This is a genomic window from Novosphingobium aeonii (genome assembly GCF_052279045.1).
Classification (GTDB): domain Bacteria; phylum Pseudomonadota; class Alphaproteobacteria; order Sphingomonadales; family Sphingomonadaceae; genus Novosphingobium.
The window spans coordinates 2,444,730-2,558,920 of record NZ_CP176832.1; the positions used below are offsets into that span (position 1 = coordinate 2,444,730).

A 114,191-nucleotide genomic window follows, 5' to 3' on the forward strand; every position below is an offset into this window, starting at 1 on the left:
TTCAAGCGTGAAAGGCATAATAATGGCCCAAATCTCGGCTTCAGACCCGATTGTCATTCTTTCCTATGCTCGTACTCCGATGGGCGGCCTCCAGGGCGCTTTCGCCGAAGTTTCGGCGACCGACCTCGGCGCAACGGCGGTGAAGGCCGCGGTCGAACGCGCCGGCGTGGCCGGTGAGGATATCGAACGCATCTATATGGGCTGCGTGCTGCCGGCCGGTCTTGGCCAGGCCCCTGCCCGTCAGGCCGCTCTCAAGGCCGGCCTGCCGAAGTCGGTCCAGGCCACCACGGTAAACAAGGTCTGCGGCTCGGGCATGCAGACTGTCATCATGGGCGCGGAAGCGCTCGCGTCCGGTTCGCTCGACGTGGTGATCGCCGGCGGCATGGAATCGATGACCAATGCGCCGTACCTGTCGAAGAAGCACCGCTCGGGCGCGCGCGCCGGGCACGACACGCTTTACGATCACATGTTCCTCGACGGCCTGGAAGACGCTTACGAAGGCGGCTCGATGGGCTCCTTCGCGCAAGTGACCGCCGACGAGTACCAGCTCACCCGCGAAAACCAGGACGATTACTCGATCGAATCCCTGCGCCGCGCCCAGGAAGCGATCACCAGCGGCGCGTTCCGGAACGAAGTCGTCCCCGTCACCGTCAAGACCCGCAAGGGTGAAGTCGTGATCGACAGCGACGAACAGCCGCCCAAGGGCAATCCCGACAAGATCCGCACCCTGCGCGCCGCCTTCGCCAAGGACGGCACGATCACCGCCGCCAGCTCCAGCTCGATTTCCGACGGCGCCGCCGCGGTCGTCATGACCCGCGCCAGCTTCGCCGCCGACAAGGGCCTCTCGCCCGTCGCTACGGTGGTGGGCGTGTCGGCCCATGCGCAGGAGCCCGCCAAGTTCACCACCGCCCCCGTCGGCGCGATCACCAAGCTGATGGACAAGGTGGGCTGGCAACTCTCGGACGTCGACCTGTTCGAAGTGAACGAGGCGTTCGCCTGCGTCGCCATGTTCGCCATGCACGACCTCGGCATCCCGCACGACAAGGTCAACGTTCACGGCGGCGCGACGGCGCTCGGCCATCCGATCGGCGCTTCCGGCACGCGCATCATCGTCACCCTCATCAATGCCCTGAAGGAAAAGGGCCTGAAGAAGGGCGTCGCCTCGCTCTGCATCGGCGGCGGCGAAGCGACTGCGGTGGCGATCGAACTGGCCTGATCCGGCCGGACCGCCACTCGGCCGAAAAAGAAAAACCCCGCCGTAATCCGGCGGGGTTTTTCTTTGTGTTCAGGTTATTGCGGGAGATACTTCAGGGCGCGCCTGCACCCCACAGCGTTTCCTGATCGACGAAGCCCTTGTGCCCTTCCACGTCGAACGGGCACCATCCCTGCTTGCAGTCGCCCAGCAGGCCGATCACCCCCGGTTGCACCCGCCATAGCATCGGCGACGACGAATTGGGCTCGGCATGCATTTCCACAAGCCCCTTCGCCTTGACCAGCGCCGCGCGTTGGCGGGAAAGCAACAGGTCACGCATCCAGCCCTTGTCGCCGTCCGGGTCCTCGATCAGGCGCCATGGGCCTTCGCGGCGGATCACTTTCACCGGCAGGTGTGGACGGCGATAGACCCAGTCGATCCTGTACGATTCGCCCGGCCCCACCCGCAGGTTGGCCAGGTCCGTATCGATGGATGCCCAGTAGGGAACCTTGTCGTCATCGGCGGCATGGGCAGGCGCAACCGCCCCGCAGAGGGCAGCGGTGCACGCAATTGCGGCTCCCGTGACGATACGGCCCCTGATGACGGACCTGGCCGCAACGATCGACTGTCGGATATTCCAGCGAAACATCGCCATTTCATACGCTGCCGAATGCCTCTTCTTCAAGGTTTCTTGACCGGCCGCCTGTGGAAGGCCTAGCCCATTTCCGAAATGACGCTGGTTACCGAAACACCCCTCGCCCATTCGCAGTTCGAGCGCCCCCGCGTGATCGTCACCCGGCGCCTCCTGCCTGCTGTCGAAGCACGCATGGCCGAACTCTTCGATGTCGTTCTCAATGAGGACGATAAGCCCATGGACAGGGCCGCCCTCGCACAGGCGATGAGCGAATGCGAAGTGCTGGTCCCAACCGTGACCGACCGGATCGATGCCGAACTGATCGCACAGGCCGGTCCGCGACTCGGGCTGATAGCCAGCTTCGGCGCGGGCACCGAACATATCGACGTCGCCGCCGCGCGGGCACGCGATATCGTGGTCACCAATACGCCCGGCGTCTTCACCGACGATACCGCCGATCTGACGCTTGCCCTCATCCTGTTCACGGCACGCCGCTTTGGCGAAAGTGCCAGAGTGCTCTACCGGGGAGAATGGACCGGTTGGGGCCCCTCCGCCATGCTGGGGCAAAGCCTTGCCGGCAAGACACTCGGCATCGTCGGCATGGGCCGCATCGGAAAGGCGGTCGCCCACCGTGCCAGAGCTTTCGGCATGGAGATCGTCTATCACAACCGGCACCGCCTGCCCGCCGCGATCGAGAGCGGGTTCGCGGCACGCTACGAAGGCGATCTCGATCGGCTTTTCGCCGAATCCGACGTCGTGACCCTGCACTGCCCTGCCGTTCCCGGCACCGATCACCTGATCAACGCCCGCACGCTCGGCCTGATGAAACCCAATGCCTGCCTCATCAACACCGGACGCGGCAAGCTGGTGGATGAAGACGCCCTGATCGCCGCCCTGTCCTCAGGCCGCATCGCCGGGGCCGGGCTCGACGTATTTGCACAGGAACCGGCAGTGGACCCCAGGCTGCTCGCCCTGCCCAACGTTGTCGCCCTGCCTCATCTCGGCAGCGCCACGCACGAAGGACGCGGCGCGGCGGGAGAGCGGATCATCGCCAATATCCGCTTCTGGGTAGACGGCCACCGTCCGCCCGATCAGGTACTTCCCGAGCTTACCTAAGCGCAATTCCCTAATCCCATTCTTGTCTCCGGCCGATTTACTGCGTTAAGTCCCGCCCTGACGACGGCGGCCCGGTGCGCGGTCCCGGCCTCATGGGGAAAATCGATGACCAGACGGGGCCTGCTGCCCATTCTCGCCGCGCTCACGGCGCTGCCCGGCCCGGCCATGGCGCAGGCTGGACGGATCGACGTGGCCGATAGCGGCGACACCGCATGGATGCTGGCCGCAAGCGCACTGGTCCTGCTCATGGCGATCCCCGGCCTCGCGCTGCTTCATTCCGGCTCGGTCCGCGCCCGCAATGCCCTTTCGGTCCTGATCCAGTCCGGCGCCATCGTTGCGGTCGTTACCCTGCTCTGGGCTGTCGTGGGCTATACGCTGGCTTTCGGCGACCTTTCGGGTGGCTGGATCGGCGGCGGAAACGCCTGGATGCTGATCGACCTCGGGAATGTGCGTAGCGGCACCCAACTGCCGGAAAGCGTGTTCGTGCTGTTCCAGATCGCCGTCGCCGCGCTGCCCCCGGTACTCATGGCCGGAGCCTGGGCCGAACGCGCGCGTTTCGGTTGGGTCGTGGCGTTCTGCGCGCTTTGGACGCTGGTCGTTCAGGCACCGATCGCCCATTGGATCTGGGGCGGCGGCTGGCTCTCGCGCACGGTGGGCACGCTCGATTGGGCAGGCGGCCTCGCCATGTTCACCAGCGCCGGGGTTTCTGCACTGGTCGTCGCCGTCATGATGGGCCGGCGCATCGGCTTTCCCCGCGAAACCGGGCGAGCCCACAATCCCGTAATGGCTCTGGCCGGAACCGCGTTCCTGTGGGCCGGTGCATTCGGCCTGTGCGGCGGCTGGGCGCTTTCCGCGAATGACGATGCGGCAGCCGCCGTCATCGCCGCTCACCTCGCGATAGCGGCCGCCGTGCTGACGTGGCTGGGGATCGAACGCCTTGCCACCGGCCGGGTAAGCGCTGCGGCGAGCGGTAAAGGCGTGCTCGCCGGGATCGCCGTGATCGCACCTGCCGCAGGCTATGTCTCGCCGGGAGCGGCGATCCTGTTCGGTATCGTCGGCGCCGCGGTCGGCTATCAGGCCCGGCGCTTCGTTCGCCGCGCGCTGCAGATCGACGACGCGATGGACGTGTTCGCCGTGGCGGGGCTCAGCGGCATGGCCGGCGCGCTCCTGCTTGCGCCGTTCCTCTCGGTAGACCTCGGAGGCGTGGGATATTATCCCGGCAACACCATGATTTCACAGCTTATTGCCCAGGTGTCCGGACTTGGTGTGGTGGTTGCCTGGTCCGTTGCAGCAACCGCCATCGTCGCGCTCATGGCTTCGCTGGCCTTCCCGATGCGGGTATCGGAAGATGCCGAACGCGCCGGTCTCGATCGTTCGAACCACGGTCATGGCGAGGACGTATCATGATGGCGAGCTATCTGCGCGGCATCGGCGCGACCTTGCGAGCGAGCTTCGATTTCACCGGCAAGGCATCACGCGGCGAACTCTGGGCCTACCTGCTCGCCGCCAGCATGATCGCTGCGCTGCTTTCGACAGTCATCTCATGGTTCGTCGATGACCGGAGCGCTGGCGTGGCAGCGCTGGCCATCGGTCTGGTTTGCGCAGTTCCCGCGCCAGCCCTCGCCATCCGACGCTTGCACGATTTCGGTCGCAGCGGCTGGTGGAGCGCGGCGCTCGTCATCGGCGGATTGCGGGCACTCCTGCTCGAAGGTCTCCAGATCGCCTTCGGATGGAACGTGCGCAGCGCGGTGGAGAACATCGTCAGCTGGGTGGACTGGGCGATCTTCCCGGCTTTCGGGCTCGTATACCTGGCGTTGCTGGCCTGGCCGGGCAAGCGCGCCGGGCCCGCGCGGCCGGTTGGCGGGGCAGCCTGAGCCGCCCCGCCTTTTCCCGGGTCAGTCCGGCTTCTTGGGCAGCGCGATTTCCGCGATGCCTGCGCACATCAGAGTGCCCTTCTGGTTCATCATCTTGTGCTTCACCTGCACGAGGTGGCGGCCTTCCTCGTCCACCATCTTGTCGACGACTTCGGCCGTCTGGATCGTGACGTCGCCCGAGAGGGCCGGGCCGCGATAATTGGCGGTGGAGTGGACGACCATGCCCCATTCACCGGCCCAACCGCCGAGATAGTCGGTCACCCAGGCGCCCATCGACGCACCATAGCCATAAGCGCGCGGCATACCGATCCTGCGGGCATACTTGGGGAACAGGTGCCCGCGCGATGGGCCGAAGTAGGCACCATCGGTCAGTTCCGGGTTGATCCGCTCCATGTGAGGATCATTCTCGTGCCCGGCCATTTCGGCCGTGAAGCCGAGCGCGGCCAGATCCAGTTCGCGGCGGTCGAGCGTGCCCCAGGTGGTGAACAGGAACGAGCGCCATTCGGTGGTGAAGCTGGCTACGGTATGAGGGCCAAAGACACGCTCGGGCAGGTTGTCACCCACCTGAACGTCATCCCACCAGCGCTCGCCATGCCCGAGATCGTGAAGCATCTGGATCCACGCGAACTTGCGTTCTTCCAGCTTTTCCAGTTCCTCGTCAGTCCATTCCGGCTCTTCGAACTCGGCAGTGTTGACGGTATCGCCGCCGGCATGGGCGAGATAGCGGATCGCGGTCGAGCGCTGCTTCGAGATCAGCTCGCCGTGCTGGTTGCGGTAGAAATTGTCGCCGCGCTGGAAGCAGGTCGGCCCGAAGCCGGTGTTCTTCACTACATAGTCGAACGGAATGCGTTCATTGGTGATGGTATCGCCGCCGAAGACGCGCGGACCATAGTGCCAGAACTCATCGCCGCCGAAGAGCAGGTGCGAATTGGGAATGCAGCCCACGCAGGAAGGCGAGGTGCCGTGACCATCGTCCATGACGATCGGGAAGCTCTGCGGCGCGACAAGGCGCCCATAGCGGCTTGCCGCGGCGTAGGCCGGATCGAAATGGATCAGGTTGGGGTAGTGCATGCCCTGGACCCAGCGCCGGATATCGTTGTTGCCCAGCGGCTCCCGGATCGGCGACGAATCGATGACCTTGCCGAGATATTGATCGATATCGGAGCAATCAAACTCCACAGCGGCCTGATCGGACATGGCAGACTTCCTCTCGTACGGGCCGCCGGGCGGCCTTATTATGATCGACAGTGCTGTCTATTACATGCGCCGCTTTTGGAGGTCACGCGCTATCCGCAGGCCTGCGCGCTGCAACGCCATGGCGGTATGGCGCCCCTCTCGACAGGCGCGCCGCGCCTCTCTATGTCCGTTTAATCGACCACTTAAACGGACCGCACATGACCCTGCCTGCGCCTTTCGCGAACTTGCGCCTTCCCGTGATCGCGGCCCCGATGTTCATCGTATCGAACCCCGAACTGGTCGTCGCGCAGGTCCGCTCGGGGATCGTCGGCAGCTTTCCCGCGCTCAATGCCCGTCCGGCCAGTCAGCTTGACGAATGGCTTCATGAGATTTCAGAAAAAACAGCAGGTTGCGAGGCGCCTTTCGCAGTCAACCTGATCGTCCACAAAAGCAATAACCGGCTTGAGGAGGACCTCAAGGTGCTGGAAAAGCATAAAGTTCCGCTCGTCATCACTTCGCTTGGCGCAATTTCCGAAGTGAACGCCGCGGTCCATTCATGGGGCGGAATGGTGCTTCACGACGTCATCAGCGATCGCTTCGCCCGCAAGGCGGTGGAGAAAGGCGCCGACGGGCTGATCGCGGTCGCGGCGGGCGCCGGTGGCCATGCCGGGCCGCAATCGCCTTTCGCACTGATGCAGGAAATCCGCGCATGGTTCGATGGACCGCTGGCCCTGTCCGGCGCAATCGCCTGCGGACGTTCGATCCTGGCGGCGCAGGCCATGGGCGCTGACTTCGCCTATATCGGCACGCCCTTCATCGCCACCACCGAAGCCAACGCCATCGAAGGCTACAAGCAGGCCATCGTCGAGGGCAGCGCGGCGGACATCGTCTATTCCAGCCTGTTCACCGGCGTTCACGGCAATTACCTGCGCCCCTCGATCATCGCGGCCGGGCTCGACCCGGACAACCTTGCCGAGGGCGACAAGAACCAGATGGATTTCGGCTCGGGCGGCAATACCGCGGCCAAGGCCTGGAAGGACATCTGGGGATCGGGACAGGGCATCGGCGCGATTTCGGCGGTTGAACCGGTCTCTTCGCGGGTCGAGGAACTACTCGCGCAGTACCGTGCGGCGAAGGAAGAACTGCGCGGCCGGGCGGGCATCGGCTGAACGTCATCGTTTGTGAGCGGGGCAAGCACGCTGCCGGTCCCGCTCCACAGGCGCTCCGCCATCGCGTCCAGTTCGGAGAAGTCCACCCCCTGCCCCAGCGGATCGTGCCGGTTCAGCAGCGGCTTGCGCCTGCCGTCCTCCAGCAGAAGGCGCCGCAAGGCCCGCCGCAACAACCCGAGCCTCATCGTTGCACGCACTGCAGCGCCGCGCGGATCGCGCAGGCGCTGCACCGTCCAGTCCGCCTCGATCAGCCCTACCCGCTCTATCACCAGTTCGGTGTAGCGCCGGTGCGGCCCCCGATGGAGCGGAAGGCCCATGCGCAGTGCGGCCCGCTCATCACAGGGCAGCAGCAACCCGTTCTCCCGAAAGTCCGCGAAGCGCCTGCGTTCGCCCAGCGCCCCGAACATCGGCGAAAAAACCCCGCGAACAAGGACCTGTCTCGGCAGCAGGTGGTGGCGTTGCAGCCCCGCGTCATAGTCAGGCAGCCCCTTGCGGTTGACCGCACGGAAAGGAATGAACTGTCCCAGAAGCGCGCGCCGTCAGCCGCCGCGCCAGACCCAGATCTGCCGCCCCACTTGCGAAGGTTCGGCCAACAGGTTCCCGCCCGGCGCTTCGATCTCGCGCGGTTCGGTCAGGCGGCCATTGCGGACCAGATAATCAACCACCCGGATCGCCAGCTTGATGGCATCAGCCGGCGGCTCCCCGTCCCGCGCCTCTAGTTGCATCTCCTGCCCGATGAACCGGGAGAGCCCTTTCGTTGCGATGCTTCCGTCACTGCCAGCAGCCAGCGCCGTCAGCCCCAGCGCAGGGAAGGCCCCGCCGGCCAGCCAGTTCATCACGACGCGCGCAAAATAGCGCGGCTCCATCAGCGTGCCGGCAGACTGCCAGGCGACCGCAGCCACCGGCAGTTCAAGCGCCAAAGCCGCCGCGATACCCACCTGCGTCCGCACGACCGGAAGCAATCCGGCGCCGCCAGCGATATGGCCGCCGGGCACGAGGTCCACGGCTTCGAGCGCGCAGGGCGCCTGAATGTCATCGAAACCATAGCTGTGCGGCGCCTCGACCGCAGCAGCCGCGCCTGCGGGAGACAGGCCCAGAAGATCGAACGTCAACCCGCTGGAAAGCAGTTCCAGCCAGCCTTCGTCCGGGGGTGGGCGAAAGCTGACGCGGGCGGCTACCCCGCCGGACTCCGCCGTTTCGAGCAAATCCGCTATTCTATCGGCGGAAGGCCGCAACCCTGCGGGAAACAGCAATGACACGCCGTTGCGCGGCGCATTTTCACGCAGCAAGTTGCCGGGCAGAGCCAGATTCTCCGAGACGTGCGTTCTCACCCGTCCACTAGGCACGAATTCGTCCGGCACGTCGAGCCCCGTTTGTCCTTTGTGCAACCAGTTCGGTTCAATCTTCAGAAAATGCCGAGTTGCAGGCCTTCGGCAAAGGCCGCTCCGAGATCGCGGCAGGCCTGTAGGCGCGCTTCCGGCACGGTCTTCTCCGCGCGGATACGTTCGGGTGTCTGCGCCTCGAGGTTCACGATCAGCGGCTCGGCCACGCGCTTCAGCCGCCATCCGGTGACGATTCGGTCGATCTGGGTCTGCGCGCCAACCCCGTCCGATCCGGCGGAAATCGCGGTTGCATAGGGCCGCCCCTCGACCCGGCCCAATATCGGGTAGTAGCAGCGGTCGAACATTTCCTTCATCTGCCCGGACATGCTGCCGAGGTTTTCCGGGCAAACGAAGACATAGCCCTTGGCCCCCAGCAGGATCGCAGGCATCGCCTCGGCCGCCGTGATCAGCACGGCTCCATCGCCTCCACCCTGCGCGATCGCCGCAGCCATCGCCCGCGAAGCGCCCGTGCGGCTGTGCCAGATTATCGCCAGCATGCACCTTCTCCTGTCCCGATCGACTTACTATCGAACCGCCGGCCTTCCCGCGCCCCTGCTGTTAGTCTAACCGGGTCCGCATGGCTTCGCGACCCGTTCCTTCCGTACTCGGCATAGATCGTTCCCTCACCGGCAAATCCTGGCGCTGGCGAGGTGGCAACATGGACATTTCGGATTCCTCCTCCGGCTTCCCGGGCGGGCTGGAGGACGACATCGTCACCCAGATCCTGCTTTCGCGTGGTGTCCCGCGTGAGGATCTGGAGCGCCACCGCACCCCTTCGCTGCGCGCCTTCCTGCCCGACCCATCCGAATTCCGCGACATGGATGCCGCCGCCGAGCGCGTGGCGCAGGCGGTGATGAGCAACGAGACGGTGACCGTCTACGGCGATTACGACGTCGACGGCGCCACCAGCGCAGCACTGCTGATCCTGCTCCTGCGCCAGCTCGGCCACGAAGCGAAATATTACATCCCCGACCGGCTGCTCGAAGGCTATGGCCCCAGCGGAGAGGCACTCGTGCGGATCGCGGCGGAAGGCTCCAGCCTGATCGTGACCGTGGACTGCGGCGCCATGGCTTACGAGGCGCTGGAAATGGCGCACGGTGCGGGCGTCGACGTGATCGTGGTGGACCACCACAAGTGTGCGCCCGTGCTTCCCCGCGCCGCCGCACTGGTCAATCCCAACCGGCTCGACGAGAGCGAACTGGCGGCAGGCCACGGTCATCTCGCCGCCGTGGGCGTAGCCTTCCTCCTCGCCGTCGCCATCGTGCGCACCCTGCGGCAGCGCGGCTTCTTCGAAGGGCGCCGCGAGCCCGACCTCTTCGCCCTGCTCGACCTCGTGGCCCTGGGCACCGTGGCCGACGTCGCCGCGCTCCACGGCCTCAACCGCGCGCTGGTGGCGCAGGGACTCAAGATCATGGCCAAGCGCGAGAATATCGGGATGTCGGCCCTGATCGACGCGAGCCGCCTCAGCCGGGCACCGACATGCTCCGACCTCGGCTTCGCGCTCGGCCCCCGGATCAATGCGGGCGGCCGGGTGGGAGAATCGACCCTCGGCGTGCGCCTGCTGACCACCACCAATCCCGACGAGGCGCGCGAGATCGCGGCCCAGCTTTCCCGCCTGAACGACGAGCGGCGCGGGATCGAGCAAGTCGTGCAGGAAGCCGCCGAGGCGCAGCTCGAACGCCAGCACAACCGGGCAGTGATCATCGTTTCCGGGGCCGGCTGGCATCCCGGCGTGATCGGCATCGTCGCCGGGCGGATCAAGGAGAAGACCGGCAAGCCCACCCTGGTGATCGCCATGGACGCCGATGAGGCGGGCAACGGCAAGGGATCGGGCCGCTCGATCCCCGGCGTGGACCTTGGCGCGGCAATCATCGCCGCGCGCGAGGCCGGGCTTCTGGTGGCAGGTGGCGGCCACGCCATGGCCGCAGGCCTCACGATCGCACCGGACAAGCTGGACGCGCTGTCGGAATTGCTCGATTCGCTGCTGGCTGCCGATGTTTCGCGGGCGAGCGCCAACCAGTCGATGCTGCTCGACCTCGCGCTGGCTCCCGGAGGGCTCACCCCGGCGCTGGTGGAGACGCTGGAGAGCGCCGGGCCGTTCGGCATGGGCTGGCCCGGCCCGCGCGTAGCCGTGGGCCCTGTACACATCATCAAGGCCGACACGGTTGGCGCCGATCACGTTCGCCTGATCGTTGGCGGACAGGACGGCGGGCGGTTCAAGGCGATGGCCTTCCGCTCTGCCGAGACCGAAATGGGACAGGCGCTGCTTCACGCGTCGCAGGGACGCCGTCTCTGGCTCGCAGGACGGGCCAAGATCGACGACTGGGGCAGCCGCCCCCAGGCCGAACTTCACATCGACGATGCCGCTTTCGCGGACTGAAATCCGCCCGTTTTCGAGGACCCTGGCAGGAAGTGTCACAAGGAGTTCAAATTATTCGCAATGAGGGGGTTGACCCCCATTGGGACCGCCGCTAGAGGGCCGGTCCTGCCTCCGGCGCAACCCGGTACGGCCCCTTCGTCTAGCGGTTAGGACGCGGCCCTTTCACGGCTGAAACACGGGTTCGATTCCCGTAGGGGTCACCATTCCGATGGTGCGTGTTGGCAGATTAAATGGCTTAACGGCCCCTTCGTCTAGCGGTTAGGACGCGGCCCTTTCACGGCTGAAACACGGGTTCGATTCCCGTAGGGGTCACCATTTACACCTGCCATCGGGCAGGTCATTCTGGCTCAACGGCCCCTTCGTCTAGCGGTTAGGACGCGGCCCTCTCACGGCTGAAACACGGGTTCGATTCCCGTAGGGGTCACCAGAATTTTCAGGCATCTGGCTTGCCTCCCCTCGTCGAAAATACGCCCGCATCCAGGATGGCGCCAATATCCCGGCGCGGATAACGCCTGCCGCCGGCGGACATGCCGGATGATTCCGATGGCTCATTTTTTCTCGGCAAGGTTCTGCTCGCCGGCATGGCCGGGATCGAGAGCCCTGTTCTACAATTCGGCGGTTCGTGGAACTCTGCGCAAGTCCCAGTCTGGAATTAGGGATTTGGGACATCTTGATCGGTCCGCATCGAACACAGCCAGACGCCGGACCTGTCAGGCTCGATAGCGCAATGCCTCGATCAGCAGGGCAAAGGCGGGCTTGGGCTGCCGGCGGCTCGGATAGTAGAGGTGGTAGCCGGCAAACGGCTCGCACCAGTTTTCCAGCACGCGCACGAGTTGGCCCCGGTCGACCGCATCCTGCACATAATCGTCAGGGACGAACGCCAGTCCGAACCCGCCGATCGCGGCATCGATGATCACATCGACATTGTTGGAGGTAAACTGCCCCTCTACGCGGACGTTGAGTTCACGGCCGTCCTTCTCGAATTCCCAGGCATAGAGGCCACCGGCCGTCGTCATGCGCAAATTGACGCACCGATGCGCGGCAAGGTCCTGGGGCACCCGCGGTGTGCCGTGGGCCTGCAGATAGTCCGGGGATGCAACCGCGGCCATGCGCAGTTCTGGGCCGATCCGCACCGCGATCATGTCGCGCGCCACTTGTTCGCCAAGACGCACCCCGGCATCGAACTTGTCCTCGACAATATCGCGCAGCCCCGAATCCACGCTCAGTTCGATCTCGACCTCGGGATAGTCGCGCATCAGTTTCGTCACTGCGGGCCAGAGCACTGTCCGCGTGGCGTGACCGGGTGCGGTAATGCGGATCAGCCCCGCCGGTTTCTCACGCAGTTCGCCCAGCAGGTCGAGTTGATCCTCGATCTGCGCGAAAGCCGGCGCGATCCCGGCGAGCAGCCGCTCCCCCACATCCGTCGGCGAAACACTGCGGGTGGTTCGTGAGAGCAGGCGCACGCCAAGCCGTGCCTCCAGCCGCCTGATCTTGTGGCTCAGCGCCGATTGCGAAATACCCATCTTGGCCGCCGCCCGCGTGAAGCTGCGCTCGTCGGCTATGGCTATGAAGGCATTCAGGTCGTTGAGTTCGTCGCGCTTCATTGATGACTCATATCGATAGCTGCATGCGGCAACGATGCACTAATCATGGGACCACTCGCAACGTATCTTCGTGGCATCCACCAAGCTGGCCCGGCCGAAGCAGGCCCGGCGGCGATGGAGCATCAAGGAGATACCCATGCAGAAACGCGAACTCGGCAAGAGCGGCCTCGAAGTCTCGGCTATCGGCCTCGGCTGCATGGGGCTCAGCTACGGATATGGCCCGCCGGTATCGGAAGCCGACGGCATCGCGCTGATCCGCGCCGCTTTCGACAAGGGCGTGACGTTCTTCGATACCGCGGAAGCCTACGGCCCCTACGCCAACGAGGAACTGCTCGGCCGGGCGCTGGCCGATGTGCGCGATTCCGTGGTGATCGCCACCAAGTTCGGCTTTGTGGGCGGCAAACCGATGGAAGGGCTGGACAGCCGTCCCGAAACGATCCGGGCAGTAACAGAGGCCTCGCTGAAGCGTCTGGGAACCGATCATATCGACCTGCTCTACCAGCACCGCGTCGATCCCGCCGTCCCGGTCGAGGATGTGGCGGGCACCGTTCGCGACCTGATCGCCGAGGGTAAGGTGCGCCATTTCGGCATGTCCGAGGCGGGCGTGGATTCGCTGCGCCGCGCCCATACGGTGCAGCCCGTTGCCGCGCTCCAGAGCGAATATTCGATGTGGTGGCGTGAACCCGAGGCGGAAATACTGCCGCTCTGCGAGGAACTGGGTATCGGTTTCGTACCGTTCAGCCCGCTCGGCAAGGGGTTCCTGACCGGCGCGATCACTGCCGATACCACCTTTGGCGAGGGCGATTTCCGCAATGTCGTCCCGCGCTTCGAGGAGGAAAACCGCAAGGCCAACGAAGCGCTCGTTGCTCGCCTGAAGACCATCGCGCTAGATCGCGGCGCCACTCCGGCGCAGATCGCGATTGCCTGGCTGCTCGCCCAGAAGCCCTGGATCGTCCCTATTCCCGGCACCACCAAGCTGCACCGCCTGAACGAAAACCTCGAGGCCGCGCAGATCGAGCTGAGTGCAGCCGACCTTACCGTGATTGGCGAAGCGCTTGCCGCCTTCCCGGCGCAGGGCGCGCGCTATCCGGCATCGATCGCGGGCCGGGTCGGCCGCTAATTCCGATACGAAGGACATCCCCATGAAACTCATCCGCAATGGCACCCAGCCCTCGATCAAGGGCCCGGCCGACTGGTTCACCGGCAACGTGCGCATCGACAGCCCGTTTCAGGGCGAAGCACCCGCACGCGCCGGGGGCGCTATCGTGACTTTCGAACCGGGCGCGCGCACCGCGTGGCACACCCATCCGCTCGGCCAGACGCTGCTCGTCACTTCGGGCTGCGGCTGGACCCAGTGCGAAGGCGAGGACATCGTCCTGATCCGCGCCGGAGACGTCGTCTGGTGCCCGCCGGGTCACAAGCACTGGCACGGCGCCACGCCGACAACGGCGATGACGCACGTAGCCATTGCCGAAATGCTGGACGGCCGCGCGGTCGACTGGCTCGAACATGTCACCGACGAGCAATATCTCGCCGGCCCGGCAAAGGAATAGACCCGGGACATGACCGGTACTACGGCGCCGACCGTCCTTTCCGCGGGAGAGGACGGCGGCCACGGTTGGCGCGTCCTCGGCATTCTCTGCCTGCTGATGGGTTTCGCCTCGATCTCCACCGACATCTACCTGCCCGGCATGCCGACGATGTCGCACGCACTCGGCGCGGACATGGGCACTGCGGAGTGGACCGTTTCCGGATACCTCATCGGCTTCGCGCTGGGACAATTGTTCTGGGGGCCGGTGGGCGACCGTTTCGGACGCAGGCTTCCTGTCGCCACCGGCATCGCGCTGTTCGTGCTCGGCTCTGCCGGATGCGCGATGGCGACCGGCATCTGGTGGGTGATCGCAGCACGCGTGGTGCAGGCGGCGGGCGCCTCTGCCGGTGTCGTGCTGGGCCGGGCCATGGTGCGCGATCTCTATCAGGGCCCGCGCGCGGCGAGCATGATGTCCACCCTGATGACGGTCATGGCGATCGCGCCGCTGATCGGCCCACTGGTAGGCGGACAAGTGCTGCTCGTCATGGGTTGGCGCGCGATCTTCTGGGTGCTGGTGGGGGTCGGCATGGTCACGCTGGCGCTGCTGACCACCCTGCCCGAAACGCTGCCGCCCAAACGCCGCCACCGCATCGGCGCAGGCGAGGCTATCGCCCGCTACGTCGCCCTGCTGCGCAATCGCCGCGCCCTGGCCTATATCGGGGCGGGTGCCTTCTTCTACGGCGGGATGTTCGCCTATGTCGCGGGTTCGCCCTTCGCTTACATCACCTATCACGGTCTGCCGCCGCAGTATTACGGGCTGCTGTTCGGGCTGGGCATCGTCGGTATCATGGGTTCGAACATGATCAATGCCCGGCTGGTTCATCGCTTCGGCGTCGATACGATGCTCAAGGCCGGGATCGTCTGGGCTACGGTGAGCGCCCTGCTGATCGCGGTAACGACGTGGACGGACATGGGCGGCCTTCCCGGCCTGGTCCTGGCGCTGTTCCTCTATATCTCGGCCACCGGGCTGATCGTCGCCAATTCCATCGCCGGCGTGCTTGAGGAAGCGCCGCAGGGAGCCGGTGCCGCCTCGGCGCTGGTCGGCGCGGTTCAGTATGGCAGCGGCATCTTCAGTTCCGCGCTGATCGGCGCCTTCGCCAACGGCACGCCAGAGCCGATGGGGACCGTCATTCTGGTCACCGCGCTTGCCAGCCTTGCCTGTCTGGCAGGTCTGCGCACTCATCACTCCGGGTTATGAAAGCATGACGGATAGAGCGGATCATCGCCCGAAGAAGCCGAACCGGTCCGCGTCATTCGCGGTGCCCACGAACCGGGCATGACAATGTTCGACACCGCCGGGGTCGCACCAGGATTTGCGAAAAAGGCCGGAAGCCTCGTGCGCGAAAGCTTCTGCACACTGCTGGAAAGGATATGCCAATGACCGAAGTCGTAGTTGTCATCGGTGCCGGTTCGATCGGCATCGCCATCGCCCGGCGCATCAGCACGGGCAAGCGTGTGCTGCTGGCGGACTTGCACGAGGAACCGGTCGCGGCCGCAGCCAAGGTCATGGCCGATGCCGGATTCGAGACGAGCACGGCCGCTGTGGACATTTCCTCCCGCACCTCGGTAGAGGCACTGGTCGGTCAGGCTACGGCGCTTGGCGATGTCAGCGGCGTCATCATCGCAGCAGGTCTGTCCCCCTCGCAGGCGCCTGCCGAAAAGATCCTTGCGGTCGATCTCTATGGATCGGCGCTGGTACTCGAACTGTTCGGCGATGTGATGGCCAGGGGTGGCAGCGGCATCGTCGTCGCCTCGCAGTCCGGCCATCGCCTGCCTGCACTCACGCCCGAGGAAGACCGCCTGCTGGCGACCACCCCGGTCGAAGACCTGCTGGCGCTACCTATGCTGCAGAGCGACCGTATCACCGATCCGCTGCTCGCCTACCAGTATTCGAAGCGCTGCAACGCCCTGCGCGTCAGGGCCGAAGCGGCCACGCGCTGGGCTGCACGCGGTGCACGGGTCAATTCGATCAGCCCCGGCATCGTCATGACCCCGCTCGCCCGCGATGAACTGTCCGGCCCGCGCGCAGGCGGTTACCAGCGCATGATCGACGGCTCACCCGCCGGGCGTGCCGGAACGCCGGACGAAATCGCCGCGCTCGCCGCCCTGATGATGGGGCCGGAGGGCGCCTTCATCAACGGCGCGGATTTCCTCATCGATGGCGGTGTTACCGCCTCGTGGTTCTACGGGGCGCTTCAGCCGGAGTGACCCATCGGCCCGTGGCTCCCGTGACTATCGTTCCTGCCGCGCGCGGACAGCAAGGGGATGCCTAGACGGTATCCCCGATTGCCCACGATTTATAATCCCAGATAATGAACCTATCTACATTTAAGCGTCTAATCGAGGGTCACGACAGCCCGTATCCTTCAGCCGATCCAACGACACGGCGTGAGCCGGGAAAGGTATGAAGATGACGAAGGACATAGTGGTGGTGATCGGTTCGGGCGGGATCGGCCTTGCGATCGCCAAGCGGCAGGGTTTTGGCAAAGTCGTCCTGCTGGCGGATTTCGACCAAGGAGTCCTGGATGCGGCGGCCAAGGCCATGCGCGATGGCGGTTACGTGGTCGAAACCCAGCCAGTCGACGTCGGGTCGCGCGATTCGGTTCGCGCTCTGGCCGAAAAGGCCGCCTCGCTCGGGCCGGTCATGCAGGTGATCAACACCGCCGGCCTCTCCCCCAACATGGCCCCCGTAGCCCAGATCCTGAAGGTCGACCTTTACGGTTCGGCGGTTGTGCTGGAAGAGTTCGGAAAAGTCATCGCGCAGGGCGGCGCCACCGTTCTCATCTCGAGCATGGCCGGGCACATGATGCGCCAGCTCCCCGAAGAGGATGAAAAGGCACTGGCCTATACGCCCGCCGACGAACTGCTGGCGCTGCCATGCCTTCAGGACGATGCGATCCCCAACACACTGGTCGCCTACATGTTCGCCAAGCGTGCGAACTTCCTTCGGGTCCAGGCAGAGGCGATAAACTGGGGCGAACGCGGCGCGCGGGTCAACGCGATCAGCCCGGGTGTCATCGTGACCCCGCTTGGCCGCCACGAACTGGAATCGGAAATCGGCGACATATTTCGCGCAATGGTCGAGGCATCGCCCTCGAAGCGCATGGCTCCGCCCGAAGAGATCGCGGAAGCGGCCGCCTTCCTGCTCGGTCCCACCGCAGGTTTTATTACGGGCAGTGACCTTCTCATCGATGGCGGCGTCATCGCCGCGATGAGGGCCGGAAAGCTTCCAACGCCGGGCTGAAGGTACGGCGTTCGGGCACCCCGGTCATAGAAACGAGGAGCAGTGGCCGACCGGGGCATCAATCAGCGAACATTGATGCCCCGGTATCCGCGTCGCAATTCCTCAAGAAGTGCCACGAAGGCCGATGAGGCGTGGCGGCGGCTGGAATAGTAGAGGTGGTAGCCCGCGAACGGGGCGCACCAGTCGTCCAGCACCCGTTCCAGCCTGCCTTGCGCCATGAACGGGGTGACCATGTCCTCCATGACCATGATCATGACCTCTCCATGAAGCGCTGCCGTGACAAGGAGGTCCATGTCATCGACGGTAACCGGACCGTTGACGTGAACGTTGAGCGGCCGTCCCGCCTTTTCGAACTCCCAGATATAGACGCCCCCTGCAGTTGGCAGGCGGATATTGCCGCAACGAAAGCCGGTGAGATCGTGGGGTGCCTCGGGCTTGCCGTACCGCTCGAAATAGGCAGGCGCGGCAACCACGGCCATCCGCAGATCCGGGCCGATGCGGGCAGCGATCATATCCTTGGCGATCTGCTCGCCAAGCCGGACGCCAGCGTCGAACTGCTCCGAAACGATATCGACAAGCGCGCTGCTCAGCGAAACTTCGACCTGAATGTCCGGATAGCGCTCGGTAAGCCTCAGCACGGCTGGCCACAGCACAGTTTCCGCCGCATGCCGGCCGGCGGTCAGCCGCAGCCCGCCGGCCGGCCGTTCGCGCATTTCCCCGAGAGCGGCCAACCGCTCTTCTATACCGCAAAACGCAGGCCTCAGCGCTTCGAGCAGTTGTTCACCTATCGATGTCGGCGCGACGCTTCGTGTCGTCCGGGTAAGAAGCGGCAATTGCAACCGCTCCTCAAGTCGGCGCACCGTCTGGCTGAGCGCGGATTGCGAGCGGCCAAGGCGCGCCGCCGCACGCGTGAAGCTGCGCGCTTCAGCAACGGCAAGAAACACGGCAAGGTCGGCAAGTTCGTCAGTGAGCATAGGCAACGGGATAGCGCAAAGAACACCGCCCTGCCCAGTCCCGCGGCCGCTTCGCCTGCGGCCACGATGCTACCGCGACGAGCTCCCCGCATCAGCGGCATGCGCGCCAACCTGCGGTCCTTCGCGCCTGATCGAGATGCAGATGGTCGGCATGGGCTGCGTTGTAGTCCGGCGAGAGCACGGTCGAGAAACTTTCGCAGGCCGAATCCCGAACGGCGTGAAGAAATGCCGCTGCCTCCGCCTGGCCTTTCCAGTCTCCTCGCACCGTGATGCGCCGGCCGTCCTCCAGCACGAAAGCCGACACGTCGATGGCATTGCCGGTGGCGTGCTCGCTCCATGTCCCCTTGTCGCCATTGCCGATCCGGCGGCAGTTGTACGTGCCGAGTTGTTCGATGCGCACCACCGGGCTGCCCAGCAGCGCCTCAGCCTGTGGCTGGACGCCGTGGCGCAGCCACCAGGCCAGTCCGGCATCCACGGCGCATGTCGCCTCCACACGGCCGGGAGAGAGGCTCACTCCGGCCGCCTGAGGCGCCGCAAGGCGCTTTCGATCGTCCCGGCGGCACTGGTCCTTGCCCACAGGCGCCAGCGCCTCCTTGGCGATTCCGCTGCGATCCAGGAAGGCGCGGCAGGTGTCGCGGTCGCCGCGCAGGCTCGCGAACTTGTGCGGGGTCGCCCAGCCCGGCTGCTCGTTCAGCGTCAGCGGCGCCCAAGGGTCGTAGCCGGGATGCGCATACAGCCAGCTTCTCCCCGCCAGCACTACGCCGCCCAGCAGGACCAGGGATACGGCTATGCGGCCGATTGGAAATGTCATCGCTGCTGCAACGCGCGGGCCAGCGCCCGGCTCCGCGCCATCACTCCATGAGCGAGAACAGCGCCCAGGCCAATGCGGTAGCCCCGCAGAACAGCGGCCAGGACCAGTAGAGCTCGTGCCCCTGGTAGAAGGTATGGGTGATCGCGAGCATCCCTCCGCTCGATCCCTGGGAGCCGATGACCAGTGATACCACCCAGGTCAGCAGGAACCCTGGGATGAGCGCTTTGATGGCCGACATAGCATTGCCCGGTTTTTGGATAAGACTGTGGCAATTCTAGCCCCCATTCGTAAATTTGCTCCTACCAAGCCTGCCTGGGCAAGGCTGTGGAAAATCGGTGGATAGAGCGGGGAAATCCTGGGGACGAGATTCCCGCCGCGCAAATGAAAAAGGGGAGCCGATGGCTCCCCTTTCCCGTTGTCAGCATGTCGCCCAATCGTCAGATCGGCGGCAAGGGCTGCGGCGGCGCGTCGAAGTCCGCTTCGTGGGTCTCGATGAGACCACGACCGACATGGCTCTTGCGGTAGCCATAGGCGAAATAGACGACGAGACCGATCCCGCCCCAGATCGGCAGGACCAGCATGGCTTCGACCGGCAGGTTGAAGAACAGCAGGACGCAGCCGATGATCGCCACCGGCGACACGATCCACACCAGCGGGGTGCGGAACGGACGGTGGCGCTTGGGATCGCGCACGCGCAGGATCAGCACGGCGATCGACACCATCAGGAACGCGAAGAGCGTGCCCGAGTTCGAGATGTCGGCAAGCTGGCCGACCGGCAGCAGCGCGGCGGCAATCGCCACGAAGACGCCGGTAATCATGGTGACGATATGCGGCGTCTTCCACTTGGGATGAACGGTCGCCAGCTTCTCGGGAAGCAGGCCATCGCGCGCCATCACGAAGAAGATGCGGGTCTGGCCGTAAAGCATCATCAGGATGACCGAGGGCAGCGCAAGGTTGGCGGCCAGGCCGATGAGATCGCCCGCCCTCGTGTAGTTGATCGAACGCAGAACGTGGGCCAGCGCCTCGTTCGAGCAGACCAGCGGCAGCGAGCCCTGCTTGGAGAGCGCGGCGCACTGGGCGGCGAATTCGGGCGAACCCGGCTGCACGCCGAGCGCTGTCGGCTGGGCACCGACGGCGCCAACCGCACCGGCGGCGACGAGCAGGTAGAACACGGTGCAGATCGCAAGGCTGCCGATCAGGCCGATCGGGACATTGCGCTGCGGGTTCTTGGTTTCTTCGGCCGCGGTGGAAACCGCGTCAAAGCCGACATAGGCGAAGAAGATCGATGCCGCTGCACCCACGACCCCGAGCCCGCTGGTTCCGGCCGGGCCGAACCAGCCATTGGGCGTGAACGGCGCGAAATGCTCCGAATTCATGGCCGGCAGGGTCAGCGCGATGAACATGGTCAGCGCGGCAACCTTGATGGCGACCAGGATTGCGTTGACGGTGGCGCTTTCCTTGGTGCCGATGACCAGCAGCGCGGTAACGGCCAGCGCCACGAAGATGGCGGGAACGTTGATGATGCCGTGGCTGAAATCGATGCCGCTAAGCGACCAGCTTGGCCCGGCGGATAACAGGGCCGGTAGCTCGAACCCGGTGAGACTCTTGAGAAGCCCCATGAAGTAGCCGGACCAACCCACTGAAACGGCAGAGGCGGCAACGGCATATTCCAGGATCAGCGCCCAACCGACCATCCAGGCCAGCAGTTCGCCGACGACGGCATAGCTATATGTATAGGCGGAGCCCGAAACCGGCACCATCGAGGCCAGTTCCGAGTAGCAGAGCGCCGCGACCGCGCAGACGAAGCCCGCGATCATGAAGCTCCACATCATGCCCGGCCCGGCTTTCTGGGCCGCGGCGGCAGTGAGAACGAAAATACCCGTACCAATGATGGCGCCGACGCCCAGCAGCGTGAGCTGGACAGGCCCGAGCGACCTGTGAAGTGATTTCTTTTCCGCCGTCGCCAGAATGGCGTCGAGCGGCTTTACGCGTCCGAACATGCGGTGGACCCCCGAATTTTAGTATGGCGCGACGCTAGCGGGCTGCGATGACATGGCAAGCCTTAACGCCATTGGTTCCCCAGCTTTACGGTAATTGGCCCAGTCGAGGGGCCCAATACGCCCCTGCGGTTACCTTGTTCCGGCCTTCCGTAACGAAAATGCGCTTTTGCGCATCTTCCAACCCCGCGCTAGAAGCATTTTCATGTCCACGACCTTCCAGCTAGACACCGCGACAAGTCGCGCAAATCCAACGCCGGCGCCGATGAAACGGCTGACGGTGCCCTCGATCCAGCGCCGCAAGGTGGAGGGCAAGACCGCAGAACCGCTCGTCATGCTGACCGCCTATACGGCCCGTCAGGCCCAGCTTCTCGATGAGCATTGCGATATCCTGCTGGTGGGAGATTCGCTGGCCCAGGTGATCTACGGCCTCCCCTCCACCCTGCCTGTCACGCTCGACATGATGATCGCGCATGGCGCGGCCGTCGTGCGCGGCAGCTATCACGCGCTCGTCGTCGTCGACATGCCGTTCGGATCCTATGAGGAAAGCCCGCAGCAGGCCTTTGCTTCCGCCGCGCGCATTATGGCCGAGACCGGCTGCGCCGCGGTCAAGCTCGAAGGCGGCGTCGCCATGGCGGAAACCATCGCCTTCCTCACCGGGCGGGGCATCCCCGTCATGGCGCATATCGGCCTCACTCCGCAGGCGGTGAACGCGCTGGGCGGCTACGGCGCGCGCGGACGCAGCCAGGAAGAACACGCCAAGATCATCTCCGACGGCAGGGCGGTTGCCGGCGCCGGGGCGTTCTCGGTCGTGGTTGAAGGCGTGATCGAACCGATCGCGATCTCGCTGACACACAGCCTCGACATTCCCGTGATCGGCATCGGCGCATCGGCGCAGTGCGATGGGCAGGTGCTCGTTGCCGAGGACATGCTCGGCATGTTCGACCGCGTTCCGCGTTTCGTGAAGCGCTATGCCGACATGGCCGGGCTCGTTTCCGAAGCGGCCGCAAAATATGCAGCGGAAGTGCGCCACCGCAGCTTCCCCGGCCCCGAGCAGACCTACCAGCCCAAGTAGCAGCACCGAATCGGGGGCGATATTCCCGCCCCCGATTCGCGCCCTCGGCCCGGTGGGCGGTCAGCTTTGCAGGTCGTACTGCTTGAGCAGATCGTATAGCGTGGGGCGGCTGATCCCGAGCATCTTGGCGGTGCTGGAGATATTGCCCTCGCTACGGGCCAGGGCGTGACGGATCACCTTGCGGTCCGCCTGCTCACGCGCGGTCTTGAGATTGAGCGCGTTGATGACCTGCTCATCCGGCGCGGCAAGGTCGAGATCGGCGGCACTGACCAGCTTTTCGTCCGCCATGATGACGGCGCGCTTCACCCGGTTTTCCAGTTCGCGCACGTTGCCAGGCCAGCCCCAGGCGTCGATCGCGGCGAGAGCGTCGGAACCGAAGCCCCGCACCCGCGGGTTCATTTCCTTGGCGTAGCGATGAAGAAACGCCTTCGCCAACAGCGCCGCATCGCCCGGACGCTCGGCAAGGCTGGGGATCTTCACGACGATTTCGGCGAGTCGGTAGAACAGGTCCTCGCGGAAGCGCCCCTCGGCGATCATGGCTTCGAGGTCCTGGTGCGTGGCGCAGACGATGCGGGTGTCCACCGGAATGGATTCGCGCGAGCCGACCCGCTCGATCACCCGCTCCTGAAGGAAGCGCAGCAGCTTGACCTGAAGCTGGAGGGGGATGTCCCCCACTTCGTCAAGGAACAGGGTGCCGCCGCCGGCCATCTCGATCTTGCCGGGCGTGGTCTTCACCGCGCCGGTGAAAGCGCCCTTCTCGTGGCCGAACAGTTCGCTTTCGAGCAGGTTTTCCGGGATCGCCGCGCAGTTGATCGCCACGAACTGGCCCTTGGCCCGCCCGCTCGCCTCATGAAGCCCCCGCGCCAGCAGTTCCTTGCCGGTACCGCTGGCACCCAGCAGCATGACCGAGACATTGGTGCCGGCAACGCGCTCGATGGTCCGGGCGACGCGCACCATTTCCGGCGCGGCGGTGATGAGCCGGCCGAGCACCTTCTCGTCCTTCTCCACCCGGGACGCGAGACGCCGGTTTTCATCCTCGAGCCGGTGAAGCTGCAAGGCCCGGCGCACGATGAGGCCGAGGGCGTCGATGTCGACCGGCTTCTGGTAGAAGTCGTAAGCCCCATGCGCGATGGCCTGCAGCGCCGACTCCCGGGCGCCGTGACCGGAGGCGACGATGACCTTGGTGTCCGGCTTCAGCGCCATGATCTCATCAAGCAGCGCGAAGCCCTCGGTCGTACCATCGGGATCGGGCGGCAGACCGAGATCCAGCGTCACCACATCCGGCGTTTCCGAACGGAGCAAGGCAAGCGCGGTCGGACGGTCCCCGGCGACGATGACGTCGAAATCCTCGTAGGCCCATTTGAGCTGCGCCTGGAGACCCGCGTCATCCTCCACGATGAGGAGCTTGGGAAGCACCTTGGGTCGGGTTTCGATCATCTCAGGCTACCTTCTGGTCCTTGTAGGTGCTGTTCAGGTACATCTCTGTCGCCGCGGCCAGCGGAATACGGACGATGAAGCGCGACCCCAGCCCTTCCCGCGATTCGACGTCGAGCCGCCCTTTCATGCCCTTCACGAGTTCCCGCGCCTCGAAGGCGCCGATGCCGAACCCGCCGCTCTTGGTGGAGACGAAAGGCTTGAACAGGCGGTTTCGAACGAACTCTGCCGACATGCCCGTACCGGAATCGATCACTTCAAATCGCGCGTTCAGTCCGTCAGCACTAAGTGCAAGGAAAACAGGAGCTTCCGGCTGACTTGCATCGATGCCGTTCTGGATCAGATGGACAAGCACCTGTTCGAGCGAATGGCGGTTGGCGGTAATGGCAAGGTCCTGCGTCTCGGCAAGGACGATCTGCGGGTTGCCGTTGAACCGGCCGATCGCCGCCTGCGCGACTTCCGCCGCACGCACGCTCTCGAGCCGGTCCACCGCCCCGGTCCCGTAACGCGACAGGCGCGCGAGCAAGGCATTCAGCTTGTCCGACGAATTGCGCAGGGTGACGAGCATATCCGCACGAAACTCGGCCTTGTCGGCATGAAGCTCGGCATTGCGAGCGAGCAGGCTGAACTGGCTGGCGAGGTTCTTGATGTCGTGCATCACGAAGGCGATGCGGCGGTGGAAATCCTCGAAATGGCTCGATTCCGCCAGTGCCTCCTGACTGGCATTCTCGGCGAGGTAACTGGCAAGCTGCTGGCCGATCACGCGCAGAAGGTCGAAGTCCTCCCAGTCGAACTTGCGGGCAACCGGCGGCCGCGCGAGCACAACCATGCCGACGAGCCGTTCGTAGTGGACGAGCGGAACAAGCGCCCACGCGCGCTTTTCCTGAAGCAGCCACTCAGGCGCGACGACGTCGAAACCCGCAGGAACGCTGCCCTCACGCAAGTCATCGAGATCGGCAATGTAGGAAACCTGCTCGAAGACCGGGAGCCCGCTCAGCGGATAGGCGCTCGCGGGAACGGCGATATCGGCCCAGTTCCAGCGCGATGCCAGTGTCAGGTCGCCGCCATCATCGGGAGTCAGCAGGAGCCCTCCCGGACTGTCGGTGATATCGGCAACGGACTGTACAACGCGCTCGCCCAGCGGGAGCGTCTCGTCGTCGTTCTTGCCGATGGTTCGGGTAAAGCGCAGCCATTCCTCGCGATAATCATAGCGATGCTGGAAGAAGTGTTTGGCCAGTATGACCTTGAGCCAGTTCCGCACCCGGCGCGAGGGCAGCACGACCAGCGCGATCGCGCTTGCAAGGGTCAGGAACGCCATCTCGATGAGGCGCGCAAAGTCGCCCCCGGCATAGGAAAGCCACTGCGCCACGACCACCATCGCCACAAGGTAGGCCCCGATGACGAGCAGCGAGAACGTCTGGAAAGTCACGGCCCGCGAGGGCTTCAGGCGCAATTCGTCGCGGTTTCGCGAAGCCGCGATCGTCAGGCATGCAGCGAGCACCAGCGCGGCGATCCCGCGCAGCGCAACGATTTCGCCCGGCCAGGTACGACCGAGATAGGCGATCGTGTAAAGATTGAGGTCGAAGGACCAAAGAACCGCCAGGCCCACCGCCGGCCAGCGCAAGGCGGGACGCATTTCGCGCGGCGCTCCGGCGTAGAGATTGTGCACCAGCACCAGCCCGCCGATCGTGACCAGCAGGCGGAGCATGACGTCGATCTCGAACCCTACGTTCGCAAGACCCGCCGCGATCATCAACCGCGCGACAGCAAGGGTCATGCCCAGATGAAGGAGTTCGACAAAACCCAGAGCAAAGATCACCGGCCGGATCGGAGCAAGACTGGAATGCCGCCCGTCGCTGGCGAAAAGGCGATAGATCACCACGAGCCATGCAAGGTTACGGGCACTTTCGGCGAAAGAGGCGAAGAACGGCGCCTCGGCCGTCGCCGCAGCGGCCGTCGCCACGCACCATCCGGCCGTCACGAACAGGGCCACGCAAACCGCAGTACCCGCCCCGGCGAAACGATCCCGTCGCGGCCAAAGCCATAATGCCAGGCTTGCAACCGCGATCGCGCCGGTGAGGTCGAAAATCACCCCGACCGTGGTCCACATATCGAAGGAATGGCCTGCGTTCATCGCGCTCCTTCGCTCCAGAGCACCACACGCAGCGTTTGCAAGATGATCAGAAGGTCGAGGAAAGGTGTGTAGTTCTTCGCGTAGTAGAGATCGTATTCGAGCTTGTGGCGCGAATCCTCGATCGAGGCGCCGTAGGGATAGTTGATCTGCGCCCAACCGGTGATCCCGGGCTTCACCATGTGACGCTCGGCATAATAGGGGAGCTGCTCTTCCAGCTCGAGAACGAACTCGGGGCGTTCAGGACGCGGCCCCACGAAGCTCATTTCGCCTTTGAGCACGCTCCATGCCTGCGGCAGTTCGTCGATGCGTACCTTGCGAATGAAGCGTCCCACCCGGGTGACGCGGGGATCGTCCTTTTCGGCCCATTGCACCCCGCCGGCTTCGGCATCGGTCCGCATCGAGCGCAGCTTGATGACGTCGAAGTTCTCCCCGAACAGACCCACCCGCGACTGGCGGTAAAACGCCGGTCCCCGGCTGTCGATCTTCACCAGCAACGCGAAGATCGCGATGATCGGGGCGGTGAGGCAAAGCAGCAAGGCGCTGACAAGAATGTCGAACAAGCGCTTGGCGGCGCTGGAAATCATTCGCCCGGAAGAGAACCCGTCGGAGAAGATCAGCCAGCTCGGATTGACGGTATCGAGATCGACACGGCCGGTCTCTCGTTCCAGAAAGCTGGAGAACTCGTTGACGTGAACGCCCGTAGTCTTGATCCGCAACAGGTCCTTGAGCGGAAGCGCATTGCGCCGCTCCTCAAGCGCAAGAACGACCTCGCTGACACCGAGATTGTCGACATGGCGGGTGAGGTTGTGGATGGCCGCGCGGGAAATCGCTTCCTCGACGGCCGGCGCGGCTTCGCTCATCCCGACGTAGCCGACAATGACGAAGCCGCTTTCCTGACGCTCGGCCAAATCGCGCAGCCGCTGTGCCCGGTGCCCGGCGCCCAGCACGAGGACGCGGCGACGGAACGCAGATGTGCCGAGGAAGCCGCTCAGGAGGATCCTGTTGGCGATCAACAGCACGATCGCGAAAGCCATCGAATAGGCCAGCGTCGAGCGCCAGAAATGCTGCCCGGCGAAAAGGAAATCAAAGAAGGCGAGAGCGATGACGCCGAGCGAAACCGCCACCAGCAGCCGCGCCGCCGCGAAGCGCATCGACCGCAAGGCGTCAGCCCCGTAGACGCCCACTGCGATCATCGACAACGAAATGACGGCGGCGAAGGCGGTGTGAAGCGCGATCCGTTCGCCCAGAGTGCCGAGTTCGATCCCGATCTGCCCCGCCCGCAGCCGCCATGAAAGCTCATTGGCGCCCGCCAGCAAAATCATGTCCACCAGCCAGAGCAAGGCGACGGCATGGGGGATATAATGTTTGAACAGACGAATCATCGTCGAGAAGCGCCATTCTCCAAGCCGAAACCGGCGGTGAGGTCCTCTTTAGGCCAAAGGCGTAAACTGTCGGTGAATCTGACAGCATGGGAAATGTCCGCAGTCCGCAGGGGTGCCGCCAATCATGCGTTGCGCAACGCTTTTCACCTGGAGCTGTCGGACTGCCTTACAAGCCTTCCCCGCGAGCAGGGAGCTACTTCTTCGCCATCAGCCGCAGAGCCGTGAGCGTCAGGGCCTCGCTGCCCGATGCGATGACCTTGTCGGCCTGCGGAGCCCAGAACGGACTGTGCAGCGAAGGCAGGGAAGGCCCCCCGGCCTTGGCGGCGGCCAGCTTCTGCGGATCGGCACCACCGACCCAGAAGATCACCGACTTGATATGGTCCTCGTCAGCCCGGCGAAACTCACCGAAATCCTCACCGCCCATGACCGACGGCGTGACCACGACATTGGCATCGCCCATCCGGGCCTTGAGATCGGCCACGGCCTCCTGCGTGAACTCCGGCGAGTTCCAGGTGGCTCGCGTGTAGATGTCCTTCACCGAAACTTCGGGCATCAGATCATCGGAAAGACCGGATGCAATAGCCTCGCCGCGAGCGATGCGCTTGATCCCGTCCAACAGGTGCGCACGCGTCTGGTCCGAATAGCTGCGCACGGTCAGCTCGAGTTTGGCCTGATCGGGAATGATGTTGTGCTTGGCGCCCGCATGGAACGATCCGACCGTGACCACCGCCGGATCGAGCGGACTGGTTTCCCGGCTCACGAGCGTTTGCAACTTCATGACGATCGCGCTGGCGAGCACGATCGGGTCCTTCGTCGTTTGCGGATAGGCCCCGTGGCCGCCCAAGCCCTTCACGAGGATGTCGACGCTATCGACATTGGCGAGCGCCCAGCCCACCGCCGCACCGACCTGCCCGGCGGGAAGATCGGCGGAATCGTGGAAAGCCAGAGTGTAGTCCGGCTTGGGAAAGCGCGTGTAGAGACCGTCCTTGAGCATTCCCACGGCGCCCGTGCCGACTTCCTCCGCCGGCTGACCGATCATGACCAGCGTGCCAGACCATTCCGATTTGCGCGCCGCCATCAACCGCGCGGTCTCGATCCAGGCGGTCATGTGGGTATCGTGCCCGCAGGCATGCATCACGCCGCTCTCCACGCCCGCAGTCGAAACGCCGCGCTTTTTCGAGGCGAAAGCCAGGCCGGTCTGCTCGACGACAGGCAGACCGTCCATGTCCGCACGGATCAGGACCGTGGGCCCGGCGCCGTTCTTGAGAACCGCAACCACACCGGTCTGGCCGACCTTCTCGGTAACGGTGAAACCAGCATCCCGCGCGGCCTTGGCCATGATCCCGGCGCTGCGCACCTCCTGATAGCTCAGTTCGGGATTGGCATGGAGATCGCGGTAGATCGTCATCAACCCGGGAATGTCTGCCGAGATCCTTTCGGCGACAGGCTCCGCAGCGGCGATGTGGGAGCCCGTGGCGAGACCGAGGGATGCGATGACGGCGAGTGTTTTCATAATGGCAACGTATGGCCCTCGCGCAGGGTCGGCAAGAGCCATCCTCACTGCGCTGCGGCGCGCTTCTGCCCGGGCATCAAACCCTTATCGACCAATGGAGCGGTCACGAAATCGGGCAACCGCAGTTCTCGCGCCACGGCCGAGCGGTCCTGCGACACATCGGGAAAGGCGCGAGCCGCATGGCCGAGCACGTCCGCAGCCTCCCTTCCGCGCCCGTCGAGCGCATAGGCCGAAGCCAGAAGATAACGGGAGAGCAATCCGCGATCTTCCGCATTGAGCCGGGCGAAGTGCACCGCTTCAGGCCCATCCTTGCGGTGGAGCGCATCGATGGTCAGGCCAGACCAGTACCAGGGCGGATGCCCCGGATTGAGCCGGATCGCCTTGCGCGCGAGTGCCGGTGCGATCTCGCGTTCACCAAGCGCACTCAGAAGACGTCCCCCGTTTGCCAGAACCTCGGAATTGTTCGGACTGATCTCTAGAGCCTTGCCGATCGCATCCCGTGCCGCATCGTCCTCGCCGTGCCGATAGTAAGCCAGGGCCAGGTAGGTATACGCAATGGCATTCGTGGCATTCGCCGCGACCGCACGCTTTGCGGCCTCCAGTGCCTCGGGGGAATCGCCCTCCCCCCCAGCCTGCGCCTCGAAAAGACGCACCCAGGAAAGCAGCGCCCAGGCACTGGAGTAGTTCGGCTTGTCGTAAACCGCGCGTTCGAGGCATTCCTTCACGCGATCCAGACCGCCCTCCTCCCTTGCGCGCATGAACTGGTAGGCCTGCAATTCGCAGTAGTAATGATCCATGCTGACATCGCGGTGATTTTCCAGATCCTGCCGCATCGTCTCATGGATAACACCGTATGGCTGGCCGAGCCGCGAAGCCACGCCCAGCGCGATATCGGATTGGACCGAGAGAATCTTGGTGGGAACGAAGTCGATCGGATCGCTGCGCTCGGACCACACGATAACCCCTCCCGGCATCCTTGCCAGACGCGAACTGACGCGGAAACTCCCACCCTCCACGGCAATCGAGCCTTGAAGCACGAATGCCGGCGGCAGACCGCGCCTTGCCTTCGATTTCTCCTGCAAGTCGTGCGGTGCGTTCAACTTGTCATCATCGAAAGCGATCACGGCAAGATTCGGAAGCTGCGACAGATAATTGATGAGGTCGTTCCGCAACCCTTCGCGAATTGGGGCGATCGATCCCGTTTCCCCGCTCAACGCATAAGGCGCGACATAGACGACCGGCCCGGTCGGCATCTCGCCGGCCCGGACGAACACCGCATCCCGGTCCTCGCCCGGCCAATAAACGATCAGCACTGCAGCAATGAGTGCAAGGGCCGCCAGAAGGCCCCACGCGCGCCTCCGCAAGGTCAACGCGCTGGAAGAGCGCACGATATCCTCCTCCGAATCGGCAACGATCTCGGAAGGTTGCGGGGCGACGGACGATGGTTCGGTCTCGGAAGGATTCCCTGAGGCCTCCTCACCGCCCGCACCGAGTTGCTGCTCCTTGGGAAGCTCCAGACCCGGAACATAGGAGCCGCGCGGCACGACGATCCTGTAGCGGTCCTCGATCCCGTCCTTCGCATAGTACTCGGACAGCGCCTTGCGAAGACGGGTCATCTGCACCCTGACGAGCGAATCCGATGAAGCGTCGAAATCCTCGTCACGCCCAAAGACATCGAGCGCGATGGGATAGCCTTTCAGCCGATCTCCATTTCCCGCAACCTTCTGTTCCACAAGATAGGACAGAAGTTCCGCCAACCTAGGCGATGTCTTGAAAGTAGAAGAGGCGATGACGCTGGATACAGCGCTACGATATTGGTCGGCAGTGGGTTCCATATCGTCCCCCTCCGGAACAAAGTAGTCCGGAGGGGGAGATTTGGCAAACACGCTTCTTAGTTGCGACCCGAAGCGGCTCTCCAAAACCTTGTCCGTCAAGCCGATCCGCCCCACCACGTGCCGGTAAGGGCGAGAAACGGAGAACTGCTGGAAGCAAGCCGGCGGCGTAGGGGACCACCGGTGTCCCGTGAACCTCGTTTCCTCGGCTCGGAACGAGCTTCCAGCAGACCTCGACGTCGATCGGACCCCAGTTGGATTCGAAAGACAATGCCACCGCGATCAGGCGGTGGAATTTCAAGGTTGTTACCAATGTAGATGGAAGATGCCCCGAATCATCCGTGTTTAACCGTTAAATTCCGTCAATTTCCAAGAGATAAGCCTCCAGGACGCCGACATCGCGGTAAGCACGTTCACTATTGAACACAGCCGACGTCCGACCTGCCCGCTTTGAGCACCCCGGAGAAAAGAAAAGAGCCGCGAAACCCCTGAGGGTTTGCGGCTCGAAACTTGCGGTGTGGTGCCCCTGGCCCGACTCGAACGGGCACGCCTTGCGACAAACGATTTTGAGTCGTTCGCGTCTACCATTCCGCCACAGGGGCACTTTCGCATGGTGCAGCCGCTTCGCGCGACGCACCGACGCGGCAGGCTTTAGCCGCGCCTTGGCTTCGGCTCAAGTCACTTGAGCGCGTTTGCAAGGATCTTGTGGAGACGCGAGTGCAGCGCGTCGTTGCCGGCCAGGATTTCCTTGTCGCAATAAGGCTGCGAACGGCCCTTCCAGTCGGAAACGAAGCCACCGGCCTCACGCACGAGCAGGCACCCGGCCGCGGTATCCCACGGCTTGAGGTCGGCTTCCCAGAAGCCTTCGTAACGGCCCGCAGCAACCCACGCGAGGTCCAGCGCGGCAGAACCAAAGCGACGGATGCCGGCAACCTGCGGTGCGAGCGCGTGATAGATTCGGGTCCATTCGCCCGCATCGCCATGACCGGCGAAGGGAATGCCGGTCGCGATCACGCTTTCGTCAAGGTGGCGGCGCGACGAAACGCGCAGGCGCTTGTCCTGAAGCCAGGCGCCCCGGCTCTTCTCCGCCCAGTAGCTTTCGTCGGTCACCGGGTTGTAGATCAGGCCAGCGGTTACCTCGCCCCAGCCCTTTCCGTCGAGACGCGGCTCCTGCACGGCAATCGAAATCGCGAAGTGCGGAATACCGTGAAGGAAATTGGTCGTGCCGTCGAGCGGGTCGACGATGAAGCGCGGCTTGTCGGGATCGCCCTCGATCTCGCCGGCCTCCTCGAACAGGAAGCCCCATTCAGGCCGTGCGGCACGCAGTTCGTCCCAGATCGTGCGCTCCGAAGCCTGGTCAGCCTTCGAAACGAAGTCCGCCGGTCCCTTGCGCGAGACCTGAAGGTGCTCGATTTCGCCAAAGTCGCGGCGCAGGCGGCTGCCCGCCTTGCGGGCCGCTTTTTCCATGACGCGAATGAGACCGGAGATGGCCATAAAACTTACCTTGTCCTTCGAGTACCGGCCGAAGCCGGCCTGATTTTATCGGCCCTGCGGCGCGGGCTGCGTAGCGGGCTTGTAACCGCACAGTGCCACCATGGCGCTGAGCAGTTCGGTGGGATTGTCGCGATGGACCTTGCCGGGGTGCTCGGCGATAATCTTGTCCATCGATTCGCTGATCTTCTGAAGCGAATTGTTGTAGATGCAGCCCACCAGAGCGCCCTTGGCAGGCGCCTCTACCTTCTCGGACTGCAATCCGCTGATCAGCACCTTGAGATAGAGCATCGCGTTTTCCACTTCGGGAGAAGTGCCGGGATGCTCGGTCCCTGCAGCAGACGCCGCCTTGGCCGGAGCCTTGGCGGCGGCCTTCTTCGGCGCGGCGTAAGTCGGCGCGGCGAGCCCTGAAAACAGGGCCGCCACGGCCACGAAAGACGCCAGCCGGCGCATCAGTCAGCCTTCCTGACGTAGGACTTCTCGTAAACGTCCACAACGATGCGCGTGCCGCTTTCGATGTGCGGCGGCACCATCACGCGCACACCGTTGTCGAGCACGGCAGGCTTGTAGCTGGAAGAAGCGGTCTGCCCCTTCACCACGGCATCTGCCTCGACGATGACGGCTTCGACCTGTTCGGGAAGCTGGACCGAGATCGGACGCTCTTCCCAAAGCTCGAGAAGCACCTGCATGCCGTCCTGAAGGAAGGCTGCGGCATCGCCGAGAAGATCTGCGGGGAGCTGGATCTGCTCATAGGTTTCGATGTCCATGAACACCAGTTGGTCGCCCTCGACGTAAAGGAACTGGAAGTCCTTGGTGTCGAGACGGACCTTCTCGACCGTGTCGGCGCTGCGGAAGCGGACGTTGGTCTTGCGGCCGTCGATCAGGTTTTTCATCTCGACCTGCATGAACGCGCCGCCCTTGCCCGGCTGGGTGTGCTGCGTCTTGGCAACTTTCCAGATGCCCTTTTCGTATTCGAGGATATTGCCGGGACGAATGTCGACGCCGCTGATCTTCATGGGATGAACCTTAAGATGGGAAAGAGCCGGTGTACGGAAAGCATGGGCCCTTAGCCGAGGAGACTGCCTGTGGCAATTGGTTCGCGCCGATGCTAGCGGTTGGTCATGACCCGCGCCCTCCGCAACACGCCTTTTCTCGCCCTCGCCCTGGTATCTGGCGCTCCTGCCATCGCGCCCTTGCAGGCAAAATCGCCGCCCCCGCCGGTTCCGGGGGGACTCATCGGCACCATGGAACTTGGCCAATACAGCTGCGAGAAGGACGGAACTGCGGGCGGACCGGTCGGCATCCGCCTTCCGCAGTACGACTTCCGCGTGGTGAGCGCCTCGAACTACAAGACACCGGACGGCGTTCGAGGCAGCTACCTCATGACCGGTGACCGTGTCGTGATGACGGGCGGCGAACTCAAAGGCATGAGGATGCACCGCATGTCCAAAGGCTTCCTTCGCCTTACAGGGCCGGATGGCCAGGACAGCGACATGCGCTGTATCCTGACGCGCGGCGGCAGAGGCAATCTCAAGAACTCGGGCCAGCCCGACACCTGATCGCCCCTGCGGTTTGCCCGTTCCACGGATCCGACCTAGCTCCCGATATGGAGATGGATGACGGAGCGCTGCAATGGATCTCGGGCTTGCCGGAAAACTGGCCATTGTAACAGGCGCAACCGCCAATATCGGCCGCGCCATAGCTCTCGAACTCGCAAGCGAAAGGGCTGATCTCGTCCTTGTCGGCAGAGACGGGGATGCGGGCGCCAGGCTGGTGGAAGACTGCCTCTCCAGAGGCGCGGGCCGCGCGATCTTCGTCAGCGCGAACCTGCTCGATCCCGAGGCTCCGGCAAAAATTCTGGAATCCGCCGCAAATCTCGGCAACGTCGAAGTGCTTGTGAACAATGTCGGCGGCAACGTCGATCAGGGCTTCTTCGTCGATTCCGACCCTGGAAAGTGGATGGCGGACATCGACCTCAATTTCGGCACCGTCCTGCGCATGACCCACGCCGTCCTGCCCGGCATGATCGAACGCAAATCAGGTGCGGTGGTCAATGTCGGCTCCACCGCTGCGCTGGTCGGCGATTACATGCTGCCGGTCTATTCGGCAGCCAAGGGCGCGGTTCACAGCTTCACCGTGGTGCTTGCCAAGGAAGTGGGACAACACGGCATCCGCGTAAATGCCATAGCGCCATACGCGACGATTTCACGCGATCCCGCTGCTTTCAGCAAGGGCAGCCGGTTCCATCCCGATTCCGGCGTGTTCAGCGGCGGCGGCGCGTCCATCCGCGAGGAAGACAAGGCGCTGCGGCAGCGCCGCACTTTTGTGGGCCGTCCATTCGCGATGCCGGAGGAAATGGCCGGAATGGTTGCCTTCCTCGCGGGAAATCGCGCCAGCTTCATTACCGGGCAGGTCTATCCCATCGACGGGGGCGCCCTGCTCTGAACCATTTCCAGGGGGAGAAACAACGATGGCCATCGACGAGGCCGCACTTCAGGTCGTGATCGACAAGGAAGCCATCCGTGAGCTGGTGCTGCTCTACTCGCGCGCGATCGACCGGCAGGACATCGAGCTGCTCCGCGATCTCTACACCGAGGACGCAACGGACACGCACGGAGACAGCTTCGACGGCACGGCAGAGGACTATTGCCAGTTCATCGCACATGCCTTTCCGCACATGCCCTATTCCGGACACCACGTCTGCAACCATCTTATCGCGATCTATGGCGACGAAGCGAGCGGGGAGGTTTACGCGCTTGCCTGGCACCTTATCCAGGCACGCGACGGCACTCGGGAAGAGGACTTCATGGCCGTCCGCTATATCGACAATTATCACCGGTGCCCGGATGGAAAATGGCGATTTTCCAAGCGTGTCGTGACTTACGATTTCAAGCTGCGCCGGCCTTTCGACGGCGGCGGTCTGCTCGGTCAGGGACCTGACGATCCGAGCTACCGGACCTGCCTTCAGCCGCTGTTCGCACGCGGCGCCCGAACCTGAGACGCCCCAAGGCCTGCCTGCCCTTGACGGCAGGCAGGCCCGGAACGCCGTACCTCGTTACATCGAAGGCGCGTAACCGCCGTTGAGCGGGTATGTCTGCCCCGTGATCCACTCCGATGCATTCGAGCAAAGGAAAGTGACCAGCCCGGCTACATCGCTGGACTTGCCATATCGACGTATCGTGTAACGCGACAGCATAGCCTTGGCGTGATCGGACTGCATGACTTCGGCCAGCTGTTCCTCCGGCATGTCGGGCATCAGGGCTGACAGGGATACGGCATTGCAAGTGACCCCGTAGCGCCCCAGCTCCTTTGCGATCGACCGAACGAACCCCTGCGCGCCTGCTTTCGCCGAGGCGTAGACGGCGAGCTTGGGTTCACCGATGCGCCCGGAATCCGAGACTATGGTGACGATCCGTCCCCGCTTTGCCTCGACCATGTTGGGAACGAATGCAAAGCAGCAGTTGTATACTCCGTAGAGATTGGTGCGCAGGTAACGCTCCCAGTTCGCCGGGTCCTCCTCCCAGAAGTTCTGCGAGGGACGGATCGAAGCCGTCGGGCCGGCCATGCCCGCATTGTTCACAAGGATCGTGGCCGGGCCAAGCTTCGCCGTGATCGCGTCATTGGCTGCGCGCACCGCGTCAAGGTCGCCGACGTCGAACGGCACTGCCAGAGCCGGAACGCCAAGTGCGCGAATTTCCTCCGCAACCGCTTCCGCACGTTCCGGCACGAAGTCGTTCACTGCAATGCCGCCGGCATTGTGCCGTGCCAGTTCGAGCGCCGTCGCGCGTCCGGCATTCTGCCCGGCCCCCGTGACGATCGCGACTTGCCCGCCCAGATCGATCAGATCGCGTGCTTCCATGGTATCTTCCCCAAGTTTCTGTGTCGGAGCAGATTAGTACATGGCAGCCTTGCGGAAGCGACGGCCGCAACATCGATATCGCATCGACGGTTACGCCATCGCTGGCAGGCTATGAGCCCCAGAGCGCCTGGGCGGCAGCCATCCCCTGCGCGCCCCGTCCGCCCAGTTCCGCGGTCAGGAGCTTGAGGCGATAGGTCCACAAGTGCAGCGGATGCTCCAGCGTCATGCCCATGCCGCCAAGGAACTGGTGGTAATCGTAACAGACCCGTTTGGCCGCTTCCTGCGCGTGATGAAGCGCCATCGCCGCATCGGCCGCATCACCGCTCGCTGCCGCGCGCATCGCCATCCAGTAGGCGCTGTTGGTCAGCACCTGATCCTCGGCAAGGCGGTGCCGCATCCCCTGGAATGTCGCCAGCGCCCTGCCGAATTGCTTGCGTTCGGACACGTAAGTGACGGTAATCGCCAGCGCTCCGGCCAACAGCCCTGCCGCCTCTGCCGCAATGGCCACGCGCCAGGCACGCATCACATCCGAGACATCTGCATCGTGATGGACCATCGTATCCGGCAGCGCTTTAAGGAATGCTACCGGGTAAGCATAGAGCGTATCCTCCTGCGCCGCGCCGATCATCGCCTCCTCCGCGGTAAAACTGCGCACGCCTGAAGGCCCGACCATCACGACGGTAGCGCCCGGTCGCAGGAAACGCACCGGCCCATGGGTTCGACCTTCCTCGACCATGCAAATCGGACGCGGCAATTCGGGATCGATCAAGGGCCGCACCAACGCGGATACTGCCGCTTCCACCGCGAAGGGCAGGCGCGCCAGCTTCTCCACCACGAGCGCCGCGGTCACGGGGCCGAGTTCGTCCACCGCCATGACGTCCAGGAAGCCGTTCTCCGCGAGGGCTTCGTCCAGTTCATCGCTTTCGAGTGCCAGGGACACGTCATGCATCGGCACCGCCTGAAACGGCCGGGCGAGACTGTCGACAAAGTCGAGTACCTGGGTCTGGTCCTCATTGAGGGCAAGCTGCATCAGCGCGGTTCCCGGGGCAGATCCAGCACTTCGCTGGCAATGATGTTAAGCTGGATTTCAGCCGATCCGGCGGCAATGCCCGCAACGATTCCGCGCTGGTGGTGCATCTTGAGATAAGACGAGGCTCCCGCCAGCCCTTCTGGCAGGAACTCAATCACGAATTCGCAAACCGCCCTTTCGGCCATGACCGTGCCATAGCGCGCGGAACTGGATTCGGCGCCGATCGCGAGGCCATCGACCCGCTTCTGGACGACGGCGTAGTTCGCGGTTCCCGCAGCCTCGCAAAGGGCGGCGCAGCGGGCGGCTTCGATGCGGACGTATTCACGCGCAAACTCGCCCCGTTCTTTCAGCATCGCAACGGCACGGTCGAGCGCGGCACGGGCCAGCGTGAAGCGAGGAATGCCGAGCCGTTCATTGCGCAAGGAATAGGCGATGATTTCCCAGGCCTGCCCTTCATCTCCGAAACGCGCGGTTTCAGGGACCGTGACATCGTCGAAGAAGACCTCGTGGATATCGCCCTCACCAATCAGCGATGGAATCTGGCGTACCGTGATACCTGGTGTGTCCATGGGCACGAGGATGATCGTGATGCCCTTCTTCCTGTCGTCACTGGTGCGCGTCAGCAGGAAGCAGGTGTCGGCAAGGCCGGCATAGGATGTCCAGATCTTCTGGCCATTGATAACGTACCGCCCCTCGGTGCGAACTGCACGCGTCCGCAAGGCGGCGAGATCGGAACCGGCGTCAGGCTCCGAAAATCCCTGGCACCACAGCGATTCCCCGCGCGTGATGGGCTCGAGATAACGGGCTTTCTGCTCGGCAGTGCCATACTTTTCGAGCGTAGGGCCGATCCAGTTCACGTTCATGTACTGTCCGCCGCGCGGCTCTCCCGCGATCCACATTTCCTCGGCGAGGATCTGCTGCTCCCACGGACCAAGCCCTTCTCCGCCCATTTCGCGGGGCCAGTGCGGGAACAGAATGCCAGCCTCGGCCAGCTTCACGCAGAATTCGCGCGCGAACGCCGTCAGCGCCGGCGATGCGGGGCCATGCTCGGAGAACTTCTCCCAGTCTTCAGGGAGATTGGCGTGGAGGAAGTCCCGGATCTTGTGCCGGAAGGCGTCCTGTTCCTCGGTCCATTCGAACTGCATGGCATCCTTCCCTGTTCTCCTCCCGGCGTTACCCAGCGTACTTCCCGCCCACAAGGCTGGGCCCAACGCCCCGGCGAAAACCGCAATCCGTCGGTTCCGGTTGACCGCGGCGGCATACCGGGAGCAACATGGAGCCACGGGGCAGTTGGGCCAGCAGGGCCGAACAAGGGAAATCGCCATGCCCAGATTACATGCCTTCGCCTTGCTCACAGCAGCGCTTGCACTCGTCCCTCCAGCAAGCGCGCAGCCCGGGAGCTATCCGACGGACGGGTGGCCGAAGGACGTGAAAGCTACCGCTCTCACCAGCGCCCAGATCGACCCTCTGATGCGCGCGGCAGGTTATTCGAAGTCCGGCAACGCCTGGCGCGGGTGCGGCGGTTCAACGAGCGTCACCCGCGAAGCGGTCGAACTGCGCGACCTCAATGGCGACGGCCGCCCCGAGGCGATCGTCGTTGCCGATGGCACGGAATGTTTCGGAGCGGCAGGCACCGGCTTCCAGCTTCTGCGCCCGGTACCCGGAGGCTGGAAAATCATGACCGACCAGACCGGCGTCGCCACTTTCCTGAACACCCGCGGAGCGGACGGCTATCCCGACCTTGAGATCGGCGGTCCCGGCTTCTGCTTCCCGGTCACGCGCTGGATCGGCACCGAATATCGCGTGGTACGGTTTGCTTACGAAGGCAAGGCCTGCAAACCTCCTGGCTGACCCCCTATTGCCGTACTGCGCCGATCGCTGCCGGCGAAAGATAGCGCGTAGTCGAGATGCCTCCATCCACGGCAATAGTCTGGCCATTGACGAAACCCGCCGCGTCGGAGGCAAGGAAGGCGACCATGTTGCCGATGTCGGCAGCAGTACAGTCTCGCTGGAGCGGGGTCAGTTCATGATTGGTGCGCCGGAAGAAATCGAGATTCCAGAAGGCATCGGTCATCTCCGTCCGCACCACTGTTGGCGCCACGTAGTTTGAACGAATTCCGCGTGGCCCATATTCGGCCGCCATGGTTTGCATAAGGCCGATCTGCCCTGCCTTTACCGTGGAATAGGCTCCCCCGCCCGGCGTGCCATACAGCCCCCAGGTGGACCCGATGAAGAGGATGGAGCTTCCCTCCCCCATGATGGCCAGAGCCTCGCGGCAAAGCCGGAAAGGCGCGCGAAGCGAGATCCCCAGAACTTCATCGAGCATCTCGTCCGTCGTCTTGTCGACCGGCCCGAAGTTGAACGATCCGGCATTGTTCACCAGCACATCCAGCCGGCCGAACTTCTCCACCGCTGCATCGACGATGAGGCGCGGGGCCTCTCTCGAAGTGGCATCGATGGCGACGAAATCGAACTCTACCGTGCCTGAGAGCGCATCCTTAAGCGCCTGAAGCTTGCCTGCGTTACGCCCCGTGCCAAGAACGCTCATGCCCTGTTCTCCGAGCGCGCGCACGATGGCCTCCCCAATGCCGCCTGCCGCCCCGGTGACGATTGCTACCCTGCCTTGCATTCCGATCGCTCCCCTTCGCAAGATGAACCGGATGCCTTGCGCAGATTGTCCGCACGCTCCGCAATGTCGTTCGCGGCGACGTAGCCGAAGGTCATCGCCGGCCCGATGGTCGCTCCTGCCCCCGGATAGGTATCGCCAAACGGCGTCCCCGAATTGTTGCCGGCGGCGTAGAGCCCTGCGATCGGCAGCCCCGCACCATCCAGAACGCGGGCCCGCGCATCGCATCGCAGCCCACCCTTGGTGCCGAGATCACCATTGTTGATAGGCACTGCGTAGAAAGGTGCCTTGTCGATAGGGCCGATGTTGGGATTGGGCTGGGACACAGGGTCGCCGAACATCCGGTCGTAGGCGTTCATCCCGCGTCCGAATTCAGGATCGACACCGGTCTTCGCATAAACGTTCATCCGGGCAATCGTGTCCTGCACCGCGGTTACCGGGAGGCCGATCTTGTGACAGAGCTGCTCGATGGTATCGGCACGGAAGACGTAGTGGTCCCACCAATCCGCCGGAACCTTGTGCTCGGCCGTGTGGACCGTGGGCATCAGACCGCCCGCGCTGAACTTGCGCCGAAACTTGGAGTCGAAAATCAGCCAGCACGGGCAATTCGCCCCGCTTTCACGCTGATCGCGCACCATGGCCTGCCCGAACTGGTCGTATCCGCAAGCTTCGTCAACGAAACGGACGCCGTTACGGTTGACGACCACACTCCACGGTCGTCCCACGTCGAAGGCCGCCTGATGGATTTCGTGGAAGTTGGAAGCCCCCTTCATCGGCAGGGTCATGGTCGGTATCCACCAGCCCTGTTCGGTATGCTCCGTCGAAGCGCCGACAGCTTCGGCGGCGATCAGTGCTTCGCCGCGATTGCCGTCTTCCGGGGTGGACGAATGACGCGTCAGCCCGGGGACCGGATAGAAACGGTCTCGCAGAGTCTGGTTCCATTCGAATCCGCCGGCCGCCAGCACCACTCCGTATCGTGCCTGGACCGGATAGCGCCGCCCGAAACAGGAAAGCTCAACGCCCGTCACCCCGCCGCTTTTATCGATGATGAGGCTTTCAAGGCTCGTTTCGAGGCGCAATTCCACACCGCGCGCGAAGACCTGCTCGTAAGTCGCCCCCATCAGCGCCGCACCCTGAGTGAACCGGCGGTCCCTGTGCGAAACCTTGCGGGTGCCCCGGTCCAGCCAATAGCGCCCGATCATCTTGCCAGCGACCCGGCGCCAGCCCTTCGACTGCATCATGAGTGCGAAAGTCTCGGTAAGGTCCATCGCATATCGACCGAACAGCTTGAAGCGGTTGTACTGCTCCCTCATCAATGCGTAGCGACCGTCGCCGAGCCGCCGTCCATCGAAAGTCGGCACGATCACGGAACGATCCGCGCGTGCGCCGGGCCTGTCCGGAAAATAATCCGGCCAGGCCGCGGCCATCAGGTCGACGCCTGTACTCCTGAGATATCGGAGCATCTCCGGCGCCTCTTCCACGTAGGCTTCCAGCCGTTCGCGATTGACCGGCACCCCGATCGTCGCCCCCAGATATTCCAGGGCTGCCTCGCGGCTGTCGCCATGCGCACCGTCAAGCCCATGATTGGGTATCCACATGACACCGCCGGATGCGGCCGACGTGCCGCCGAACTTGTGCGCCTTTTCGACGATCAGCACCTTCATGCCGTTGTCGGCACTGCGCAGCGCAGCCATAGCTCCCGCCGCTCCCGATCCGACCACTACGACATCGAAGCTTTCACCCCACGACACCTGCATTTCTCCCGCCGCTTTCTGTTCTTATCGCCCGAACGCGATCAAGGCCCTGCCCCCCGCCTTATCGCGTCGGCGGCTTGCCCGAGAAATGACCGCCAAGGTACAGCGAGTTGCTTGGCCCTGCTGTGCCTGCCCGTGCCCTTGCCTCGCATCGGCAGGACAAGCAGGTGGCGAACTGAAAAACGATACCAGACACTGGGAAAACGATGACCGAAAAGAGCTTTGTCGCCGTGGCGAAAGTCGAAGACGTACCTCCCGGCGGAAAGCTGGTGGTCGAAGTGAACGGCGTCAGTGTGATCCTGTGCAACACGCTCGATCGGGTGTTCGCGGTCCGGAACCTGTGCAGCCATGCCTACGAGACGCTCGAATGCGGCCGACTGCGCAATGGCTGGATCTCCTGCCCGGTTCACGGTGCGCGCTTCGATCTCGAAACCGGCGACCCGATCAATCCACCCGCGACGATGCCGATCCAGACTTACGAGGTCCGCATCGTGGGCGATACGATAGAAGTGCTTGCCTGATATCGCACGAGCGGGATGCCCCCGTCTGGACGCCCGGCGGCACGCTGGGCAAGGAACGGACATGAGCGAAACACCCGATCTCGACCAACTCGACCTCGAAGGACTCCGGGCCGAAGTCCGCGCCTTCCTCGCTGCCGACGCGCCATCCGGTTGGCGAGAGGCCAGCGCCACGCAGGAAGATTTCGTCCGCACCCAGCGTGACTGGTTCGGGAAACTGGTAAAGGCCGGCTATGCGATCCCGCATTGGCCCGCCGCGTTTCCGGGCGGCGGGCGCTCGCTTTCGGAACAGAAGGTCATTTACGAGGAACTGGCTCGCGCGGATTGTCCGCGCCTGCTGCTTTCCTTCGTATCGACGTACCACGCTTTCGCCACTCTGCACGAATGCGGCAGCGCCGAGCAGCAGGCCAGGTATCTTCCACGAATCCTGGAAGGCGAGACATGGTGTCAGGGCTTCTCCGAGCCCGGAGCCGGATCGGATCTCGCCGCGATCAAGACACGCGCCGAACGCAAGGGCGACGTCTACGTGGTCAATGGCCAGAAAGTCTGGTCGACGATGGCCCAGTTCGCTGACAAGTGCCTGCTGCTTGTCCGTACCTCGTCGGATGGTCCCAAGCAGGCTGGCATCACATACCTGCTGATGGACATGAAAATGCCCGGCGTCTCGGTTCGGCCGATCCACCAGATCCAAGGCGACGAGGAATTTGCCGAGATCTTCCTCGACAACGTGGAAATTCCCGTATCGGAACGCGTGGGTGAAGAAGGCAAGGGTTGGGCCGTGGCGCAGGCCACGCTGGCTTCCGAACGGGGCCTTACGCTGATGGAACTGTCCTACCGGATGCGCGGTGCGCTTTCGCGCGTTGCCCGCCTCATCCGCGATCACAGCCACGAAGACGATCGCGGCATCCTGCGCGATTTCGGCGCGCTGGTGACGCAAGTGGATGCCGTCTGCGCCTTAGCGGACCAGTTTCTCGACAACCGCATCAACGGGATCGAGCGCATGGGCGACGCATCCATCGTCAAAAACGCCTACTCGCGGGCTCTGAGGGCCTATTCGCTGCTGGGCCTGCGCCTTGGCGGTATCGAGGAACAGTACATCGCGCCGATCACCTTCGGAGATCTCAACACCGGCAACTGGATGGCGGATTACATGAACTCGTTCGCCTGGACCATCGCCGGCGGCAGCGAGGAAGTGCAGCGCAACATCATCGCCGAACGCATGCTCGACATGCCGCGTGAACCCAAAGGATGGGTGGCCTGACATGATCGAACTGAACGAACTGACCGACGCCGCCCAGAAGGCGTTCCCGGCGGACAAGCTCTCTCCCGAACGTGACGAGAGCTGGAATCTGGCAGCCGAAATGGGCTGGCTCATGGTGCGCCTGCCCGAGGATGACGGCGGGCTTGGTCTCGGCCGTGAAGCTTCGACGGCGCTCCACCTCGAAATGGGCCGCATTCTGGCTGCCATGCCGCTCATTCCCGCTCAACTGGGCCTTCAGGCCGTGGCTGCGAGTGAGAGCTTCGAAGATCGTACCGAATGGCTAGAGCGGTTGTCCTCCGGGGATTATGCCCCCCTGAACATGCTTCCCGCACGCCTCGTGCAAAACCCCGACGGCACCGTATCCGGCACGATCAGCGGGGTCTTCGAGGCCGACATGGCAGTGGCCGTGGTGGTACGACTGCCAAATGGCTATGCGCTGGTCCCGCTCGACGCGCAGGGGGTCAGCCGGGTCGAACGCCCGATCTGGGATCCCGGCAGGCGGATTTTCGATGTGGTACTGGAAAGCTATTCGCCAGCATCCTCGCTCATGCTCACCGATGCCGATACGGCCAGTTCGCTGCATGACCTGCTTTCCGCCGAAGCGCAGATCGCACTCGCGGCGGATTGCCTCGGAGGCGCCAATGCCGTGCTCGACATGACTGTCGAGTACATGAAGATGCGGCGCCAGTTCGACCGACCGATCGCCATGTTCCAGGCCCTCAAGCACCGTGCCGCCGACATGAAGACCAGGATCGTCCTTGCCGAAGCACTGCTTCGCAGCCGGGTGCGCGATGAACATGCCAGCGTAACCGACCTTGCTTCGGCGAAATCTCTGGCGGTCGAGGCCTATCGTTTCGTGACCGAGGAATCGATCCAGCTCCACGGCGGAATTGGCCTCACAGAGGAGCATCAGTGCCATCTCTTCATGAAGCGCGCTATGCTCAACGCGCAGCTTTGCGGTTCCACGGACTTGTGGAACGAGCGGCGCGGCAGGACTGCTTTCGCCCAGCTGTCCTGAAAACGCCCAGCCGGGGGAAACGTTCGCAGGCGTGAACCGTTGGTCCTTCTGGAATTCCCGAAGGACCCAGCCCCACGATGACCGAGCCGCATGGCGTCGCCGCCCACATCAAGCAGAACGTGGTGCTTTACGGCGCATTGGCCGCAAATCTCGGGATCGCTGTCGCCAAGTTCGCGGCGGCGGCGATCAGTGGCTCGTCTTCGATGCTTACCGAGGGCGTCCATTCGTTGGTGGACAGCGGCAACCAGGTCCTGCTTCTCTATGGCCAGAAGCGCGCCAGCCGCAAAGCCGATGCATCGCACCCCTTCGGTTACGGGCGAGAGCTCTATTTCTGGGCGTTCGTGGTCGCCATCCTGATCTTCGCGGTCGGCGCAGGTGTCTCGATCTACGAGGGCCTGCTGCATATTCAGACCCCGAACCCTATCGAAGACCCCAGCCTCAATTACCTCGTTCTCGGCATAGCGTTCGCAATGGAAGGGGCGTCATGGGCGATTGCCGTTCGCGAATTCAACCGCAGCCGCGGTGAGCAGACATGGTGGCAGGCGATCCACCGCAGCAAGGATCCTCCGGGATTCATCGTATTGTTCGAGGACAGCGCCGCACTGATAGGCCTCATCATCGCAGCGCTGGGCGTCTGGGCCAGCGTCCATTTCCAGGATGCGCGGATCGACGGCATTGCCTCGGTCATGATCGGTTTGGTTCTGGCCGGGGTCGCCGTGCTGCTTGCCCGCGAATCCAAGGGCCTGCTGATCGGCGAAGCAGCGGACCCGCATCTGATCGGCAGACTACGGGCAGTGCTGGACGGGCACGACCGGATCGACGCCGTGAACCACATCCGCACCATCCACACGAGCCCTCAGGCAATCTTCGTCGCCATCAGCGCAGACTTCGCCGACGATCTGCGAATGGGCGAAGCGGAAACCCTGATCGAGGAACTGGAGTGCCAGATGAAGGCCCTCTCCCCCTGGATCACTTCGATCTACATCCGCCCCGAAAAGCGTGCGGATGCCATGGTCTGGTAAACCGGATCGGCGCGGGATTCCGAATAGGGATGATGTCGGCGCCCTTCTGCAGCGGCTTAAAGCACGCTGATCCGCGCTGCCGAGCAGCAGGCTCCATTCCCTGCGGCGCGCCAAATGGCATCCGTTCCCGCTACTTCAGCGTGACCAGATACTCGATCACCTGTTTGCGCTTGGCGGGGTCAGGAATGCCTGCGAACGACATTTTCGTGCCGGGAACCATCTTCTGCGGCGAGGCAAGCCAGCTGTCGAGAGTGGTGCGATCCCAGGTCAGACGCGAGCCCCTTAGTGAGGCACTGAAGGCGTAATCGGACTGGCTCGCCGCCTTGCGACCCGCCACGCCGTGCAGGTTCGGGCCATAGGAGGTCTTGCCCGCTTCGGTCGCGTGGCAGACCGCGCAATTGGCAAAGGCCGCCGGGCGCGGCGCGGCGTTTTCGGCAGAGCCGGGAACGGCCATCACGGCAGCGGCCAGAACCGCGATCCCCACCGCGGACAGGGACATCATCTTCACGAAAAAAATCAATCCAATTCATAGGACTGGCGCCCCTTATCTGCGGATAAGGCGGCAAGCCAGGACAAAGGCGGCGCCGTATCACCGGCGCCGCCTCAAGGCATCAGAACCTGTCCAGGTTCATTACCTTGCCCCAAGCCGTCACGAAGTCGTTCACGAACATCTGCTGTGCGTCGTCGGAAGCGTAAGCCTCGGACACGGCGCGCAGTTCGGAATTCGATCCGAACACAAGATCGACGGCGCTGGCCGTCCACCGCAGCTTGCCGCTGGTCCTGTCATAGCCCTCGTAGACGCCCGAAGCCTTGGCGGACTTCTGCCACTTCGTGCCCATGTCGAGCAGGTTGACGAAGAAATCGTTGGACAGCGTACCCGGCTTCGCCGTCAATACACCATTCGGCGAATGGCCGGCGTTCGCATCCAGCGCGCGCATGCCTCCTACCAGAACGGCCATCTGCGGCACCGTCAACTCAAGCTGGTTGGCCTTGTCGACAAGCATCTCTGCCGGTGAATGTTCGCTGTCCACTCCATAGTAGTTGCGGAAACCGTCGGCGCGAGGACGCAGGTAACCATAGGACTTCACGTCGGTCTGCGTCTGTGACGCATCGACACGCCCCGGCGTGAACGGCACCGCCACGGTGTATCCCGCCTTCGCTGCAGCCTGTTCGACTGCGGCATTACCGCCCAGCACGATCAGGTCTGCCATCGAGACCTGCCTGCCCTCCTTGGCCGAGGCGTTGAATTCGTTTCGGACGCGTTCAAGCCTGGCCAGCACTTTCGCCAACTCGGCCGGATCGTTGACCGCCCATCCCTTCGCGGGATCGAGGCGCAAGCGCCCTCCGTTAGGCCCTCCGCGCATGTCGGTAGCGCGGAACGTCGCCGCCGAAGCCCAGGCCGCCTTGACCAGTTCACGCGGAGCGATACCGGAAGCAAGGATCTTGGCCTTGAGAGCAGCAACATCCGTTGAATCGATCGCGGTATAGCCAGCCTTTGGCAGCGGGTCCTGCCATGCAAAGCTTTCCTGCGGAGCTTCAGCCCCCAGATAACGTGCCGACGGCCCCATATCGCGGTGTGTCAGCTTGAACCATGCGCGGGCGAAAGCCTGTGCGAACAGTTCAGGATTTTCGCGCCAACGCGTGGTGATTGCGCGAAAACCCGGATCTTCCTTCATCGCAATGTCGGTCGTGAACATGATCGGCGCATGGCGAACGTCCGGCCGGTGCGCATCAGGTACGAGCTGACCGGCGCTTGCATCGCTCGGTATCCATTGCGTGGCGCCTGCCGGGCTCTTGGTCTTCACCCAATCGAATCCGTAGAGATTGTCGAGATACTGGGTCGTGAACTTCACGGGATCGACGGACCAGGCACCTTCAAGCCCGCTGGTGACGGTATCTTCGGCATTGCCCTTGCCGCATTTGTTGGCCCAGCCAAGTCCTTGCTGCTCGACCGAGGCGCCTGACGGATCGGCGCCCACGCATTCCTGCGGATTGTGTGCGCCATGTGCCTTGCCGAAGGTATGCCCGCCTGCAATCAGCGCTGCGGTTTCCTCGTCATCCATGGCCATGCGGCCAAAGGCGAGCCGAATGTCAGCCGCCGCCGCAAGCGGATCGGGATTGCCGTTAGGCCCTTCGGGATTGACATAGATGAGCCCCATCTGCGTCGCGGCGAGTGGCCCCTTCAGCCCTCCCTTGCCGTCCCTGCGCTCATCGCCGAGCCATTTGCGCTCGGGGCCCCAGAACACGATGTCGGGCTCCCAACTGTCCACCCGGCCGCCGGCGAAACCCAGGGTCTTGAAGCCCATGTCTTCAAGAGCAACGTTACCTGTCAGGACCATGAGATCGCCCCAGGAAATCTTGCGCCCGTACTTCTGCTTGATGGGCCAGATGAGGCGCCGGGCCTTGTCGAGGCTGACATTGTCGGGCCAGGCATTGAGCGGATCGAAACGCTGCTCGCCGCCTGCACCACCTCCGCGACCGTCGCCAACACGATAAGTGCCCGCACTGTGCCAAGCCATGCGGATGAAGAAGGGGCCGTAATGGCCATAATCGGCCGGCCACCAGGCCTGCGAGGTCGTCAGCGTCTTGCGGATGTCTGCCTTGACGGCATCAAGGTCCAACGATGCGAATTCCCGGGCATAGTCGAAATCGGAACCATAAGGGTTCGAAGCCGGGTCATGCTGGCGGAGCGGTGAAAGATCGAGCCGATCCGGCCACCAGTCCTTGTTGGACATTGGCCTCGCTCCCTCAGCGGTCACGGTGGGGGAAGAAGATGCCTTGGCTGTTTCCTCTGCATGCACCGTTCCACAAGTCAGAGGAAATGCAGCCATGGCGAGCAATGCGCTTAGCCTAGTCGGTATTCTGGTCATGGGTTTCTCCACCTGCTTGATCGAACGCTGTTGGAGACCCCGGATAGTGGCGTGGCCGATTTCGAAAAAACCGGACAATTCAATTATTGTGATCGCTATTGACGATGAAAAAATAGTTAAACGCAAACGCGAAACAAAGCAGCGACCGTTTTATGCCGCATTTTTCACAATGCGGCAGATCTCGAGCCGCAGCGCAGCAAAAAAAGGCCCCCGCATTTCTGCAGAGGCCCTTCCGTTTCAGTCAATTCTATTTGCGCGCTCAGCTCATCGCAATGAGGCGCTGAGCCTCGGCAACGATTTCCGGCGGCTGTACGAGGAAGGCGTCTTCCAGCTTCTTGGCGAAAGGCACCGAACAATAGGGCGCACCAAGTCGGCCGACTGGAGCCTTCAGTTTGCCGAACAGGGTTTCCTGCACGGTCGCGGCAATTTCCGCACCGGGACCGAAGTTGCGGCCGGCTTCGTGAACCACGAGCAGGCGGCCGGTCTTCTCGGCTGAGGCCAGCACGGTTTCCTTGTCCCACGGCGAAATCGTGCGCAAGTCGATCACTTCGACAGACACGCCCGCCTTGGTCAGCTCCTCATAGGCCTGCATGACGGTGAACATCATCTGGCCATAGGACACGATGGTGATATCACTGCCCGGCGCAACGACGTTAGCCTTGCCCAGCGGGATCGGGCCCTGATTGACCGGCACGTCCATCGGCACGAACAGCGTCTTGCCGCTTTCGACGATGATGACCGGGTCCGGATCCTGGATGGCCGAAAGGTAGAGGCCCTTGAAGTCTGCCGGGGTCCAGGGGATCACCACCTTGATGCCGGCAGTGTGGCAGAACCAAGCCTCGTAGAAGTCGGCGTGCTGGCCCGCGGTCTGGTTGCCCGCGCCGGTCAGCGTGCGGATCACCATCGGCACCTGGCTCTGCCCGCCCGACATGAAACGCAGCTTGGCCGCATGGTTCACGATCATGTCCATGGCCACGGTCGTGAAATTCATCAGCATGATTTCGGCAACGGGCTTGTAGCCGCCCATGGCCGCACCGATGGCCGCACCGATGATCGCCTGTTCCGAGATCGGCGTGGAGCGCACGCGCATCGTGCCGAACTTCGTCGAAAGACCGCGCGTGACGCCGACAACGCCGCCGCCTTCGTTGTCCGCAATGTCCTCGCCCAGCACGAGAACCTTGGGATCGGCCTCCATCGCTTCCATCAGCGCGGCATTGATCGCCTGAAGGCCGTTCATCTTCACCGTTTCCACGGCAGGGGCTTCGAGAGTTTCAGTGCTCATGCCGGAATCTCCTCGGCAAAGACGTCGCGGCGCAGTTCATCGTCGGACGGGTATTCGCAGGCCATCGCGAATTCGATGGCGTCGTTCACTTCGGCCTCGATCTTCGCGGTGAGCGCGTCGAGTTCCTCGGCCGTCGCCACGCCGTCGTCGATCAGCTTCTGGCGGTAGATCGGCAGCGGGTCCCTGGCAATCGCCTCGGCCTTCTCTTCCTTGGTCATGTAGCCGTCGGCATCGCCGAAGACGTGGCCCATGAAGCGGAAGGTCTTGCATTCAAGAAGCGTCGGCCCCTCGCCCGCGCGGGCACGCTCGATCGCGGCATGGGCGTGAGCGTAGACGTCGACCGGGTCGTTGCCGTCCACGGTGTAGCCCGGCATGCCGTAACCGATCGCGCGCTTCGAGATCAGATCGACGGAAGTGCCGTTCTCATAGCGAGTATGCTCGGCAAAGCCGTTGTTCTGGCAGACGAAGATAACCGGCAGCTTCCAAACGGATGCCAGGTTCAACGCTTCGTGGAACGCGCCGATGTTGCTGGCGCCGTCACCGAAGTAGGCGACCGTGACTTGCTTGGTCCCATCCAGCAGTGCCGCCCAGCCAAAGCCATTGGCGATCGGCATGGACGAACCGACGATGCCGGTAGTGACCATCACACCTGTTTCCGGGTGAGTGAGATGCATCGGGCCGCCCTTGCCCTTGCAGGTACCGTCGACACGGCCGCAGATCTCGGCCCAGAGCGGGCGGAGCGGCATGTCCTTGGCGACCATGTCGTGGATGCCGCGATAGATCGTGCAGATCTTGTCGTCGTCGTTCAGCAGCACCGAGATGGCCGAAGGAATGCATTCCTGCCCGCGCGCCGAATAGTACGGCGCAGTGATGCGGCCGCGACGGATCTGGGTGCGGGTGGCGTCGTCGTTACGCTCGATCCGGATCATCCGGCGATAGATGTCGAGCTGGGTCTTGGCGTCGGGCTTGGCCCGGTTCTCCAGTGTCTGGCTCATGGGTCCTCTCTAGGTCAGCCCCTCTTCCTTGAGGGTGCGCCCCGCTGGGCGGGCTGAACCAGAGTTCAGTACGCCACGGACGGCATCACGCAAGAGTAGGCCGGACCGCCTCGGCGTTATCCGCGTCCAGCCGGGCAACCGCCATCGCGCGAACTTCGCTTGACTTCACTTTTTCACTGCCGGTGATGGCGTAATCCTCGTCCCGAAAGAACAACACCCGGCGCGGCACCTTGAAGCTGGCGATCTCTTCCTTGCACGAGGCGATAACGGTCTGCTCATCCAGCAGCGCCCCGTCTAGCGGGACGATGCAGGCGACCACCATTTCGCCCAGCAGGTCGTCAGGCACCCCAACCGTCTGGGTGCGTTTCACCCCCGGAATCCGGGCGATCACCTCGTCCACCTCGATCGGGGCGACATTTGCGCCTCCCGTCTTTATCATCTCGGTCATGCGCCCCTCCCAGAAGAAGCGGCCTGCCTCGTCGACCCGACCTGCGTCTCCCGTGCAGAAGAAACCCTCGGCATCGAAGCACTCTTCAGGCGCCTTGCCGAGGTAGCCGGACATCAGCGTCGGCCCCTTGATGCACATCTCCCCGACCGTTCCCACGGGGACTGAACGGCCCGATATCGGCTCTACGATTTTTAGGAAATTGCCCGGCAAAGGCGTCCCGAACGATCCCTCCACCCGGCCTTCAGGAGCGTCGGCAACGAACGAGGTGCAGATCGTCATAGTCTCGGTACAGCCGAACGACATCGGCACTTCCCATTGGGTCGAAACGGTCGGGTGCTGCCAGATCAGCTCTCCGCGCGGCACATACTTCACGCTGGAAAGGTCTGCCCTGGCCCACTTCGGAGATGCCTTAAGCCGTGCCCACTGGTGCGGGCGGCCATTGAGAAACGTCACCCGCTCCCGCTCCGCCAGATCCAGCGCCTCGTCCGCATCGAACATCCGCTGGAGAACTATCGTCCCTCCGGTCGAGAACGCCGTCCCCACCACCATGGAAACATTGCCCGACCAGAAGAAGCCGTTCCCCGTCCAACTGCGCACGGGCTCATGCATCGCGAAGAGCCGCGGCCAGCGCCACCACTGCACGGCGAAGGCGCGCTGCGAATGGACAACGCCCTTGGGCAGGCTGGTGGTACCGGAGGAAAAGAAGATGCCGCCGGGATCGGTAGGGTGAACACTGTCCGCCCGCTCCAGCACGAGCGCCTTTTCGATCCGCGCTCCATGGGAAAGAAACTCGTCCCATGTCTCGACCGCGCCCCCGGCAGCAACCGCCATCGGCTCGGCTTCGCCCTGAACCCCGCCGAGCGAAACGAGGCGCCTCAGATAGGGAAAGTGAACCGAAGCCAGCACCCCTGGACGCGATTTCGCAATCTCAGGGTCAAGCTCGTGCAACATGGTCCCGAAGTGCTTCCTGATGACCTGTTGCTCGAAAAGCAGCAACGAGACCTGCGATGCGCGGACGAGATGGTCCAGTTCCTGCGCCGTCGAAAAGGTGCTCAGCGCCACCGGCACTCCGCCCGCCAGCGCGGTGCCGAACAGGCTGGAAAGAAACTCGGGCCGGTTGGTCATCAGGATGCCGACACGCTCACCCTTGCCGATCCCGCAACCCACCAATGCACGGGCCACTTCCACCGCGCGCGTCAGCAGGTCGTCGTAGGTCCATGCAGTACGGTGATCGCCCTTGCGCAGCACCACGGCCTCTCGAGGGCCATAGCGCGCGGCGACCTCTCGCAAGTAGCCGGCGATCGTGTGAGCCCCCTGCCCCGGTTCTTCGGCAAGCGGCGGTCCGGCGACGACTGAAGGGCTGCTCATAGGTAAGGTTTCTCCCCGGACAGCACATTGCGTGCCTGACTTTCGCCATGCCTAGCAGGCCCTCCGGGAGGCTGGAACGTGCGGCTAGCCGGTTTGGTGCGGCAGTCACGCCCTTTCGCCGCTGGAGGCAATGCCATCGCCCAGGTGAACCGCAAGTGCGAAGTCACCGGCAGGAAATCCTGACGGAAAGACCAGGCACGCAGCGCTCCCATTGGAACGCCGCGCGATGGGAACACAAAAAGGCAGCGCCTGCTATGAACCGGCCTTTCCGGGGCCCAGCTTAAACCTGATTCCCCAATCCAGCGGCGTGCTTCGCCGCGATCCAGCCGAACGTCATCGACGGACCGACACTGGCACCGGCACCCGGATATACCCGGCCCATAGGCGAGGCCGTGGCGACCCCGCAGGCATAAAGCCCCTCGATCGGAGTGCCATCCGCCTTGAGAACCCTGGAATCGCTATCGCACACGACGCCGCCATAAGTGCCGACATCGCCCGGAACGACCGGGATTGCATAGAATGGGCCCTTCTCGATGGTGCCCATGCAGGCGTTAGGGCCATCCTTGAAGAATGGATCACCGAGCCAGTTGTCATAGGCGCGAACGCCGCGGTGGAAGTCCTCGTCCCGCCCGCCGCGCACGAAGCCGTTCCAGCGCTCGACCGTGGCCTTGAGAGCGTCCTGCGGTACGCCGATCTCGGAGGCGAGCGCTTCCACACTGTCCGCTCTGCGCATCCAGCCGGATGAGAGCCAGTTCGCCATGTTCTTTTTCGCGGTCCCCTTACCGGCGACGGCATATTCATCCATGTATTGCTGGTCCATGATCGCCCAGCTCGGAATTGCCGGAACGGAGCGGTTGCGAACCAACATGTTCTCGCAGAACTCCTCGTAGGAACCGCCTTCGTTCATGTAGCGCACGCCGGTCTGGTCGACCTGGATGGCATGGGGCTTGCCGGTCGTGCTCTGGGTGCCGGGTTTCACATAATCCGTATCCCAACCCGGGGCTTCCGACATCTGGAAGCCGACCATCTGGTCCATTTGCGCAAGAACGGCCCCATGGCGTTCCAGTTCGGCGTGCATGTCGCCGGTATCGCTCTCGATGCCGTTCGACCATTCCTTGCGGGTCCCGGGCATGTACTTGTCGCGCATGGCCTGGTTCTGAGAGAAACCTCCCGCGTTCATGAGCACGCCGAGCCGCGCGCCCACGCGCCAGGGCTTGCCGTCCTTCCGCGTAAGCACGCCAACGGCGCGCCCGCCCTCCACGATCGTTTCATCTACAGGGCTGTCCGTGCGGATTTCAGCCGCATTCCTGTCCAGCACTGCCTTGAGCATACGGCCCTGCAGCGCCGCACCGGCAGTCACCCAATGCTTCCCGGTCAGTTTCCCGATCACGACCTTCACCGCGATCTTGAGGAGGATTTTCTTGATCGCCCACGAGTGCTTCGCGAAAGGCAGCTTCATGCCGTCATCGAGCTTCACAGGCACTTCCGCAAAGCCCTGCCGAAGTTTTCCTGCCCACTCCTTGCCCAGCACGTTCTTGTCGAAGGGCAAAGCCGTGACGGTACGGCTCGTCTTCATGCCACCGGGAAGTTCGTCGTAATAATCAGGCCAGAACCGCGAACCCCGCTCCATGGCGACGCCTTGCCCGACGATGAAATCGAGCATCCGGGTCGCCTCGCGGGCATAGGTGCGGCGCCGCTCGGAGCTTGTGCCGGGGCTGTCTTCACCATCGGGCACGACCGCGTCGAGGTAGGTGCAGGCCTGCTCGAAGCTGTCCTCGCCCGGGTCCATGAAGCGGTTGTTGGGAATCCACATCACGCCGCCGGACTTGGCGGTGGTCCCGCCGACCCAAGGCGCCTTTTCGAGGATCAGAACCGACTTTCCCGCCTGCTTCATCAGCAGCGCCGAAGCCATGGAACCCGCACCGCTGCCCACGACCACCCAGTCGAAGCTCTCGTCGAACTGCGCCATCTTCGTTCTTTTCCTCTTCCCCGGCCCGCAGTCATGCTGCGCAAGCGTTCAGCGAGGTAGACCGGACTTGTAGCGCCTTGGCAAGGCGCGCAGGCCGGCCAGGCAGTTCGTGACCAAAGGTTTCGCCCCGGCGAAGGCTGCCCCTTCCGCGAAGTTCGAAGCTGCCTTGCCTGCCGCAAAGTCCTATGAGCGGAACAGAGAGAGGGAGACTGACCGAATATGAGCGAAAAGCCGCCGCTGCCCCATCTGGGCACTATCGCCTTGGCACGCGAAGGCCGCCTGCTGCGCATCACGCTTAACCGCCCCGAGGCGATGAACGCAGTGAACCTTCAGCTCCATGACGATCTGGCCGAAGCCATGTGGTTCGCCCAGGCCGATACGGGTTCCGACGTGATCCTGCTCACAGGAGCCGGCCGCGCCTTCTCCGCCGGGGGCGATCTCGACCATATCGAGCACAATGCCCGCAACCCCCATCTGTTCGATCACGAAGCCCGCGTCGCCAAGCGCATCGTTTCGACGCTGCTCGATATCGACAAGCCGGTGGTGTGCCGGATGAACGGCCATGCGGTCGGTCTCGGCGCGACGCTGGCGCTCCTCTGCGACGTGATCTTCGCCGCGGAAGGCGCGAAGATCGGCGATCCTCATGTCGGGCTCGGGCTGGTGGCGGGAGACGGCGGCGCGGTGATCTGGGCTCAACGCATCGGGCTGACGCGCGCCAAGGAATACCTGCTGACCGGCGACCTGCTGACCGCAAGCCGCGCGGCGGAGATCGGCCTGGTGAATTACTGCGTTCCGGCCGACGAACTGGATGCACGTGTCGATGCGTTCTGCGCAAAACTGCTCGGCGGCGCGATGGTCGCGATCCGTGCAACCAAGGTTCTTACCAATCTGGAATTGAAGCGGCTTGCCACCGCACTCATGGATGCCGGTATCGCCTACGAATCCGTGTCCGTCCGAAGTGCGGACCACCTCGAAGGCATACAGGCGCTGAAGGAAAAACGCGCGCCTCGTTTCATTGGACGTTAGCGTTCCCCCAAGGCTGCGATGTGAGACGGTACAGCCGGTCCCATCGCAGCCTTGGGGAACGCGCTAAGGGATAGCGGATCTGACGGTCACTCGGCCGGCACCACCCGGTCCCCCATTTCCGTGAACAGTGCCGTGTAGCATGTTCCGAAATCCTGCGCGTCGCTCTGAGTGAGTTCGCCGGCCGCGGTTGCCTTCCCGATCGCCCCGAGCAGTGCCATCGGATCGTCAGTCTCGATATCGTAGATCGCGAGATAGGGATTGCTGTCATTTCCGATCAGCCTGGCGACCAGTTCGTAGCGCTGGGCTCCGTGCATGCCGAACTTGTTGACCAGCTCAGGCAAGTGATTGTTATTGTACCAATCATGGTATTCGGCGTCTCGGCCAGCCTGCGGCGTGGTGAGTGCGATCAGTTTGTACTTGGGCACGGGCATCCTCCAGGAGTTTTCTCGGCCGCGAGCTTCCTTCACGGCGCACTGACGGCGCAAGGTTCTCCACACAGCACAGTACAGGCATCGCCTCGGCGTGAACCACGCCCCGAACGGCTACGATCTACTGGAGGAGCTGGCTTCCGCTCACGAGTTCGACGAAAGGTTCCTTGTCCGCCACGGCCGCGACACGATGCTGGCAGACCGCGAGTTCGGCTCCGCATTCCCCGCGATATTCGCGCGGATTGGCGCCGAATACGCGCTTGAACATACGGCTGAAATGAGCCGGGCTCTTGAAGCCCACGCCATAAGCAATCTCGCTGATCGAGATGTCTCGCGGATCGGACCTGCCGAGCCAGTCCCTCGCCTTAGTCAGGCGCTGCTCCCAGACCAGCTCAGAAAACGAGGTATCGCGCAGGCGCAGCAGAAACGAGAGATAGCGCGGCGAGATACCGCAACCTTTCGCAACCATGGCCGTCGAAAGCTGGGGATCGGAGAGATGCACCTCGATAAAACGCAGCACTTCCTCCAGCCTGCGATCGGCTATCGACTGACGCGCGGGCTGGAGTTGATCGAGCAGCCGCACGGCATTGGCCACGAGTGCTATCGCGGTCTCTACAAGAAGCCTCGCCGAGGATTCGCCCAGTTTCCCATCATCGGCAAAGACCTCGCCTAGCATGCGCTCGGCCATTGCCAGTTCGGGTGCACCGGCCACCAGAACCAGGCCTGCGCCGAGATCCTGCGCGATATGGGAACGCAGCAGATGGGTCGGCACGGTGACATGCAGGACTTCGTGCGCGCCGTCACTGTCAGTGCGGCATTCGATGAGGAACGGCGACATCGAACGCGTTATCATCAGGTCGCCCGGGCGTGCCAGTTTGCTTCCGCACTGGTCCGAAAATCCGAGTTCTCCTTTGCGAACGAACCAGAGGATCGACAGGTCGGTGGCGTCCTCCCGGATATGTTGCCGGGACCGGCGGAACGAGAGGTTGCTGGCAGAACGCTGGCGGATGATCGACATCGCCCCCACCGCCTTACGTTCCGAACGCACCTCCACATTTGGCGCATCCTCGACCCAGAAGTCTCCGCGATAATATTCCTGATCCCGGCTGCCACGGAACATGCGCTGGCCATCGCGGTAATTGCGTTTGTCTAGCGCGAACAAGGTTTCTGCCATGACCCTCTCCCTGGGTACGGAAACCGCGTGGTTCCCGGCTTGCGCCCCGGCCGATTCCCGTCGGTCTCGCGGCACGAGTCGAAAGTATCACGACCACGCGGCATAACTCTACATTCGATGCGGAAGCATCTGCATTGCATGCATCCATTGACCTTGCATGCGGATCGAACCGCCAGATCAGCCCTCCCGGCCCTTCTTCGATAGCCGCCACTCAGGGGGATAATTGGTGTCGTGGCCCTTCACGACCTTGCCGATGCCCTGCTTGAACGTGCTGCCCTTGCCGAGATTGACGTCGTTCTCGCCATCGTCCTTCATCAGCGGCAACATGCCCTCGAGCCATCCCGTGAGCAGGCTTCCCATGTATTCGCCGCGGTACTGCTTGTAGGCTTCGATGAAGGTCTTTTGCGCAACGACCACGTCGGTAGGTCGGGTGATCGAGCAGGCATGGGCGTACTTGGCGGTCTCCGCTTCCAGCTTGTCGCGGGTAACCACGGAATTCACGAAGTTGCAGTGGTGCATTTCGTCAGCCGTGAAGGGCCGGCCGGTGAAGAGCATCTCCGAGAACCGCCGCAAACCCACCATCTCCAGCCATTGCCACATGCGGGGGCCCCAGCCTGCGTAACGGAACGAAGGATGGCCAAACAGCGCGTCATCCGCGGAAACGATGATATCGGCATCTGCGCACTGGTAGAAATGCCAGCCATAGCAGTAGCCCTTCGCCTCGATGATCGAGATCTTCTTGAACTCCTGGAGCGGGCGGTTCCCCGATCGCGCCTTGGCATAATAATCCGTGAGTCCATGGAGATAACGGAAGGACCCGGGCGGTGGGTACTTCACGTCTGGGGCCTCGATCTCGAGATCGGTCAGGAAACCGTCGCCCGGCCTGGGGTTCAGATAGAGATCGCCGTGTTCGTCAAGGTCGCCGCCGCTGCCCAGGTTATCGCCCGCCCCCCGGATAACCAGCACCTTGACGTCATCGTCGATGTTGGCCTGAAAGACCAGTTCACCGAACCGCGCGCGCATACCGATCGTTGCCGTGTTGTGCTTGTCGATCCGGTTGAAAGTGATCGTCGCGATCTTGGTAGCCTTGTCCTTCTGGTAAAGAACGTGCTGCTCCGCGACCTTCTTGTGGTCGACTATCGTTTTCATGCCTCTCTCCCGCGCCTCTTCCCGCGCCGCCTTGTCTGCGATCCACGGCTTTCCCGAGTGCTGCCACAGGCAAGCCGGGGGGTATTGGCAATAGGCGCGGGTTTCTCGATATTGGGTGCCGCCGCCCAGCGGCCCATCAGCGGCGAACACGCCCGGTGCGAGAGGAAGCGACCAAAGGATGGAACCGGAACATAACAGCTTCTTCAGCCTGGACGGCCCGCTGGACGTGGCGCCGGGTGGAGGCCAGGTTCGCGCGGCCAACTTCGCGGGACTGGCCAATCTCGCCCGCAGCCACGGCCGCGACGCGCGCGGCATCGTCGAACGGCACGGCATGGAAGCGCGCGTCCTGATCGACCCGGAGAGCCTGGTGGCGCCGCAACAGGTGGCCGACACTTTCGAATATTGCAGCGCGATCTTCGACGATCCGCTGTTCGGCCTTCATTTCGCCTCCATGCAGGATCCCGAAGTCTTCGGTTGCGTGACCGCCCTGTGCCGTTCAGCCCCCACCGTTCGTGCCGGTATCCGCTGCCTCATCGATTTCCTTCCCGTGGTTCACGCGCCCGACTGTGAGGTGGTCTTGATCGAAGGGCGCGAGACCGCCGAACTGACATGGCTGGTCAATGCCGACATCGGCGTGAACGATCAGGCCAATTATCAGGCGGCGATGCTGAACCTGAAACTGCTCCAGGCGATCGGCGGTCCCGCATTCAAACCCAGTTGGGTCAGCCTCTCCGCCGATCCGCGCCAGAGCGACCTTCCTGAAATCGAGAAACTGCTCGGCTGCAAGGTCATGGGACAATCGAGCCGCAATTCCGTGGCCTTCCCGGTAAGGGCACTGGAGCAACCCGTGCCGAGCGCCAACCGGCTGCTCTACAAACTGCTCGGCTCCTATCTGCAGCGCGTGAAATCGGCCCACAGCCCTTCCATCGTCGACAAGGTGAACAGCTATATTCGCGGATCGCTGGCATCCGGTGCCTGTTCGATCGAACGCTGCGCCGAAAAGACGGGAATGTCCGTCCGCACCCTGCAATCGCGGCTATCCGCCGAGAGCGTCCGATTCTCCGAACTGGTGGAGAAACAGCGCGAAAGCCTTGCGCGCGTGCATTTGTCCGACCGCCGGCTCTCGCTTGACGAAATCGCCGACCGGCTCGGCTACGGCGAACAGACGAGCTTCGGCCGCGCCTTCAAGCGGTGGACGGGGATGACACCGCAGCAGTTCCGCGCCGGCTGCTGAAAGACTGCCTGCAGCGCCCTGCCCGACGGACAGGGCGCCCGGTGAAACTACTTCCGTTCGGCCTCGATCTCGTCAAGCGTCGTCCTGGCGAGTTTCAGGAACTTCAGGGTATCGACCTGCGCCGAAGGAATGTCCTTACGGAAAGTGGCGAAGCCGTGGACGAGGCCCTTTCCTTCGTAGTAAGTCGTTGGAACGCCTGCCGCGATAAGCTTCGCCGCATAGGCGCGCCCCTGATCCCGCAACGGATCGAGACCGGCCGTCACCAGCACGGTCGGCGGCAATCCGGCCAGATCGCCAAGCAATGGCGACGTCCGCAAGCTTTTCGGATCGGCGGCATAGTGCTGGCGGAAATAGACCGTAACGCTGTCATCAAGACCATAGCCCGTGCCGAACTGGCGAAGTGACGGATACTCGTTCACGAAATCCGCAGCAGGGTAGATCGGCAACTGCATGATGACCGGAACTGCCGCCGGCTTGTCGCGCAGCGCCGCCGCAACGATCAGGGTCAGGTTCCCGCCGGCGCTGTCTCCGCTCAGGACCAGGCCGGTGACACCGAGACCAAGCGCCTTGCCGTTACCCGCGATCCAGCGCGCAGCCGCCTCGCCATCGTCCGGTGCCGCGGGCCAGGGATGTTCGGGAGCGAGCCTGTACTCCACCGAAACAACGGGCAGATCCAGTTGGCGCGAGATTTCGGCTGCCAGAGCCGCATGAGTCTCCACGCTGCCCAATACGAAGCCGCCGCCGTGATAGAACACCACGACCGGTCCGGGCCCGCGATCGGCGCGAACGTCAAACACCCGTAGCGCCATCGCACCGCCCGGCCCCGGCATCTCGAATTTTCGATCAACCGCAAGATTGCCGACCGGAAGATCGCGAGACGGCATTGCCGAGGGCGGCAACTTGCGAATTTGGGCGATTGTTTCGGCGGTCAAAGGAGGCAGCGGCTGTGCACTGGAAGCCCTGAGATAAGCCTCCACATCGGGTCGGACATAAGGCGCCGCCTGCGTCACGCCGACTGCAGCATCCTTCGCCGCGAGGTGGGCCGGTGCGGCCAGTGTCATGAAAACAGAAAGCAACAGCCCCGATCGGCAGGCACGATTCTTCGAATCGGTCATGAAATGCATCCTCTCCTCCCCTGTAGGGAGGGCTGTTTTACGTATGCATTTCACGCTTGGCGAGCGGGAGACTACTGCATCCCCCGCTCCTGCATCAATAAACGCCGCCCTGTTGCTCGGCAAAGTCCTGCGCCTCGCCGGCGGCGGCGGCGGCCGAGGCCTGCCGTGCTTCCTGGGCACCGCGAATTTCGGAAACCAGCGCATCGCGGCGACGGGCGAACTCGTCTTCCGGCGTGTACTGCCGCGGCTCCGTATCGGGCTTGAAAGCTTCCCAGATGACCGCGGCCTTGGGATCGTTGCCAGGCTCGACACCCATGACCTGCTTGCCGGTCACCCGATCGATGCGCACCATCCTGATCCCCGCCGGAGCGACGAAAGGCTGCACGCCCCACCTTGCCCTCGTGGCCTGGACGACCTGCTTGAAGATCGGCGCCGCAATCCGTCCGCCTTGCGCGTATCCGCCAAGCGAACGCGGGGAATCGTAGCCGAGATAGACGCCGCCGACATAGTCCTGCGTCCCGCCCACGAACCACACGTCCGTCGGGCCGTTGGTCGTACCGGTCTTGCCGAACATCGGCATGTTGAGATCGCGCAGGGTAACGGCCGTGCCGCGGGTAACGACACCTTCGAGCATGTGGACCACCTGATAGGCAGTGCCCGCATCGATCACCTGCTTGCCCTTGCGGTCTATGCGCGGCATCGGTTTGCCGTCCCACTCGGCCATATTGCAGGTATCGCAGCGCCGGTTGTCGGCCTTCCAGATCACCTTGCCGTTGCGATCCTGCACATAGTCGACCACCGAGGAACCGAACTGGACACCGTTGTTGGCGAGCGCCGAATAAGCGTTGACCATGCGTGACACAGTTGTCTCGCCAGCGCCCAGCGCGAACGAAAGGTACGGCTTGTATTCGCCGATACCCACCGTCTTGAAAGTCTTGACCACGCGCGACATCCCGGTGTCGTTGGCAATGCGTACCGTCATCAGGTTTCGCGACTGCTCAAGGCCCCAGCGCATCGTGTGGCTGCCGCTTCCGCCTGCTCCGCCAAAGTTGCGGAAGCATTTGTCACCCAGTCCCGCACCCTGATAGACACAGAATGTTCCATCAAGGACCTGCGTGGCGGGCGTCATCCCGTATTGGAGACCGGTCGCATAGACGAAAGGCTTGATCGTCGAACCCGGCTGGCGCTCGGCCTGGATGGCGCGGTTGAAGGCATCGAGCCCCGAATCGAAACCGCCCTGCATCGCCATCACGCGGCCGGTCGCCGGCTGTTCGATAACCATCCCGCCGGACACTTCAGGAATAGTGCGAACCGCATAAGTGCCTGCAGAAACAGGTGCAGCCGCCACGAGATCCCCTGTCTTGGCAAGGTCCGGCACATTGGTGAGCGCGGCGATGTTACCGTCCGAGAACCCGATGCGCCCGGTCGAACCGCTGCGATCGAGGATCACGCCGATGCGCCAATCCTTGTAGTCGATCGTCTTGTTGGAGACGATCAGCTGGGTCTGCCACGAGTCCAGGTCGTTGATATGGGCAATCGGGTGCGCCCAGGCGCGGTTGCCCTGATAGCGCAGGAGACCGGCACGAAGGCCGTCCCGCACCGCGTCCTGCATCTGCGTATCAAGGGAGGTGCGAACCCAGAGCCCGCCCGCATAGACGCTGTTCGGCCCATCCTCGGCCTTTTCGCCATACTGGTCGATCAGACGGCGGCGGACTTCCTCGATGAAGTAGCCATTGCCGGTCGGATAGGTTTCCGCGCGCCGAGGAATGAGGCCGAGCGGCTGAGACTTGGCGGCTTCGGCATCGGCGCGGCTGGCCCAGCCATTCTCGACCATCTGGCCGAGCACCCAGTTGCGGCGCTCGATCGCCATGCCTTCATATTGCTTGCGACCGTAGCGCTCCGGCGCCTTGGGCAGGATCGCCAGGAATGCCACTTCGTGAAGCTGGAGCTGATCTACGTCCTTGCCGAAGTAGGCGCGTGCCGCAGCCTGAACGCCGAAGCTCTGCCGCCCGAGGGGAATCTCGTTAAGGTAGAGTTCGAGGATCTGCTGCTTGGTCAACACGCCTTCGATGCGGCGGGCGACGACCATTTCCTTGAGCTTGCGGGTGACCGAATATTCGTCACCGATCAGGATGTTCTTGGCGACCTGCTGGGTGATCGTCGAACCGCCCCGGGCCCGTCCGCCGGTGCCGAGCTTGGAGGCATAGTCCACCACCGCCCCAGCCAGACCGGTCACATCGACACCGCCGTGCGTCCAGAAGGTCTTGTCCTCGGCCGAGAGGAAAGCATCCACCAGCGGCCTGGGAAAATCGACATATCGCAGCTGAACGCGCCGCTCACGGGCATAACTGTAGACGATCTCGCCATCGATCCCGCGAACCATGGTCGGCAGCGGCGGCTGGTATTCGAGCAGCTTGTTGGCGTCGGGAAGGTCGTGCGTGAAACTTACCCAAAGGCCACCTAGAACGACCAGACCGGCACCTGCGACGTAGCTTAGGCGCCGCAGCCCCTTGCGTTCGCGCCAAGCCCTGCCCAAGCCTGAAAAACGGCCTGCAAATCGCCCGCCAGCTCCACGACGGATGCGGTAATGGGCGTCCTCGGGCGGCTGTTCGGAGCCGTTCTCGATGATCTCGTCGGTCATTGCGAGTGCCCTCTAGCACGCCCCTTTCGCGCAAGGCCAGACGCGCCGCGCTCTTTTCGTCGCAGTGCCCGTCCTGCCTGCGCCCGCGGCTCAGCCACCACCGTTCCTTGCGAAGTACGCGCGGATCGCGCGGGCAGCGGCATCGGCGAGCGCCTGTTGACCGGCCCGCGAAGTCAGAACCTGAGCATCCCCCTGATTGTTGATGTATCCCGTTTCGAACAGGATCGAGGGGATGTCCGGCGCCTTGAGCACGGCCAGAGCCGCCGTCTCCACCTGTTCCCGGTGGAGCCCGAGACCTGCCGCGCGCAGTTCGCGCAGCACCAGTTCGCCCGCCTGCGTGGACCCCGCCTGGGTTCCGCGCTGCGACAGGTCGAGCAGGATCGCGCCGACGCTCTGGCTGGTCTGCGAAAGAGCGACGCCGTTCACTCGTCCGGCCTCGTTCTCCCGCGCGGCAAAACGCTCGGCCGCCTCGCTCGACCCTTTTTCCGACAATACATAGATGCTCGCGCCGCGCGCCGAATCGCTGTCCGCGCTATCCGCATGGATCGAAACGAAAAGATCCGCTCCAAGTCGGCGCGCCATATCGGGCCGGTCCGGCAGGGAAATGAAGCGGTCGGTATCGCGCGTCAGCGCTACCCTCACCCCGCCGCCCTCGACCAAACGATTGCGCAGCATCAGCGCGATCCGCAGCGCAACCGCCTTTTCCTTGACCTCGCCCTGCCCGGCTCCGGGATCGAAGCCGCCGTGCCCTGCATCGATAACGACCAGCGGCCGGCTCGAATCCGCAGGACCGTCGACGCGCGGCAGGTCGACCGGCGTGCCTGCCGCGGGCATGTCGAAACGAACGACGTAATCGAGATCGCGCGGAGAAACGAAGAAACGCGGTCCCACAACCGCCAAAGCGATCGCCAGCGCCAGGGGCGCGGAAAGGATCATGACCAGCTGGATGCTGCGCGACATGGAGTTTTGACTAGGATCGCATGATCGCCCCCGCAATACTGCCGATCCGCCCTTTTCCCCCATTTTTACGCCTCGCACCGCAATCCCGGCAGTGATCCTGCATGGCGTTCGGCAATGAACTTGCCCTGCGGGACCATGGGAACTTGCCGTGCCGGGCCATGGATGCTAGGCCAATTCGACCCGGGGCTCGGAAGCTTTCGGTCCTCACATGCCGGACAGACACCACACTGGATGGTGCCGGACAGGATCGGTCAAGCCAGAACCCGGCCGTCAAAGCCGGAAAATCCGTTCCGGAACCAACAGGTTGACGCGAGAGATGAGAAGCCAATTGCCGCTATGCCAGCCAGTCCCCGAAAGGGCGTGGGCGGTATCGCAGCAATTTTCCGCGTGTCCGAATTCGCCACGCGCACTTCCGCTCGCAGACACGCCGGCCATCCGCAAGGTTGCCGGCCCCTCCGCCGCCCTGACGGCGGCAGACACGAAAACAGTCGCACTCGGAGCGCTGGATTGCTCCGTTTCCACACTTACCCCCGCCCGCGTCGAGACGCGTCCTGCCGCATCCGGCAGACCCAAGGCTTTCGCAGCGGGCATCATCGAACAAACTCGCGCCACTTCGGCTGATCCGGCCGGAGCAGAGCGCGTCTGGAGAATACACAATGGCAACGCGCATGCTCATCGATGCGCGCCACCCGGAAGAAACGCGGGTGGCGGTACTCAAGGGAAATCGCATTGAAGAGTTCGATTTCGAATCAGCCGACAAGAAGCAGATAAAGGGCAACATCTACCTGGCGAAGGTCACCCGCGTGGAACCTTCGCTTCAGGCGGCCTTCGTCGATTTCGGCGGCAATCGTCACGGATTCCTCGCCTTCAGCGAAATTCATCCCGACTATTACCAGATCCCCAAGGAGGACCGCGAGGCCCTGCTGGCGGAAGAAGCCGCCCATGCCGAGGAAGAAGCCGCCCTGCGCGCTTCCGAAGGCGATGACGAGGACGAGGAAGGCGGCGAAGGCTACGACGACGGCGGCCTGACCGAGGTAGACACGTCCGAGAAGGACCATGTCGCCACGATCGAGGACGGCAACGTCGAGAACGGCTTCGACAATGCCGAGGACGGCGAGGAAGAATCCGCCGACGAAAGCAACGGTGAGGCATCGGGCCGTGGTCGCCGCGGCCGTGGTCGCCGCCAGGGCGGCCGCAACTCGGGCCGTTCGAAGGAAGCCGATGACCTGCGTGCCCGCCGCATGGCGCTGCGTCGCCGCTACAAGATCCAGGACGTCATCCACCGCCGCCAGGTGCTGCTGGTGCAGGTCGTCAAGGAGGAGCGCGGCAACAAGGGCGCGGCCCTCACCACTTACCTCAGCCTCGCGGGCCGCTACTGCGTGCTCATGCCGAATTCGAGCCATGGCGGCGGCATCAGCCGCAAGATCAGCTCGGCCTCGGACCGCAAGCGCCTGAAGTCGATCATCGCCGAGCTCGACCTGCCGCGCTCGATGGGCTGCATCGTCCGCACCGCCGGGCTCCAGCGCACCAAGACCGAAATCAAGCGTGACTTCGACTATCTCGCCCGCCTCTGGGACGAGCTGCGCGAAATGACGATGCGCTCCGCCGCGCCGGCGCTGATCCACTCGGACAGCGATCTCATCAAGCGCGCGATCCGCGACATCTACAACCGCGACATCGAGGAAGTGATCGTCGAGGGCGAGGAAGGCTATCGCGCGGCGAAGGACTTCATGAAGCTCCTGATGCCGAGCCATGGCCGCAAGGTTAAGCCCTATGCCGATCCGGTGCCGCTGTTCCAGCGCTTCGGCGCCGAGGACCAGCTGACCGCGATGTACGATCCGGTCGTGCAGCTTCGCTCGGGCGGCTACATCGTCATCAACCCGACCGAAGCTCTGGTTTCGATCGACATCAACTCGGGCCGCGCCACCAAGGAGCACGGCATCGAGCAGACGGCGGTCGCCACCAACCTCGAAGCCGCGCAGGAAATCGCGCGCCAGCTTCGCCTGCGCGACATGGCCGGCCTCGTCGTCATCGACTTCATCGACATGGAGTACGGCTCCAACGTCCGCAAGGTCGAGAAGGCGGTCAAGGAAGCGCTCAAGAACGATCGCGCTCGCATCCAGGTCGGCCGCATTTCCAGCTTCGGCCTGATGGAAATGAGCCGCCAGCGCCTGCGTACCGGCGTTCTGGAAGCGACCACCCGCTCCTGCCCCCACTGCGACGGCACCGGTCTCGTCCGCACCGCCAGCTCGGCAGGCCTCTCGGCGCTGCGCCTCATCGAGGACGAAGCCGCCAAGGGCAAGGGCATCGTGGTTTCGCTCTTCGCGTCGACCGAAGCGGCCATCTACCTGCTCAACGCCAAGCGCACCGACCTGGCCGACATCGAGGACCGCTACGGCGTCAACGTCGAAGTGATCCCCGAGGGCGAGAACGAAGGTGCGAAGATGCGCGTCATCTCGTCGGGTCCGCGCAACGAGTTCGTGCCCCGCTTCGATCCGATCGCCGAAGACGTCGAGGATGATTTCATCGACGAGGAAGAGGAAGAGCTCGAGGAAGAGAACGAGCGCGAGGAAGCGCGCGAGCGTGGTGACGACGGTGAAGGCGGTTCGCGCCGCAAGCGCCGCAAGCGCCGCCGTGGCCGTGGCCGCGATCGCCGCGACGAGCAGGGTTCGGACGAAACCTCCGAGGACGATGCCGAGGCAGAGACCGAAGAAGGCGAAGCCGAGAGCGACGCCGATGCCGACGCAACCGAGGAAGGCGCTGCGCCGGCAGCCGAGGGTGACGAATCGGATGCGCCGCGCAAGCGTCGCCGCCGTGGTGGCCGCCGCCGGCGTGGACGTCGTGGTGACGAAAACGGCGAGAACGGTTTCGCATCCGAAGCCGGTGACGAAGGCACCGAAGAAGGCACCGAAGCGGAAGCTCCTGCCGAAGTGGTCGCCGAAGTCGTCGTAGCGGCAGAGCCTGTCGTGACCGCCGAGGAAGCTCCCGCCAAGCCGAAGCGCAGCCGCCGCAAGAAGGCCGACACTGCAGAGGCAGTTGCCGAGGCTCCGGCCGAAGCCGCAGTCGAGCCGGTTGCCGCCGAAGCCGAGGAAGCTCCCGCCAAGCCGAAGCGCACTCGTCGCAAGAAGGCCGACACCGCAGAGGCAGTTGCCGAGGCTCCGGCCGAAGCCGCAGTCGAGCCGGTTGCCGCCGAAGCGGAGGAAGCTCCCGCCAAGCCAAAGCGCACCCGTCGCAAGAAGGCCGACACCGCAGAAGCGGAAGAGGCTCCGGCAGCAGCACCTGCCAAGACGGCGACCAAGGCGGCAAAGGCTCCGGCCAGGTCCCGTTCGGCTACCAAGCCCGCCGAGGGCGAGGAAGCTGCTGAAAAGCCGAAGCGCACCCGTCGCAAGAAGGCCGAGCCGGCAACCGAAGTCGCGGCCGCGGCAGAGGAACCGGCAGTAACCGCCCCGGCGAACGATGAGTTCGCCGCTGAAGCCTCGAACGGCGAAGATGGCGACTCGGCCGAACAGGGCGGTCCGCGTCGCGGCTGGTGGCAGCGCACCTTCGGCAACTGACGAAGGCGTGCCGCGGGAAAGAACCTGAAAAGGTCTTTCCCAGGCCCAGGATCAAAGGCCTCGCACGGAAACGTGCGGGGCCTTTTTCCTGTGTTCGATGCAGCGGGAAGTCGGCCAGGATGCATTTCCGGCACGCCATCCGACCGACGATGCAAGCCATCGAAGGGCCGAAACCGCAATTCCACTGACACTGGCCCTTGCCCCGCGCGACTGAATCGCTAAGGGGACTTTCAGTCGCGGTTCATGCCGCAGTGCAAGATCACGGGGATTTCTTCATGGCGACCTTCACCCTCCCGGCCAACAGCAAGATCAAGAAGCAGGGCAACGTCCACAAGGCCGAGGGCGCCGCGCGCGTGAAGAAGTTCACCGTCTACCGCTACGACCCGGACTCGGGGCAGAACCCGCGCTACGACACGTTCGAGATCGATCTCGACAATTGCGGCCCGATGGTTCTCGACGCGCTCATCAAGATGAAGAGCGAACAGGACCCCAGCCTGACGTTCCGCCGTTCGTGCCGCGAAGGCATCTGCGGTTCCTGCGCGATGAACCTCAACGGCAAGAACGGCCTCGCCTGCACCACCGCGATCGAGGATCTCAAGGGCGATATCCGCATCACCCCGCTGCCGCACATGGAAGTCATCAAGGACCTCGTCCCCGACTTCACGCATTTCTACGCGCAGTACGCCTCGATCCGCCCCTGGCTGCAAACGGTTTCGACCACGCCCGGCAAGGAGCGCCTGCAGAGCCCCGAACAGCGCGAAAAGCTGGACGGCCTCTACGAATGCATCCTGTGCGCCTGCTGCTCGACCTCCTGCCCGAGCTACTGGTGGAACTCCGACAAGTTCCTCGGCCCGGCGATCCTGCTCCAGGCCTATCGCTGGCTGGCCGACAGCCGCGACGAGATGACCGGCGAGCGCCTTGACGAGCTGGAAGATCCCTTCCGTCTCTATCGCTGCCACACCATCATGAACTGCGCCAACGTCTGCCCCAAGGGCCTGTCGCCGGCGCGCGCCATCGCCGAAATCAAGAAGATGCAGGCCGAGCGCCAGGTCTGAGCCTCCCGGCTCGATCACCGGCAAGCGAATCCCACGTGTCGTCCGATACAGCATTCATCCATGAGCCGGCTCCGGGGAACCCGGGCTGGCTTACCTGGAACCTTGAAGACGACACCCGCTTCAATGCGGTGGGCCTCGGCCCGATGATCATCAGGCGCGAAGGCGAGCGTAGTGCCCGCGTCCGCCTGATCGATCTCGAAACGCGCCACAGCAACATGCACGGCAACGTGCATGGCGGCGTCACCCTTGCCTTCATCGACGTTGCCATGTTCGCGACGATGTTCTGCGTCCTGGGCGCCGAAGTCACGGGCTCCGTTACGCTGGACCTCCACAACCAGTTTATCGGTGCCGGCCGCATCGGCGCGCCGCTGGACGTGGTATGCGAGGTCATGCGCGAAACCGGCCGCCTCGTGTTCCTTCGCGGAACCGCCGAACAGGGTGACAACCTCGTGTCGAGCTTCGTCGGCACCCTGCGCAAGCCGAGCCAGCGATGACCGCGATGCTCGAACGCTACGAAGCTCTTGTAGCCACCGGCGAACTGCGCTCCGACCCCGAGCAGGCGGCCGCGGCGGAACGGCTCAACCAGCTTCAGCGCGAAGTCTACAAGGCGCAGACATCCACCGGCTTCCTCGGCAAGCTGCTCGGCAAGAAGGCCCCTCCCCCGCGCGGTCTCTACATGTGGGGCGGTGTGGGGCGCGGCAAGTCGATGCTGATGGACCTGTTCCACCAAACCCTCGACATCGAGGAAAAGCGCAGAATCCACTTCCATGCCTTCATGCTGGAAGTCCATGCGCTGCTACGCGAGGAACGCCGCAAGGAAAGCGGCGATCCGATCCCGCCGGTGGCGACCACCATCGCGCGCAACGTCAAGGTCTTGGCCTTCGACGAAATGGTCGTGAACAATTCCGCCGACGCCATGATCATGAGCCGGCTGTTCACCCATCTCATCCTCGACGAGGGCGTGACGATCGTCACCACGTCGAACCGCGCGCCCAAGGACCTCTACAAGAACGGCCTCAACCGCGAGCACTTCCTGCCCTTCATTGCGCTGATCGAGAAGGAACTGGACGTTCTGACGCTCAATGGCCCGACGGACTACCGCCTGCACCGCCTCGGCGGCATGGCGACCTGGCACTACCCGCTAGGAGAGCCGGCGACCGAGCAGGTTCGAGAGGCATTCTACCGCCTGACCGACTATCCTCCAGAGGACAGCGACCACGTTCCGTCGGCCGAGCTCGACGTCGGCGGCGGGCGTATGCTGCACGTACCCAAGAGCCTCAAGGGCGTTGGCGTGTTCAGCTTCAAGCGCCTGTGCGGCGAAGCGCGCGGCGCGGCGGACTATCTTGCAATCGCACGCGCCTATCACACCGTCATTCTGGTGGGCATACCCCGGATGGGGCCGGATCGCCGGAACGAGGCCGCGCGCTTCGTGACTCTGATCGATGCGCTTTACGAGAACAAGGTGAAGCTGATCGCGGCGGCGGATGCCTCGCCTGAGGAACTTTACGAAGCGGGCGATGGCCACTTCGAATTCGAGCGCACGGTAAGCCGTCTCAACGAGATGCAGAGCGCCGATTACCTCGCCATGGGCCACGGCGAAGACTGAAAAGTTAACGATTTGCGAATCAGTCGTTAATGGAAATGCGCTTGAGGGCGCGCTTCCGTTAACGGATTTGCACGCCTGCGCTTCAGCACCCAGCCCCAGACCCAGCCCTCGCAAGGCAATAAAAAACGCCCGATTTCCAATAGTGGAAAGGGCGTGGCTGGCGGCCGCATCAGTGGCCTTATCTATCAATTTTTAGCGGATTTCCGCCAATTTTTCTTGAATTCGGAAAGAGTATATGCGGCGTTTCGAAGAAGAGTTCCACGAAACGCCGCATACGATTTGGTGATTAGCGGCCGTAGCTGCCCCAGTACCAGCTGTACATATCATTACCCCATGTGAACCGCCGCTATTTTGCGGCTGCCGACATGGATAACAACAGGTTAAGAAGTCATCAAGACTTTTTTAACCAGTTTGTCTGGGCTCCCTCCCCACGATTTGCGTGAGCAAATCCCGGAATGGTACGGGCCGGCTGACATAGTACCCCTGAATGGCGTCGCACCGCATGGTCCGCAGGATGTCGAGTGCGGCCTGAGTCTCCACACCCTCGGCCACGACGACCCGGTCCTGTGAATGCGCCATCTCGATGATCGACTGGACGAGCAGGAGGTCTTCCTTGTTTCCTTCCATCGCCTGGATGAACACCTTGTCGATCTTGACCTCGGTGGCAGGCAGATAACGCAGGTAGTCGATCGTCGCGTTCCCGGTGCCGAAATCGTCAATCGACAGCTGGACGCCGGACTGCACGAGCTTCTGGAGCATCTGGAACGTGCGCGAGCTGCGGTCGAGACGATCCGTCTCGGTGATCTCCAGGATCAGCTTGTCCGCAGGCAGGCCGTACGTTTCCAGGATTTCGGCGATCAGGCCGGGCAGGCCGGGATTACGAAGCAACTGAGCCGAAATGTTGACCGACATGGTCATGTCGAAACCGTTGCGCCGCAGTTCGACGGCGGAACGCACGGCATCGTCGATGACAAAGCGCGTGATGCGCTCGATCCGGTGGAACTCCTCGGCGATGCGGATGAACTTGTCCGGACTGATCGGACCGCGCTCCGGGTGAGTCCAGCGCACCAGCGCCTCGGCCCCGGTCACGCGGTTGCTCGCCACGTCGAGCTTGGGCTGATAGGCCACCCAGACCTCGCCATTGTCGATGGCGCGATCGAGCTGGGTCAGCAGCGAGATTTCCCACTGCGCCTCATGCTTGCGGCTGTCGAACTTGTAGACCAGTTCGTCGTTTCGCACGGCCTCCTCGGCTGACTGCATCGCACTGGCGACGCGGCTGGATACCGGGCGATCGAATTCCGAATCGATACCGCAGTTGAACGAGAGATCGATGTCGAGCCCGCCCACCTGGATCCCGTTCTGCACGATCCGGTGGAGGCCTTCGAGGTTCTCGAACAGATCGAAAGTGCTGCGGATCGTGGAGAGCCACATGAACATCCCGCCCTCGTGGTAAACCACGACTTCGCTGTCGCTGATGCGGATGCGACGGACGATCTCGTTCGCGACTTGCGCCTCCACGTGTTCGGCGAAGCTGCCGATGATCGCGCCGTAATTGCGGATCTGAAGCGCCACGAGGATCCGGCTCGAAACCGCGTCGTATTTGCGCAGCACCTGCACGCTGGGAAGGCCCGAGCCCGAGTTTGTCTCTCCGGCGACTTCGACACGGTCGAGGTTGCGCATGCGGAACACGGCTACGGTGGCCATCGCGATGGCCGGGAATACATCCACCTGGACGCGGAAATGATCCAGCATCAGCGGGAACAGGATAAGCACGACAACGAGGCCGCTGAAGCGATAGATGTCCAGCACGCGCCCGCGCCCAACACCCGTCACGATGACGACCAGCGCCAGCAGGAACGGGGGAATCCATCCCAGGACGAACGGCACCCCGTCCTTCAGGGTCTCTGCCGCGATGGCATGGAAGTAGCCGCCGGGAACATAACCCTGCATCGGCAGCGTATGGACGTCGTGGAACACCTCGGCGCTCGGCGCGATGATGATGTCCCTGCCGCGCACCGATTTCGGATCGAAGCGGCCCATCAGCACATCCACATAGCTGGCTGTCGGGATCGTCTTGTAATCGATCGAATAGTCCGGCTTGTAGACCGAGGACGTGCCTTCCTGCACGTCGGCGATCTTCGCCGAAAGGCTCGGGATGACACCGATCGGACTGTCGGACGCGAACGGGAAGCTCGTGCTGAGATTGAACGGATGGTCCAGGGCCAGCAGCGAAACCGCGCCGGCATCCTTTCTCAATCCCCGCGAAGGAATGACCGAGGCGTAATTGCCCATCGCGCCGTCCTTGCTGGGCATCGCGCCCAGGAAAACTCGTCCGCGATATTTGGCGAAAGTCGCAAGAAGTTCGTCGCGGCCGACGGTTTTCTCGTGATCGTTCAGGAAGCGGTCGAAGAAGACCCGCTTCGCGCCGGCATCCATCAGATTGCGGATTACCTGGGCATCGTTCGCACGCGAAACGTCGAGGACCTCGAGTTCCTCAAGCGTCTTTCCGTCCTGCAGGACCATGACGATCTCGCCCTTGGACGGGTGCATGCGAAGCCATGTCCGGCCATTGACCAGAATGTCCTCCAGAGGGAGGCCTGCGCCGGTAACGCCCAGAAACACGCCGGTCAGCACCGCCCAGAAGACGATCCTGAATCTGGCGCTCTTCCAGACTTTGGCAGCCCGCGCGCCGAGGTCAGACATGATGGCCTCGCAAACTCATCCCCTCTTCGTCCCTTCGCAGGATACGGCCTCCCTTCACGGAAAGCGTCCGCATTTCAATCATGTACTGGCGACCTGCTATGTTCATGCACGTCCTGCGAATGACGTTTCGATGCCGGGTTAGAGCAAAGGTCCTAAGAATAGGTTAGGTTAACAAGGCTTCACGATCGAATTCGCGTAACCCTGCTAGCCCGCATTCAAGCCGGGCGCAGCGGCGAAATCAGGCGATACCCAGACGGGTGAGCGACTTGTCGAGCATGAGCAATTGCCAAAGGAGGCGGGAATGATCCGCCCTCCCGGCGATATGTTCCTCCACCACGCCCGTCAGCCGCGCTCCATCCAGCCACCCGGTGCGGGCCAGCGCCGCACCCGAGGCGATCTCCCGCGCGGATTGTGCAAGCGGTCCCCGGAACCACTGGGCGATCGGCGTGACGAAACCCTGCTTGGGGCGGTAGAGAATCTGGTCGGGCAGGAACCGCCGCATCGTGCGCTTCATCAGCCACTTGCCCTGCCCCCCGCGCACGCGCATCGATTCGGGCAGGCTTGCCGCGAATTCGATCAACCGGTGATCGAGCAGCGGCTCTCGCGCTTCAAGGCTCACCGCCATGCTGGTGCGGTCCACCTTGGTGAGGATGTCGCCCGGTAGCCAGTGCTTGAGATCGGCGTACTGCGCACGGTCCAGCCCCGAACGGGCGGGTGCACCGCGCATCAGTTCCAGCAGGCCGTGTTCCGCACGGTAATCGCCGCGCAGTTTTCGAAAATCGCCGGAGTAGAGCCCATCCCTCAGTTCGGGCGGGGTGAAGCCGATGGAACGGGCGTATCCCTCGGCGCTGTCCCCCACGAGGGAGAGTAGCGTGGACCTGGCGCGCAACGGACGCGGCGCCCAATCCGCCTTGGGATAAATCGCCCCCAGTGCACCGAACACCGGCCTGCGGATCGCCTGCGGCAAGAGGCTGCGAACGCGGTCCTCGCCATGCTGGAACACGTGACGCCGATAGCCCGCGAACGCCTCGTCCGCACCATCGCCCGACAAGGCCACCGTCACCGATTCGCGGGCGAGCTGGCACACTCGCAAGGTCGGCAGTGCGGAAGCATCGGCAAAGGGCTCGTCGAACATCGCCGCAAGCTGGTCGATCGCCTCGAAATCGTCGGGAGACACCTGCCGCGCCCGGTGGTCGGTCGCGAACTGCCGCGCGATCTGCGTGGCGTAACCGGTCTCGTCGAGTGCGGCGACGTCGAAGCCGATCGAGCAGGTCTTCACCGGCTGCGTGCTCTTTTCCGCCATCAGCGCGACGACACTGGAACTATCCACCCCACCCGACAGGAACGCGCCGAGCGGCACGTCCGCCACCATGCGAGAGGATACGGCCTCGCGCATGAGGTGGAGCAGTTCCGCTTCGAGATCGTCGACCTTGCCCTTGCGCCTTTCGGCGAAAGACACGTTCCACCACTGCGCGGGCCGGGGCATCGGCGCGCCATGCCGCAGCAGCAGCGAATGACCCGCCGGAAGCTTCGTCACGCCCTTGAGAATGGAACGGGTGTCGGGGACATAACCCCACGCCAGATAGTCCTCGATCGCGAGCGGATCGATATCGCGGCGCAGCAGCGGGTGAGCGAGCAATGCCTTGAGTTCGGACCCGAAAGCGAGGCTCCCGTCGCTCAGCGGCGCAAGGAACAGCGGCTTCACGCCCAGGCGGTCCCGTGCGAGGAACAAGGTGCGGGCTTCGAGATCGTAGATCGCGAAAGCGAACATGCCGTGTAGCCGCGAGACGCAATCGGGGCCCCAGCGCTGCCATGCGGCAAGGATCACCTCGCTGTCGCCGTCGGTGCGGAATTCCGCCCCGCTCTCCCGCAGTTCACGGCGCAGTTCGCGATAGTTGTAGATTTCGCCGTTGAACACCAGCATCGCGCGGCCGTCGGGCGAGGGCATCGGCTGCGGCGATCCGGCAAGGTCGATGATCGAAAGCCGCCGGTGCCCCAGCGCCACGCCGGGCGCGGTCCAGACACCCTGCCCGTCCGGCCCGCGATGGATCATGGCATCGCACATGGCCGCCACCCGCTGGGGATCGACGGGCTTCGGCGTCTCGAGATGGTAAATACCGGCGATGCCACACATATCTGATGGCCTAGCGGAGCGCGGTGACGCGGTCCATCCACGAGTCCACCGGGCCGGTCGCTGCGATGAAACGCGCAATGGATTGCGCTGCGCGGTGGCCGGGATAGTCCTCGGATGAAAGGATCAGCATCGTCGTAGGCCTTGCGCGCAATACGAGGTGATCGCCGATGATCGCCAGCTTCAGCCGGGCATTGCTGCCGGTGAGCAGGTCCCCCGTATGGAACCAGGTTACCGCCAGACGCTCTACCTTCCCCTGTCCAAGCAGGCGCTCACTGCGGGCGTCGCGGAAAGCGGGGCCGGGAGCCTGCCAGGACCACGGGCTCGACGGGGTCAGCGCCCCCTGCCCGAAACCGCCGGCCTCCCGCCCCTCTCCCTGCCCCGCGTAAAGCGCGATGAACACGTCCACGCTATGGCCTTCGCCGTCGGCATAGCGGCCAAGCAGCCGGTGATCGGCACCTTCGGCGCGCGGCTCCCACCAGATCGCCGGAGCGTAATCGACCCGGTGCCAGCCTGCCACCTGCGGCATTTCGATGGCCTGCGGCAGCGGCGCATTTAAAGTCTCGGCCGCGAAGGCCCAGCTTTGCGCCGCGACGACCACGACAGCGAAGCCCACGATCGCGGCGATGCCGCTGATGCGCCCCTTATCCAGCCATGCCAGCACGCGCGACCGGGTGATCGCATCGGTATCGATCATCGGTCCGTCGAGCGGGCGGTCGAAGAAGCGCCATGCCCCCGCGATCACGAGCGCGAGCACGATGGCGAAGAAGAACCAGCCGTAGACGATATGATCGAAGCCCGCAGCCTTCTCCACGCCGACGATCTGCGCGGCGTAGATCGTGCCCCAGGCACGCACGCCATTGGCGAGAATGGGCACGACGAGGCATGCCGCCATCATCGCTGACCGCCGCTTCCAGCTGACGAAGCAGACGTTGGTCGCAAGCGTACCGAACGCGATCATCGCGATCAGGAACTTCACCCCGGAACAGGCCTCGGCCACTTCGAACAGACCGGCAGGCGTATCGATAAAGACCCCGTCCACCGTCGCGGGAATGCCGCTCAGGTGCGTGAGAGCGATGGTGATCTCGGCCGTGATCGTCTGGAGCGCCTCGACCAGTTCTTCCCCGAAGGGTACGAGAAAGGCCATGTAACAGAGCGGAAAGAACAGGCCTGCCGTTACGCGCGGGCCGAGCAACAGCGGCACGGCAGATCCGAGCATGGCCACCGCCCCCGCCTGACGGGCAAGGTCGAGCCCTGAAAATGCGCCGAGCACCCAGAGGAACGCGGCACCGCTCATCGGGATCAGCCCGGGCCACCAGGCCTCCGGCATGAGCCGGACCAGTTCCGCGCGGCGCTGCCAGACAAGCCAGCCCAGAATCGGCGGGATCAGGATGATGTGATTGTACGTGGAAATGTCCCACCACTGGCGCCCCATCGCGGCCCAATCGTCATGGAACACCGCAATCAACGCCAGCATGACCGCACCGACGCGGATCAGCGCCGCACGCCAATGGGCTGGCAGCGAGCGCCAACGTCCCGCAGGCACGCCGGCAGTCTCCAGAGTGGCGGTTTCAGGCGGCATCGCTCATGCTCCCCGACTTCAGGGCAATCAGGCGTGGAAGGTCTGCCAGCGCTGCCCCCCAACTTGCGTGAGCGCCGATCCATTCCCGCGCGTCTTGGCCCATGGCCCGCGCCCGCGCGCTATCCCCGGCGAGTGCGATGACAGCCTCCGCCAGGGCCGCGTCGCTTTCCGCTACGAGAAAATCGCGGCCATCTTCAGCCTCGATCCCCGTGGCGGCGCCCGGAGACAGCACCGTGGGCAGGCCCATCGCCATGGCTTCAAGCACCTTGTTCTGCACCCCGCGCGCGATTTCGAGCGGGACCAACGCCATGTCGGCAGCCGCGATCCAGGGGCGGATATTCTCCACCCGGCCCCATATGTGCACGCCGCCGTGCCCGTGGTGCGCCATGAGCGAGGCTGGCGGATTGCGCCCGACGACATGCAGACTGGCAGCCGGCAGGCGGCGGCGCACCAGCGGCAGGATTCGCGCGATCGCGCGTTCGACTGCCGCCACATTCGGCGCATAGTCCATCTGACCGGTGAAGATCAGGCGCGGGCCGTCGATAGCCACCATGCGTGGCTCTGGCACCGCCTTCGTCGGATCGAAAAGCGCGCTATCCAATCCGTTGCCCATCGGCTCCACCGCGCAGGCGGGATCGCCCAGCCGTGCGGCGAACAACGCCGCTTCGGCCTTGCTCACCAGCAGGGTCACGTCGGCCCGGCGCGCGATCCGGGCTTCCTCGGCCCTCAGCAACCGCCCTTCGCGCCGTTCCATCCAGCTTCGAAAACCGCGCCCCGCCGCGCCATAAGCCTCGAACTTGGCGGAATCTACATCAACCAGATCGACGATCAGGCGGCCACGGAAGCTCTGCGGAACATACTGCGCCACTTGGCCTGAAAAGACGAAGATGGTGTCGATCGGCCGGACGCGGAGCACTTGCTCCACCCAGTTCGCCATGCGCCGGTCGTGAAACGCGGTCAGACTGAGCGGACGTCCGGTTGCCAGAGATTCCAGCCCTGCAACCGGCAGCGATTTCGTACGGGCAAGCAGCAAGTGACTGGCGGATAACGCTGCAAGCTCTGCCTCGCAGCCATGATCGGCCGCATCGTCGGCAAAGCAGCCGACGTGAACGGGAGCCAGCCGGGCCAGCGCCTTGAGCACGTTGTGCGAACGGATCTTGTCTCCGCGATCCGGCGGAAACGGGATGCGGTGAGCCAGGAACAGGATTTCGCCCATCAGCCGATACCGCGCGCGATCAGCGGGCCCAGCCTATTGGCCACGGCAAGCGGCAGGCGTTGCCAGAGCTTGATCTGAAGCGAGAGCTTGCTGCTCGTCGGATCGGCTTCCCGCTTCGCGGCACCCGGCGCGGTCCAGATGGCATATGTCAGCGGTTCCGGTTCGAAACCCCAGTTACGCTTGAAGTGATAGGCGCCGCTGTCCGTCTTGGAGCGGCCGAAATCGAACGTCGTGCAGCCCCGCCGCCGGGCATGGAGCATCAGTTCGAAATACATCCGGTCATTGGCGCGCAGCTGGCGTGCTTCCCGGGTGCCGCCCCCCCAATAAGGCATTGCCGCGCCTCGATGGTAAAGCGTGATAACGCTCGCCACAGCCTGCCCCCGATGCCGCACGGTAAGGATGTCCGCATCGTCCCCGAAGGCATCAAGCACGGCATCGAGCAACTTGCGCGGAAAAACCGGTGTACCGAGATTGCGATAGCTCTCGGCAAAGACGCTGTAATGCGCGGCGCGATCGCGCTCGCTGCTGCCGATCTCCACGTGCAGGTCGTTCGCCAGTGCCTTGCGGACTTCGGCGCGCTGCTTGCGCGGTACGTCGAGCAATTGTGCCTCGTCGTCCGTGGCCAGGGCGCGGGCAAAGTTGCAGTGGCTTTCGGTCTTGATAGCCCAACCGCCATGCGGATCGGGCAGCTCGCCCCCTCGCAGTTCGATCGACGGGCAGGAGTGGCGCAGCGCAAGCTCCTCCAGCGCCGCGAACAGTGCCGCCGTATCGGTCCGCGCACCCGTGAGAAGCCCCCCGCCGACCGCAAAACCGGTGGAGGCCAGCAGCCGGCCGAAAACAGGTGAGTGTATCGCGTCAAGCGGCAGAAAGGCCGAGATCTCCCCGCAACGCTCCTCGACCAGCGCGAGCGCGCGATTCCCGGTTGCGCGGGCGACAGAGAGGAACCAGGCCGGACGGTGGAACGGGGTCGCCTGCGGATGACGGGCGGCGAACAGCTCCAGCCGCGCCACTTCGCCCGGATCGGCAAGATCGACCAGCCTGATCGTCCCCTGTTCCGGGGCGAACGGGGCGTTCATGCCGCCAGTGCCGCCGCGTGCTGCGCCTCGCGCGCGGCAAGTTCGTCCATCCGCCCCCAGCGGAAGTCCTCGATCAGGTGCCGCAACTTGCCCGCCATGGCACCCAGGTTGGTGTAATGCCGCAGCCGCGATCGCAGCGGCGCGTTGCCGACGCGCGGCTGGCCGGGATCTATTTCCCACGGGTGGAAATAGAACACTGCCGGGCGCCCCTGTGCATTCACCTGCCGGATCGCCCAACGCGAAAAACCGTATGGCAAAACGCGGAAGAAGCCGCCGCCACCGGCCGCCAGCCTGCGTCCGGCAAACGTTGCGGTCGTCACCGGGATTTCGACGAAATCGCTACCCGCCAGGGGATGGAAGGCGAAGCGAGGGGCCTCGCGCCAGCCGTAATGGTCGTGAGCGATGGGCGCGACGCTGGAGCTATAGGCGTAGCCCCGCCCGGCGAGCACTTCGAAGGCCCAGGGCGTGCGCGCATCTATCGAGAAGCTGGGCGCGCGGTATCCGGTCACCTTGACCCCGGCGGCGTCCTCGATGGCGTTGCGGCTCATGTCGAGATCGCGGCCGAATGTCTCGGCATTCATGCGAAACACCCGCTCGTGGTCCCAGCCGTGGCTGGCCAGCTCGTGCCCCGCCTCGGCGATACGGCGCAGCAATGCGGAATGACGCACCGCGACCCAGCCCAGCGTGAAGAAAGTACCCTTCACGCCCGCAGCGTCGAACAGTGCGAGAATTTCGTCGCAGTTGCGCTCGACACGCGTTCGTATCGCAGGCCAGTCCGCCCGGTCGATCACCGTCTCGAAAGCGCCGACCTGGAACCAGTCCTCCACATCGACGGACAGCCCGTTGACCGGTCTTGTGTCATTCATGGGATCCATCCTCGTGAAGGCGGGGGACCAGTCAGGCTGCCTGGCGCTGGCCTTCGCCGCCCTCGAACCATTCGATCAACATGGTAAGCGTGTGCCGCAAGGTACGCTCCTGCTCGTCGAGACGGGCTTCCAGACGGGCCGCATGCGCGGCCGACTGCTCAAGCTGTTCCTGAAGCGCGGCGATGAGGGGATCATTGCCCGAACCTGCCGCAACCTCCTTCTCCCGCTCGGCGCGGGCGGCAAGTTCCAGCACGGCATGCTGAAGCTCGTCGATCTGCGAATCGCGTTCCGCCAAGGCTGTCTCGATAAGGGCGATGGCCGCCTTGGCATCGAGGGCTTCGGAATGGTGCACCGGCGCTGCCGCCACTTGCGCCGCGGGCACGCCAGGCGCTGCTTCCGCCGCCGTCTCTCGCGGGCTGACGAGCGCGCGGGCGCCATCCTCATCGAATTCGGCCAGCACTTCGGCCAGCATCTGGAGATCGATCAACGAACGCTTCTCAACCGCACCAAGCAGCAGCAGGCGGTTGACGATCTGGTTGATCCGGCGCGGGATACCGCCGGTCGCCTCGTGGATTTCCGCGAAGACGCGATGATCGAAGCCCGGATTGCCCTTCCAGCCGACGCAGTTCAGGCGATGCTCGATATAGGGCTGCACTTCGCGCACCTGCATCGCGGTGAGGTGATGGGTGGCGATCACGCGCTGGCGAAGCTGTTCGAGCTGATCGCTTTCAAGCAGGGTCGTGCGGAACTCCGGCTGGCCCAGCAGGAGCGTCTGCAGCAACGGATGCGAGCCGAGCTGGAAGTTCGACAGCATGCGCAGTTCCTCGATCGCGTCGACCGAGAGGTTCTGGGCCTCATCCACGATCAGCAGGCAGCGGCGACCGGCGCGCGCCTCGGCATGGAGAAAGCCCTCGATCGCCCCCAGCGCCGAAGCCTTGTCGTGCCCGGCGACCGGAAGGCCGAACGCTTGAGCGACGACGTGAACGATCTCCTCACCGTCAAGCGCGCTGGTGACGACGCAGGCAGCCGTGAGGCGCGCCGGGTCTATCGTCGCCATGAGGTGCGAGACCAGCGTCGATTTGCCTGCACCGACTTCACCGGTGATGACCACGAACCCTTCACCCTGGGCCAGCCCATAGCCGAGATAGGACAGCGCCTTTCGGTGCGTCACGCTCTCGAAATAGAAGGCCGGATCGGGCGTAAGCTGGAAGGGCCGGCCCTCGAACCCGTAGAATTGGTCGAACATCCCTGCTCTCCTTCGAAATCAGAAGCTGTAGCGCACGCCGGCGAGGGCGGACGCGGTCCAGTAGTCTTCATACAAGGCATCGTCACGGCTCACGCCGTCGAGCCCGAGTGCCACCGTCGCCCTGAGGCGGCGGGCCAGCATACGGTAATAGCCGAGTGTGGCACCATAACCGTTAACATTGCCGACCAGCGGATCGTTGCTGGAAAGCCAGTTCGCATAGACGCTCGCCGACCATCCGGCTTCTCTGCCGAGTTGGCCGCTGAGATAGGCCGAGAGCCACCAGTTCTGGTCGATCACCCCGTCAGCCGCAGCCAACACGGTGTTCTGCGGAGCGATGAAATCGCGGCGGTCGTACCCGCCACCGATCCCCGCATCGAGGCGGCCGACCCTGCGCGAATAGCTCGCCGCCACGCCGCGCCCGCGGAACACCGCCGATCGCACAGAGCCCAGCGCGCCCGAAAAGCAGTTGCTGCCGTCAAGCGAACTGACGCAGCCGCGCAGTTCGCCTGTCACGGGATCGCGCACGGCCACGAAGTCATCCGGCAACTGATCGAGCGCGCGGTTGAGCTGGCCGCCGAACCCACTGACATTGTCATAGACCGTGACGCTGAGCTGGCTGCGATCATCCGGCGCATAGGCGAGGTTGCCGCCGAAGCTGGTCGATCCATAACGACGGCCGAAGTGCGCCGAAAGCGAGGTGCGGCGGCTCGGCCGCCACATCACGGCCACGTCCCAGGTCAGGCCGCTGACGTCGTAGGCAAGTTCGCGCGGGACGCTCTTGTCGGTCTTGTAGCGACCGTCGCTGCCGATCACAGGGTTGCCATCGGCATCGCGCAGGGCATCGCGGCTGGACACTTCCACGTCCTCGTAACCGATGGCGCCCACCACCTGCACCGTGCGGCTTACCGGCACCGTCACCAGGGCCCGCGCCTGCATGTCCCGCACGCGCTGGTCGAGGTTGGAGATATCTTCCTGATAGAAGCTGCCCGCAGCGCCCAGCCCCACCGGTGCGATAACGTAAGGCGCCACGCCCGCCTCGATGTCGGCGATCTGCGTCACGCTCTTGTCGAAGACGTCGGCCGCCGCGCCGCCGGGTGTCGCGACGAAGGCGTCCGACTGTTCGACCTTGGTGAAACCGGCCCGGTAATTGGCCGCGAAATCGACATCGCCCGCGCGCGTCCTGAACGAAGGTCCACCGTATACCGAGTAGACGTTGGTTGCCCCCCCGTCGTTCGCCAGACCGGGCGAAAGCGCAGAGCCGCCGTTCTGAACCCGCGCCTGGGTTGCAAGCGCGCCTGCTTCCAGCGTCAGGCCCGGCGTGATCGTGGTATAGCCGCGCACGATGCCGCTGATGGCATCGCCATCGGCTGCGCGCTTGCTCCAGCCGATGTAGCGTTCATAGCGGACGGACGCCGACAACGCATTGTTGCGCCCGGATATCCCCGCATCGACGCCCGCCGCGAGCTGAGTATAGGTGAGCACGTCGTTGCCCGGAGAAAGCTGGGCATCGACGATCTGATCGATCTCGATATAGGGCGTCACCTCGATCCGGCGGGAGCCCTTGCCTCCGCGCTTTCCGGAACGATCCTGCCGCCCCGACGACGGAGCGGAGGCGGCGACTTCATCGGAACCCGAGCCGACCTGGTCATAGCCGATCGTCTGGGCCTCCACCGGCGCTGCCGCTGCCAGCGCAGCAGCCAGAGCGCCCAGGCCCAGCGGGGGCGAAAACACCGACTTCATCCCTTGTATCCGTAATAAGAGCCGAAGCGGCGGCCGCTCGGGCTGAAATGCGTACCATTGAGCAGCAGCTGGACGTTGGGACAGGCCCCCAGCAAAGAGATCGCATCTTCCAGCGCGCCCTGCCCGGTCCGGTCCGCGCGCACGATGACCACGGTCTGGCCGACGTATTTCGCCAGTTCGGCCGCGGGCGATGCCGCAAGGGCGGGCGGCGAATCGAAAATCACGATGCGATGCGGCGCGTTCTCGGTCAGCCTGTCGAGTATCCGCGCGGTTCGGGATGAGGCGATATATTCGCTGTCATTGATGGTCGCATCGCCCGCCGGCATGACCCAAAGCCCGGGAATATCGGTGCCGAGCACACATTCGGCGGGATCGATCGTCTCGTCCATCAATGCGTCCATCAACCCCGGACCGCCGGGAAGCCCCAGCGCGGAAAGGATCGAAGGCTTGGCGAAATCGGCATCGACGAGGAGAACCTCGCTTTCCTTCTCAGCCGCGATCGACAGCGCGAGATTGAGCGCGCAGTACGTCTTGCCCTCGCCCGGATGCGGCGAACTGATCAGCACGCGCTGTGCGGCGGCGCCTGCTTTCTGACGCCGCAAATCGGCCGCCTGCACCAGCAACTGCCGTTTGACGATGCGGAATTCTTCCAGAAGCGCGGTCACGGTGCCCTCCGGCACGATCAGCCCTTGCTCGCGCAGCAGTTCGCGATCGATCGGATGATGCTCACCGGCGAAGGCCGTGGGGGCCGGGTAAGCGGCTGCAACCGGCTCGGCTACATCGCGCGCTGGCGCTGGAGGGGGCGTTGGCGCGGCGAACGGCGGTGAAGCAGGCGAAGACACAGCGGGTGTTTCGGCAGCGGACGCTGCATCGTCAGCGGGCCTTGCGGAGACAACAGGCTCGGCCGGAAGCGGAACCGGCCGAGCGATCATGCTGTTGAAATCGAAATGTCCGGCAGCGCGTTCGATCAGCGATTCGCCGGGGCCGCGCTTTCTGGTCTGTCCGGGCGCGGGAATTTTGCTGTGTTCGGTCATTACCGTTCCTCAGGCCACCATGCCGCGCTGGATAAACTCAACCGCAAGCAACACCACGAACAGGCCGCACAAAGCCGCGCCGGCGCCGATGAAGTACTTGAGGCGGCGCTTGCGAAGCTGGCGCACGCCATCCGTGAGATTTTGCGAGATTGCGCCGAGCACCGGCAGCCCCGTCGCCCGTTCGAGACTCGCGGTCGTCGCGAAGACCGAACGGACCTTGCTGAGCGCAAAAGCACCTGCGCAGCCGCCCACGACGCCGGCGATCAGCACGCCGAACAGCAGCAAGGGCCGATTGGGGGCCACCGGCTTGCGCGGCGTCGTCGGCGGATCGACCACCTGGAACTTCACCGCCTCGCGGCCGGTCTTCACTTCGCCGCGCAGGCGCAGTTCCTCCCGGTCCTGGAGAAGCTTGTCGTATTGCTGGCGCAGGACGTCGTAGTCCCGATTGATGCGCTGGGCCTCGGTCGCAAGTTCGGGGTCCTGGATCGCGGAGGCCGTGAGCGAGGCTACGTCCGATTGCAGCGCCGCCTTTCGCGACGTCAGCGCCTGGACGTTGGCCTGCCGCTCGGCACGGATCGACTGGAGCGAGCTATAGGCGGGGTTCGGCGTACCCGTGCCGCTGGCCGCTTCCTGCGCTGCAGGACCGCGAAGCGCTGCAATCTGGTTTCGCGCCGCGATCACGTCTGGATGGCTGTCGGTCAGGCCGCGCGCGCGCATTCCGGCCAGTTCCGACTGGGCCTGCGCCAATGCGCCCGAAGCCCCGCCGGCAGTTCCTCCGGCGATCGTGCGGGGCGTACCGGCAAGCTGACCGTCGATCGCGGCAAGCGCGCTCTGGGCAGCGGAGAGATCCGCGTCGAGATCGCGAAGCTGCGTGCGCGAGCTTTCCAGCCGCTGCGCCACTGCTGCCCCGCCCAGCGCCATTTCGGGGTGCTGGGCCTCGAAAGTGGTGCGGCGCTGTTCCGCCGATTCAAGTTCCTTTTCGCGCTGGCGCAGCTGCTGGTTCACGAACTCCAGCGTCTCGACCATGTCACCGCGATCGCCCGACAGGTTCTCCTCGCGAAAAATGTCGATCAGCTTCTGCGCCACTTCACGGGCAAGCTGGGCATTCTCGGCATCGGAGAAAGAGGAATAGTTCGCGGTCGCAGTGATCTCGAACAGGTTGTCCTGCTGGCTGACCACGGACACGTTCTTGCCAAGGCCGAGAACCGTGGATTCCATCTGCTTGGGAGACTGGATCGTATCGCCCAGCCGCGTCCCGCGCACGACCTTCTCGAGGTTCACGGCGCTGGTCAGGGTTTGCCGGATGCGCTCGATATCGCGCTTCTTGTCGGCCACGCCGATACCCACCTGCTCGGCCAAGGCGTCATCGAGCTGGATGAAGATGCGGGCTTTGGATTCGTAGGAATTGGGGATCAGGGCCACCACCAGCCAGCCCAGCAGGCAGATCGCCCAGGCCGCCGCAAGCGCGATCCAGCGCCGGTGCCAGACGCTGTGGAGGGCGGCGAGCAGTTCTTCGTAAAGGCCGTTCATCGCGCCAATCCCATCTCGCGCCCGATCCTCAGAACATGCTTTCAGGGATGATAATGACATCGCCGGGGTTCAGCATGACGTTTGCCTTGCTGTCGCCCTTCTTGAGCAGATCGCCCAGACGCAGGGCATATTCCGTCTGCTTGCCTGCCGTCTTGTCGAAGCGGATCAGACGTGCGCGATTGCCCGCAGCATATTCCGACAGACCGCCCACCGCGATCATCGCATCCAGCACGGTCATGTTGGCGCGATAGGGAATGGAAGCCGGTTTCTCGGTCGCGCCGACGACGCGGACCTGCTGGCTGTACGTGCCGGCAAACCCGTCCACGATGACCGAAACCAGAGGGTCCTCGATATATTGGGAGAGCTGCAGGCGGATATCCTCCGCCAGCATGGCCGGGGTCTTGCCCACCGCAGGCATGTCCGCGATCAGCGGCGTGGTGATGCGGCCATCGGGCCGAACCTGAACCTTCGCGCCGAGTTCGGGGTTGCGCCAGACGAACACGGTGAGCTGGTCCAGCGGACCGATGATGTACTCCTCGCTCGGCCCCTCCTGCATCGCAACGAACTGCGCGGGCGGAAGCTGGGGGCCGGACGCAGGCCCCGCACAGCCGGTCAGGACGACGCTGGCAAGCGCAGAGGCAGCCAGGAGTCGGGTCGGACGGCGGTGCGGCATAAGCTCTTCCCTTCAGGCGCCGGCCTGCCGATCGCTGTTACGATGCGGCAAACGTGGCAAAATCCAGCCTGCGCTATCGCCTAAAAGGGTGAACATTGCGTTAGCCTTCACCAACCGATTGGCACCCGGTCCCGCATTGGGACAACATGCCTGTCGAATGCTAACCGTGCTTCAGACCAGCATTTCCAGTGCCGCCCCCTGCCCGAGGAACTGCGCCGGGCTCGCCGAGGCGCCGTAAGCGCCGGCACAGAACACCGCGACCAGATCGCCGACTTCGGCCCGCGGAAAGCCTCCCTTGTCCGCCAGCTTGTCCAGCGGAGTGCAGAGGCAGCCGACAATTGACGCTTCCTCCTCGACCGGCGCATCGAAGCGCGTGGCGATGGCCGAAGGGTAGTTGCGCCGCACCACCGTTCCGAAGTTTCCGGACGCGGCCAACTGATGGTGAAGGCCGCCATCGGTAACGAGGAAAACTTCGCCGTGGCTTTCCTTCCGGTCAATCACGCGAGCAATATAAACACCTGATTCGCCAACGAGATAACGGCCGAGTTCGATGCAGAACGCGGTCTCGCGCAGAACATCGGGCAAGCGCTCGAAACGCTCGGCCAGACGCTCGCCGACAAGGGCCAGATCGACCGGAGTATCTCCCGGGAAGTAGGGAATGCCGAGCCCCCCGCCGAGATTGCAGTGCGGCAAGGCCGTGCCGCTCTCTTCCGCGAGCCTTGCGGCCAGATCGAGCGCCTGCCCCTGCGTTTCCGCAATGGCTGATGCGTCCAGCGCCTGGCTGCCCGCGAATATGTGAAATCCGCGCCACTCCGCCCCGCTGGACACCACTTCGCGCACGAGCGCAGGCACTCGCGCGGCATCGATTCCGAACGGCTTTGCGCCGCCACCCATCTTCATGCCCGATCCCTTGAGATCGAAATCGGGGTTCACGCGAATGGCGAGGCGCGGAGTAACGCCAAGCGTTTCAGCGATTCCGATGGCGCGGCGGGCCTCGGCCTCCGATTCGAGGTTGAGCGTCACGCCGGCGCGGATTGCGGCGTCCAGTTCACGGTCACGCTTGCCCGGGCCAGCAAAGCTGACTTGCGCAGGATCGATGCCTGCCGCCCGCACGATCGCCAACTCGCCGCCGGAGGCAATGTCGAAACCGTCGACCAGCCCGTCCATCAGCGACAACAGGGGCGGGAAAGGATTGGCCTTCACGGCATAATGCAGCGCCAGCCGCTCCGGCATGGCCACCCGGATATCGGCAACGCACCTGCGCACGAGATTTGCGCTGTAGAGGAACAGGGGCGTATCCCCTGCCTGCTCCACCCAATCCGTAACCGGCCTGCCGCCCACCACCAGAACACCGCGCGCAGCTTCGAAGCCCGCCGGAATCGGACCGAGCGGCTTCATGCGCCTGCCGCCGCGAGTTCGGCGGCAAGACCGTTCCTGTCGATCTTGCCATTCGGCCCGACAGGCATTGAATCGCGCCAGTGGATCACTTTGGGTTGCATGAAATTCGGTAGTTCCTGCATGAGTTTACGCGGCAATTCCGAGGTTGTTTCGAAGCCCGGTGCAGCGCGGACAACCAGATGCACCGCCTGCCCAAGGCGCGCGTCCGGCACGCCCAGGGCAACGGCTTCAACCACGAGACCTGTCGCAAGCGCGGCTTCCTCCACCTCCTGCGGGCTGATGCGGTTTCCGGCGCTCTTGATCATGGCGTCACGGCGACCGACGAAATAGAGCAGCCCATCCGCACTGCGCCGCACCCTGTCACCGGACCACACCGCCATGCCGCCATAGTGGGAGCCGAGGGGCGCCAGCTTGTAGCGCTCAGCCGTGCGCTCCTGATCGTGCCAGTAGCCTTGCGCCACCAATGGCCCGCAGTGGACCAGTTCACCTTCCTCGTCATCGGCAGCGATAAAGCCCGCATCGTTGACGACCAGCACTTCCGCGTGCGGGATCGCCTTCCCCATCGAAGTGGGATGGCTGTCGATCAACGAAGGGTCGAGGTAAGTGGAACGGAACGCCTCCGTAAGGCCGTACATCGCGAAAAGGCGGGCACCGGGGAACAGCGCGCGCATCCTGCGGACGAGATCGACAGTGAGCGCACCGCCGCTGTTGGTCAATCGGCGCAGTTTTCCGGCCGTTTCACCCGGCCAATCCAGCTCGCAGACCTGCACCCATAGCGGCGGCACGGCCGCGAGCGTGGTGATCCCGTGCCGGCCCACCGCCTTCATGACATCGCGCGGCACCAGATAGTCCAGCGGAACCACGCAGCCACCGGCGTACCATGTCGAAAGAAGCTGGTTCTGCCCGTAATCGAACGATAGCGGCAATACCGCCAGGGTCCGGTCATCGGGAGCAAGACCAAGGTAGTCGGCCACGCTTTCCGCGCCCAGCCACATATTGGCATGGCTGAGCATCACGCCCTTGGGCCGCCCCGTGGAGCCGCTGGTGTAGAGGATCGCCGCCAGATCATCGGGATCGGCCTGCGAAGGCGCCAGTTCTCCATCCAGCATTGCAGCATCGGCCAGCGCCGCGGCTTCATCGACCAGACGGCAATCGGCAGGCACATCCGCTTCGGCAAGCGAGGCCAGCCGAGAAGGCGTGCCGATCAGCATGACCGCGCCGCTATCTGCCAGGATATGCGCGACCTGCCCATGCTTGAGCAACGGATTGACCGGCACATGCACCAGTCCCGCGCGCGCGGCCGCCAACGGGAGCAGGCAGGTCAGTTCCCCCTTAGCTGCCCATGAAGCGATACGCGCGCCTTTTGCCGGAACTTCCACTGCGAGCCACGCCGCAAGTCTGGAGACACGCGATCTTAAGGCCTTGTAGTCCAGCACTTCTCCGCGCAGCACCAGGGCCTCGGCCGAATCCTCTCCCCGAAGGGCGAGATGGTCGAGCGGCAGGATCGGCTTTTCGGTACTGCCGGGCATGACGGGGAAAGGCTCCGAAAGGGTTCGAACGGGACGTGGCAAAGGTCGATTATCACCGCGATCTTAAGCAAGTGCAATCGGACGGCCAGCTAGCGCTGTGGCTTTCCGAGGGCAACCAGCACGCCCCTTTCGACCGTATCGAATGGTTTCGGGCGCTGGCGGAGCATTGCGCTCCAGACGCCTTTATCGCCGCGGCGTGTGACGGCGAGGATTTTGCGGTACTGCCCCTGCAGGGAGCATCCGGGCACCTTCACGCACTGTCGAACTGGTATACCTTCCGCTTCCGCGCGCTCTGTTCAGACGCAGAACGGCCATTGGCGGTACTGGCGGGCGACCTTGCCGGAAAGGCCCGCCGCATCACGCTGAGCGGCGTACCGGACGAGGACGGCAGCGCCGCCCTGCTCGAACGCGCCTTCCGCAAGGCAGGCTGGCTCGTCCGCCGTGAGATTTGCGACAGCAATCATGTCCTGCCAGTAGCCGGTCGCAGCTACGCGCACTATCTCGCCTCGCGCCCCGGCAACTTGCGCACGACGCTGAAACGCAAGGCGGGCAAGCTCGAAATCGAAGTTCTCACCCGTTTCGATGCCGCAGCCTGGGCAGCCTACGAAGCGATCTATGCCGAAAGCTGGAAGCCCGAGGAAGGCAGCCCCGCATTCCTGCGCGCCTTCGCGCAAGCCGAAGGTTCTGCGGGACGACTGCGGCTGGGCATTGCGCGCTGCGGCGGACAGGCCATCGCCGCGCAGATGTGGACGGTCGAACATGGCACGGCATGGATACACAAACTCGCTCACCGGCAAGCGGCGAAGCACCTCTCCCCCGGTTCGGTCCTGAGCGCGGCGCTTTTCCGCCATGTGATCGACACGGACGGTGTCGAACTCGTGGATTTCGGTACAGGCGACGATCCGTACAAGCGGGACTGGATGGAATTTGTGCGTCCGCGATACCGGCTCGACATGTTCCGCCCCGGGTCTCCGCTGAATTGGCCTCGTCTGGGGCGTGATATCTTGCGGGCAGGGCTTGAGCGCCTTGCCGCAACCGCGAAGCGCGGCTAGAGGCGCGGGGTTAACGACAAATGCCCGAAGAGAGGGGCCATGCAAGACGAAACCGACCTGTTGCTGCGCCGCATCCTGACGGATGTGCTGGGCCTCAAGCAGGGACAAGCCGAGACGTTCGATGCCGATACCGGGCTGTTCGGGCATTTGCCCGAACTGGACTCGATGGCGGTTGCCGGCCTCCTGACCGAGCTGGAAGACCGGCTCGACATCATCATCGAGGACGACGAGATCGACGGCGAGATGCTGGAGACCTTCGGCGCCCTGCTCGAATTCGCGAAAGCCAAGCGCGCCACGGCGTGATTCGCGCTGGGGGAATCGCAGGATGACCCCCACGACATGGCCCTGCCCCCTGCCCGATGGCGGCATGGAAAAGGAATATGCGCTCGCGTTCGATCGCGGGCGGGCGCAGCGGGTCCTGATCGTTCCTGCCCTGTTCGACGAGGGCAATCGCATGCGCCGCCTCACGGTGGAGGTCATGCGACGCCTTGACCGCGCCGGGATCGACAGCCTTGCCCCGGACCTGCCGGGAACGAACGAGAGCGTGCTCGCTCTCGAATCGATAGGCCCGGCCCAATGGCGAACCGCGATGGCCGCGGCTGCCGCGCATTTCGGCGCAACGCACGTCCTCGGCATTCGCGGAGGCTGCCTGTTCACACCGAGCCTGCCGAAATGGCACTACGCACCGGTAAAGGGCGCCCAGATCCTGCGCTCCATGTTGCGCGCCCGCATGTTTGCAGACCGCGAGGCGGGACGCGAACAGACGCGGGAAGCCTTGACGGACATGGCCCGTACCGAAGGCATTATGCTCGCCGGATATCCATTGAACGCCGGGCTTTTCCGGGAGATCGAAACATTGGAGCCCAATCCCTCCGTACCCATCATCGAGCAGGAGCGGATCGGAGGTAGCGGCTTGTGGCTGAGAGCGGAACCGGATGAGGATGCGTCTCAGGCCGATGCGCTCGCCGCATTGCTGAGCGAGGCTCTGCGAGCATGACGCGGCGGCACTTCACTTTCCCCTGTGAAGGCTCGCAGCTCGCCGCGAGCCTTGATGAAGCGCCGGCAGACACCGGTCTGCTAATCGTGTCCGGCGGCAATGAAGTACGCGCCGGCGCGTGGAACGGGCAGGCCCGGCTCGCCGTGCGAATTGCTGCCGAAGGGTTTCCCGTGCTCCGTTTCGACCGGCGCGGCGTGGGAGACAGTGAGGGCGAGAACTGCGGCTTCCGATCGAGCACGCCGGATATCCGCGCAGCGCTCGGCGCATTTCGCGCGGCTTGCCCGCAAATGCGCCGTGTCGTCGGGCTGGGAAACTGCGACGCTGCCAGCGCACTGATGCTGGCAGAAGGCGCCGGGCTCGGCGCGCTGGTACTGTCCAACCCATGGACGATCGAGGACGAGGCCGGGGACGCTCCGGCCGAAGTCGTGCGCAGCCACTATCGCCGCCGGATGACCGATCCGGCCGCCATCAGGCGCCTCCTCACGGGAAAAGTTGCGATAGCCCAACTGATCCGCAGCCTCGTTGCCGCGTCGCGTCCGGGCGTGGCGGAACCTGCCGGTCTGGCGCAGGAAATGGCGCGCGGCCTCGCCGTATTTTCAGGTAGGGTGCGGTTGCTCGTCGCCGAAAGGGACCGCACGGGTCTCGCATTTCTGGCCAATTGGGACAAATCGGACACCCGCGTGCGCCGCTGTTCCGGCGCCACGCACAGCTACGTCGAGCCGGAGGCGCAGGACTGGTTGATCGGGCAAGTGCTGGACGCCTTGCGTCACGCCTAGTTGCGCAAGGCGTTCCTATCGAGAGAGGCCCGGGGGCTGAGCCCCGGACCTCTCCTATCTACAAAGTCAGGCTTCGACCTTCGCCGCTTCGGCGAAATCCCGCGCCGCAAGATAACGCTCGGCATCGAGCGCCGCCATGCAGCCGGTACCGGCAGCGGTAATGGCCTGGCGATAGACGTGATCCATCACGTCGCCGCAAGCGAAAACGCCGGCGATATCGGTCTTGGGCGTGCCCGGCTGGACGAGGAGATAGCCGGTCTCGTCCATGGCCAGCTTGCCCTTGAACAGTTCCGTCGCCGGTGCGTGTCCGATGGCGACGAAAGCACCGTCCGTAAGGATTTCGCTCTGCTCGCCGGTCTTGGTGTCGATCAGCGCAAGGGCGCGCAGTTCGCCATTTTCGCCTTCCATGAAGCGTTCGACGCGCTTGTCCCAAACGACGTTGATCTTCGGGTTCGCGAAAAGGCGGTCCTGCAGGATCTTCTCGGCGCGCAAGCTGTCTCGGCGGTGGATCAGGGTCACTTCGTCGGAATGGTTGGTGAGGTAGAGCGCTTCCTCGACCGCGGTATTGCCGCCGCCGATCACCACGACCTTCTTGCCGCGATAGAAGAAACCATCGCACGTGGCGCAGGCCGAGACGCCCTTGCCCGAAAGTTCCTGCTCGCCGGGGACGCCGAGCCACTGCGCCTGTGCGCCGGTGGCGATGACGAGGGTATCGCCCTCATAGATATCGCCCGAATCGCCGACAGCCTTGAAGATCGGGCCGTTGAGGTCAACCGAGGTGATGATGTCGTACATCATGCGGGTGCCGACATGGACAGCCTGCGCCTCCATTTCCTGCATCAGCCAGGGGCCCTGAATGACTTCGCGGAAACCGGGATAATTCTCGACGTCGGTGGTGATGGTAAGCTGGCCGCCGGGCTGCAGACCCTGCACAACGATCGGCTCCATCCCGGCGCGCGCGCCATAGATCGCGGCCGAGAGACCGGCCGGGCCGGAACCGATGATGAGCATGCGGGTCTTGTGCGTCGTCGCCATGTGAAAGTCTCCGGCGTGAATGTGTCGAATATCGTTGGGGCGCGAGATAGGGCCAAGCACCCCGGTTTGCCAAGCGGCAGGCCGCATAAGGAATATCTTGATCCCCGCAAATCCGCACTTGGCGGATCGGGTTTCCGCCTCGCGGCGGCGCGGAATACCGGTGCCCCCATTGACCTGCGCCGCGCCGGGGATCACGATTTCGGCATGAAAAGCCAGCTCGGACCGACCTCCAACCGTTTCATCTCGCAGCGCCTGCGGCTCAACTATGTCGACTGGGGCAACCCGGACGCGCCGCCGCTGATTCTCCAGCACGGCGGGCGCGACCATTGCCGCAGCTGGGATTGGGTGGCCGAGGAACTGCGACAGGACTGGCACGTGATCTGTCCGGATCTGCGCGGCCACGGCGATTCCGAATGGTCTCCCGAGGGCCACTACGGAATGGACGCCCTCGTCTACGATTTCGCCCAGCTCGTGCATACGTTGGGGCACGAGAAAGTGACCATCATCGCCCATTCGCTCGGCGGAAACGTCGCAACGCGCTTCACCGGCCTGTTCCCCGAGAAAGTCGAGAAATTCGTCAATATCGAAGGGCTCGGCCCGCCACCGCACATCCGCCGCCAGATGGAAGAGCGCGGGATCGGCGACCGGCTGAAACAATGGATCGAGGACAAGCGCCGGGCCTCCGGACGGATGCCGCGCAAGTACGCGACCCGCAAGGACGCCTACCAGCGGATGAAAGAGGAGAACTCCTTCCTTACCGAGGAGCAGGCACGCCATCTGACGATCCATGGCGCCAGCCGCAACGAGGACGGCACCTGGAGCTGGAAATTCGACAACTACGTCAATGTCTGGTCCGTATCGGATCTGCCGACTTCGGATGTGGTTGCCTTGTGGCAAGCCATCACCTGCCCCGTGCTCATGCTGTGGGGCAAGAACAGCTTCTCGCAGAGCCCGGCCGACGACGGGCGGATAGACTGGTTCCCCACGGCTCGGCTAGTCGAATACGAAGACGCCGGCCATTGGCTCCATCATGACCAGTTCAACAGGTTCATGGGTGACGTGAAGGCATTTCTCGCGCCCTGAACCCCACCCTGTTCGCACGGCCCCTCCAACCCATCGCAAGCGCGATTCCAGATAGACACCCTTGCAACCTTCCTCTTGCTTATAATAACCATGCTTAGTACCTGCGCGACACGACGAGTCTCGCCTGAAAGGCACTGGAAAAAGCATGAACGCCGAAACAACGATCGCGGCAGAGAACCAGATTTCCCTGCCCGTCCGCCCGGCCAGGCGTCGTCTGCGAAGGGTTCTGATGCTGGCTGGGCCGCTGGTCGCCTTGACGGGTGTGATCTGGTTCTACCTCGCCGGAGGTCGCTACGAAGAAACCGACAATGCGGCGCTTCAGACCGGCATGGTCGCGATCAGCCCCAGCATCGCCGGCACGGTCGTTTCCGTCGAAGTGCGGGAGAATCAGCACGTCCGTAAGGGTGACGTGCTGTTCCGCATCAAGTCCGGCAGTTTTGCAGCAGCGGTGTCGGAGGCGGAAGCCGAACTGGCCAAGTCCCGGACAGACGCGAGTTCGCAGCGGGCAGACTATCGCGAAGCACTGTCGCAGGTCGGCGCGGCAAGGGCGAAACAGGATTATGCGGCAAGCGAAGCCGCTCGCCAGAAATCGCTCATGGCAGAGGGAATTTCCTCTCGCGCGCAGTACGAACAGGCTGCAACCGAAGCGCGCACCGCCCGCGAAGGCGTCGCCGCTGCCGAGGCCCGAGCCGAAAGCCTTCGCGCCAGCCTTGCCGGCCTGATCGAGGGTGACACCTCAACCCTGCCCGAAGTGCGCAAGGCGGCGGCAAAACTGGACCAGGCGCGGATAGACCTTTCCGACACCGTCGTCCGGGCCCCGCAGGACGGCGTGGTGACACGCGTGAACCAGCTTCAGCCCGGTAACTACGTCACCCCGGGCCGCGCCGTTTTCATGCTAACCGGCGAACGTTTCTGGGTGCAGGCGAACTTCAAGGAAGATCAACTGCGCTACATGCGCGCGGGCCAGCACGCCACGGTCAGACTCGACGCCTTCCCCGACCGCGCCTTCAAGGGCCATGTCGAAAGTTTCAGCCCCGGGACCGGATCGAGCTTCGCGGTGCTTCCGGCGGACAATGCAACCGGCAACTGGGTCAAGGTCGTCCAGCGACTGCCGGTCCAGATCGCGATAGAAGAATCCGCAGGCGACCTTCCGCTCGGCGCGGGCCTGAGCGTCCATGTCGAAGTCGATACCCGCCATGAACGTCGCTTGTTCGCCGCCGATACACCGGCCGCGCCGGCACGCCGGCCTTGAGCCGGAACGGCGGTTCCGCGGTGCCAGCCATGCCCGCATCCCCCTATCCCACGCCGATGCGGCGTCTGCTGATAACCATCCCTTCGATGATCGCATCGACCATGGTTGCGGTGGACATCACCATCGCCAATGTCGCGCTGCCGCACATGCAGGCGAGCCTTTCAGCCTCGCAGGAACAGGTGCTCTGGGTGTTGACGAGCTACCTCGTTGCCGGGGCCATCGCCACGCCGCTCAGCGGCTGGCTGGCCGGGCGGGTAGGCCGCAAGAACGTCATGCTGTTCTCGGTAGCCGGCTTCACTGCCGCGTCAGCGCTCTGCGGGCTCGCCACGGATCTGCAGACCATCATTCTTGCCCGGTTTTTGCAGGGAGCCTGCGGAGCCGGGCTGGTCCCGCTCAGTCAGGCTATCCTGCTCGATATCAACCCGCCCGAGGATCATGCCAAAGCCATGGCGATCTTCGCGCTCGGCTCGATGGCGGGACCGATCGTCGGGCCCACGCTCGGCGGCTATCTTACCGATGCGATGTCCTGGCGCTGGGTGTTCTTCATCAACGTGCCTTTCGGCATCCTTGCCTTCATCGGCATGTCGATCTTCCTCGTGCGCCGGAAGAGCCGGGTGAAGACGCGCTTCGACCTGTTGGGCTTCGTCATGGTCTCGGTCGCGTTGACGTCGCTCCAGCTCCTGCTCGACCGGGGAGAGCATCTCGACTGGTTCGACTCCTCCGAAATCCGCATCTACGCCGTGGTTCTCGCTCTCGCGACCTACCTCATGGCCGTTCACATGGCGACTTCAAGGGATACCTTCATCCGGCCGCAGCTGTTCCGCGACCGGAATTTCGCGATCGGTTCGGTCTTCAGCATGATGATCGGTATAGTCGCCTTCGCCACGATCCCGATGATCGTGGTCATGACCCAGTCATTGCTTGGCTATTCCGCGCTCCAAGCCGGGTTCATCAGTCTGCCCCGCGCGATCGGCACGCTGATCTCGATGCTGCTGGTCACCCGGCTGGTGAAGTTCGTCGACACCCGCATCATCATCGTCACCGGGCTCATACTGATGGGCTGCGGGATGTTGATGTATTCTCACGTCGATCTCTACGTCGACCAGAGCACGCTCGTTCTGGCAGGACTGGTGCAGGGACTGGGCAGCGGGATGATCTTCGTGCCGCTCTCGGTGATCGTGTTCTCCACGCTCGATCCGGCGCTGCGCAACGAAGGCGCTTCGATGTTCGCACTCACGCGCAATGTCGGCAATGCCGTGGGCATATCGGTGATACAGTATCAGTTCGTCCACTATATCGCCGCATCACGCAGCGAACTGGTGCAGGGCATAAGGCCCGACAATCCCGTGTTCGACTACGCACGGCCAGGTTTCGACTTCGATTCGACCCAGTCCCTGACCCGGATCTACGGCGAGGTCGTCAGGCAGGCGACGATGGTCGGCGACATTTCACTCTTTCACATGGTGTTCGTGCTGACGCTCTGCCTCATCCCGCTCGTCCTGATGATGCGCGTGAAGAAGGCGAACGATGTCGACACCAGCACTCTTGCACTCGGGGAATAACGTGTTCCGCAAGGCCTCCGTCCTGCTACCGCTCCTGCTGACCGCCGCCTGCATGAAGGTTGGCCCGGATTTCGCGGCTCCGCCGCCGCCTTCTGCATCGCCGGGGTATGCTCAAGGCGCGTACCCCGGCGCAGTGCTGGGAGATGGCCCGCAAGCGGGCTGGTGGAACGCTTTTGCATCTCCCGAACTGGATAGCCTGGTGCAGCGCGCACTGGCCGGAAACCATTCGCTCGCCGCAAGCCGCGCGACGCTGGAAAAGGCGCGGGAGCGCATCGCCGCCGCTGCCGGTCGCCGCCTTCCGCAAGTCGATGCCAATGGGCGCGCCGAGTATCAACGCGTCAACCTCGCCGCCTTCGGCCTGTCCGACAGTTTTGGTGGCGCCGAAATTCCCAATCCCGAATTCGACCTCTACACTTTGGGGGCCGGGATCAGTTACGACCTCGACCTGTTCGGTCGCAACTCTCGTGCGCTGGAACAGACCAAGGCGCAAGCCGAAGCCGAGGGCCGCGCCACGCAGGCCGCGCACCTGCTCATCGCCGGGCGGGTGGTCGAACAGGTCCTCGCCATCGCCGCACTCAACGACCGCATCGCCACGGTGCGCCAGCTTCTCTCGGAAGACGAACGAAACGTTACGCTGACCGAGGCCAGGCGCAAGGGAGGGGACGGCACTCTGGTGGAAGTGCTCAGTGCGCAGGGCCAACTCGCCGAAGACCGCGCGAACATGCCTTCGTTCGAACAGCAGCTTGTCGAAGGGCGCGCCATGCTGGCCGTGCTGCTCGGAATATCACCCGCCGAACTCGGCCCTACTCCCTTCACCCTGCAGCAGTTCACCCTGCCCGCACGCGTACCCGTCGCCCTGCCTTCGGCGCTGGTTCACAAGCGGCCTGACATTCTTGAAGCCGAAGCACGGCTTCATGCCGCCATTGCCGCAGTCGGCGTGGCGACGGCCCAACTCTATCCCGACGTGACGATCGGCGCGTCGCTGACGCAGCAGACCTCGCAACCCGGACAGATCACCAGCAGTCGCTTCAATGCCTTCGATATTTTCGCGGGCCTCTCGGCCCCGATCTTCCATGGCGGCACGCTGAAAGCGGAAAAGCGCGGCGCCGAGGCCGAAGCACGCGGCGCATCGGCGCAGTACCAGCAAGTGGTGACGGAAGCTTTCGGGCAGGTTTCCGGGCTGCTTTCGGCGCTCGGCAATGACAACCGTGAATTCGCCGAACGACAGTCCGCTGCCGATCTGGCCGATCGTTCGCTCCACCTGTCACGCCGCAGCTTCAAGGTGGGCAACAGCGGCGTGCTGCAGGTTCTCGACGCCAACCGTGCCTATCAACGTGCACAGCTTACCCTGCTCGACACGCGCAGCCGCCAATACCGGAACGTGGCGCGGCTCTACGTCGCCACGGCGGGAGGCTGGGTGACGGACAGCAGCGAGAACTGACGCGGCACCCGGAGCCGGGCCGCTTTCGCGCTCAGGTAAGCAGGAAGTAACCGAGCCCGAGCCAGCAACAGGCGCAAAGGCCCACCGCGATCAACAACCCGCGAGCGTCATGGACCTGATCCCGCGATCCTGCGTCCTGCCCGGCATAGACCAATCCCGAACTGATCCCCATCTGCAGGCCAGCAAGCTGGTCCGGACGGCGTTCGAAACGGATAATTCCTTCTTCAGCGACCTTCATCAAGTCATCCCCACAAGACATCCCAACCAGCACGCGGCGGTTTCCCCGCCGGTTCCATGCCCGTCCGTCTTTTGGCGTGACGGCCTGGAACTGTTCGCGCATCGACGATGCTAACACCTTCCCCTGAGCTTGCACAGAGTACTCCCGCATAGACCGCTTGGAAAAGATGTTCCGATTCAGACCAGCCCTCCGCATGAATTTCCGAGCCATCATTGCCTTGCAAACACGACCTCAGGCCATATACGAACGAATACAGCCAAACCTGGAGATCATTCGAAGATGCGCCGGCTTCTCGCCATTCTGATCTCGCTTTTTGCGGCCTTCACGGCACTTTCGCCTTCGGCCATGGCGCAGCAGTCAGGTCCGCTCGTGCTTGCTGCGGCCAGTCTCCAGGAATCGATGAACGCCGCCGCGGATGCCTGGGTCGCCAAAGGCCATTCCCGACCGAAAATCTCCTTCGCGGGATCTTCCGCCCTTGCCCGCCAGGTCGAGGCCGGCGCCCCTGCCGACCTGTTCATCTCCGCGGACGAGCCCTGGATGGACGAAGTGCAGTCCAAGGGTCTTCTGCGCCCGAAGACCCGCGTATCGTTTCTCACCAACAACCTGGTGCTGATCGCCCCCGCCGGAAAGCCTGTGCGCATCAAGATCCGTCCCGGCTTTCCGCTGGCCGCCGCGCTCGGCTCCGGCCGGCTGGCCGTGGCGGACCCGAATGCGGTCCCCGCAGGACTTTACGCCCGACAGGCACTGACCCGGCTCAAGGTCTGGCCCTCGGTCCAGAACAGGCTCGCACCGGCCGAAAACGTTCGCGCCGCCCTCGCGCTGGTCAGCCGGGGCGCCGCGCCGCTCGGCATAGTCTACAGCACTGATGCGAAAGCCGAACCCGGCGTGCGGGTCGCCGATACGTTCCCCCCATCCTCGCACGATCCGATCAGCTACCCGGTCGCGGTTCTCGCCTCATCCCGACACCGCGATGCCGAGGCATTTCGCCGGTTCCTGATCTCCGCCGAAGGCAAGGCCGTGTTCCGCCGCTTCGGCTTCGGCACGCGCTGACGCACCTTTTCCGCTCGTGACGCTGCTCACTCCCGACGAATGGCAGGTCCTGATCCTGTCGCTAAAGGTGAGCGGAGTTGCCATGGTGGCCGCGCTACCTGTTGCCTTCGCCCTGGCATGGATACTGGCACGCTGGCGCTTTCCGGGCAAAGTGCTGATCGACGCACTGGTTCACCTGCCCCTGGTCTTGCCCCCTGTCGTCACTGGCTGGTTGCTGCTGATCGCGTTCGGCACCAACGGACCGCTGGGCCGCTTTTTCGCCGAATGGCTGGGCCTCACCTTCATCTTCCGCTGGACCGGCGCCGCGCTCGCAGCTGCGGTCATGGCTCTCCCCCTGATGGTTCGTACGATGCGGCTTTCTATCGAAGCCGTGGATCGCCGCCTTGAAGACGCAGCCCGGACGCTCGGTGCAGGGCACTGGCATACGTTCCGAACGATCACCCTCCCGCTGGCAATGCCGGGCGTTCTGGCTGGCCTGGTGCTGGGCCTTGCCCGCTCTATCGGCGAATTCGGCGCAACGATCACTTTCGCCTCCAACATTCCCGGCGAGACGCAGACCCTCCCGCTCGCGATCTATAGCGCGCTGCAGATGCCCGGTGCGGAGTGGCAGGTCACGCGGCTTGCCGTGCTGTCCATCCTCGTCTCCGTTATCGCCCTCGTGGCGTCCGAGTGGCTGGCGCGGCGCAGCGGTCAGGGGCGTGCCCATCATGCCCTTTGACCTCGACATCTCGCTCCGCCGCGGAACGGAACGTTTCGATTATGCCTTCCGCACGGAAAAAGGCGGGCTGACGGCACTGTTCGGTCCGTCAGGCGCAGGCAAGACATCCCTGCTCGATGCGATTTCCGGCCTTGCCCGGCCTGTCCAGGGCCGCATCCATGTCGAAGACACCGTGCTGTTCGACAGCACGAAGCGGATAGATCTCAGGCCCGAACAGCGCCGCTGTGGCTACGTGTTCCAGGACCTGCGGCTCTTTTCCCATCGGTCCGTACGCGACAACCTGCTCTACGGGTGGCGCCTTGCACCTGCTGGCCAACGCTGGATGGATCTGGAAACCGCGCTGGGCTTTCTCGGAATTGGCCATCTGCTGGAGCGCATGCCCGCGACGCTTTCGGGCGGCGAAGCCCAGCGCGTGGCAATCGGCCGCGCCCTGCTTTCCGGTCCGCGGTTCCTTCTGATGGACGAGCCTCTCGCCTCGGTTGACGCCGAAAGGCGTGAGGAAATCCTGACCGTGATCGAGCGCATACGCGACGAACTGGCGCTGCCGATCCTTTATGTCAGCCATGACCGTGCCGAAGTGGACCGGCTTGCCGACCGCGTCATCGCCATCGAACGGCGCGGCTGACGGACTTTCAAAAATTGCGGCCCCGCCAGATTGACAGCCCCCTGCGTTTCGCACAAACAGGAATAGTAATTCTAATACTATGAGGCGCTGCACGGGCACGCCCGGGAGAAGGGGTTGATGGCGAAGATAGAACGGGGCGTGAGCCTTTACAGCTTCCAGGAAGAAATGTTCCTGGGGCAGATGTCGGTTGAGGACTGCATTGCCTTTGGCGCCTCAATCGGCGCGAAAGGGATCGAGATCCTGCCCGAACAGAACATGCCGCGTTTCCCCCACATCGACGATGCGGAAGTGGCGCGCTGGCAGGACATGCTGGCCCGCCACGGCGCGCATTTCACTTGTTACGACATGTTCCTCGACACCAAGCTGCGCAAGGGCGAGACCCTCTCGGACGAGGAGCAGGTGGAAAGTATCCGGCGCGACCTCGTGCTCTGCAACCGGCTCGGCATCCGCAACATGCGTGTGCTTGTCTTCGTGCGCCCCGACATCCTCGAAAAATGCGTGCCCCATGCGGAGGAACTGGATGTCCACATGGGCGTGGAAGTCCATGCACCGTGGCATCTCGAACATGCATGGATCCTCCGCACCATCGACGTGGCGGACCGGATCGGCACGAAGCATCTAGGCATCCTGCCCGACATGGGCATCTTCATGAAACACTACCCGCCGGAATTCCGCGCCCGCTTCGAACGGCAGGGTGCGCGGCCGGAAGTGGCGCAGTTCATCGTCGACCAGCACGAACAGAAGATCATGTGCGAATACACGATCTACGAAGTCGCGGTGAAGATGGGCGGCAACAAGGCCGAGATCGCCATGGCCGAGACACTGCGCCACGCGCCTTACGCCAACCCTAAACGGATCGGCGATTATGCACCGTACTTCCGCCATATACAGGCCAAGTTCTACGGCATGGCACAAGACTGCACGGACCCCACTATCGCCTACGACGACGTGATACCCGAACTGGTGAAATGCGGCTGGGAAGGCACGCTTTCGAGCGAATACGAAGGCAATCGCTGGATCCAGGACGTCTCGCCGGTCGACAGCCGCGAGCAGGTCCGCCGCCAGCATGTGATGTTCGAGCGCCTGATAGCCAAGGCCGAAGCGGAACTGGAGACCGCCTGATGTTCGACAAGTATCTTATCGACGCCGCTTCGCTGCGCAACACCGGCCCGGCCGATGCGCCCACGGGGTTCTCCTTCGAGGCCAAGCTCGGCTATTATCGCGGGCTTGGCCTCTCGATGATCGAGAAGCTGGACGTGTCCATCGACGGGGCCTCGCTTCCGCGCGCGGCGGTTCGCTTCGATGAAGGCGGAGGCGCCATCACGCTGGACGAGATGGAAACCGCTTACGACCGGCGGTGGCCCTTCGGGACAGCGGCGACGATCCTTGTCGATCATCCGGGCGGGTTCCCCGATGGCGAGCACGAACTCGCTCTGCTCCAGCAACTCCGTGTTTCCTACCTGCCTTTCCCGTCGATCAACACCGATGCCAAGCGCGTCTCGCTCGAGGCATGATGAACCGGCGTGACGCGCTGCATTTGGGCGCGGTGGCAGGACTGGTGACGGGCCTTCCCGCACCGGCGCTCGCCGCCGCCGGGAAGCCTCCCGCGAGGAACGGGATCGAGGGCCAGCGCCGGGCCGATCAAGGGGATGGCACCTACCTCAATCCAGTACTCGCCGGCGACTATCCCGATCCGACGATTCTCAAAGACGGCGAAGACTACTATCTCACGCATTCCTCTTTCGAAGCCGCGCCCGGACTGCTGATCTGGCATTCGCGCGATCTCGTGAACTGGACGCCGATAGCTTCCGCGTTGGAAAAGCCGCTGGGCACGGTCTTCGCGGTCGATCTCGTGAAGCATGAAGGGCGATATTACATTTACATTCCGTTCATGGCGGCGCCGTGGTCGGAAGGGCTCAAAAGCTTCGCCAACATCTGTGTCAGCCACGCGGACGATATTCGCGGACCGTGGAGCGAGCCGGTCGACCTCGGCATCGGCGGCCTGATCGACCCCGGCCATGTCGTGGGTGAAAACGGCAAACGCTATCTTCCTGTCCGGTGTCAACCGCGTGCGCCTGACCGACGACGGCCTCGCCACGGACGGTCCGGTGGAGAAAGTCTATGACGGGTGGAAATATCCTGACGACTGGGTGACCGAAGCCTACTCGCTGGAAGGCCCCAAGTTGTTCCGGCGAGGCGACTGGTTTTATCTCGTGACAGCGGTGGGCGGCACCGCCGGCCCCCCTACCGGCCACATGGTGACGGTGGCCCGTTCGCGCTCGGTTCACGGGCCTTGGGAGGACTGCCCTCACAATCCCGTGATCCGCACCTGGAACCCTGCGGACAAATGGCTGTCCCGCGGTCACGCCACCTTCGTGGAAGGTCCTGCGGGAGATTGGTGGGCCGTCTATCACGGATATGAGAACGGCTTCTACACGCTCGGTCGGCAGACCCTGCTCGAACCGATCCGGTGGGACAAGCAGGGCTGGCCTCACGCGATGGGCGCCGACCTTGCACGCCCGCTCGCCAAGCCTTCCGGGGGCGAGGCGGGGCCGCACGGCATGGCGTGGTCGGACGATTTCTCAGGCCAGTCTCTCGGCTCGCGCTGGCGTTTCTACAACCAGGCCCCGGGCGCTGGTGCACGGGCAACCGTCGGCGGCAATGCGCTGACACTTGCAGCGAAAGGCACCGGACCGCAGGACTGCTCTCCGCTGACCCACCTTGTCGGCGATCACGCCTACGAGTGCTCAGTCTCTGTAGAGCTGACGGACGGTGCGTCTGCAGGGTTGCTCCTGTTCTTCAACGACCGGCTGTTCCTCGGCATGGCTTACGATGGCGAGCGCATGGTAAGCTATCGTGGCGGCAAGGCGAGTTACTGGCAGGAGCCGGTGGAGAAAGGCAGCAGGATCGACTTGCGGATCGTCAACGATCGGCAAATCGTCTCCATGTATCACCGCACGCCAGGTGGTGAGTGGGTTCGCCACGCTGTTCGCAGCGAAGTCTCCGGCTACCACGCCAATACCATGGACGACCTGGCAAGCCTGCGCCCGGCGATCTTCGCCAGCGGCAAGGGTTCGGCACGTTTCAGGGACTATCGTTACAAGGCGCTTGCCTGATCGGCTACGAGGGGGAGGCGGCCTGGCCGCCCTCCCCCTCGCTATGGAATACAATTCCAGTCACGCGTCATGTTCGGGGAACAAGGGCGCCGGAAGCCGGAACGCCAGAACCAGGCATATCAGCATCAGCCCTTCGATGGCGGCGATCGCAGGCAGGACCGCGCCGACCTCTCCTGTCGGCGCACCGGCGAAGAAGGCCGTACCGACTATGGCGATGCCCAGCGCCATGCCGAGTTCCTGCACCGTCTTGATGAAACCGCTTGCCGTGCCCGCATGGCTCCGGTCGACGCGCGCGAGGATCACCGGCGTCAGCGGGCCGCTGGTCATGCCCATGCCGGTCCCGGCAAGAGCAAGACATGGCAGTGCCCACCAGAACGACACGTCGGTCTCGATCCACGCCAGAGTGCCTCCGGCAAACAATGCCATCAGCGTGATCCCGCCTACCAGCACCCATTTGCCGTGGCTCGTCACGAGCTTGCGGCCGAGAAAGGCAATACCGAGCATGACCCCGGCGCTGAACGGGATGTGCAGCAGGCCGGTTTCCAGTGGAGAGAAACCGAGCAATTTCTGCGCCCCGAATGCGAAGACGAACAGGAAGCCGCCCGTCGCCGCGCCGAATGCCAGCGCGATCGCAAGGCCAAGCGCGAACTGCCTTTGATGGAAGAGTTCAGGCGCATAAAGCGTCGCGGCCCCGACTTTTGCGCGTCTCTCGGTCCGCCGCCAGACCAGCGCCAGCATGATCGGAGCCGCGAAGAGCAAGGCGAGATGCCAGGGTTGCCAGCCAAGGTCATGCCCCCGCACAAGCGGATAGAGCATCGCAGCCATAGACGCGGCGAACAGCATGGTTCCACCACCGTCGATCCCGCGCGTCAGGGACGAACGCGCAGAAGGCAGCAACTTCCACGCGACGATCACTGCCAACACGCCGACCGGCACGTTGATGAGGAACACACTGCGCCACCCCAGGCCGAAGGGATTGGCATGGATCAGCACGCCGCCGATGATCGGCCCGCAGATGGCTGAAAGGCCGCCGATGACGCCGACCCATGCCAGCTTCGCCACGCGCTCCAGTGGCTGGAACAGGACCTGGATCAATGCCATGACCTGCGGCGCCATCATCGCCCCCGCTCCGCCTTGAAGCACGCGCGCGGCGATGAGTTGTTCAGGGCTGCGAGAGAGCCCGCAAAGCATCGAGGCAAACGTGAAGCCCGCCACGCCGCCAATGAACAGGCGATTGTAGCCGAAAGCATCCCCCAGCCGGCCGCCCAGCATCAACAGCAGGGCAAATGCCAGCGAGTAGCCCGCCGCGACCCATTGCGCCTGTGCCGCCGCCGCGCCGAAGTCCTGTTCGATCACCGGCAGCGCGGTGTTGACGATGGTGACGTCCACGATCTCAAGAACCAGCGCCACCATCAATGTCAGGTAGGCCAGCGATTTCTGTCGCTCGGTCAGGTCCATGACCTGCGCCGGAAACGGCGATGCCATGGCGGTCAAATTACGCCTTCCTTCAGCATCGAAACCGCCGTCGCGCAGGCCCGCGCAGTGAGCGCCATGTAAGTGAGCGAAGGGTTCTGGCAGGCAGATGAGCTCATCTGTGCGCCATCGGTGACGAACAGGTTTGGAATGTCGTGGGCCTGGCTAAGGCGATTGAGCACCGAAGTCCCTGGGTCCCAACCCATCCGCGCGCCGCCCATTTCGTGAATGGAAGTGCCGCCATGGCCCGGCTTGTCGAAGCCCATGATGACGTGGCCGCCCGCGTCGGTCAGCATCGCGGTCGCCTCGCGATGCGCATCGGCAAGCGCCGCCATTTCCTCCTTGCCATGCTCGAAGGCAATCTCGAGCTGGCGGACGCCGCGCGGGTCCGTGCGGTTGCTCAGCGTCAGTCGATTGCTGGCGCGCGGCATCGAATCCGCGAAGACCACCAGCACCATCGTCCACGGACCGATCTGGTGCAGCTCTTCCTTGTAATCCTTGCCGATGCCGCCCATCCGCTTGCCGCGCGTCCAGGTGCCTTGCAGCGCGCCGCCCTGGAACGAATAGCCGCGCGTGAAGCCGTCCCCGTCCAGCGTGTCGAGATTGCGGAAACGCGGGATGACGATGCCGGTGGGCCGATTGCCGAAGCTGGTCCGGCCTTCGAATCCAGGCATCACCGCCATGGCCGCCATCGTATTGGCATGGTCCATGATGTGCGTGCCGAGCACCCCACTCGAATTGGCAAGGCCGCGAGGCATCGCTTCGCTAGCCGAGTTGAGCATGAGGTGGACCGAGTTGAACGCCCCCGCGTTCAGAAACACCACGCGGGCATAGGCAACCTTGTGCTCGCCAGTCTTCGTGTCGATCCAGCGCACCCCGGTAACCCGGCCGGTCTTCGCATCGTAATCCACCTTGTGGACCTGCGCGTCGGTAACGACCTTGAGCCGCCCGGTCTTCTTCGCCGCCGGCAGTGTTGCCGATTGCGTCGAGAAGTAGGCGCCGTAGGAACAGCCGCGCGCGCAGATGCTGCGATACTGGCAGTGCGCCCGGCCCTGTTCGGGACGTGCCTCGGTAAGGTTCGCGGTGCGGCCGATTGTCATCACCCGGTCCGGATACTTCGCCCGGATCCGCTCACGGACGGCCGCCTCGACACAGTTCAATTCCATCGGCGGCAGAAAACGGCCGTCCGGAAGCTGGGCCAGCCCTTCCGCCGCGCCCGATACGCCGACGAATTCCTCTACCTTGTCGTACCACGGGGCAAGGTCGGCATAGCGGATCGGCCAGTCGGTGCCGAAACCATCCCGCTTGTTGGCGCCGAAATCATAGTCCGACCAGCGGTAGCACTGCCGCCCCCATGTCAGCGAACGCCCGCCGAGCTGGTAGGAGCGGAACCAGTCGAAGTCCTTGCCCTTCGCCTTCTGGTAGGGCTGCTCGGCATCGTTGACGAAGTGGCCTTCGGTGAACTCGTTGAAATGCCGGTTGAGCATCTGCACCGGATATTCGCGGGCATAAAGCTCGGCGTCGCCCTGCCCTCGAAACGGCATTTCCCACGGGGCCTTGAGTTCGGTCTCATAGCCCGTCTGATGCTCGATATTGCGGCCGCGCTCGACCATCAGGACGGTAAGGCCCGCCTCGGTCAGTTCCTTGGCCGCCCAGCCGCCGGTAATGCCGGAGCCAACGACAATAGCGTCGAATTGCGTGTTGTTGGTCATGTCAGCCGAAATCCACTGCGGTCCAGTCGCTGGAGAATGCGCGGTCGCCGGGCTTGAGAGGGATGTCCCACTCCCATTTTCCGGGCACCAGTTCATAGCGAAGTTCCTGCGATCCGCCGGCTTCGCTGGTGTAGTAGCCGGTCAGGATCAGCCCCTTGATCGCCGTCCACGGCGATGGTGGCGCGCCTTGGGCGAAAGCCTGGGTATCGAGCGCCGTCAGTAGCCGCACACGTTCCGCCGGGTCATGTCGCAGAAAATCGCCGCCCGCCGCGCGGTCGAGCGTGTGTTCCAGCCATGGGAGATGGCGCAGCGAACCGTCGCGGCGACGGAACGGTTCAAGCGCCGCCGTCACCATGCCTGCGGCCATCGGCGCGCGCGTGCCGGAAAGACCATGGGCAAGCGCCAGCACGACGAAATCGCCGACCCCCACGTCCTTCGCGCCAGGCGTATCGGTGCGCGGGATCACGAGATCGGAAACCTCCGCGATCAGATTGCGCTGGCGGTCGCTCGGCAGTTCGCGCTCGTCGAGAGCGGTAAGCTTCACGCCCGCTGCAGGAATGCCCAGAGCCAGCGCCAGCAGCGCCGCACCCGCGGTGAATTCGCGGCGGTTCCAGCCGGAATTATGAGCGCTCATGCGTCGATATCCCTTGTCGGCGCATTGCCCGCATGGTCGGCTTCCTGGCCTGCGATCCGAGAGAGGCCCTTTATCGTCTTCATGATCCGTCTCATTTCGATCAGGCGGGGAGATGGTGGAAGTTCGGCGTCGTCACCGCCACGAAATCGATCCCGTCCTCACGCGCGGCTTCTTCGCGCAGCATCGTCTCGAGATCGGCATAGGCACGCGCCGGATCGATGCGATAGCTTTCTCCCGCCTGCTGCGAGCGCACGGCATCGCTGCTGAAAGCGCCCGCCACCAGTTCGATCTCGCGGTCCATTTCGGCAGCGATTCGGTGGACCGAGCCAATGAACGACCCCGGCCCTCTGCCGACAATGCCCATCCGCAGGCGCGCTTTCGTCATGCTTCCTCTCGTATGATTTATAATGATGGTTCTAATTTTATATGAGGGGTCAGGTCAAGGCCTTCGATTGCATTGACCGCGGTCAGAAACGCCGATATCAAACAGGAATAGAAATTCTAATATAGCGCCGGACAGCGGCGCGGGCGGAGAGGCATGAACCCGGTTTCCCGATTCTTCAGCAAGCTCACCATGAAGCCGCAGGGCATGACGATCGTCATCGCGGCCTTCCTTCCGATCTTCGCGATCGTCTCGATGTTCCCGATCGTGGCATCGATGATCGCCCACTTCCAGACCGACCCGGACGCCGCGGCCAAAGTGCCGCTCATGGTCACCGCGCCGGGCCTCACCATCGCGATCCTCGCACCGTTCGCGGGCTGGTTCGTGGACAAATTCGGCCGCCGCCGGCTGCTGCTGATCTGCACGTTCTTCTACGGCCTGTTCGGCACCCTGCCGTTCTTCCTCGACGACCTGAACCACATTTTCGCCAGCCGCCTGGCGCTGGGCGTTTGCGAGGCGGGCATCCTCACCATCGTCAACACCCTGCTCGGCGATTACTGGGATAACGAAAGCCGCCGAAACTGGCTGTTCCTGCAAGGGGTGATCGGGCCGTTCCTGGCTTCGGGCGTGATCCTGATGTCTGGGCTTGTCGCCTCGATGCGGTGGAACGGCGGCTTCCTCGTCTATCTGGTCGCCTTCCCGATCTATTTCGCGATGCTGGCGTTCCTCTACGAACCCAAGGGCCGCGCGGCACATGATGAAACTCCGGCAGAGCCGACCGGCGAGAAGGCTCGCTTCCCGGTCGGCGCCGCGCTCGGCGTCGCCGCGCTGACGCTGTTCTCGGCCGCACAGTACTACGTCTTCATCGTCAACGGCAGCATTGCCTTCGGCGAAGTGGGCGTCACCGATCCCGCCGCCGTCGCCAAGATGAGCTTCCTTCCCAGCCTGTTCGTCATTCTCGGCGCGCTGCTGTTCCGTATCCTCTCGGGCCGATCCAACGGCGTACAGCTCGGCGCCTTCCTTGCGATTCTCGGCACCGGCCTTGCCGTGATCGGTCTTGCCCGCAACCCGGGCGAGATGATCGTCGGCCTTGCCATCCAGCAGACCGGCGCGGGCATGGCAGTGCCCTCTCTCATCGCCTGGGCCCAGACCAAGTTCCCCTTCGAGCATCGCGGCCGGGGCATGGGCATCTGGACCGGATCGTTCTTCTTCGGACAGTTCATCTCGCCTGTGCTCGTTCATCAGGCGAATGGTGCGACGGGCTCCATGCAGGGCGCGTTCCTCAGCGCGGGCGTACTCTCGCTGACAGTCGCCCTCGCCGCGCTCGGCATGGGCATGACACGCAGGCGAACGCCGCTGATGGCGTGATCCGGCAACGCCGCGCATAAGAAAGGCCCGCCGGGAGCGATCCCGGCGGGCCTTTTCTTTGGGATTGCTGCGCTTCAGGCGAGCGCAGCAATCTCCATTTCCAAGGTCAGCCCCTCATCTTCGCAATGGCGCGCAAGACGCAGCACGAGATGGTCGGCTACGGGTTCCCAGCCCTGCTCGCCCCAGCGCTGCAGCGCGCGCGGTTCGAGCGGCACGGCAATGCGGCGGCTCTCCCCCGCAGCCAGTTCGACGCGGGCGAAGCCCACCAGCGCGCACTCGGGGTTATCGCGATAGACCTGCACGACATCGCTGCCGGTGCGGTCCGAGGTGTTGGTAACGGTGAGGTGCAGCATGCCTCCTTCGACCGCAGCGCTCGCCCACGCGAAGCGCGCATAGCCCATGCCCGAGCCGAACGGATGACGCGCAGCCTTTCCGCTCGCTGCGAGACCGCGATAGCCCAGCAGTGTGCCTTCCGAATAGGTCAGCGTGCCGTCACTTGCAGGCTGAAGCGCGAACGCCGGGTAGTCGCCCTCATCCGCAGCCATGGTCACCGGAAGACGGCCACCCGGCTCGCGCGTACCGGAAAGCACGTCGGCCAGAGCGCGGGCGAAGCCCTCCCCCGGATACCAGACCGACAGCAGCGCCGCCGTCCTGTCTTCCCACGCGCTGTCAAAAGCATGGCCGACGTTGACGACCACCGCCGTGCGCGGATTGGCAGCCGTCACCGCTTCGATCAGGTGGATTTGCTCGGCAGGCAGCAGGGTGTCGGCGCGGTCCTTGCTCTCGACACTGGAGTCCGAAGTCTCTCCCACGATCAAGAAGACCGCATCCGCCGCACGCGCTGCATCGACCGCGGCCTGCAGCATTTCCTCGGCACTGCCGGGGCCGCGCAGGCCATACCACAAGCCCTGCACACGGCCCCCTGTCCACGAGAATTCGACTGCGATCGTCACTTCCTGTCCCTCCGCGAGATGGAAGCTCACATGATCGGAATCGCCGCGCTTGAGCACGCCCATCACGTCGCCCGCCGGGATCTCCCCGCCTGCACGCATGACTTCCTCACCGTCGACGAGAATGCGCGCCGCGCCGGTAGAGCCGAGGTGCAGCATATGCGCGCCGGCGCGCTTCGCGGTGTAGCGCCCGCTGGCACGCACCGAGCCCGGTTCGGTAAAGCGCGCCTGATCGTGGACCCCGACGAACCAGACAAGCGAGTTGGTATCGCGCGTCTCGCGTGTGAGCACGTCGCCCACGCAATCCGGCGCACCGAAGTACTCAAGCGTCATGCCGCTCGTGCAGCCGTCGCCGATATCGAGCGCGGGTGTCACACTCATGTTCGGCAGACGCGGCTGCGGATCGACACCGGGTTCGAACAGGATCTCGCACGAAGCGCCGTAGGCCGCGCGCAAGGTCTCCACCGGCGTCGGCGCATCGGGCGAAATCGAAATCTTGGCGAAAGTGCCGCCCTGGAAGCATGGCGCCCAGGCATTGGGGCCGATCACCGCCAGCGTCTTCACCGTTCCGGGCACGAGCGGCAGCATATCGCCTTCGTTGCGCAGCAGGGTAAATCCGGCCGCGGCAGCCTCTACCAGCAGGGCCTCGGCTTCGGCAGCAGGTATCGGCGGCGCCTTGTCGCCGGTGATCCGGCGCGCGACCGCAGCGATGCGTGATGCAGCATCCTCCACCCGCGCCGGATCGACCGCCCCTGCCGCGACAGCCGCTTCCAGCTTGCCCCCCATGAACCGCGAAGGTCCGGGCATTTCCAGATCGAGGCCGGCATTGATCGTGCCTTCGCTGGAATGCGTGCCGAACCAATCGCTCATGATGAGGCCTTCGAAGCACCAGTCCTGCTTGACGACTTGCGTAAGAACATGGGCCTGCTCCGAGCACCACGACCCGTTGACGCGGTTATAGGCGGCCATCAACCCGACGCAGCCCGCGTCTGCAGCATATTGGAATGGCAGCAGATAGACTTCGCGCAAAGTCCTCTCGTCCACGCGCACGTCGACTTCGTCACGCGAGGTCTCGCTATCGTTGCAGACCAGATGCTTGGCGACCGAGCCGGTGCCGGTCGATTGCAGGCCCTTCACCCATTCCGCCCCGAGCACACCGGTCAGCACCGGGTCTTCCGAGAAATACTCAAAAGCCCGGCCTGCCAGCGGACTGCGTGCGAGGTTGAGGTTGGGCGCCAGCACCGCATCCACCCCGCGCAAGACGGCCTCGCTGCCGACCAGTGCGCCGACGCGGCGGGTCAGGTCGCGATCCCAGGTCGCGCCGAGCAGGGTCGAGCATGGGCTTAACAAGGCGATGTCGCGCTCATCCACTTTGCCGCTGGCGATACCGAGCGGTCCATCGGACATGGTGAAGGCAGGAATGCCCGCATCGGGCACCGCGAAAGTGGCCCACATCGCGCCGCCCGCGGTGAGCGCGCATGCTTGTGAAAGGGTCACGTCGCTCATGCCACTGCCTCCGTCCGAAAACCCATGATCTGCTCCGCCTGCGCACGCACGGCGCGGGCGATGCCTTCGTCCGCCAGCGTACCGTCGGGCGCGAAAGGCTTCTGCTCCACCGAGTTGACCGCAACGCCTACCGGTGTCGGCCAGCCGCGCATCGCGTGAACCACGTCGCGCATCGCCGAAAGCGTGGTACCGCAAGCCTGCCAACCCGCCGCTGTCACCACGAGGCCGACCGGACGCCCATCGAAATAGACCCTTGGATCGCCGCGCAAGTCTTCAAGCAGGTCGATGGCGTTCTTCACGAGGCCGGAATAGCCCCCGTGATAGCCGGGGCTGCCGATAACGATCCCATCCGCGCTGCGGACGGCCTCGACGAGCGCCTGCTCTTCGGGCGTGCGGTCCGGGCCTTCAGGGTTGAAATGCGGCAAGGCGGCAAGCGCCGCCCCATCGAACATCACGGTTTCCGCGCCCAGTGCCGCGCATTCGACAAGCACGGCACGCACGATCCGCTCACTGGACGAGGCCTGGCGGAACGTGCCGCCAAGCCCCACGACCCGCCGGGGCGCGGCGGACGAAATCACGGTCATCGCATTCTCCTCAAGCGGCGCGGCCTTCTTGCGGGCCGCGCCATTCTATTTGCCATCAAGCCGGAACGGCGGCCTTGAACGCCGGCATCACCTTTTCGGCCATCAGGCGCAGGGTCTGGTCGCCATAAGCAAGGCGTTGCTCGGTCAACGGTCCCGTAGTGGTGCCGCACAGCACATTGCCGATGCCGAGTTCGGCGTAAGGCGCCAGATGCTCCGCCACCGTTTCCGGCGAGCCGTAGAGGCACCAGGTGCCGATCCAGTCGTCGGACAAAGCGTCCGGCGTGCGGTCGGTCTTCTTGTTGGCATCGTCGCTTTCGGCACGCGCATTGAACTCGGCCTCGCGCTCGATCGCGTCCTGGTAGCTGCGCAGGATCGCTTCCAGTTCCTCGCGCGCCTGGTCGTCGCTCTCTGCAACATGGACCACCTGATAGGTATGTGTCGTCCAGTCGAGCGCGGCCTTCACCACTTCGTCCGAATGCCCGGCTTCAAGCAGGAAACCCTTGTAGATATCGAACCACTTCTTGACGTGCGCGAAAGGCTCGGTGCCGCCGATCTTGGGCGGGGTGAAAGCGGGAATGAAGGCCGGCCAGCCGTTCTCGGCCGCGCGGCGCGAACTGGCCTCCTTCATCGCCACAGGCATCAACCGCGCATGGCCCGGCGTATAGGGCGAAGGCGTGATGCGCTGTAGCACGCGGCCCTTGTAAGGTCCGTTGTCGATCACCACCGCCGGATCTTCCATCTGCTTGGCCCAGAGCTGTTGTGCCAGCGCAAGGTTGTTCTCCGCGATCGCGCCCGCGTCCTTGTAGTCGACCGCAAAGCCGATCATCTCTTCCGGCGTCGTGCCTGAACCAACGCCGACCAGCAGCTTGCCGTCAGTCAACTGGTCGAGAATGTTGATCCGCTCGGCAAGGCGCACCGGGTGGTGCAACGGCACCGAAACCACGGAGAAGCCGAAATGCATCTTCGGCATCTGCGCGGCCAGGTAGCCTGCGAAAATGAAGCTGTCGCTCGCCACCGGCATGTAACCGTTGAAGTGGTGGTCCGGCAGGAAGATCGCGTCGTAATCGAGCTCGGCGGCAAGTTTTGCGTGACCCTCAAGGTCCTTCATCAGCTTCCGGTCCTGATCCGGACCAAGCGAACGGGCGTTCAGAAAAACGGAAAAGCGCATCTTCCCCTCCCTTGGGGCCATAGCCGCCGCCGCGATGGCGTGCGGTTCAGTGTGAAATAAAACTGAATTAGAATTGACGTTCTTATTTCGATAGGCTGTTTGTTGCGGTCATGTCAACAAGCGCAAAGCCCCGCCCCGGCGAAAAAAAGGCCGAAAAGAAACTGGCCGTCGATTCCGTCAGCCGAAAGCCCCAGCAGGGGCGCAGCAAGGCTTCGCTCGAAAGGATGGTCAGTGCCGCCAAGAAGCTCATGCTGGAACGCGGAAGCGAGGAGTTCACGCTTCAGGAAGTGAGCCAGACCGGCAATGTCTCGATCGGCTCGATCTACCTGCGGTTCGAGAGCAAGGAGAACCTCGTCCGCGCGGTTATCGGCGATCACCTCAAACGCATGGAAGAGCGCGAGAATGAGATGATGGAGCGGGTGCGTGGAGTATCCAGCTCGCTGAACACCGTCGTTCCCGCCTTCGTCGAAAACTACGCCGAGCTGCTGCGGGAAGAGGCCCCCCTCCTCCGCCAGAGCATGGCCCGCGCCGCCTTCGATCCACTGGTCGCCGAACCCGGCCGGCAGAGCGCCAATCGCGCCGCGGCGCTCGGCATCGGCGCCATGCTGGAATACCGCGACCAGTTCGGGGGCACCGATCAGGAGCGCAAGGCGAATGCCGCCTATCAGATCATCTTCGCCACCCTTGCCCGACAGTTGAGCCTCGGCTCGACCGGGGAGTCCGTCCATCCTCAGGACTGGAAGGAACTGAAGATAGAACTGGGCCGGATGTGCCTGGC

Annotated in this window: 98 protein-coding genes, 4 tRNA genes and 1 pseudogene (1 of these 103 only partly in view); 46 read left to right on the plus strand and 57 right to left on the minus strand. The window is 63.9% G+C overall.

The genetic code is table 11. From position 1 onward, the window contains the following. Window positions 1–22 precede the first annotated feature (22 nt). Window positions 23–1,216, plus strand: a complete 1,194-nt coding sequence (locus ACLIMP_RS11860) for an acetyl-CoA C-acyltransferase (protein WP_132469004.1) — start codon at window positions 23–25, stop codon at window positions 1,214–1,216. A 91-nt stretch (window positions 1,217–1,307) separates the two neighbouring features. Here the strand turns inward: ACLIMP_RS11860 and ACLIMP_RS11865 are convergent, their stop codons facing one another. Continuing rightward, window positions 1,308–1,841 carry an SH3 domain-containing protein gene (locus ACLIMP_RS11865; protein WP_185998771.1) on the minus strand — a complete coding sequence of 178 codons (534 nt, stop codon included), beginning with the start codon at window positions 1,839–1,841 and terminating at the stop codon, window positions 1,308–1,310. An 81-nt stretch (window positions 1,842–1,922) separates the two neighbouring features. On the opposite strand from ACLIMP_RS11865, the gene ACLIMP_RS11870 reads away from it, so the two are divergent. From ACLIMP_RS11870 to ACLIMP_RS11880, 3 genes are all read left to right on the plus strand, one after another. Next, window positions 1,923–2,942: a 2-hydroxyacid dehydrogenase gene (locus ACLIMP_RS11870; protein WP_324695596.1), complete on the plus strand. Its 1,020-nt coding sequence runs from the start codon at window positions 1,923–1,925 to the stop codon at window positions 2,940–2,942. A gap of 105 nt (window positions 2,943–3,047) precedes the next feature. Next, window positions 3,048–4,349: an ammonium transporter gene (locus ACLIMP_RS11875; protein WP_443477866.1), complete on the plus strand. Its 1,302-nt coding sequence runs from the start codon at window positions 3,048–3,050 to the stop codon at window positions 4,347–4,349. Beyond that, window positions 4,346–4,816 (plus strand): DUF805 domain-containing protein, encoded by a 471-nt coding sequence (locus ACLIMP_RS11880; protein WP_324695600.1) that lies wholly within the window; start codon window positions 4,346–4,348, stop codon window positions 4,814–4,816. The genes ACLIMP_RS11875 and ACLIMP_RS11880 overlap by 4 nt, the downstream gene beginning before the upstream one ends. Before the next feature lie 21 nt (window positions 4,817–4,837). Here the strand turns inward: ACLIMP_RS11880 and ACLIMP_RS11885 are convergent, their stop codons facing one another. Next, window positions 4,838–6,013: an FAS1-like dehydratase domain-containing protein gene (locus ACLIMP_RS11885; protein ID WP_054437666.1), complete on the minus strand. Its 1,176-nt coding sequence runs from the start codon at window positions 6,011–6,013 to the stop codon at window positions 4,838–4,840. Between the two features lie 197 nt (window positions 6,014–6,210). Between ACLIMP_RS11885 and ACLIMP_RS11890 the strand changes: the two genes are divergently transcribed. Continuing rightward, a complete protein-coding gene (locus tag ACLIMP_RS11890) occupies window positions 6,211–7,161 on the plus strand; it encodes an NAD(P)H-dependent flavin oxidoreductase (protein ID WP_324695602.1) in 951 nt (316 codons plus the stop codon). 227 nt (window positions 7,162–7,388) lie between these two features. On the opposite strand, the pseudogene ACLIMP_RS11895 reads toward ACLIMP_RS11890, so the two are convergent. The 3 genes and pseudogenes from ACLIMP_RS11895 to ACLIMP_RS11905 all read right to left on the minus strand — a co-directional run. After that, window positions 7,389–7,688 (minus strand): annotated as a pseudogene (locus tag ACLIMP_RS11895) (AHH domain-containing protein); the annotation flags it as partial. Between the two features lie 12 nt (window positions 7,689–7,700). Further along, a complete protein-coding gene (locus ACLIMP_RS11900; protein WP_443477867.1) occupies window positions 7,701–8,366 on the minus strand; it encodes a hypothetical protein in 666 nt (221 codons plus the stop codon). A gap of 200 nt (window positions 8,367–8,566) precedes the next feature. After that, window positions 8,567–9,040, minus strand: coding sequence for a flavodoxin family protein (locus ACLIMP_RS11905; protein ID WP_443477868.1), 474 nt, complete (start codon window positions 9,038–9,040; stop codon window positions 8,567–8,569). An 80-nt stretch (window positions 9,041–9,120) separates the two neighbouring features. Here ACLIMP_RS11905 and recJ point away from each other — a divergent pair, with 80 nt between their 5' ends. From recJ to ACLIMP_RS11925, 4 genes are all read left to right on the plus strand, one after another. Further along, window positions 9,121–10,923 carry a single-stranded-DNA-specific exonuclease RecJ gene (gene recJ, locus ACLIMP_RS11910; protein WP_443477869.1) on the plus strand — a complete coding sequence of 601 codons (1,803 nt, stop codon included), beginning with the start codon at window positions 9,121–9,123 and terminating at the stop codon, window positions 10,921–10,923. A 128-nt stretch (window positions 10,924–11,051) separates the two neighbouring features. Continuing rightward, a tRNA-Glu gene (locus tag ACLIMP_RS11915) sits at window positions 11,052–11,126 on the plus strand. A gap of 37 nt (window positions 11,127–11,163) precedes the next feature. Continuing rightward, a tRNA-Glu gene (locus ACLIMP_RS11920) sits at window positions 11,164–11,238 on the plus strand. A gap of 37 nt (window positions 11,239–11,275) precedes the next feature. Beyond that, a tRNA-Glu gene (locus ACLIMP_RS11925) sits at window positions 11,276–11,350 on the plus strand. Between the two features lie 283 nt (window positions 11,351–11,633). On the opposite strand, the gene ACLIMP_RS11930 is transcribed toward ACLIMP_RS11925, so the two are convergent. Continuing rightward, window positions 11,634–12,527 (minus strand): LysR family transcriptional regulator, encoded by an 894-nt coding sequence (locus ACLIMP_RS11930; protein WP_324695609.1) that lies wholly within the window; start codon window positions 12,525–12,527, stop codon window positions 11,634–11,636. A 136-nt stretch (window positions 12,528–12,663) separates the two neighbouring features. Here ACLIMP_RS11930 and ACLIMP_RS11935 point away from each other — a divergent pair, with 136 nt between their 5' ends. The 5 genes from ACLIMP_RS11935 (at window position 12,664) to ACLIMP_RS11955 (ending at window position 17,362) form a co-directional block, all read left to right on the plus strand. Then, window positions 12,664–13,647, plus strand: coding sequence for an aldo/keto reductase (locus ACLIMP_RS11935; RefSeq protein WP_054438815.1), 984 nt, complete (start codon window positions 12,664–12,666; stop codon window positions 13,645–13,647). A 22-nt stretch (window positions 13,648–13,669) separates the two neighbouring features. Further along, window positions 13,670–14,080: a (R)-mandelonitrile lyase gene (locus ACLIMP_RS11940; RefSeq protein WP_054438696.1), complete on the plus strand. Its 411-nt coding sequence runs from the start codon at window positions 13,670–13,672 to the stop codon at window positions 14,078–14,080. A gap of 9 nt (window positions 14,081–14,089) precedes the next feature. Beyond that, window positions 14,090–15,316, plus strand: a complete 1,227-nt coding sequence (locus ACLIMP_RS11945) for a multidrug effflux MFS transporter (RefSeq protein ID WP_324695613.1) — start codon at window positions 14,090–14,092, stop codon at window positions 15,314–15,316. A gap of 179 nt (window positions 15,317–15,495) precedes the next feature. Then, window positions 15,496–16,326, plus strand: a complete 831-nt coding sequence (locus ACLIMP_RS11950; RefSeq protein ID WP_324695616.1) for an SDR family oxidoreductase — start codon at window positions 15,496–15,498, stop codon at window positions 16,324–16,326. Between the two features lie 202 nt (window positions 16,327–16,528). Next, complete coding sequence (locus ACLIMP_RS11955; protein ID WP_324695618.1) at window positions 16,529–17,362, plus strand: SDR family oxidoreductase; 834 nt, start codon at window positions 16,529–16,531, stop codon at window positions 17,360–17,362. A gap of 62 nt (window positions 17,363–17,424) precedes the next feature. On the opposite strand, the gene ACLIMP_RS11960 is transcribed toward ACLIMP_RS11955, so the two are convergent. The 3 genes from ACLIMP_RS11960 to ACLIMP_RS11970 form a co-directional block, all read right to left on the minus strand. After that, window positions 17,425–18,336, minus strand: coding sequence for a LysR family transcriptional regulator (locus ACLIMP_RS11960; protein ID WP_324695620.1), 912 nt, complete (start codon window positions 18,334–18,336; stop codon window positions 17,425–17,427). A gap of 91 nt (window positions 18,337–18,427) precedes the next feature. After that, entirely contained in the window at window positions 18,428–19,147 is a 720-nt protein-coding gene (locus ACLIMP_RS11965) for an extensin-like domain-containing protein (protein ID WP_324695621.1), read from the minus strand. A 437-nt stretch (window positions 19,148–19,584) separates the two neighbouring features. Beyond that, window positions 19,585–21,147: an amino acid permease gene (locus ACLIMP_RS11970; protein ID WP_054438703.1), complete on the minus strand. Its 1,563-nt coding sequence runs from the start codon at window positions 21,145–21,147 to the stop codon at window positions 19,585–19,587. Between the two features lie 202 nt (window positions 21,148–21,349). Between ACLIMP_RS11970 and panB the strand changes: the two genes are divergently transcribed. Then, on the plus strand, window positions 21,350–22,219 hold the full coding sequence (gene panB / locus ACLIMP_RS11975; RefSeq protein WP_324695626.1) for a 3-methyl-2-oxobutanoate hydroxymethyltransferase: 870 nt from the start codon (window positions 21,350–21,352) through the stop codon (window positions 22,217–22,219). 60 nt (window positions 22,220–22,279) lie between these two features. Here panB and prsR read toward each other — a convergent pair whose 3' ends face one another. The 9 genes from prsR to efp all read right to left on the minus strand — a co-directional run bounded on the left by prsR (window position 22,280) and on the right by efp (window position 33,021). Next, window positions 22,280–23,656: a PEP-CTERM-box response regulator transcription factor gene (prsR, locus tag ACLIMP_RS11980; protein WP_185997203.1), complete on the minus strand. Its 1,377-nt coding sequence runs from the start codon at window positions 23,654–23,656 to the stop codon at window positions 22,280–22,282. 1 nt (window position 23,657) lies between these two features. Further along, a complete protein-coding gene (gene prsK, locus ACLIMP_RS11985) occupies window positions 23,658–25,787 on the minus strand; it encodes an XrtA/PEP-CTERM system histidine kinase PrsK (protein ID WP_324695630.1) in 2,130 nt (709 codons plus the stop codon). Next, window positions 25,784–27,169, minus strand: coding sequence for a TIGR03013 family XrtA/PEP-CTERM system glycosyltransferase (locus ACLIMP_RS11990; protein ID WP_185997201.1), 1,386 nt, complete (start codon window positions 27,167–27,169; stop codon window positions 25,784–25,786). The genes prsK and ACLIMP_RS11990 overlap by 4 nt, the downstream gene beginning before the upstream one ends. Window positions 27,170–27,362: 193 nt before the next feature. Then, entirely contained in the window at window positions 27,363–28,682 is a 1,320-nt protein-coding gene (locus tag ACLIMP_RS11995) for an amidohydrolase (protein WP_185997200.1), read from the minus strand. Window positions 28,683–28,726: 44 nt separating this feature from the next. After that, window positions 28,727–30,439, minus strand: a complete 1,713-nt coding sequence (locus tag ACLIMP_RS12000) for a tetratricopeptide repeat protein (protein WP_443477870.1) — start codon at window positions 30,437–30,439, stop codon at window positions 28,727–28,729. 593 nt (window positions 30,440–31,032) lie between these two features. After that, a tRNA-Leu gene (locus ACLIMP_RS12005) sits at window positions 31,033–31,116 on the minus strand. Window positions 31,117–31,192: 76 nt separating this feature from the next. Then, window positions 31,193–32,008 (minus strand): inositol monophosphatase family protein, encoded by an 816-nt coding sequence (locus ACLIMP_RS12010; protein WP_054438714.1) that lies wholly within the window; start codon window positions 32,006–32,008, stop codon window positions 31,193–31,195. A 45-nt stretch (window positions 32,009–32,053) separates the two neighbouring features. Then, the gene (locus ACLIMP_RS12015; RefSeq protein ID WP_324695638.1) at window positions 32,054–32,458 is read right to left on the minus strand and encodes a hypothetical protein; all 405 of its coding nucleotides are present in this window, start codon (window positions 32,456–32,458) and stop codon (window positions 32,054–32,056) included. Beyond that, window positions 32,458–33,021 (minus strand): elongation factor P, encoded by a 564-nt coding sequence (gene efp / locus ACLIMP_RS12020; protein WP_054438718.1) that lies wholly within the window; start codon window positions 33,019–33,021, stop codon window positions 32,458–32,460. Before efp ends, ACLIMP_RS12015 begins: the two co-directional genes overlap by 1 nt. A 105-nt stretch (window positions 33,022–33,126) precedes the next feature. Between efp and ACLIMP_RS12025 the strand changes: the two genes are divergently transcribed. From ACLIMP_RS12025 to ACLIMP_RS12035, 3 genes are all read left to right on the plus strand, one after another. Next, the gene (locus ACLIMP_RS12025) at window positions 33,127–33,564 is read left to right on the plus strand and encodes a hypothetical protein (RefSeq protein WP_185997198.1); all 438 of its coding nucleotides are present in this window, start codon (window positions 33,127–33,129) and stop codon (window positions 33,562–33,564) included. A gap of 73 nt (window positions 33,565–33,637) precedes the next feature. Further along, entirely contained in the window at window positions 33,638–34,450 is an 813-nt protein-coding gene (locus ACLIMP_RS12030; RefSeq protein ID WP_443477871.1) for an SDR family NAD(P)-dependent oxidoreductase, read from the plus strand. Between the two features lie 25 nt (window positions 34,451–34,475). Continuing rightward, on the plus strand, window positions 34,476–35,003 hold the full coding sequence (locus ACLIMP_RS12035) for a nuclear transport factor 2 family protein (protein ID WP_324695642.1): 528 nt from the start codon (window positions 34,476–34,478) through the stop codon (window positions 35,001–35,003). Window positions 35,004–35,060: 57 nt separating this feature from the next. On the opposite strand, the gene ACLIMP_RS12040 is transcribed toward ACLIMP_RS12035, so the two are convergent. The 3 genes from ACLIMP_RS12040 to ACLIMP_RS12050 all read right to left on the minus strand — a co-directional run bounded on the left by ACLIMP_RS12040 (window position 35,061) and on the right by ACLIMP_RS12050 (window position 38,039). Beyond that, window positions 35,061–35,864, minus strand: a complete 804-nt coding sequence (locus tag ACLIMP_RS12040) for an SDR family NAD(P)-dependent oxidoreductase (RefSeq protein WP_054438725.1) — start codon at window positions 35,862–35,864, stop codon at window positions 35,061–35,063. Between the two features lie 109 nt (window positions 35,865–35,973). Further along, window positions 35,974–36,894 (minus strand): acyl-CoA dehydrogenase family protein, encoded by a 921-nt coding sequence (locus ACLIMP_RS12045; protein WP_185997195.1) that lies wholly within the window; start codon window positions 36,892–36,894, stop codon window positions 35,974–35,976. Further along, complete coding sequence (locus tag ACLIMP_RS12050; RefSeq protein WP_324695645.1) at window positions 36,894–38,039, minus strand: acyl-CoA dehydrogenase family protein; 1,146 nt, start codon at window positions 38,037–38,039, stop codon at window positions 36,894–36,896. Before ACLIMP_RS12050 ends, ACLIMP_RS12045 begins: the two co-directional genes overlap by 1 nt. A 178-nt stretch (window positions 38,040–38,217) precedes the next feature. On the opposite strand from ACLIMP_RS12050, the gene ACLIMP_RS12055 reads away from it, so the two are divergent. Then, window positions 38,218–38,745, plus strand: coding sequence for a hypothetical protein (locus ACLIMP_RS12055; RefSeq protein WP_324695647.1), 528 nt, complete (start codon window positions 38,218–38,220; stop codon window positions 38,743–38,745). Window positions 38,746–38,749: 4 nt separating this feature from the next. On the opposite strand, the gene ACLIMP_RS12060 is transcribed toward ACLIMP_RS12055, so the two are convergent. After that, window positions 38,750–39,523 carry an SDR family NAD(P)-dependent oxidoreductase gene (locus ACLIMP_RS12060; protein ID WP_324695649.1) on the minus strand — a complete coding sequence of 258 codons (774 nt, stop codon included), beginning with the start codon at window positions 39,521–39,523 and terminating at the stop codon, window positions 38,750–38,752. Further along, entirely contained in the window at window positions 39,508–41,271 is a 1,764-nt protein-coding gene (locus tag ACLIMP_RS12065; protein WP_324695651.1) for an FAD-dependent oxidoreductase, read from the minus strand. Before ACLIMP_RS12065 ends, ACLIMP_RS12060 begins: the two co-directional genes overlap by 16 nt. A 209-nt stretch (window positions 41,272–41,480) precedes the next feature. On the opposite strand from ACLIMP_RS12065, the gene ACLIMP_RS12070 reads away from it, so the two are divergent. From ACLIMP_RS12070 to ACLIMP_RS12085, 4 genes are all read left to right on the plus strand, one after another. Then, window positions 41,481–41,795 carry a Rieske (2Fe-2S) protein gene (locus ACLIMP_RS12070; RefSeq protein WP_054438736.1) on the plus strand — a complete coding sequence of 105 codons (315 nt, stop codon included), beginning with the start codon at window positions 41,481–41,483 and terminating at the stop codon, window positions 41,793–41,795. A 61-nt stretch (window positions 41,796–41,856) separates the two neighbouring features. Beyond that, complete coding sequence (locus ACLIMP_RS12075) at window positions 41,857–43,053, plus strand: acyl-CoA dehydrogenase family protein (protein ID WP_054438739.1); 1,197 nt, start codon at window positions 41,857–41,859, stop codon at window positions 43,051–43,053. Window position 43,054: 1 nt separating this feature from the next. Next, window positions 43,055–44,071: an acyl-CoA dehydrogenase family protein gene (locus ACLIMP_RS12080; RefSeq protein ID WP_324695656.1), complete on the plus strand. Its 1,017-nt coding sequence runs from the start codon at window positions 43,055–43,057 to the stop codon at window positions 44,069–44,071. Between the two features lie 77 nt (window positions 44,072–44,148). Next, window positions 44,149–45,093 carry a cation diffusion facilitator family transporter gene (locus ACLIMP_RS12085; protein WP_185997188.1) on the plus strand — a complete coding sequence of 315 codons (945 nt, stop codon included), beginning with the start codon at window positions 44,149–44,151 and terminating at the stop codon, window positions 45,091–45,093. A 130-nt stretch (window positions 45,094–45,223) separates the two neighbouring features. Here the strand turns inward: ACLIMP_RS12085 and ACLIMP_RS12090 are convergent, their stop codons facing one another. From ACLIMP_RS12090 to ACLIMP_RS12115, 6 genes are all read right to left on the minus strand, one after another. After that, entirely contained in the window at window positions 45,224–45,595 is a 372-nt protein-coding gene (locus ACLIMP_RS12090) for a c-type cytochrome (RefSeq protein ID WP_443478167.1), read from the minus strand. Between the two features lie 109 nt (window positions 45,596–45,704). Beyond that, entirely contained in the window at window positions 45,705–47,963 is a 2,259-nt protein-coding gene (katG, locus tag ACLIMP_RS12095) for a catalase/peroxidase HPI (RefSeq protein WP_443477872.1), read from the minus strand. A gap of 259 nt (window positions 47,964–48,222) precedes the next feature. Then, window positions 48,223–49,245 (minus strand): alpha-ketoacid dehydrogenase subunit beta, encoded by a 1,023-nt coding sequence (locus tag ACLIMP_RS12100; protein ID WP_054438747.1) that lies wholly within the window; start codon window positions 49,243–49,245, stop codon window positions 48,223–48,225. Beyond that, window positions 49,242–50,240 (minus strand): thiamine pyrophosphate-dependent dehydrogenase E1 component subunit alpha, encoded by a 999-nt coding sequence (locus ACLIMP_RS12105; RefSeq protein WP_132468999.1) that lies wholly within the window; start codon window positions 50,238–50,240, stop codon window positions 49,242–49,244. The genes ACLIMP_RS12100 and ACLIMP_RS12105 overlap by 4 nt, the downstream gene beginning before the upstream one ends. Window positions 50,241–50,325: 85 nt before the next feature. Further along, on the minus strand, window positions 50,326–52,056 hold the full coding sequence (locus tag ACLIMP_RS12110; protein WP_324695665.1) for a class I adenylate-forming enzyme family protein: 1,731 nt from the start codon (window positions 52,054–52,056) through the stop codon (window positions 50,326–50,328). Between the two features lie 280 nt (window positions 52,057–52,336). Next, complete coding sequence (locus ACLIMP_RS12115; RefSeq protein WP_185997183.1) at window positions 52,337–54,025, minus strand: FAD-binding protein; 1,689 nt, start codon at window positions 54,023–54,025, stop codon at window positions 52,337–52,339. Between the two features lie 219 nt (window positions 54,026–54,244). Between ACLIMP_RS12115 and ACLIMP_RS12120 the strand changes: the two genes are divergently transcribed. Then, window positions 54,245–55,051 carry an enoyl-CoA hydratase/isomerase family protein gene (locus ACLIMP_RS12120; RefSeq protein WP_324695670.1) on the plus strand — a complete coding sequence of 269 codons (807 nt, stop codon included), beginning with the start codon at window positions 54,245–54,247 and terminating at the stop codon, window positions 55,049–55,051. An 86-nt stretch (window positions 55,052–55,137) separates the two neighbouring features. Here ACLIMP_RS12120 and ACLIMP_RS12125 read toward each other — a convergent pair whose 3' ends face one another. The 3 genes from ACLIMP_RS12125 to ACLIMP_RS12135 form a co-directional block, all read right to left on the minus strand. Continuing rightward, complete coding sequence (locus ACLIMP_RS12125) at window positions 55,138–55,476, minus strand: DUF4286 family protein (RefSeq protein WP_054438751.1); 339 nt, start codon at window positions 55,474–55,476, stop codon at window positions 55,138–55,140. A 124-nt stretch (window positions 55,477–55,600) separates the two neighbouring features. Beyond that, complete coding sequence (locus tag ACLIMP_RS12130) at window positions 55,601–56,653, minus strand: helix-turn-helix domain-containing protein (RefSeq protein WP_324695675.1); 1,053 nt, start codon at window positions 56,651–56,653, stop codon at window positions 55,601–55,603. A gap of 177 nt (window positions 56,654–56,830) precedes the next feature. Further along, complete coding sequence (locus ACLIMP_RS12135; RefSeq protein WP_443477873.1) at window positions 56,831–57,802, minus strand: enoyl-CoA hydratase/isomerase family protein; 972 nt, start codon at window positions 57,800–57,802, stop codon at window positions 56,831–56,833. Between the two features lie 178 nt (window positions 57,803–57,980). Between ACLIMP_RS12135 and ACLIMP_RS12140 the strand changes: the two genes are divergently transcribed. Continuing rightward, a complete protein-coding gene (locus tag ACLIMP_RS12140; RefSeq protein ID WP_324695679.1) occupies window positions 57,981–59,036 on the plus strand; it encodes an AraC family transcriptional regulator in 1,056 nt (351 codons plus the stop codon). Between the two features lie 47 nt (window positions 59,037–59,083). Here the strand turns inward: ACLIMP_RS12140 and ACLIMP_RS12145 are convergent, their stop codons facing one another. The 3 genes from ACLIMP_RS12145 to ACLIMP_RS12155 form a co-directional block, all read right to left on the minus strand. Further along, complete coding sequence (locus ACLIMP_RS12145; protein ID WP_324695681.1) at window positions 59,084–60,274, minus strand: alpha/beta hydrolase; 1,191 nt, start codon at window positions 60,272–60,274, stop codon at window positions 59,084–59,086. After that, entirely contained in the window at window positions 60,246–62,792 is a 2,547-nt protein-coding gene (locus tag ACLIMP_RS12150; protein ID WP_324695683.1) for a penicillin-binding protein 1A, read from the minus strand. Before ACLIMP_RS12150 ends, ACLIMP_RS12145 begins: the two co-directional genes overlap by 29 nt. Window positions 62,793–62,882: 90 nt before the next feature. Further along, complete coding sequence (locus ACLIMP_RS12155; RefSeq protein WP_132468996.1) at window positions 62,883–63,752, minus strand: N-acetylmuramoyl-L-alanine amidase family protein; 870 nt, start codon at window positions 63,750–63,752, stop codon at window positions 62,883–62,885. A 656-nt stretch (window positions 63,753–64,408) separates the two neighbouring features. Here ACLIMP_RS12155 and ACLIMP_RS12160 point away from each other — a divergent pair. The 4 genes from ACLIMP_RS12160 (at window position 64,409) to zapE (ending at window position 69,967) form a co-directional block, all read left to right on the plus strand. Beyond that, window positions 64,409–67,306, plus strand: coding sequence for an Rne/Rng family ribonuclease (locus tag ACLIMP_RS12160; RefSeq protein ID WP_324695685.1), 2,898 nt, complete (start codon window positions 64,409–64,411; stop codon window positions 67,304–67,306). A gap of 275 nt (window positions 67,307–67,581) precedes the next feature. Beyond that, complete coding sequence (locus ACLIMP_RS12165) at window positions 67,582–68,361, plus strand: succinate dehydrogenase iron-sulfur subunit (protein ID WP_132468994.1); 780 nt, start codon at window positions 67,582–67,584, stop codon at window positions 68,359–68,361. Window positions 68,362–68,396: 35 nt separating this feature from the next. Then, the gene (locus ACLIMP_RS12170) at window positions 68,397–68,855 is read left to right on the plus strand and encodes a PaaI family thioesterase (protein WP_324695688.1); all 459 of its coding nucleotides are present in this window, start codon (window positions 68,397–68,399) and stop codon (window positions 68,853–68,855) included. Next, window positions 68,852–69,967, plus strand: coding sequence for a cell division protein ZapE (gene zapE, locus ACLIMP_RS12175; RefSeq protein ID WP_185997174.1), 1,116 nt, complete (start codon window positions 68,852–68,854; stop codon window positions 69,965–69,967). Before ACLIMP_RS12170 ends, zapE begins: the two co-directional genes overlap by 4 nt. Window positions 69,968–70,369: 402 nt before the next feature. Here zapE and ACLIMP_RS12180 read toward each other — a convergent pair whose 3' ends face one another. The 13 genes from ACLIMP_RS12180 to ACLIMP_RS12240 form a co-directional block, all read right to left on the minus strand. Then, window positions 70,370–72,670 carry an EAL domain-containing protein gene (locus ACLIMP_RS12180; protein ID WP_443477874.1) on the minus strand — a complete coding sequence of 767 codons (2,301 nt, stop codon included), beginning with the start codon at window positions 72,668–72,670 and terminating at the stop codon, window positions 70,370–70,372. Between the two features lie 238 nt (window positions 72,671–72,908). Further along, a complete protein-coding gene (locus ACLIMP_RS12185) occupies window positions 72,909–74,804 on the minus strand; it encodes an XrtA/PEP-CTERM system amidotransferase (protein WP_324695692.1) in 1,896 nt (631 codons plus the stop codon). A 10-nt stretch (window positions 74,805–74,814) separates the two neighbouring features. Beyond that, window positions 74,815–76,383 carry an exosortase A gene (xrtA, locus tag ACLIMP_RS12190; protein WP_324695694.1) on the minus strand — a complete coding sequence of 523 codons (1,569 nt, stop codon included), beginning with the start codon at window positions 76,381–76,383 and terminating at the stop codon, window positions 74,815–74,817. Beyond that, on the minus strand, window positions 76,373–77,599 hold the full coding sequence (locus ACLIMP_RS12195) for a TIGR03087 family PEP-CTERM/XrtA system glycosyltransferase (protein ID WP_443477875.1): 1,227 nt from the start codon (window positions 77,597–77,599) through the stop codon (window positions 76,373–76,375). The genes xrtA and ACLIMP_RS12195 overlap by 11 nt, the downstream gene beginning before the upstream one ends. Then, the gene (locus tag ACLIMP_RS12200) at window positions 77,599–78,675 is read right to left on the minus strand and encodes a FemAB family XrtA/PEP-CTERM system-associated protein (RefSeq protein WP_324695698.1); all 1,077 of its coding nucleotides are present in this window, start codon (window positions 78,673–78,675) and stop codon (window positions 77,599–77,601) included. Before ACLIMP_RS12200 ends, ACLIMP_RS12195 begins: the two co-directional genes overlap by 1 nt. Next, window positions 78,672–79,541, minus strand: a complete 870-nt coding sequence (locus tag ACLIMP_RS12205) for an XrtA system polysaccharide deacetylase (protein WP_443477876.1) — start codon at window positions 79,539–79,541, stop codon at window positions 78,672–78,674. Before ACLIMP_RS12205 ends, ACLIMP_RS12200 begins: the two co-directional genes overlap by 4 nt. Before the next feature lie 31 nt (window positions 79,542–79,572). Then, on the minus strand, window positions 79,573–80,787 hold the full coding sequence (locus tag ACLIMP_RS12210; protein WP_324695701.1) for an XrtA/PEP-CTERM system-associated ATPase: 1,215 nt from the start codon (window positions 80,785–80,787) through the stop codon (window positions 79,573–79,575). 18 nt (window positions 80,788–80,805) lie between these two features. Then, on the minus strand, window positions 80,806–82,527 hold the full coding sequence (locus tag ACLIMP_RS12215; RefSeq protein WP_324695703.1) for a preprotein translocase subunit YajC: 1,722 nt from the start codon (window positions 82,525–82,527) through the stop codon (window positions 80,806–80,808). Next, complete coding sequence (locus ACLIMP_RS12220) at window positions 82,524–83,561, minus strand: P-loop NTPase family protein (RefSeq protein ID WP_443477877.1); 1,038 nt, start codon at window positions 83,559–83,561, stop codon at window positions 82,524–82,526. Before ACLIMP_RS12220 ends, ACLIMP_RS12215 begins: the two co-directional genes overlap by 4 nt. 9 nt (window positions 83,562–83,570) lie before the next feature. Next, window positions 83,571–85,091: an XrtA system polysaccharide chain length determinant gene (locus ACLIMP_RS12225; RefSeq protein WP_324695707.1), complete on the minus strand. Its 1,521-nt coding sequence runs from the start codon at window positions 85,089–85,091 to the stop codon at window positions 83,571–83,573. Window positions 85,092–85,119: 28 nt separating this feature from the next. Then, a complete protein-coding gene (locus tag ACLIMP_RS12230; protein ID WP_054438768.1) occupies window positions 85,120–85,764 on the minus strand; it encodes an XrtA/PEP-CTERM system exopolysaccharide export protein in 645 nt (214 codons plus the stop codon). 171 nt (window positions 85,765–85,935) lie between these two features. Beyond that, a complete protein-coding gene (locus ACLIMP_RS12235) occupies window positions 85,936–87,162 on the minus strand; it encodes a pyridoxal-dependent decarboxylase, exosortase A system-associated (protein WP_324695710.1) in 1,227 nt (408 codons plus the stop codon). Continuing rightward, the gene (locus ACLIMP_RS12240) at window positions 87,159–88,691 is read right to left on the minus strand and encodes an acyl-CoA ligase (AMP-forming), exosortase A system-associated (protein ID WP_324695712.1); all 1,533 of its coding nucleotides are present in this window, start codon (window positions 88,689–88,691) and stop codon (window positions 87,159–87,161) included. Before ACLIMP_RS12240 ends, ACLIMP_RS12235 begins: the two co-directional genes overlap by 4 nt. A gap of 35 nt (window positions 88,692–88,726) precedes the next feature. On the opposite strand from ACLIMP_RS12240, the gene ACLIMP_RS12245 reads away from it, so the two are divergent. Genes ACLIMP_RS12245 through ACLIMP_RS12260 form a run of 4 tightly spaced genes read left to right on the plus strand, consistent with a single transcriptional unit; the run spans window position 88,727 to window position 91,516 of the window. Then, window positions 88,727–89,743, plus strand: coding sequence for a GNAT family N-acetyltransferase (locus ACLIMP_RS12245; protein ID WP_324695714.1), 1,017 nt, complete (start codon window positions 88,727–88,729; stop codon window positions 89,741–89,743). Between the two features lie 39 nt (window positions 89,744–89,782). Next, on the plus strand, window positions 89,783–90,046 hold the full coding sequence (locus ACLIMP_RS12250) for a phosphopantetheine-binding protein (protein ID WP_054438776.1): 264 nt from the start codon (window positions 89,783–89,785) through the stop codon (window positions 90,044–90,046). 22 nt (window positions 90,047–90,068) lie between these two features. Continuing rightward, window positions 90,069–90,740, plus strand: coding sequence for an alpha/beta hydrolase family protein (locus ACLIMP_RS12255; RefSeq protein WP_324695717.1), 672 nt, complete (start codon window positions 90,069–90,071; stop codon window positions 90,738–90,740). Next, window positions 90,737–91,516: a hydrolase 1, exosortase A system-associated gene (locus ACLIMP_RS12260; protein ID WP_324695719.1), complete on the plus strand. Its 780-nt coding sequence runs from the start codon at window positions 90,737–90,739 to the stop codon at window positions 91,514–91,516. The genes ACLIMP_RS12255 and ACLIMP_RS12260 overlap by 4 nt, the downstream gene beginning before the upstream one ends. Window positions 91,517–91,582: 66 nt before the next feature. Here ACLIMP_RS12260 and trxB read toward each other — a convergent pair whose 3' ends face one another. After that, window positions 91,583–92,551, minus strand: coding sequence for a thioredoxin-disulfide reductase (trxB, locus tag ACLIMP_RS12265; protein ID WP_324695721.1), 969 nt, complete (start codon window positions 92,549–92,551; stop codon window positions 91,583–91,585). A 204-nt stretch (window positions 92,552–92,755) separates the two neighbouring features. Here trxB and ACLIMP_RS12270 point away from each other — a divergent pair, with 204 nt between their 5' ends. The 4 genes from ACLIMP_RS12270 to ACLIMP_RS12285 all read left to right on the plus strand — a co-directional run bounded on the left by ACLIMP_RS12270 (window position 92,756) and on the right by ACLIMP_RS12285 (window position 97,889). Further along, the gene (locus tag ACLIMP_RS12270) at window positions 92,756–93,634 is read left to right on the plus strand and encodes an alpha/beta fold hydrolase (RefSeq protein ID WP_324695723.1); all 879 of its coding nucleotides are present in this window, start codon (window positions 92,756–92,758) and stop codon (window positions 93,632–93,634) included. Between the two features lie 145 nt (window positions 93,635–93,779). Further along, window positions 93,780–94,886 (plus strand): HlyD family secretion protein, encoded by a 1,107-nt coding sequence (locus tag ACLIMP_RS12275; protein ID WP_324695725.1) that lies wholly within the window; start codon window positions 93,780–93,782, stop codon window positions 94,884–94,886. Window positions 94,887–94,915: 29 nt separating this feature from the next. Then, entirely contained in the window at window positions 94,916–96,448 is a 1,533-nt protein-coding gene (locus ACLIMP_RS12280; protein ID WP_324695727.1) for a DHA2 family efflux MFS transporter permease subunit, read from the plus strand. 1 nt (window position 96,449) lies between these two features. Then, a complete protein-coding gene (locus ACLIMP_RS12285; RefSeq protein WP_324695729.1) occupies window positions 96,450–97,889 on the plus strand; it encodes an efflux transporter outer membrane subunit in 1,440 nt (479 codons plus the stop codon). 31 nt (window positions 97,890–97,920) lie between these two features. Here ACLIMP_RS12285 and ACLIMP_RS12290 read toward each other — a convergent pair whose 3' ends face one another. Further along, window positions 97,921–98,127 (minus strand): hypothetical protein, encoded by a 207-nt coding sequence (locus ACLIMP_RS12290; protein WP_324695731.1) that lies wholly within the window; start codon window positions 98,125–98,127, stop codon window positions 97,921–97,923. Between the two features lie 279 nt (window positions 98,128–98,406). On the opposite strand from ACLIMP_RS12290, the gene modA reads away from it, so the two are divergent. The 7 genes from modA to ACLIMP_RS12325 all read left to right on the plus strand — a co-directional run bounded on the left by modA (window position 98,407) and on the right by ACLIMP_RS12325 (window position 103,636). Beyond that, the gene (gene modA, locus ACLIMP_RS12295; RefSeq protein WP_324695733.1) at window positions 98,407–99,177 is read left to right on the plus strand and encodes a molybdate ABC transporter substrate-binding protein; all 771 of its coding nucleotides are present in this window, start codon (window positions 98,407–98,409) and stop codon (window positions 99,175–99,177) included. A gap of 16 nt (window positions 99,178–99,193) precedes the next feature. Beyond that, window positions 99,194–99,895 carry a molybdate ABC transporter permease subunit gene (gene modB, locus ACLIMP_RS12300; protein WP_443477878.1) on the plus strand — a complete coding sequence of 234 codons (702 nt, stop codon included), beginning with the start codon at window positions 99,194–99,196 and terminating at the stop codon, window positions 99,893–99,895. Further along, window positions 99,885–100,520, plus strand: coding sequence for a molybdenum ABC transporter ATP-binding protein (locus ACLIMP_RS12305; RefSeq protein ID WP_324695738.1), 636 nt, complete (start codon window positions 99,885–99,887; stop codon window positions 100,518–100,520). The genes modB and ACLIMP_RS12305 overlap by 11 nt, the downstream gene beginning before the upstream one ends. A 117-nt stretch (window positions 100,521–100,637) precedes the next feature. Beyond that, window positions 100,638–101,642, plus strand: a complete 1,005-nt coding sequence (locus ACLIMP_RS12310) for a sugar phosphate isomerase/epimerase family protein (protein ID WP_324695740.1) — start codon at window positions 100,638–100,640, stop codon at window positions 101,640–101,642. Beyond that, the gene (locus ACLIMP_RS12315) at window positions 101,642–102,034 is read left to right on the plus strand and encodes a C-glycoside deglycosidase beta subunit domain-containing protein (protein WP_324695742.1); all 393 of its coding nucleotides are present in this window, start codon (window positions 101,642–101,644) and stop codon (window positions 102,032–102,034) included. The genes ACLIMP_RS12310 and ACLIMP_RS12315 overlap by 1 nt, the downstream gene beginning before the upstream one ends. After that, window positions 102,031–102,645 carry a family 43 glycosylhydrolase gene (locus ACLIMP_RS12320; RefSeq protein WP_443477879.1) on the plus strand — a complete coding sequence of 205 codons (615 nt, stop codon included), beginning with the start codon at window positions 102,031–102,033 and terminating at the stop codon, window positions 102,643–102,645. Before ACLIMP_RS12315 ends, ACLIMP_RS12320 begins: the two co-directional genes overlap by 4 nt. Continuing rightward, a complete protein-coding gene (locus tag ACLIMP_RS12325; protein ID WP_443477880.1) occupies window positions 102,590–103,636 on the plus strand; it encodes a family 43 glycosylhydrolase in 1,047 nt (348 codons plus the stop codon). Before ACLIMP_RS12320 ends, ACLIMP_RS12325 begins: the two co-directional genes overlap by 56 nt. A 60-nt stretch (window positions 103,637–103,696) precedes the next feature. On the opposite strand, the gene ACLIMP_RS12330 is transcribed toward ACLIMP_RS12325, so the two are convergent. The 4 genes from ACLIMP_RS12330 to ACLIMP_RS12345 form a co-directional block, all read right to left on the minus strand. Beyond that, the gene (locus ACLIMP_RS12330; protein WP_324699056.1) at window positions 103,697–105,121 is read right to left on the minus strand and encodes an MFS transporter; all 1,425 of its coding nucleotides are present in this window, start codon (window positions 105,119–105,121) and stop codon (window positions 103,697–103,699) included. Between the two features lie 5 nt (window positions 105,122–105,126). Beyond that, window positions 105,127–106,821: a GMC family oxidoreductase gene (locus ACLIMP_RS12335; RefSeq protein ID WP_324695746.1), complete on the minus strand. Its 1,695-nt coding sequence runs from the start codon at window positions 106,819–106,821 to the stop codon at window positions 105,127–105,129. Window position 106,822: 1 nt separating this feature from the next. Then, complete coding sequence (locus ACLIMP_RS12340; RefSeq protein WP_443477881.1) at window positions 106,823–107,455, minus strand: gluconate 2-dehydrogenase subunit 3 family protein; 633 nt, start codon at window positions 107,453–107,455, stop codon at window positions 106,823–106,825. Between the two features lie 100 nt (window positions 107,456–107,555). Further along, on the minus strand, window positions 107,556–107,840 hold the full coding sequence (locus ACLIMP_RS12345) for a Gfo/Idh/MocA family oxidoreductase (protein ID WP_324695749.1): 285 nt from the start codon (window positions 107,838–107,840) through the stop codon (window positions 107,556–107,558). 153 nt (window positions 107,841–107,993) lie between these two features. Here ACLIMP_RS12345 and ACLIMP_RS12350 point away from each other — a divergent pair, with 153 nt between their 5' ends. Continuing rightward, window positions 107,994–109,205 (plus strand): MFS transporter, encoded by a 1,212-nt coding sequence (locus ACLIMP_RS12350; RefSeq protein WP_324695751.1) that lies wholly within the window; start codon window positions 107,994–107,996, stop codon window positions 109,203–109,205. Window positions 109,206–109,279: 74 nt separating this feature from the next. Here ACLIMP_RS12350 and ACLIMP_RS12355 read toward each other — a convergent pair whose 3' ends face one another. The 3 genes from ACLIMP_RS12355 to ACLIMP_RS12365 are packed head-to-tail and all read right to left on the minus strand — an operon-like array spanning window position 109,280 to window position 113,413. Then, a complete protein-coding gene (locus ACLIMP_RS12355) occupies window positions 109,280–111,661 on the minus strand; it encodes a beta-glucosidase (protein ID WP_324695753.1) in 2,382 nt (793 codons plus the stop codon). Continuing rightward, on the minus strand, window positions 111,658–112,245 hold the full coding sequence (locus tag ACLIMP_RS12360) for an NADPH-dependent FMN reductase (RefSeq protein WP_324695755.1): 588 nt from the start codon (window positions 112,243–112,245) through the stop codon (window positions 111,658–111,660). The genes ACLIMP_RS12355 and ACLIMP_RS12360 overlap by 4 nt, the downstream gene beginning before the upstream one ends. A gap of 55 nt (window positions 112,246–112,300) precedes the next feature. After that, window positions 112,301–113,413, minus strand: a complete 1,113-nt coding sequence (locus ACLIMP_RS12365; RefSeq protein WP_443477882.1) for an LLM class flavin-dependent oxidoreductase — start codon at window positions 113,411–113,413, stop codon at window positions 112,301–112,303. A 110-nt stretch (window positions 113,414–113,523) separates the two neighbouring features. Between ACLIMP_RS12365 and ACLIMP_RS12370 the strand changes: the two genes are divergently transcribed. Further along, a protein-coding gene (locus tag ACLIMP_RS12370) for a TetR/AcrR family transcriptional regulator (RefSeq protein ID WP_324695758.1) crosses the window boundary here: on the plus strand, window positions 113,524–114,191 show its 5' portion. 22 nt of this gene lie beyond the right edge of the window; the window shows 668 of its 690 coding nt (coding positions 1–668); its start codon is at window positions 113,524–113,526; the stop codon falls past the right edge of the window.

Bases quoted from the DNA above. Each gene is read 5' to 3' on its own strand.
- ACLIMP_RS11860 (WP_132469004.1), top strand. From the start codon at position 23: ATGGCCCAAATCTCGGCTTCAGACCCGATTGTCATTCTTTCCTATGCT.
- ACLIMP_RS11865 (WP_185998771.1), bottom strand. From the start codon at position 1,841: ATGTTTCGCTGGAATATCCGACAGTCGATCGTTGCGGCCAGGTCCGTC.
- ACLIMP_RS11870 (WP_324695596.1), top strand. From the start codon at position 1,923: ATGACGCTGGTTACCGAAACACCCCTCGCCCATTCGCAGTTCGAGCGC.
- ACLIMP_RS11875 (WP_443477866.1), top strand. From the start codon at position 3,048: ATGACCAGACGGGGCCTGCTGCCCATTCTCGCCGCGCTCACGGCGCTG.
- ACLIMP_RS11880 (WP_324695600.1), top strand. From the start codon at position 4,346: ATGATGGCGAGCTATCTGCGCGGCATCGGCGCGACCTTGCGAGCGAGC.
- ACLIMP_RS11885 (WP_054437666.1), bottom strand. From the start codon at position 6,013: ATGTCCGATCAGGCCGCTGTGGAGTTTGATTGCTCCGATATCGATCAA.
- ACLIMP_RS11890 (WP_324695602.1), top strand. From the start codon at position 6,211: ATGACCCTGCCTGCGCCTTTCGCGAACTTGCGCCTTCCCGTGATCGCG.
- ACLIMP_RS11905 (WP_443477868.1), bottom strand. From the start codon at position 9,040: ATGCTGGCGATAATCTGGCACAGCCGCACGGGCGCTTCGCGGGCGATG.
- recJ (WP_443477869.1), top strand. From the start codon at position 9,121: ATGGCTTCGCGACCCGTTCCTTCCGTACTCGGCATAGATCGTTCCCTC.
- ACLIMP_RS11930 (WP_324695609.1), bottom strand. From the start codon at position 12,527: ATGAAGCGCGACGAACTCAACGACCTGAATGCCTTCATAGCCATAGCC.
- ACLIMP_RS11935 (WP_054438815.1), top strand. From the start codon at position 12,664: ATGCAGAAACGCGAACTCGGCAAGAGCGGCCTCGAAGTCTCGGCTATC.
- ACLIMP_RS11940 (WP_054438696.1), top strand. From the start codon at position 13,670: ATGAAACTCATCCGCAATGGCACCCAGCCCTCGATCAAGGGCCCGGCC.
- ACLIMP_RS11945 (WP_324695613.1), top strand. From the start codon at position 14,090: ATGACCGGTACTACGGCGCCGACCGTCCTTTCCGCGGGAGAGGACGGC.
- ACLIMP_RS11950 (WP_324695616.1), top strand. From the start codon at position 15,496: ATGACCGAAGTCGTAGTTGTCATCGGTGCCGGTTCGATCGGCATCGCC.
- ACLIMP_RS11955 (WP_324695618.1), top strand. From the start codon at position 16,529: ATGACGAAGGACATAGTGGTGGTGATCGGTTCGGGCGGGATCGGCCTT.
- ACLIMP_RS11960 (WP_324695620.1), bottom strand. From the start codon at position 18,336: ATGCTCACTGACGAACTTGCCGACCTTGCCGTGTTTCTTGCCGTTGCT.
- ACLIMP_RS11965 (WP_324695621.1), bottom strand. From the start codon at position 19,147: ATGACATTTCCAATCGGCCGCATAGCCGTATCCCTGGTCCTGCTGGGC.
- ACLIMP_RS11970 (WP_054438703.1), bottom strand. From the start codon at position 21,147: ATGTTCGGACGCGTAAAGCCGCTCGACGCCATTCTGGCGACGGCGGAA.
- panB (WP_324695626.1), top strand. From the start codon at position 21,350: ATGTCCACGACCTTCCAGCTAGACACCGCGACAAGTCGCGCAAATCCA.
- prsR (WP_185997203.1), bottom strand. From the start codon at position 23,656: ATGATCGAAACCCGACCCAAGGTGCTTCCCAAGCTCCTCATCGTGGAG.
- prsK (WP_324695630.1), bottom strand. From the start codon at position 25,787: ATGAACGCAGGCCATTCCTTCGATATGTGGACCACGGTCGGGGTGATT.
- ACLIMP_RS11990 (WP_185997201.1), bottom strand. From the start codon at position 27,169: ATGATTCGTCTGTTCAAACATTATATCCCCCATGCCGTCGCCTTGCTC.
- ACLIMP_RS11995 (WP_185997200.1), bottom strand. From the start codon at position 28,682: ATGAAAACACTCGCCGTCATCGCATCCCTCGGTCTCGCCACGGGCTCC.
- ACLIMP_RS12010 (WP_054438714.1), bottom strand. From the start codon at position 32,008: ATGGCCATCTCCGGTCTCATTCGCGTCATGGAAAAAGCGGCCCGCAAG.
- ACLIMP_RS12015 (WP_324695638.1), bottom strand. From the start codon at position 32,458: ATGCGCCGGCTGGCGTCTTTCGTGGCCGTGGCGGCCCTGTTTTCAGGG.
- efp (WP_054438718.1), bottom strand. From the start codon at position 33,021: ATGAAGATCAGCGGCGTCGACATTCGTCCCGGCAATATCCTCGAATAC.
- ACLIMP_RS12025 (WP_185997198.1), top strand. From the start codon at position 33,127: ATGACCCGCGCCCTCCGCAACACGCCTTTTCTCGCCCTCGCCCTGGTA.
- ACLIMP_RS12030 (WP_443477871.1), top strand. From the start codon at position 33,638: ATGGATCTCGGGCTTGCCGGAAAACTGGCCATTGTAACAGGCGCAACC.
- ACLIMP_RS12035 (WP_324695642.1), top strand. From the start codon at position 34,476: ATGGCCATCGACGAGGCCGCACTTCAGGTCGTGATCGACAAGGAAGCC.
- ACLIMP_RS12040 (WP_054438725.1), bottom strand. From the start codon at position 35,864: ATGGAAGCACGCGATCTGATCGATCTGGGCGGGCAAGTCGCGATCGTC.
- ACLIMP_RS12045 (WP_185997195.1), bottom strand. From the start codon at position 36,894: ATGCAGCTTGCCCTCAATGAGGACCAGACCCAGGTACTCGACTTTGTC.
- ACLIMP_RS12050 (WP_324695645.1), bottom strand. From the start codon at position 38,039: ATGCAGTTCGAATGGACCGAGGAACAGGACGCCTTCCGGCACAAGATC.
- ACLIMP_RS12055 (WP_324695647.1), top strand. From the start codon at position 38,218: ATGCCCAGATTACATGCCTTCGCCTTGCTCACAGCAGCGCTTGCACTC.
- ACLIMP_RS12060 (WP_324695649.1), bottom strand. From the start codon at position 39,523: ATGCAAGGCAGGGTAGCAATCGTCACCGGGGCGGCAGGCGGCATTGGG.
- ACLIMP_RS12070 (WP_054438736.1), top strand. From the start codon at position 41,481: ATGACCGAAAAGAGCTTTGTCGCCGTGGCGAAAGTCGAAGACGTACCT.
- ACLIMP_RS12075 (WP_054438739.1), top strand. From the start codon at position 41,857: ATGAGCGAAACACCCGATCTCGACCAACTCGACCTCGAAGGACTCCGG.
- ACLIMP_RS12080 (WP_324695656.1), top strand. From the start codon at position 43,055: ATGATCGAACTGAACGAACTGACCGACGCCGCCCAGAAGGCGTTCCCG.
- ACLIMP_RS12085 (WP_185997188.1), top strand. From the start codon at position 44,149: ATGACCGAGCCGCATGGCGTCGCCGCCCACATCAAGCAGAACGTGGTG.
- ACLIMP_RS12090 (WP_443478167.1), bottom strand. From the start codon at position 45,595: ATGATGTCCCTGTCCGCGGTGGGGATCGCGGTTCTGGCCGCTGCCGTG.
- katG (WP_443477872.1), bottom strand. From the start codon at position 47,963: ATGACCAGAATACCGACTAGGCTAAGCGCATTGCTCGCCATGGCTGCA.
- ACLIMP_RS12100 (WP_054438747.1), bottom strand. From the start codon at position 49,245: ATGAGCACTGAAACTCTCGAAGCCCCTGCCGTGGAAACGGTGAAGATG.
- ACLIMP_RS12105 (WP_132468999.1), bottom strand. From the start codon at position 50,240: ATGAGCCAGACACTGGAGAACCGGGCCAAGCCCGACGCCAAGACCCAG.
- ACLIMP_RS12110 (WP_324695665.1), bottom strand. From the start codon at position 52,056: ATGAGCAGCCCTTCAGTCGTCGCCGGACCGCCGCTTGCCGAAGAACCG.
- ACLIMP_RS12115 (WP_185997183.1), bottom strand. From the start codon at position 54,025: ATGGCGCAGTTCGACGAGAGCTTCGACTGGGTGGTCGTGGGCAGCGGT.
- ACLIMP_RS12120 (WP_324695670.1), top strand. From the start codon at position 54,245: ATGAGCGAAAAGCCGCCGCTGCCCCATCTGGGCACTATCGCCTTGGCA.
- ACLIMP_RS12130 (WP_324695675.1), bottom strand. From the start codon at position 56,653: ATGGCAGAAACCTTGTTCGCGCTAGACAAACGCAATTACCGCGATGGC.
- ACLIMP_RS12135 (WP_443477873.1), bottom strand. From the start codon at position 57,802: ATGAAAACGATAGTCGACCACAAGAAGGTCGCGGAGCAGCACGTTCTT.
- ACLIMP_RS12140 (WP_324695679.1), top strand. From the start codon at position 57,981: ATGGAACCGGAACATAACAGCTTCTTCAGCCTGGACGGCCCGCTGGAC.
- ACLIMP_RS12150 (WP_324695683.1), bottom strand. From the start codon at position 62,792: ATGACCGACGAGATCATCGAGAACGGCTCCGAACAGCCGCCCGAGGAC.
- ACLIMP_RS12155 (WP_132468996.1), bottom strand. From the start codon at position 63,752: ATGTCGCGCAGCATCCAGCTGGTCATGATCCTTTCCGCGCCCCTGGCG.
- ACLIMP_RS12160 (WP_324695685.1), top strand. From the start codon at position 64,409: ATGGCAACGCGCATGCTCATCGATGCGCGCCACCCGGAAGAAACGCGG.
- ACLIMP_RS12165 (WP_132468994.1), top strand. From the start codon at position 67,582: ATGGCGACCTTCACCCTCCCGGCCAACAGCAAGATCAAGAAGCAGGGC.
- zapE (WP_185997174.1), top strand. From the start codon at position 68,852: ATGACCGCGATGCTCGAACGCTACGAAGCTCTTGTAGCCACCGGCGAA.
- ACLIMP_RS12180 (WP_443477874.1), bottom strand. From the start codon at position 72,670: ATGTCTGACCTCGGCGCGCGGGCTGCCAAAGTCTGGAAGAGCGCCAGA.
- ACLIMP_RS12185 (WP_324695692.1), bottom strand. From the start codon at position 74,804: ATGTGTGGCATCGCCGGTATTTACCATCTCGAGACGCCGAAGCCCGTC.
- xrtA (WP_324695694.1), bottom strand. From the start codon at position 76,383: ATGCCGCCTGAAACCGCCACTCTGGAGACTGCCGGCGTGCCTGCGGGA.
- ACLIMP_RS12195 (WP_443477875.1), bottom strand. From the start codon at position 77,599: ATGGGCGAAATCCTGTTCCTGGCTCACCGCATCCCGTTTCCGCCGGAT.
- ACLIMP_RS12200 (WP_324695698.1), bottom strand. From the start codon at position 78,675: ATGAACGCCCCGTTCGCCCCGGAACAGGGGACGATCAGGCTGGTCGAT.
- ACLIMP_RS12205 (WP_443477876.1), bottom strand. From the start codon at position 79,541: ATGAATGACACAAGACCGGTCAACGGGCTGTCCGTCGATGTGGAGGAC.
- ACLIMP_RS12210 (WP_324695701.1), bottom strand. From the start codon at position 80,787: ATGTTCGACCAATTCTACGGGTTCGAGGGCCGGCCCTTCCAGCTTACG.
- ACLIMP_RS12215 (WP_324695703.1), bottom strand. From the start codon at position 82,527: ATGAAGTCGGTGTTTTCGCCCCCGCTGGGCCTGGGCGCTCTGGCTGCT.
- ACLIMP_RS12220 (WP_443477877.1), bottom strand. From the start codon at position 83,561: ATGACCGAACACAGCAAAATTCCCGCGCCCGGACAGACCAGAAAGCGC.
- ACLIMP_RS12225 (WP_324695707.1), bottom strand. From the start codon at position 85,091: ATGAACGGCCTTTACGAAGAACTGCTCGCCGCCCTCCACAGCGTCTGG.
- ACLIMP_RS12230 (WP_054438768.1), bottom strand. From the start codon at position 85,764: ATGCCGCACCGCCGTCCGACCCGACTCCTGGCTGCCTCTGCGCTTGCC.
- ACLIMP_RS12235 (WP_324695710.1), bottom strand. From the start codon at position 87,162: ATGAAGCCGCTCGGTCCGATTCCGGCGGGCTTCGAAGCTGCGCGCGGT.
- ACLIMP_RS12240 (WP_324695712.1), bottom strand. From the start codon at position 88,691: ATGCCCGGCAGTACCGAAAAGCCGATCCTGCCGCTCGACCATCTCGCC.
- ACLIMP_RS12250 (WP_054438776.1), top strand. From the start codon at position 89,783: ATGCAAGACGAAACCGACCTGTTGCTGCGCCGCATCCTGACGGATGTG.
- ACLIMP_RS12255 (WP_324695717.1), top strand. From the start codon at position 90,069: ATGACCCCCACGACATGGCCCTGCCCCCTGCCCGATGGCGGCATGGAA.
- ACLIMP_RS12260 (WP_324695719.1), top strand. From the start codon at position 90,737: ATGACGCGGCGGCACTTCACTTTCCCCTGTGAAGGCTCGCAGCTCGCC.
- trxB (WP_324695721.1), bottom strand. From the start codon at position 92,551: ATGGCGACGACGCACAAGACCCGCATGCTCATCATCGGTTCCGGCCCG.
- ACLIMP_RS12270 (WP_324695723.1), top strand. From the start codon at position 92,756: ATGAAAAGCCAGCTCGGACCGACCTCCAACCGTTTCATCTCGCAGCGC.
- ACLIMP_RS12275 (WP_324695725.1), top strand. From the start codon at position 93,780: ATGAACGCCGAAACAACGATCGCGGCAGAGAACCAGATTTCCCTGCCC.
- ACLIMP_RS12280 (WP_324695727.1), top strand. From the start codon at position 94,916: ATGCCCGCATCCCCCTATCCCACGCCGATGCGGCGTCTGCTGATAACC.
- ACLIMP_RS12290 (WP_324695731.1), bottom strand. From the start codon at position 98,127: ATGAAGGTCGCTGAAGAAGGAATTATCCGTTTCGAACGCCGTCCGGAC.
- modA (WP_324695733.1), top strand. From the start codon at position 98,407: ATGCGCCGGCTTCTCGCCATTCTGATCTCGCTTTTTGCGGCCTTCACG.
- ACLIMP_RS12305 (WP_324695738.1), top strand. From the start codon at position 99,885: ATGCCCTTTGACCTCGACATCTCGCTCCGCCGCGGAACGGAACGTTTC.
- ACLIMP_RS12310 (WP_324695740.1), top strand. From the start codon at position 100,638: ATGGCGAAGATAGAACGGGGCGTGAGCCTTTACAGCTTCCAGGAAGAA.
- ACLIMP_RS12315 (WP_324695742.1), top strand. From the start codon at position 101,642: ATGTTCGACAAGTATCTTATCGACGCCGCTTCGCTGCGCAACACCGGC.
- ACLIMP_RS12320 (WP_443477879.1), top strand. From the start codon at position 102,031: ATGATGAACCGGCGTGACGCGCTGCATTTGGGCGCGGTGGCAGGACTG.
- ACLIMP_RS12330 (WP_324699056.1), bottom strand. From the start codon at position 105,121: ATGGCATCGCCGTTTCCGGCGCAGGTCATGGACCTGACCGAGCGACAG.
- ACLIMP_RS12335 (WP_324695746.1), bottom strand. From the start codon at position 106,821: ATGACCAACAACACGCAATTCGACGCTATTGTCGTTGGCTCCGGCATT.
- ACLIMP_RS12340 (WP_443477881.1), bottom strand. From the start codon at position 107,455: ATGAGCGCTCATAATTCCGGCTGGAACCGCCGCGAATTCACCGCGGGT.
- ACLIMP_RS12345 (WP_324695749.1), bottom strand. From the start codon at position 107,840: ATGACGAAAGCGCGCCTGCGGATGGGCATTGTCGGCAGAGGGCCGGGG.
- ACLIMP_RS12350 (WP_324695751.1), top strand. From the start codon at position 107,994: ATGAACCCGGTTTCCCGATTCTTCAGCAAGCTCACCATGAAGCCGCAG.
- ACLIMP_RS12355 (WP_324695753.1), bottom strand. From the start codon at position 111,661: ATGAGCGACGTGACCCTTTCACAAGCATGCGCGCTCACCGCGGGCGGC.
- ACLIMP_RS12360 (WP_324695755.1), bottom strand. From the start codon at position 112,245: ATGACCGTGATTTCGTCCGCCGCGCCCCGGCGGGTCGTGGGGCTTGGC.
- ACLIMP_RS12365 (WP_443477882.1), bottom strand. From the start codon at position 113,413: ATGCGCTTTTCCGTTTTTCTGAACGCCCGTTCGCTTGGTCCGGATCAG.